The organism is Psychroserpens sp. (assembly GCF_036960315.1).
Classification (GTDB): domain Bacteria; phylum Bacteroidota; class Bacteroidia; order Flavobacteriales; family Flavobacteriaceae; genus Psychroserpens.
In genome coordinates, this window is sequence record NZ_JBALVR010000006.1 from 57,672 (window position 1) to 173,014 (window position 115,343).

The following is a 115,343-nucleotide window of genomic DNA, read 5'->3' on the forward strand; positions in this document are numbered from 1 at the left end:
GGAAACTTATTGATTTAAAAATAGATTTTGAAAAGTATCTAAAAGACATTATGGAAATCTATCATCTAGATTAAAATCTTCGCAATGAGATAAAAACTGTCTGTGGAAATAGGTGATTTTTTTATGCCTGTTAGTTATCCTCTGATACGTCTTCATTAGGATCGTCTTTTCCTTTATTTAAAATACTTGGAAAAATCATTGGAGCCAATCCTTTTACAGGTTTGTAGAGAATGGACTCTTCTAAGTCTTCTTCATCAGCAAAAGGAATAGAATTATTCATATTATCAAACACAATAAGCACTACGCTTAAAATCAATCCTGTTTTTAGTGCGCCAAATACACCACCAAGCAATTTGTTTAAAATACCTAGTGCAGCAAAATCTGCGAGTTTTGTTAGCGCTTTTCCTGCAAGTGAGATAATTAAAACAATGATGACAAAAGTAATGGCAAAAGCAACAATGTTAATGTATTTTTCATCCCAGTCCACTTTACTATCCAGAAATTTAGCAGCAAAATCACTAAAGTGAATTGCACCATAAACCCCAGCCACAAGTGCGACTAGAGATGCTACTTCTACAAAAAGCCCTTTCATAAAGCCTCGTATGAGTCCAAACAATAAAAGTGCTCCTAAAATAATATCAATCAATGCCATAGTTAATCGGTTTTAACAAACGTACATAATTTTTACGATTTTAAATAGATAACGCTAAAATCCATCACATAGTTTAGTAACTTTGAAATCTTAAAATTTTGAATTTGATATATGGCAAGAGATGAGCAATTAAAGCAACGTTGGGAGCAAGTCGTAGAAAAGTTATCTGCACGATTTTCAGATGGTGATCCTCTAGATTTGGATGCCATTATTTATCTCATTGGTGTTCAAGAGTTGGGACAGTTGGATAGAAAATTCAAAAAAGATCACAAGCTAGATTTAATGCATATTGCCATTTGTAAGTTGTTATCGCCTTATGGGTATTACGAGTTCGATTTTGCAGATGAAGACGGTTGGCCTCATTACAAGGTCAAAGAAGAATTACCACCTCTAAAAGCAGGCGAACAAAGTGTCTTAATGAAAGATGCCATTGTCAACTATTTTATCGAAACCGAATTTATAGTTTAATAATTTGGGCGTTACCACAAGGGTCGCGCTCTCGGCAGTCGCTTCTAGGCAAAAAGTACCTAGAGAGCTTCAACAAATGCCTCCATCGCTAACGCGAATTTGGATAAATTCATTAAATTTGCATTTCATTTTTAGGACATATGATAGATAAGATCAAAGAACTCATAGCAGAAGCAGAAGCATTTAAATCACAATCTAAAGAAGAGGTTGAGGCATTCCGTATCAAATATTTAGGATCTAAAGGACTTCTGAAACAATACTTTGCAGAATTTAAAAATGTAGCAAATGAGCAGAAAAAAGAGTTTGGTCAAACTATTAACCAACTTAAAAAAACTGCCGAAGAAAAAGTTAAGAGTTTAAATGAAGAATTAGAAAGCAAAGAAAATACTGCTGGTATCTATGGCGACTTATCACGTCCTGGCGAACCTATAGAGATTGGTGCGCGTCATCCAATTTCTATCGTAAAAAACCAAATTATAGATATCTTTTCTCGCATTGGATTCAATGTGAGTGAAGGTCCAGAAATTGAAGATGATTGGCATAACTTTACGGCATTAAACTTACCAGAATACCATCCTGCTCGTGATATGCAGGACACATTTTTCATTCAAACAGATCCTGATATATTATTACGTACGCATACCAGTTCAGTACAAGTGCGTTATATGGAAGAGAATAAACCACCAATTCGTACGATTTCACCGGGTCGTGTATTTCGTAACGAAGCGATTTCGGCACGTTCACACTGTTTCTTTCACCAAGTAGAAGGTTTGTACATTGATAAGGATGTGAGTTTTGCCGATTTAAAGCAAACCTTACAATATTTTACTACCGAAATGTTCGGGAAGTCTAAAATTCGTTTGCGTCCATCGTATTTCCCATTTACAGAGCCAAGTGCTGAGGTAGATGTGTATTGGGGATTAGAAACCGAAACCGATTATAAAATGACCAAAGGAACTGGTTGGTTAGAAATCATGGGTTGTGGTATGGTAGATCCTAATGTTTTAGAAAACTGTGGTATCGATTCTAAAGAATATTCAGGTTTTGCTTTTGGTATGGGAATCGATCGTATTGCATTACTATTGCACCAAATTAGTGATATTCGTTTACTAAGCGAAAACGATGTGCGTTTCTTAGAGCAGTTTAAGAGTGCACTCTAGTCAATTTTATTTGAGCTTATAGGCTTTGTTTTATCAAATTCATCAAGGTTTATAACATATAGATTTGATGAAGCCGCTTTTGAATAGTCGTTTAATAGATAACCGCCAATTATATAGAGTTTATTTTGATGATAGTGCATCTTTGGATGCTCGAGATCTAAATTAATTTTGTAGGCTTCTAATAGATCGGTTGTCGTATCATAAGTTAATAGTTTACCATCATTAAACATATAGATGGTATGTTCATGGACAGCTAAAGCAGGACGCTCCATCTCGTAGAATAGTTCGCCTTCTGTGTTCCATGTTCCAGTTGTTATATTATACGATTCTATGTCTTTCAACGCCTTTTCATTATAACCACCAATAAGATATATGGTGTTGTCTATAATTACGCCTTGTGTTTCCTTAGCCGTTTTCATTTTAGGGAGCTCATACCAATTTCCAGAAGTTATATTGTAGATATGAGATACATCTGAATATACTTTTTTTCCTTTTTCCTTTTTTGAAGTTGAACCTCCCATAACGATGATATTGTCGTGATAAGTAAGCGATGTAAAGTTTACAGCTTGATGTGGATTGGTGTGATCGATTATAATTTGTTTAGAATTCATATCATACACTTCAATCTTATCATCTAGATATTCCTTTTTTCTGTTGACTGACAATCGTTTTCCACCTAAACTATAGAGCTCATTTCCATAGCAATTGAGATTATGATAGGCTCGTTTTCTAAATGTAGTTTCAGCTACTGACCAACTGTTGTCTTGAATATCATAAATTTGAAGTTTGTCAGTATAGTCTTCAAAAGAAAAGTTTTGTCTTAATTCTTTAATAAGATCACCAAGCGTAGCTTCTGGTAAGTTGTTCACTGCCATAAGCGCTCTTTTCCCAGAGTCTTCAATATATGATGAATTTCCACTAATCACGTAAATGTAATTACCGACAACTTGAGAGCCAAAAGCAGAAACGCCAGTTTTTAAGGATTTCAATGTTTTGAAATTTATTCTAGCATTTAGTTTTTTAGATGAATTGACGACAACTTGATCAAGACTCTCTAGTTTTTTAGAAAGGTAAATGGTGTTATTAATTTTTGTGAATGTGGTTACTGCTATCATTTTGGAATGATAACCTATAAGCGAAAACTGTAAAGTATCTGTTTTGGTGAATTTAGAACTCAGCTTAAGACTGAATGTTCCGCTGGCATCAGAAACTGTCCCAATGTTATCCTTTTCAAAATAAACAGTGACATTTTCAATGGGTTCATTTGTTTCAGAATCTAGAATTGTTCCACTGATATCTTGTGCAATTACCAATTGCGTGAAAAAGAAGAATATCAAGGTGAATCTCATAATATGGGATTGTTTTTAGATTTTGAATGCCTAACGAAGTTCGACTATTTTAGTGAGAATATCAAGAGCCTAAATTTTAAGTTTAAACTTAATGTCTTAGCTTTGTGACCATGAAAAAAGACATCCTAATCCCAAAAGTAGAAGACGTTATTGTTGCAGTCGTTCAAGAGCAACATCCCGAATATAAAACTGATGATTGGAATGCTTATATCATCAATAATAAAGATGTCGATTTAGATACGGTTTTGATTGTGTCAAAAGGATATTCCGAAGATAAAATCACACCTGTGATGCGTCATACCGTAACCTTATTACCAGCAAGAAGTTATGCTAAAATAGAGTTTATGCAAAATGATGTGCTCAAACTTAATAATGAGTTTAAAGTAACGTTTTTTGAGGGTAATCAAATGTTAGACAAAACGTACCTGTTTAGGAAGAATACGATTAATGCCAAGGCTTTACAAACGATTCCTTTAATGCAATTAAAAGGGGTTTTGGTGAAGTAACAGAAGTAGAGGGATCTATTGAGATGAGATCCTGAATCAAGTTCAGGATGACAGTTAAACTAATCCAACTTATCCGTCAATTTTTTAAATACTTTTTTAGCATCTTTTCCTTCATATAAAATATCGTAAACTGCATTAATTATAGGAAGTTGAGTTTTCTTTTTATTCTTTTCGTTAAGTAAAAAAGCACTTTTAGTCGCATAATACCCTTCGGCAACCATACTCATTTCCATTTGTGCCGATTTCACGGTGTAACCTTTACCAATCATGTTTCCAAACATTCTATTTCGAGAAAACACAGAGTAACCTGTAACTAGTAAATCACCTAAATAAGCTGAGTTGTTGATATTTCGTTTCATCTTATGCATTTTTTTGATAAAGCGCTTCATTTCACGAATAGCATTACTCATCAATACACTCTGGAAGTTGTCACCATAACCCAATCCGTGAGCAATACCAGCTGCAATCGCGTAAATGTTTTTTAGCATGACTGCATATTCGGTACCAATAATATCATCACTAATTTTAGTTTTGATATAATTGCTAGATAAAGTATCTGCAATCGCTTGTGCTTTTTCGGCATCTGCACATGAAATCGTTAAATACGATAAGCGTTCAAGTGCGACCTCTTCTGCGTGACATGGTCCAGCAATAACAGCAACATTTTCAAACGGAATATGGTATATATCATGAAAATGCTCCCCTACTAATAATCCGGTTTCAGGAATAATTCCTTTTACTGCTGAGACAATTGTTTTTTGCGAAATATCAAAGGTGAGTTTTTCTAATTCCGAATACATAAAAGCCGACGGAATTACGAAAATCAATACATCTGCCCATTCTGCAATCTCATTAATATCATTGCTTAACTTGAGCTGTTCAGTTTTAAACTCTACAGAACTTAAATAACTTGGATTGTGCTGCTCTTTTAATAAATGCTCTTTTGTATACACACTTCGCATATACCAACCGACTTCATCTAAATTTTCGCAAAGCATCTTTACAATGGCAGTTGCCCAACTTCCTGCACCAAAAACCGCGTATTTTATAGGTTGACTCATAAATGGATTATCAATATTGATAATCAAAAATAAGCATTTTATGTGCGTTTTCCGAAGAGAAACCTATAGACTTTCGTTTTTGGCACGCGTTTTGAATCTTATTAAATAGTAACCCTAAAAACCAATGATTATGAAATGAGCATAAACTTTTAGAATCTGAATTTTAGAAATAAGATTTTAAAAGTTTTGTGAATTCCATTTGATACTAACTTTAGATAAAAAACGGACAAATGAAAACGATGAAACTACTATTAAGTTTTGCTTTAACAGCAACATTATTTACCTCCTGTTATACAGATGAGGTGATTATACATGACATTGATAATCAACCTGGAATTTCTTTAAACCAGTTGTTGAATTCATACGAGTTATGGTATGTTGATATCAATCAAACTACAGGAAATGGTGAAACACCGTTTTTACAAATTGCATTTACGATATCGTTTAGAAATGGGGTTCTGTATGCCAATAACAACTTAGTTGGTTTTGGTGACCAAGGAAACGGTTACGGAATTGACGTAGGAACTTATGATGCTTACAACATGATATTAGATGTAAACCATGATATTGATGGGTATGAAACCTTTGATGTCTACCAAATAGATAACAACACGATAGAACTATACAACCCGTTTAATGACACCTCGTATTTCTTAAATGGATACCAAAGAAACACCTTTGATTACGACTTTGTATTCTATGATAACATTCATTATTTCTTACAGGAATATGAAGCATGGGAAAAAACATATACAAGTGAAATGGGAGTAATCAATGAATTTGATGAAGAAAACTATTTACAATTCTTAGCTGGCGGAAATGACTCTGAGTTTAGAAGCTCTCAAGATGTAAACATCTCAGACCCTGATAATATCTACTGGGATTATTCAGGTGTTTATGGCGTTGGAGATATAAGCAATAATATGTATTTAAAAACATTAACACTAGATTATGATTTCTTCGACAATGAATACTTCGAGTTGAGCGTTATTAATGATCAAAGGATAGAATTATTTCATCCGTCGTCAGAAACCGTTTACGAATTTACAGGTCGTGGATACATACAATTCTTAAGAGAAGCAAATCCTTCAGGAAATCGTATTGATGGCACAAAAAAGTTAAAAAAACGGAAGCAGAAAACTGCTAAAAAAGAAAACCCTAGGGTTAATACAAGGAGCTAAATTTTGGTTGGTTATTTAGACTCCAGAAACGTCCAACTCATTTATTTGAGTTGGACGTTTTCTTTTTTAATTCTCTACGGAAAGTGACTTCTTCAGGTCAAACTGTGTCGAAGTATTGTAGAGGTTGGTATAATTGGATTTGTTTTATAACTTGTTTCTATTTCAACACAGCCTTCAACGCCTCAACATCATAAGGCTTCGCTATAATTTTTTGGTCTTCATCTAATAAGAAAAAGGAAGGTGTCGATTCTACACCGTATGTATTTGAGGTTGGGTTATCCCATTTTCCTAAACCGAGCACATGAATAAAATCCGGATAATTTGCAATGGCCTTTTGCCAGCCCTCAGCAGCATCTTCTATTCCGAAAGCAATTACTTTTAAGTCTTTATGATTTGCCAATAGTTCTTTTACTTTTGGTAATTCGTCTAAACAATGTCCGCAAGTACTACTCCAAAAAATCACTAAGTATTTGTTCGCGATATCTAAATCGTGTAAGGTTGTTGTTATCGTTTTTCCGTCTTTGGTGATGGCTAAGTCAAAATTCGCTGCTTTGTTACCAATCGCATTGTTTTTGTAAACTACTAACTCTTCGGTGAGCGTGTCATAACCGGTTTGCTTGCTTAACTCTAATAGATGTTTATCGGTAATATAATTGGCAACTTCAGAATTATCCATGTCTTTAAAACGTCTCCAAATCATTTCATATAAAATGGTTTTGATATGAATATTCCCTTCTCCAATACTAGTCATTAAGCTATCAACGTCTTTCTTATAGTTCTCGTCGTTAGAATTAGAAGTCATTCCGAAGACATAAGCCAACACGCGATCTACTAGAAAATCTGAGCTTTGTAATAAGGTATTACTGAAATCTACATGATCTAAATACGTGCGTTTCAAGTTTTTTGAGTAGGTTGATAAATCTTCAAAACCTTCAGGAATATATGGTGAATTTGCTTTTGTAAATGCTGAATTCAGCATCCCTGCTGAAGACTCTTCATAGGCTTTTTGAGTGTCGCTTAGGGTTTTAATAATACCAGCATAGGCTTTTTTATCGTTGCTTTCCTGAGTGTAAAAATTACTAAGCGTTAAATTGACCATTTCCATACTTTTAATGTAGGAAGCCCAAAGTTTGTTTTCGTTACTATCTGTAAATTCTAGCCCGTTGTTTAGGCTGAATGTAAATCCAACCGATTCTTTTCCGTTGTAAATAAAATCAAAGTTATTTTCTTCAGGAGGCAGCGCATACACAATTTTATAAATGCCAGGATTCATAGTAGAATCTAAAGCGATTCTAAAGCTACCATCTTCAGAAAGCTCGGTTCTATCGACGTATTCTGCTCCAGTTGGCGTTGCATGGTATAAAAACGCAATGGTGTATTCTTCAGCAGGAGAAAACACGCCACTAATGCTATTTTGAGCAAAAATGAAGGTTGGAATAAGAGCGACTACTAGTAAAAGTTTTTTCATTGGTATTTAATTTATTTTAAACACATTTTCAATTTCAAATATCAAGCCAAATATCAGGATTTTTTTCCTTTCGAGCGTATACTTTCAATAACGACTGTCGATATAATTAATGTTCCGCCTAAAAAGGTATTCCAAGTTGGAATTTCATTTAAAAATAAAAAGGCAATGATAATCCCAAAAACAGGTTGTGTACTAGAAATGATGCTTGCTGTACTCACTTTGAAATATTTTAAGCTACTCACAAATAAGGTGTGGCCAATCGCTGTGGTAACTAAGGCTAATATAATGACAAAAGGATATTGCGTTGTTATACCAGACGTGTCTTTTAAAAATAGCACAGGTACTAAAACGACTGTTAGTCCTAATACTTGATAGAACATCAACATACTACCATTATATACAGAAATAGGCTGCTTTAACATTAACGTTCTTATGGCATAGCAAATAGCAGAAATAATACCCCAAAACACTCCTTTTAATTGGGCACTTTCTAAATCAAAATCTGGAGCTAAAAAATAAACACCTAGCAACACTAAACCTCCAAGGAGTAAATGAATAGGGTCAAATTTCACTTTTGCAAATAGGGGTTCAAGAATAGCGGTAAAGACAGGAAATGTGAAAAGTGATAACATTCCAATCGCAACATTAGAGACTTTTAGCGCATGGAAATAAGTGATCCAATGTGCGCCCAAAAAAAGCGCAGTGATAAATAGCGTTAGTCCTTCCTTTTTAGAATTGAATTTAAGCCTTACCTTTTTGAACTTGCAATACGCAAACAGGAAAATGGAGGCTAAAGCACATCGCCACCAAATGATGACAACAATAGGCATATCAATATACTTACCTAAGGCTCCAGAAGTACTAATAAGAATAGTAGCAAGGGTGAGCCAAAGCACATGTCTTAGATGTGAATCTTTCATATCTCCTGAAGTCTGATCAATGCTTGTTTAACCGACTTGATATGCTCAAAAGTTAATAGTAAACGCAAGCCATTTCTAGTTTGTTTTTCTTTCATTTTACAGTCATTTGGTCGCGATTGCACATATTGTAATACCTTAGTGAAATTCTCACTTTGATAAAATGCACTCTTTTGATCGTTGATGAAATAACCAACAAATCGACCTTTTTTCATGATAATTTTTTCGAGCCCAATTTTGGTAGCAATCCATTTAATTCGCACACTATTGAGTAGATCAACAACCTGAATTGGCAGTTCGCCAAAACGGTCGATGATTTCTGTTTCAAAGGTTTGTAATTCGTCTTCAGTTTTTAAGGTGTTGAGTTTGGTATAGAGATTAAGACGTTCGGTAATACTATTGACATAATCATCAGGGAAGAGCAATTCAAAATCGGTATCAATGGTTATGTCTTTGACGTAGTCTCTCTCTTTTCCGTCGTCTTTATATAAGTCCTTAAATTCATTTTCTTTGAGTTCGTCAATGGCTTCATTCAGAATTTTTTGATAGGTATCAAATCCAATATCATTAATGAAACCACTTTGTTCTCCGCCTAGTAAATCACCAGCACCACGAATTTCCAAATCTTTCATTGCAATCTTGAAACCACTTCCCAATTCGGTAAATTGCTCTAAAGCAGTTATACGTTTTCTGGCATCATTAGTCATTGCAGAATATTCAGGAGTAATAAAATAACAGAAGGCTTTTTTATTACTTCGACCAACACGACCACGCATTTGATGTAAATCACTTAACCCGAAATTATTGGCATTATTAATAAAAATAGTATTTGCATTTGGGACATCTAATCCACTTTCTACAATGGTTGTACTCACCAACACATCAAATTCACCATTCATATAAGCAAGCATAAGTTGCTCTAGTTTTTTACCATCAAGTTGTCCATGACCAATACCAATCTTAGCATCAGGAACTAAACGTTGTATCATCCCTGCTACTTCTTTGATGTTTTCGATTCGGTTATGAATGAAAAATACTTGTCCGCCACGCTGAATCTCATAAGTTACGGCATCTCTAATTATTTCTTCATTAAAGCGTATCACATGACTCTCAATAGGGTAACGGTTTGGAGGCGCAGTTGTAATGACAGATAAATCTCTAGCAGCCATCAAACTAAATTGCAAGGTTCTTGGGATTGGCGTTGCAGTTAGTGTTAGGACATCAACATTATCCTTTAGTGTTTTTAATTTCTCTTTTACAGCCACACCAAACTTTTGTTCCTCATCAACAACGAGTAAACCGATGTCTTTAAATTTCACATTTTTGTTAACGAGTTGGTGTGTGCCAATAATAATATCGACATGTCCTTTTTCAAGTTTTTCAAGAGTGATACGTTTTTCCTTTGCAGTTCTAAAACGGTTGAGATAATCGACAGTTACTGGGAAATCTTTGAGACGCTCAGTAAATGTTTTATGGTGCTGATAAGCTAATATTGTTGTAGGAACTAAAATAGCGACCTGTTTGCCATTATCAACAGCTTTAAAAGCGGCTCGAATAGCGACTTCAGTTTTACCAAAACCTACATCACCACATACGAGACGATCCATTGGCCGTTCACTTTCCATATCGGCTTTAATATCTGCAGTAGACGTGATTTGATCAGGTGTATCTTCATAAATAAAAGAAGCTTCCAATTCATGCTGAAGGTAACTATCTGGTTTATATTGATAGCCTTTTTCGAGTTTACGCTTGGCGTAGACTTTAATCAAATTAAAGGCAATCTCTTTGACACGTGATTTTGTTTTTTGCTTAAGTGTTTTCCATGCTTTGCTTCCAAGTTTGTAAATTTTTGGAGGCTTTCCATCTTTGCCATTAAACTTTGTGATTTTATGAAGCGAGTGAATGCTCAAATAGAGGACATCACGCTCACCATAGACCAATTTAATTGCTTCTTGTTTTTTGCCTTCAACGTCAATTTTTTGTAGTCCGCCAAATTTTCCAATACCATGATCTATATGCGTCACGTAATCACCAACATCTAAATTGGTAAGCTCTTTGAGTGTAATAGCTTGCTTTTTGGCATAGCCATTTTTAAGATGAAATTTATGATAACGCTCAAAGATTTGATGATCTGTATAACAGGTAATTTTTCGGTCGTGATCGATAAAACCTTGATATAGGGATACGACAATAGTTTGATAATGAACCTCTTCTTCTACGTCCTCGAAAATATCATGAAAACGCTTGGCTTGTTGTTCGCTTGCACAAACAATATAGTTTGTATACCCTTTGTCGTGATTGGTATTTAAATCTTCAATTAATAAGTTGAATTGTTTATTAAACGATGGTTGAGGAGCCGTGTTAAATTCAATTTTTTCTTCGGAAAATAGGCTGGTTGTACCAAACTCAACTAAACTAAAATCGAGCAATTGGCGTTTCAATACTTCTGAATCACAAAACAGTTCTTCAGGTTTAGAGTGTTTTAATTCTGAAGCCAATGTTTTAAATGTCTCTTCTGCTTTTCCGAAGAAATCATCAATTCTCGAAAAGAGTAAGTCGGTGTTTTTTGAAAACACCACTGTTTTTTGTGCTATATATTTTAAGAAGCTTTGTCTGTTTTCTTCTAAAAATTTATTGGCAACATTTGGTATAATACCAATCTTTTTGATTTGTTCTGTAGAGAGTTGTGTTTCAACATCAAAAGTTCTAATACTATCCACATCATCTCCGAAGAACTCGATACGATAAGGCTCATCATGCGAAAACGAAAACACATCTACAATACCACCACGTACTGAAAACTCTCCAGGTTCGGTTACGAAATCCACACGTTTAAACTGGTATTCAAATAAAACTTCATTGACGAAATCTATAGAGAGGTCATCACCAACAGCGATTTTAAGTGTGTTTTTTTCGAGTTCACGACGTGTGACCACTTTTTCAAAAAGCGCATCAGGATAGGTGACAATGATGGCAGGTTTTTTGCGTGAATTAATGCGGTTTAAAACTTCAGCTCTTAACAGCACATTGGCGTTATCGGTTTCTTCAATTTGATAAGGTCTACGATAACTTCCTGGATAAAAAAGAACATCTTTATCATTGAGCAAAACTTCTAAATCGTTAAGGTAAAAAGCAGCTTCTTCTTTATCATTAAATATAAGTAAGAATGGTAATTCAGAAGATTTAAATGCTTCGGTTATTACTAGAGAAAGCGAAGAGCCAATGAGGCCTTTTAGATGTAGTTTTGCCTTAGTTTGGGCAATAGTAGTCTGCAGATTTTGCGATTGCAAAACCTGTGCATACGTTTGCGAGAGAATGGATTTACTCAAGGCATTTTATTTTGTACAAATATAAAATTTTTGTGCTATTGCGTATTGTTAAAATGTATTAATAAAACTATCTTTGTGGCACTTAAACAACAAAATATATGTCATTTTCAGAATTATTCGAAAGCGGATTTCAAAAACGTAATGAAGATCATTTTGCGGCAATCGTTAGAGTTGCGATGAGTGATGGAATTATTAATGAAGCTGAAAAAGCCTTTTTAGACCGTTTAGCAACGCGTTTAGATATTACAGAAACCGAATATAAAACGATTTTAAAGGACTATCAAAGTCACCCAATAAACCCACCATTATCTTACGATACCCGATTAGGACGTCTTTACGATTTGGCACGTATGGTTTGGGCAGATCATATTGAGGGTGAAGCTCAGGTGCGTTTGCTAGAAAAATTATGCATTGGTCTAGGTTTCAATCAAGACAATGTAAAGTATATTACCGATAAGGCTTTAACCTTAGTTCATTACGAAGTAGACTTAGACGATTTTATTGAGCGTATGAAAACAATGAATCAATAAAAATTTTAGGCATAAAAAAAGCAACCTTTAGGGTTGCTTTTTTTATGCCTCACGCATAAATTCTTCAGCTTTTTCTACCATGTTTTTGCTTCCGCAGATAAAAGGGACGCGTTGATGTAATTCGGTAGGTTCGATATCCATAATTCTGGTAAATCCATCAATAGCTTTACCGTTAGCTTGTTCTGCTATAAATGCCATTGGATTACATTCATAAAGTAAACGTAGTTTTCCATTTGAGTTTTTAGAGCTTTTTGGATACATATAAATACCACCTTTAATCATATTTCTGTGGACATCAGATACCAAAGATCCAATATAACGACTTGTATATGGACGGTTACCTTCTTCCATCTGGCAGTATTTGATGTAGTTTTTTATGCCTTGCGGAAAGTGGTTATAGTTTCCTTCATTAACAGAATATATTTTACCGTCTTCTGGGAACTGCATATCGGGATGTGATAAGTAAAAGGTGCCAATTGCTGGATTTAAGGTAAATCCATTAACGCCATCACCTGTTGTGTAAACAAGCATGGTTGAAGTCCCATAAATGATGTAACCTGCAGCAACTTGCTGATTTCCCTTTTGAAGAAAATCGTCTATGGTTACGGGAGTTCCGACAGGAGTTACACGTCTGTAAATGGAAAAAATGGTTCCTACGGAAACATTCACATCAATATTTGATGAGCCATCCAATGGGTCTATTAATACCACATACTTGTTTTGATGGTTTTCATCCTGACTGTTAATCGAAATAAAATCGTCTTCCTCTTCACTTGCTATTCCGCAGACTATATTACGTTTAGTCATGGTTTGGATGAATTTTTCATTGGCATAAACATCCAATTTTTGTTGGTCTTCACCCTGAATATTCGTGTCACCTGCTGCTCCAATTATATCAACTAAACCAGCTTTATTAACTTCGTGATTGACCACTTTAGCAGCCAAACGAATGGAATTTATAAGACGTGATAACTCACCAGAAGTGTATTTAAAAGAGGATTGGTTTTCTATTATAAATTCACCTAGTGTTTGATTTTTTCTTGACATGTAGTGCGGTTGTTTTTGCAAATATCTTATTTTTTTAATCAACTACAACGTTATAGTATGATTATTATATGATAAAATTGTTAAGTTTTAGATTATATTTGGCCTAAAGAAAAGGCATGACATTTTTCATTAGAAAAGCGACTAAAAAAGACTTGCCAAGAGTACTAGAACTCATAGTTGAACTTGCGATTTTTGAAAAAGAACCAGATGCTGTAGAAGTTACAATTGAAGACTTGGAAAAAGGCGGTTTTGAAGACCCAAAGCAATTTGTCTGTTTTGTTGCCGAATGTGATGATGTTGTCGAAGGAATTGCGTTGGTTTATAAAAGATTTTCTACATGGAAAGGCTCTATACTTCATCTTGAAGATTTGATTATAAGTCAACAAAAAAGAGGTACAGGCTTAGGAACAGCACTATTAGATGAAGTCGTAAAATATGGGCATAGTTTAGGAGTAAAACGGGTAAGCTGGGAAGTAATTGACTGGAATGAGCCAGCCATAACATTTTATGAAAGCAAAGGAGCGAAGGTCATGAGAGATTGGGACGTGGTTCAGCTTAATGAGGAAGCAATTAAAAATTATATAGCAAATATTTAGCATGCGAGTATTTAAATTTGGTGGCGCATCAGTTAAAAATGCCGAAGGTATCAAAAACTTGGCTACTGTATTAGAGCAGGTAGGTTACGAACAAACACTTGTCATTGTCTCAGCAATGGGGAAAATAACCAATGCCTTAGAATTGGTTATCAAAAACTATTTTGATAATAAAACAGAGCTGAAAAGCTCGATTCAAGAGGTTAAAAAGTATCACAATGAAATTCTGTTGGATCTTTTTGAACATACGCAACACCCTGTTTTTAAAAAGGTCGCATCCATTTTTGATGACTTAGATTATTTTTTAAACCGAAACAAATCTCCAGATTATAACTTTGTTTACGATCAGGTTATTGGTTTTGGAGAACTGACATCTACAACAATTATAAGTGAGTATCTTAATGACATCGGAGTGAAAAACAACTGGATAGACGTTCGGGAGTTTATTAAAACTGATGATTATTATCGGAGTGCAAATGTGGATTGGGAACAAACACAAAACAATATAAAAACCAACTTTGATACTAAGGTGCTTAATATTACTCAAGGATTTTTAGGAAGTGATGCTAATAATTTCACAACGACATTAGGCCGAGAAGGTAGTGATTATACAGCCGCAATTTTTGCATACTGTATAAATGCTGAAAACGTAACCATTTGGAAAGATGTACCAGGTGTCCTAAATGCAGATCCGCGATATTTTGAAAATGCGCAATTGCTCAATAGTATTTCGTACAGAGAAGCAATTGAGTTGGCGTTTTATGGTGCTTCTGTAATTCACCCAAAAACATTACAGCCACTTCAGCAGAAGGAAATTCCATTATTTGTGAAATCGTTTTTGAATCCTAAAGACGCAGGCACACGCGTTGGAAAAGGTTTGGGGATTGAGCCTAATATTCCTTGTTATATCGTAAAGAAAAATCAGGTATTGATATCGTTGTCATCTTTGGATTTCAGTTATATCTTAGAAGAAAATATCAGTGAAATTTTTAAATTACTTCATTTATATAAAATGAAGGTAGATGTTATCCAGAACTCTGCAATTAGCTTTTCAGTATGCTTTGATAATACCTATAACAACCTTGATCGATTGCTTCAGCATTTAAAAGCAAAATTTAAGGTAACATCTTACGAAAATGTGAGTCTTTATACTGTTAGACATTATGATAAGCAGGCCATCTCTTCCATAGAAAAGGACAAAGAACTGCTATTGAAACAATTAACCCAAGAAACATTACAAATCGTAACTAAGTAGTTTATTTAGTACATTTACACTTATGACCAAACAACAGGATTTAGGATTAGTAACTGCTAAGGAAGTAGCAAAAGCCATTAATGTCGACAAATATGGTTTTTTCGGCACTTTTGTTGGTTGGTTGTTGATGAAGGTCTTAAAGATATCTACGATTAACAAAGTGTACAAGCGTAACAAACACTTGAAAGATGGGGAGTTTCTAAATGCGATTTTAGATGATTTTCAAATAAAATTTGAAATCCCAGAAGAAGACTTAAAACGCTTACCTAAAGATGGTGCTTATATCACAGTTTCTAACCATCCGCTTGGAGGTATAGATGGAATTTTACTTCTGAAATTAATGATTGAACAACGTAAAGATTTTAAAATCATTGCGAATTTCTTATTGCATCGCATTGAACCTTTGAAGCCTTATATCATGCCTGTCAATCCGTTTGAAGACAGAAAAGATGTTAAGTCTAGTATTGCAGGTTTCAAAAATTCTATTCTCCATTTAAGAGAAGGCCATCCTTTAGGTGTATTTCCAGCAGGAGAAGTATCAACCTATAAAGATGGAAAACTCGTAGTTGATAAACCATGGGAAGAAGCGGCAATGAAACTGATAAAAAAAGCGGAGGTCCCTGTAGTTCCTATTTATTTCCATGCAAAAAACAGTAAGTTGTTTTATAAGCTCTCGAAGATTAGCGATACGTTTAGAACAGCAAAATTACCTTCAGAAGTATTGACTCAGAAAAACCGAATCATAAAGGTTAGAATTGGGAAACCGATTTCAGTCAATGATCAAAAAGAGCATGAAACCTTATCTGACTTTTCAGAATTTATAAGACGAAAAACGTATATGCTGTCTAATGCGTTTGAGGATAAATCTAAAATTTTAGATAATATATCCAATACGCTTAAGCCACCTGCAAAACCACCAAAACGGATTGTTGGTTCTGTAAGTACAGAGAAAATGGCTGCCGAAGTTGATTCATTACGTAAAGGTGACTTTAGATTGTTGGAAAGTAAGAATTATGAGGTGTTTTTAACACCTGCAGAACATATTCCTAATATTCTTCATGAAATTGGAAGATTGCGTGAAATCACATTTAGAGCTATTGGTGAAGGGACCAATGAAGCTATAGATTTGGATAGTTTTGATACCTATTACCATCATATGTTTTTATGGGATAGAGAAAGCAAAAAATTGGCAGGTGCGTATCGTATGGGATTGGGATCTAAGATTTATGCACGCTATGGCATAGACGGATTTTATCTTCAAGATCTGTTTAGATTTGAACCAGAATTGTATAAAATGATGAGTGAATCCATAGAAATGGGTAGGGCATTCATTATTAAAGAATACCAACAAAAACCAATGCCTTTATTTTTACTTTGGAAAGGTATTGTGCATACAACCTTACGTTATCCAGAACATAAATTTCTAATAGGAGGTGTGAGTATTAGTAATCAATTTTCAAATTTCTCGAAATCCTTGATGATTGAGTTTATGAAATCACATTATTATGATCCTTATGTTGCTCAATATGTACATCCTAAAAAAGAATTTAAAGTAAAACTTAAAGATGCTGATAAAGACTTTGTTTTTGATGAAGCCGAAGCCGATTTAAATAAGTTTGATAAGATTATTGATGAAGTAGAACCAGGAGCGTTACGATTACCTGTTTTACTTAAAAAGTATATCAAGCAGAATGCAAAATTGGTAGCGTTTAATGTGGATCCATTATTCAATAACTCTGTTGATGGGTTGATGTATATTAAGATTGCAGATTTACCTGAAAGCACTGTAAAACCTGTTATGGAAGAGTTTCAAGCTGAGTTGGAACGTAAATTTTCGGGTCATAGTGAAGAATAGAGTCCTTTCATTTTTTCTTTTTTTATGTGTTACAATAACTCATGCACAACTATTTTCTGGAAAGGTTTTAGATATCGTAACCAATGAACCACTAGAGTCCGTTAGTATTTATTTCGATAACACCACCATAGGAACAGCCACAAACGATAAAGGAGAGTTTTCCATTGAATTTACAGATGCAGTACAATCTACTTTAGTAGTTTCTTATTTGGGTTACGAAAAAGTGTTTATTGCTGATTATCGTAGTAAAACGAGCATAACAATTTTCTTAAAAGAATCTCTTGACCAACTGGATACGGTTATTATTGATGCAGATGATGGTATGTCTAGAGAGTTGAAAATGAAAAAGTTTAAAGGAGAATTTTTAGGTAAATCTAAAAATGGACAATCTTGTAAGATTTTAAATGAAAAAGATATAAAACTACGCTACAATAAACGGGACAGAACTATAACGGCTTGGTCCAAAACTCCTATAATTGTGAAAAATAGGAATTTGCGGTACGAAATAAGTTTTGAGATTGTGGATTTTGAAATGACGATAGGTAATTGGGGTGCATCATCTGTTAAATATACAGGGACTTCTTTATACAAAGACTTAGATACTAAACAAAAGAAACGTATCGTCGAAAATAGAGTTAATACCTATAAAGGTTCTGTTCAGCATTTCATGCGAGCACTATATAATAAGGAATTAGAAGAGAAAGGTTACATTTTTGGAGTTGAAGGATTTAAAGTGAATCCGTATGGGTATTTTACAATTTCTAATGTAGATGACTATGGTCATAAAACGATAGCTTTAAAAGAGAAATTAGATATCTTTTACAAAGATGTTATTGAATCGATCATACAAACTACGGTTAATGAATTTAAAGTAGATCAATATGGTAATTATGCGCCAATACCAGATGTGCTTTTTGGCGGTGATATGGGGCGTCAACGTGTTGGAGATTCTTTGCCTTTGGATTATGGATTTGGTGAAGACTAAAGATATTGATTAGCGAATACCCTAAAGTAGTCCTTGATCTCATTTCTCGCTTTTAAGAATGCAACATGTTTTACTTCATCTGTTCCAATTACTTTTGAAGGATCAAAAAAATTGTGATGAAGTCTCATTGCATTTTTACTTGGAATGTAAGGACAATTTTCGTTGGCATGATCACAAACGGTTATGATGTAATCGAAATCAATATCTGAGTATTCATCAACATGATTAGACGTGTGATTTGAGATATCAATAGCATCTTCCTTCATAATTGCTAGAGCTCCAGGATTTATGCCGTGGGTTTCAATTCCGGCACTATAGATAGCAGTATTTCCTTTTGTAAAATGGTTGAGGTATCCATGAGCCATTTGACTTCTGCATGAATTACCTGTACAAAGAACGAGTATGTTTTTCATAGTGTAAATTAACAACAATTACCATCAGGAGTGCAACATGCTTCCACCTTTTCTTTGGTTTTCTCTAAAGTATTTACAATCGTTTCTGGGACACCACACAATTCTTTGGCTTTACAATCTGTTTTTTCAACTCTTAATTGGATGACGAGTTTATTATCTTCAATTTTGAATTCGTTTACAAATAGTTGAGCAGTATGAAATGAGGTGTTGGAGTATTCAAATTTCACTTCAGCATCTAAATCATAAGATTTCATTTTCCCTACTTTTTTTAAAATCCCTAAAGCTTTTAAAACAGACATGTATTTGGTTTTGTGGATTTCCAACGGGCTTTCCCATAGTTGGATAATTGTTTCATTCCAAGAATCCATTTGAGAACCACAATCCACAGCATCTATCTTGATGTGTTTGACTTCGGTAATATGATAATTTGCGCCTGCAAAGCTATTAGGAGCATATTCAAAAAGTAATGATTTGTCTTGATGTTGTTCTAGTATTGAGAAAAGTTCTTGTGTTTTCATGTTGTATATAATTTAGTTTTTTGCAGCTGAGTAAGATAAATTAATACCCATTATGGGTTGACTAGCAGCAATTGGCTGTTGTTTTAATAAAAAAGGAGTTTAATAAAGTTTGAAACTCTTCAAAACGTTCTAAGTTGAGGCAATAGCATTTTTTCTTTCCTTCAAAACGACCTTTCAATAGACCGGCATCACCAATTACACTTAAATGTTGTGAAATAGTAGCTTGTGACAAACCAATTTCATCTACCAAATCATTGCAAATACAACCTTCCTGTTCACTAATGTATTTTAGAATAGCTACACGAGCAGGATGTGCGAATACTTTTGCAATATTGGCAACTTCATTAATGCCTTCGGTATAAATAAAACGCTTGGTGACTCCCATAATTTGGTATTTGAATGTAAATATAATGATTATCATCGTAATATCGCAATATTACGATGATAATCATTACAAAAAAACCAAAGTGGATAATTCTTTGGTTTAAATTACATGCTTAAAACCAAGGTTTTTTTCCAACTTGGTAAGTGTTGTAAAATTCTTCATCTGATTTTGTAAGATAGATAATTCCTTCAATTAGTCCAATAACTCCTGGAATCCAAATGAGTAGAAGTCCGATGCCTACACATGATAAAACAGCGCCAAGTATCCAGATACCTAATAAAATACCACCTTCTTTATTGTAGCCTAAAATAAATTTATGTACACCAAAACCTCCAAAGATTATACCTAAAACCCCTGCTAATATTTTTTTGTTAGTACCTGATGCCTTGTCAAATACTTCTTTAGCCCCATCGGAAAATTCTTTTGCAGAGGATTTAGCGTCATCTGCAAACTCACTTGCTTTTTCTTTAGCGTCGCTTGCAAACTCTTTTGCATCTTCTGAAAATTCTTTGGCAGAACTACTTATTTTGTCACCTGCGCGTTTTGCACTGTCTTTTGCATCATCCAACATATCGTTAAGATCGTCGCCTAAATTTTTGTTATCGTCAGACATTATATTTTAGTTTATGGTTATGGTATAAAGTTAATAAAAATGCTTTTATAAAATTAATTTTTTCCAAATAGCCTTTGAAAGAACCCTTTGGTCTTTTCTTTGACTTCTGTGTATGTCTCTTTAGCATCTCCAGCTATATCTTCTAGTTTGTCTTCTGCTTTATCAGCAAATTCAGAGGCTTTCCCAACGGCATCGCCTAACACTTCTTTAGCTTCTCCAGCAAACTTTGTTGCTTTTTCTTTAGCAACATCTGCATATTCCTCGAATTTTTCACCTGCTTCACTGGCTAATTCAGAAGCTTTTTCTTTGGCCTCATTGAAGGTCTCTTTAGCATCTTCAGCAAACTCTGCAGTTTTCTCTTTTGCACTATCAGCAAAGTCACTTAACTTTTCACTTGCGTCACTTGCCAGCTCAGATGCTTTATCTTTAGTATTATCGAACATTTCTTTTCCGTCGCCTTTAATAAATTCGGTGGCCTTATCTTTTGCATTTCCTAAAACTTCTTTGGCATCAGCGGCTAATTCGGAAGCCTTTTCTTTTGCAGTATTTAAGGCGTCGCTTGCGTTTTCTTTTAAGTCTTTAGATTTGTCGGAAATTGCACCTGAAGTTTCGGTTACAGAATCTTCAAGAGATTCTACAACGTTATTTAAATCGTCTTCTAAGTTGTTGTCGCTGTTATTTTCTTCAGTCATAATAATCGTTTATTTATGAGTAGTTTAAATGACGAATTTGTTACAATACTACTTGAAAGCTTGGTCAACTGGTTCCCAAAGTTCAATTTTATTGCCTTCATTATCAAGTATCCAGCCAAATTTTCCGTAGTCATGTTCCTCCATTTTGCCTACTATTTCGACACCTTCTTCTTTTAAAGTTACTAATAATTCTTTTAAGTTTTCAACACGATAGTTGAACATAAAGTCTTTTTTTGAAGGCCCGAAGTATTTGGTGTCTTCTTTAAATGGACTCCATTGAGTTGAGCAATCATTTCCTTCTTTATCTTTCCACCAAAAGGTACACCCATAATCATCGGTATTGAACCCCAAATGTTTGTTATACCAATCTTTTGATGCTTTAGGGTCTTCTGTTTTAAAAAAAAGACCTCCTATTCCTGTAACTCGTTTTTTCATTATTTCTTTATTGCTGTTTCATAAATATCTATCCACTCGTCTACAGACATTTTTCCTATAAGTTGTTCTATTAAATCGTATGGAATATCATCAATCTTTTTAAAACGCACACAACTTTTTCCCATATCCAATTTGTATTTACAATGTTTTGGATATTCGGATACAAACCAATCGTACAATTCTTTTTTTGCATACATTCCCATATGGTAAATAGCAATAAAATTCTTTTGTGATGCCAAGTTCATAAAGGGAAGAGGTAATTTGGTGTCACAATGATAGCCATCTGGATAAACAGAGTGAGGAATTACAAACCCTAACATACCATAACTCATCTGTTCTTCTAATCCTTCTGGAAGATTATCGAGAATTATTCGTCTAATTTTTTTTATTGGAGCCTGACGTTCTTCTGGTAGCTGACTAATATAGTCTTCTGGTGATGTAGCTTCGTATTGCATTTTGACTGAATAATGTTGATTCTATAAAGTTAACAAAATTCTGCTTTAATCTTGTCTACGATAGTTTGGGCTAATTTTTCTTTACTTTCAATAGTCCAACCGGCAACGTGAGGTGTCAAAATCACATTTTCTGCGGAAATAAGATACTTGAAACTCTCTGGCATTTCTGATGAAAATAAATTTTCAAATGATGACTTTTCGTATTCCAATACATCCAATCCAGCACCAAGAATTTTACCAGATTCTAAAGCTGAAACCAAATCTTGGGTAACGACACTTTTCCCTCTAGCCGTATTAATTAACCAAAACGATTTTTTAAAACCATTGATAAATTGAGTGTTTACCATATTAATTGTTAAAGGCGTTTCGGGAGTATGTAGGCTCAATACATCTGCTTTTTCTTGAAGCTCTTCTAGCGATACTTGTGTTGCGTTAGTATCTCCAACATTTGGTTTTATATCACAACAAAGTACTTGTACATCAAAACCTCTAAGTTTTTTAGCAAAGGCTTTCCCCATGTTCCCGTAACCAATAAGACCAACTGTTTTTCCGTCGAGTTCTAGTCCGCGATTTGCTTCACGCAACCATTTCCCTTGACGAACTTCATTGTCGGCTTTATTCAACTTATTAAAAATAGACAATAGCATTGCTAGGCTGTGTTCACCAACAGCGTTTCGGTTGCCTTCTGGAGCAGCAATTAATTTGATGCCTTGTTTTACTGCATAATCGCAATCTATATTTTCTAACCCCGCTCCAACGCGACCAATAAATTTTAGATTTTCTGCGGAATCAATGAACTGTCTATCAACCTTAAATCGGCTACGAATAATGAAACCATCGTATTGATGGATTATGCTTTCTATAACCTCTTTTGAAGCGGTATAGTCTTCATCATTGGTAAACCCGAGAGCATTGAGTTGCTCAATGAGTAGTGGATGATTGGTATCTAGATGAAGGATTTTCATGAGTACTTCCTATTAAGGCAGGATTTTTTTGGTAAATACAATAATTATGAGACACTTTGACTGCGCTCAATGTGGCAGTTCAGCTTTACGATTACTGATTTTATATTTGTGGGTATTCAGTTTGTGTCCGTTCGTGTTGTACTTTTCCAGTGTGTGCTGTGTTCAATTTTTCAAATAACAGTAAATGTACTTCTTCACCATCTTTAGTGAATGGATTATGTTCTACACCTTTTGGGACTACGATGAGTTCACCTTCTTTAATGACTTCTGTTCGGTCTCTAAATTGCATATAAAGTGTGCCTTTAATCACTTGAAATAACTCGTCTTCATCATCATGACTATGCCAAACAAATTCGCCTTTTATTTTGGCCAATATGACTTGCATATTATCTACGGTTGCTATACGATGTGGGTGCCATTGCTTGGTAAACAATGCATGTTTTTCTTTAATATTTATGGATTTCATAATTAAGTGACTTTTGTTTGTCTAAAGTTACAAAGTTTTGCGTTAGGGATTGAAGAGAAAATCCTTTTGCTGTTGCAAAATATTGAAACGGAAAGCGCGACCTGGAAGGGAACGCTCTAAATATTAAGAATCAATCTGGCTATCCAGAAATAAATGAGTATCCCAAAGATATCATTACTGGTTGTAATAAAAGGACCAGTGGCAATAGCAGGATCAATACCTCTTTTATCTAAAAATAGAGGTACAAACGTACCAATCAATCCTGCAACAATGATTACTGCAATTAGTGACACTGAAATGGCTAGTGCAGTCGTAAAGTCGCCTTTGGTTGCCCAGATGAATAGAAATAGAAATAAAGCTAAAATGGTTCCGTTTAGAGCGGCGAGTAGCATCTCTTTTATTAAACGGCTATTGACACTTCCTTTAACGTCATCATTAGCGAGACCTTGGACAATAATTGCGCTAGATTGTACTCCTACATTCCCTGCCATCGCAGCAATTAATGGTGTAAAAAAGAATAGAACAAAAGCTTCTCCTTTAAATGCGTCTTCGAAACCCTCCATGATTAAAAAGGCGCCAACACCACCAATTAAACCAAGGAATAACCATGGTAATCGCGCTCTGGTGAGTTCGATAATGCTATCATCGGCCTCAACATCTTGTGTAATACCTGCTGCTAATTGGTAATCTTTATCGGCTTCTTCTTTTAAGACATCAACAATATCATCAATGGTAATTCTACCCAATAGGGTTTGCTCATCATCTACAACTGGAATGGCTTCCAAATCGTATTTGATCATCACTTTTGCAACATCTTCAACATCATCGGCAACATTAACCCAGTCTACATTGTCTTTGGCGATATCTGCAATTTTTTGCTCGCTTTTGGCGACAATTAAATCTTTAAGCGATAAACGACCAATCAATTTTTCTTCTTTATCGACGACATAAATTGAATGTACTCTAGTAACTTCTTCGGCTTGGCCTCTAATGCGGCGTAAGCATTCATCGACAGTCCAGATTTCATACACTTTAACCAGTTCTTTTGCCATCAAACTACCTGCTGTATCCTTATCATAAGCTAGGAGCTCAGTAATTTCCTCTCTGTGCTCGTCATCTTCAATATTGGAGATAACTTCTGCTTGACGTTCTTCGGGTAGTTCAGCAATAATATCGGCAGCATCATCAGTATCTAGCTCTTCGACCTCTTCTGCAATTTCCTTTGCAGATAAGTTTTCAAGGATTTTTTCTCGGATGTCTTCATCAAGCTCTGTTAGAATTTCAGAGGTCGTTTCAGAATCTAACAATTTGATGACGTAAACCGAATCTTCTAAATTTAGTTCATCTAAAATTTCGGCAACATCAGCAAAGTGATACTCATTTAATAGCGTTGTTAAGGCATTGTCATCTTTATTAGTGACAAAGTGCTCTACTTGCTCAATGAGTTCATCGGTAAGTTCAAATTGGATATTTTCTTTCTCTTCGATCAAACTTGATGGTTTTGCTAATTTTCATCGTCGTTTTCAATGAGTTGTGCGAGTTCTATAAAAGAATCAACACTCAGTTGTTCTGGACGTTTGTCAAATATAACATTTGCTTTTAAATTATCTGAAAGATTGAAAGTTTTTAAACTGTTTCGCAATGTTTTTCTGCGTTGTTGAAATGCTGTTTTCACAACTCTGAAAAATAGCTTTTCGTCAACTGGCAATGTGACGTTTTCTTTTCTTCTGAGTCGTAATACACCAGAATCTACTTTTGGTGGCGGATTGAAAACCGCTGGTGGAACTGTAAATAAATACTCAGCATCATAAAATGCTTGTGTCAATACAGAAAGAATCCCGTACACTTTAGAGCCTTCTTTTGAGCAAATACGTGCTGCGACTTCTTTTTGGAACATCCCTGAGAACTCTGGGATTTGATCACGCATTTCCAAGGTTTTAAAAACAATCTGTGTTGAAATATTATAGGGAAAGTTGCCTATAATAGCAAAGGATTCGTCTTTAAAAATTTCAGTTAAATCGTACTTTAAAAAATCTTGCTCATGAACACGATTTGCTAAATTGAGATAATTGGCTTTTAGGAAAGCAACCGAATCGGTGTCGATTTCAATAACATGAGTTGTCGTATCTTTTTTAAGTAAGTACTTTGTTAAAACACCCATTCCTGGGCCTATTTCAAGCACATGCTTGTAGCCTTTAAGTGATAAGCTATCTACTATTTTTTGAGCTATAGATTCGTCGGTCAAGAAATGCTGACCTAAATATTTTTTTGCTCTGACTTGATAGTTCTTTGACACGTTATTTAAATTTTACGTTGTATTCATCTATGATTTGAAGCTCGGTTCTAAAGGCTAACATTTTATCTGCAAATTTTTTAAGGCCTTCTTGTCGTAATCGATCAGCATCCTCTCTGTAATAGGCATCTAAAGCTTCTCGAGAATATGAACGGTATTGAATTGAGTAGGTTTGTCCTCCCATGTCTTCTTCAACCAAAACTTGTGATAAGGTTGCTTTTTCAAATTTCCCTGTTCCTAATACTTGCGGAATGTGTTCGTTCTTCATCCAATCTAACCATTGGTCATGAGCTGTATCGTCTATGTTTATAGTGACGTTGTATATAATCATTGTATTATTTTTGTGGATTCTGCATTAAGTGCGGAATGATAAATTCTTATAAATCTTTTGCAAATAACAGAAGTTCTTCGTCGTCTTCAAAGGGTTTTACTGTTTTTTGGTAAGATAAGCCTAATTTTTCCAAAAGATTAATGGATGGTTTGTTTGTTGGGAGCGTAATAGCACAGATGTTTTTTATACCAAATTCATTTTTGGCGAGTTTCATGATTTCATTAGTAGCTTCATAGCCATAACCTTTGCCATGATATTCTGGAAGCATTGAAAACCCAATATCGACATAATCTAAATTGTCACGTTTTAGTAATCCGCAAGTTCCAATAGTTCTTAGACTTTCTGCTTTTACCTGCATTTTATAATACCCAAAACCATGCTTTTCATAGCATTTAACCTGATTGTTTTCTATATGTTCAGCTGCCGCTTCAACAGTTTTGATATTGCGGTCACCTATGTATTTGAGCCAACCTGGTGTATTTACTAATTCTAGAATAAATGGTGCGTCGTCTACTGTGATTTTGGAAAGGAGGAGTCTGGTGGTTTCGGCGATTTGCATTATTGTTTAGGTGTTGAGTTGTTTAGAACAAAATTTGAAAAATGTTAGATGAAAAAAAGTATATTATCCTAAACTATTGCCTACTGAGATTCTTTGTTAATTTATTGCATCGCCACGTAATCGTCTAAAGCGTTTTCGAGCTTCAATAAAGTAGATACTGTCTTGGTGTTCGAAAATAATTTTCTCGTAGAGTTCTTTAGCTTTTTCTGGTTGAGCAAGTTCGTTTTGGTATAGTTCGGCTAAGAAATATAAAGCATCATCCGCTAGAATTTCGTCTCTGTAATTGGCAATGATATATTCGTAACTCGCTACAGCTTTATCAATTTGCTTGGTTCTCTCAAACAATTTGGCTTGCATAAACAAAGCTTGATCTTCAATAGTTTCGCCTTTATGTTCGGTTAAAATTTTGTCTAGAAGCGCAATACCTTCATTATTTTTATTTTGAAAGGACATCAAATCGGCTTTGGAATATAATTTCAAAGCGGTTTGTAACGAATCTTCATCTTTATTATCTGAAATGAGCAATTTTAGCTCTAAAGCATCATTGGCAATTAATTGTGATGTTGATGACTTTAATATTTTCAACTGCGATTCTGCCCAAGTAAAATCACCTTTATAGTAACTCGTTTTAGCGACTTTAAATCGCGCTTCTTGAGAAATCGTGCTGTTTTTGAGATTGGCTTGAATTTGCGTGTAGTAAATCAAAGCTTCATTAAATCGCTCCTGAAACACAAGAATGTCTCCTAATTTTAATTTCACGGTGGCTTCCTGAAATGCAGACAGTTGTAATTCTAGGCTTGTTTTTAAAAAATCACTAGCAATCTTTGGTTGATGTTTGTGGAAGGCGAGAAAATTTCCGTAGGCAATTTGTAAGGAAATCGTTTGTTCGTATTTACCATACTGCTCAAACAAATTATTGAATTTCTCATCAATTTCATCGCGTTGCTTTTTGTCTGCATCTTCAATTTCCATCTCGAGAATGTATTGATGTGCCGTTAATCTGGTCTCGATATCTTGCGAATTATCTAAAACAAACTGAAAAACTGCATTAGCAATATCGCGTTCTTTCTCTTTAACTGTTGTCAATGCTAAATCTAAGATACGACTCAAACTTTCCTGACTTCGACGATACAATGCTTTTTCTTGGGTGAAGGCTTTATTGTACTCTTTTTGCTGAATGTACAACCAACTCAATAAATCATACCAATACGGTTCTGGATTGGATTGTAGTTTTAAAAGTAGCAGCTTTCTTAAAATAAGATTGTTCTCATTGTCTTTGTTTTCTGAAATGAAATCACTGAATGCACGTTTGGCGTTACTCTGAAAACTTGGTTTGGCTTCGATATAATCGATATAGTTTGAAAACAGGAGTTCGATATTACCTTGCTCACCATAAATACGAGCCATTTGCAAGTTGAAATTAAACTGAGGATCCATTTCCATACCTTTTTTATAAGCCTCCAAAGCCAGGTCTAATAGGGAATGGTCTTCAAATTTTTTAGCTATTCCGAAGGTGTAGTTTGGTTTTTCTTCAATTTTAAGCAAAGCATCATTAAAGTGTTTATTGGCTTGGTCAATACTATCCATTAACTGGTAATTATAACCAAGTTCAACGATAAGTCCTGGATACTTGATTTGTTCCAGACGTTTTAAAATCACCTCTTGTGCTTCGCTATAGCGTTCTAGCTGCTGAAGTGTTTCAATGATCTTATTGATGTACTTTGAGCTATTTTTATTTTCGTTTAATTTTTGGTACGACAAGAGGGCTTTTTCAAACTCTCCTCGTTTGAAATAGTCTTCAGCTAATTGTTCGCTTTGAGAAAACCCAAAACCGGAAACCAACAAAAACGCTACGATAAATAATTGCTTCATGCCATTAGTTTGTGTAAATATAACAAATGCAATGTCTAGATATTGTGAATGTTTTTATAATTAATTCCATAGATACCAATTTAATTTCGTCTTAACGTACTTAGTTTGGGTACTGCACAAAAAAATGCCTAAACGTAAGTTTAGGCATTACCAACAAAATAAATGTGCTATTAATCTATTCTTTACAAAATGATTCAGATATTCTGTTTTACGTTAAGGTCGTTGATGTCTTCTCAGCTTTTAGAGAAAAACTTTACTTGCCATGACAATTAATGTCACTAACAAAAATAAGCGTTTAATATTTTTCATTATAAGTAGGTTAGTTCTTATTTGGATTACTAACATCACAATTATAAATTAAAAAACAAAGGAAAATGCTAAAAAATCGTTGAACAACGTCTTTTTTTAGCATTTAAACGATATTAAATAGTAAATTTCTTACAAAATTAGATTTTATTGAATCCTGTATACGGAATTAAAACTTCAGGGATTTTGATGCCATCTTCGGTTTGATAGTTCTCTAATATACCAGCTAAAACTCTTGGTAATGCTAATGAGCTTCCGTTTAAAGTATGTGCCAATTCGTTTTTACCGTTACTGTTTTTAAAACGTAAACGTAAACGATTCGCTTGGTAAGATTCAAAATTAGACACACTAGAAATTTCTAACCAACGGTCTTGAGCCGTAGAGAATACTTCAAAATCATAAGTCATTGCAGCAGGAAATCCAGTATCTCCAGCACACAAACGTAAAATTCTATAAGGTAATTTTAACTCGCGTAAAATACTTTTTACATGATCAATCATACCCTCAAAAGCTTTATAAGAATTCTCAGGATGCTCAACGCGAATGATTTCAACCTTATCAAATTGATGTAGTCTATTTAATCCACGCACATGAGCGCCATAACTTCCAGCTTCACGTCTAAAACATGGGGTGTATCCAGTAATACCTATTGGTAAATCGCTTTCAGCTAATAAAACATCTCTAAACACATTAGTTCCTGGAACTTCTGCAGTAGGAATTAAATATAAGTTGTCACGAGAGTCGTGGTACATTTGTCCTTCTTTGTCTGGTAATTGACCTGTACCATAACAAGACGCTTCGTTTACTAAAAGAGGGAGCTGATATTCAGTATAGCCAGCATCAATATTTTTATCTAAAAAGTAAGCGATTAGAGCGCGCTGTAATCTGGCACCTTTTCCTTTGTAAACAGGAAAACCAGCTCCAGTAATTTTATTACCTAATTCAAAATCAATGATATCATACTTCTTGGCTAATTCCCAATGTGGAAGTGCGCCATCATGAAGTTTTGGGATATCACCTTCTGCATAAATTTCTTCGTTGTCTTCCTCAGAACTCCCCTTAGGAACACTCTCATGAGGCACATTCGGAATTTTATATAGCAAATTATTAAGCGTGTCTACCGTTGCATTAAGTTGGTCACCTAAGCTTTTAGATGCTTCTTTAAGTTGCGCTGTTTTTTCTTTTAGCACATTGGCTTCGGCTGCTTTTCCGGATTTATAAAGATTACCAATTTCTTTAGACATACTATTGGACTCGGCAAGTGTATTATCTAATTGTGTTTGAATCTGTTTACGCGCTTCATCAAGTGTGATAACCTCTTCAATCATTTGAGAAGCGTCAATATTTCGTTTTGCTAAACGTTTGATGACATCTTCTTTGTGTTCTCTAATAAATGCAACTTGTAACATGGTGTTCTTGTATATTTTGAAACGCCAAATTTAATGAATTGTCAGTTATTCTCGTCTTGATTTGAAGGTAAAATCCAGTCGTGATGCTTAAAATAATTCCATTCTACATTGGTAAGGTCAACTTCTGGATCAATAAGTTGCTTGCTAGGTTTGCCATTAACACTTATAAATGCTCTTACAAATACCTGTATATCCTTACCTTTTTTGGCATAAATGAGATTTAAGCGTTGTGCAAATTGCCAAATCATATCAGGCTTTGCACTTACAGATCGTATTTGTTTTTGGGTGAGATAATCGCTTAATTTTACATGAATAACAGCATTAGTGGCTTTATCAACGACTCTAAAACTCGTATTTCCACTTTTGGAGCGTAGCATCATTCTCCATGATAAACGATGACCTTCTTCGGTCCACAATACATTACCTTCAATAAAATGATGTCGCATTGGTAGTGCAATTTGAATAATAAAGTAGATGATAAATACAGTTTTAAATGCGATAGCGTATTTTGGAACGTCTATTTGTTCTTCGGAATATAAGGGCTTTTGTTTTAGAAATAACTTCTGAATAATTTTAGGTTCAAAAAAGAATACAGCAAAAGCTAAGGATAAATACGGAAAAATCCCAACTTGAAAGATAATCGAGTTAAACAAATGAAAGAATATCGACGCAATAAAGGCAAGTTTTCGAGTTCGTTTCCAAAGCAACAAAGGAATGATGAGTCCGTCAAATAAAATGCCACCATAGGCAATTAAATAATGCATAAATTTCTCTTGCAACACATTTCCGACGAGAAAATAATTGGTCTTACTCTTCATTAGTAACTCAGGCACACTCAAGTCTAGCCAATCGGGATATATTTTAGCGATGGACGCATAGGTGTATAAAATTAACAATTGAATGATAAATACCCAACGACACCAATTTGGCATGGATATTTTTTTGATATTTGGATTTTGCTTAGCATCAATTGAAGCATAGGTATTGGCAGGTAAAAACACCATAATACAACTCAAAATCATTAAAAAGTAATAATGATTATTATAGGATGATTTCTGTATGAAATAGGTAGCAGACCAAAGCAGCGTAAAGCTCAACATACTAATTCTGTACTTGTAACCAACCATGACTAGGAGTCCGCAAATACCCATAAGTATATAGTGTATATACATCCAATCGCCTTGGATAGCTTGCAACCAATCGAAACCAATAAAATTGAAAGTAAACTCTGGTTCTATAAGTGTTCTTTTAATCCAACCTGTAAAAATAGCACCTATACTTTCTAAAAAAATCAATGCACCAAATAGCATTCTGAATACGATAAGAGAACTATTGTCTATATGTTTAAACAGAAACCTATTCATAATGTTTTTGAATAAAAGCCAACGAATTTTTCTTATCTAAATAGAGTTGAACAGTTAAATGCTTAACAGATTCAAATTTCACTTCATCACGCAATCGCTTTAATATTTCAATTTTTAACATGTTATCATAGAGATTCTTATCCATATCAAAAAAGTGAACTTCTATCGACTGTTTTTTTTCATTGAAGGTTGGATTGGTTCCAATATTCATCATACCAAAAACGGTTTCCCCATCAATGACTGATTTCACAACATAAACACCATTTTTTGGGATGAGTTTAAATTCTCTTTCAATATCAATGTTAGCTGTTGGGAAATTTATGGTTTTACCAATGCCTTTTCCTTTAATGACAGCTCCTGTGAGAAAATATGGGTAACCCAAATAGGAATTAGCCGTTTCGATATCACCATCAAGCAACGAATGACGTATTTTTGTAGAACTAACAGCAACGTCTTTGATGTCTTGTGCTGAAATTTCTTCAACTGTAAAATCAAATTCCTCACCAAAGGCTTTTAAATCTTCGATGTTTGCTGTTCTATTTTTTCCGAAGCGATGATCATAACCTATAATAATGTGTTTAGCATTAAGTTTGTCTATAAGAATGCTTTTTACATAATCACGAGCAGATAGATTAGCAAAATCTTTGGTAAATTCTTTAATAACTAATTCGTCTAAACCAAACTGTTTAAGCACACTTTGACGTTCTTCAATGGTATGTAAGAGCTGGATTTTAAAATCAGGCTGAAGTACCATTCTAGGATGTGGAAAAAAGGTAAGTACAACAGATTTAAGCTGTTTGTCTTTGCCGGTTTTTACCAAGCGCTCAATAATCTTTTGATGACCTACATGCACACCATCAAAAGTACCTATGGTGATTACAGAAGCGGCATTATCTTGTTTATTTGAGGTTTTCGATTTCAATATCTAGTTTTTGGTAAAAGTACTTATTTGACCTCTTAAAATGAAAGTAGTCAAGAAATATTTGAATAGGTGATATAGTGTGTCTTTATTATTTATGAATAATTCTGAAATGTAAGGCAATTACTAAGATAGTGCGATATTCTGTTTTTTAATACCTTAAAAAGTATTATTTCTTTGACTTCAGGCTCTTTTTTTGACTTTTTTTAAATATTTTTACAAAACCTTAACATTTAAAATCAAATCATGGATAGAAAAACTACTTTAACAAAAACCTTATTATTTGCATTTACACTTTTGTTGTGCTCGTTTGCATATGCTCAAGATAGAAGTTGTGGAATGGTTGAATATATGGAGCAGCAAATGCAAGACCCAGACTTTGCTAAACAATATGAGCTAGGTCAAGAAAAGTTTAAGGCTAAACTCCAACAATTTTTATCTGAAGAAAACTTTAGCGAAAGACGTGGAATAACAATTGAAATACCAGTTGCGGTGCATTTTCCTACTGCTAATGAAGCAGATCGAGATTGCTTAGAAACATTAGCTCAAAATCAAATCGATATAATAAATGCTGATTATACGGCTTCCAATTCTGACTTCTCACTTTGGACTGCTGCAGCGGGTCTCTATCCAGGAACAAACGCTGGAGTTGCTAACATATCTTTTTGTTTAGCTGTGTCTAATCACCCAGTAGGATTAGATCCTGAATTATTAGAAGGCGAGCCAGCTATTACAATTGGTTATGATTTTGGCGGCGGAAATAATATAGATGGCAATTGGGGAGGATACATGAATTTTGTCGTGCGACCTCTTGGTGGCGTTTTAGGATTTTCACCATTAGGTGGGAGCATAGGAGCAGGTCAAGCTGTTACGATTAGCACTACAGCTTTTGGTTCTGGTTCTGGTTGCATTGGTTCTGGAGTTGTTCCAAATTTCCCTTATAACTTAGGAAGAACTACAACTCATGAGTTGGGCCATTTTTATAATCTAAACCATACTTTTAATGTTGATGGACCAGGAGGAGTTTGTGGTGTTGGTGGTGATGGTATTGCAGATACTCCTGAAGTTGTAACTAGTACATACGGTTGCCCAGCAGCTGGTACTGTAGCTGGATGCGCAGGACTCGCACTAACCATGAATTATATGGATTATGTAAATGACGCGTGCATGTATATGTTTAGTGCAGGACAAGCTACAGTTATGGATGCTTGGGTTGCTTCAATAGCATCGCAAATAAAACCAGGTGTTTGTACACCAGCTTTACCAGGTTTCACATTAACTGCTAATAATAGTCCTATATTAAGTTGCCCAGATACAGATACTCAAGCTGTATTTGATCTATCTTTTACAGCCATTCAAGGGTTTAGTGAAAGCACAACATTTTCGGCATCTGGAGTTCCTGCGAATGCTACTGTAGCCTTTAGTCCAACATCTTTAAGTTCTACAGGAAATTTCACGATGACCATTGGTAATTTAGGTGCAACAACGCAAGGAGAATATACAATAACTGTTACTGGTACATCTGCTACAAAGATTGAAACTACAGACGTGCTATTAAAGAATACGTGTACGTCTATTCAATGCGATACCTATGCATCTGCTCAAAATTTAGCTTTACCTATCGCTGATGGCTCTGGCGGAACTCCCGGACAGCCTTTATTAGTACATATTATTAATATTCCTGATTTGGCGACAATAGAAAGTATGACTATTAATGTTGATGTTACTCATACTTATGTATCAGATTTAATTGTCCGTATCATACATCCAGATGAAACTACCTTCATTGATGTTTTTAATGGTGACTGTGGTAGTAATGGCGATTTTGATATTACTTTTGATGATGAAGCAGGAACTTTAGTTTGTGGAAGTCCAACTATTGGTACATTTGCTCCAGGCGAAGCATTAAGCGCATTTACTGGATTGGAAGCTCAAGGAGACTGGACGATTTTAATTGCCGATTTCTGGGCAGGTGATACAGGAACCTTAAATGATTGGTCAATCGAAATATGTGCTGAATCAGCTTTAAGTGTTGATGATTTAGCATTAGAAGATTTTGCAATATTCCCTAATCCAAATGAAGGCGAGTTTACAGTGAAATTAAATTCAAACTCAGGAAATGCTATCAATATTGATGTGCACGATATTAGAGGACGACGAATTTTCACTAACGCTTATACGAACGGTTCAGACTTTAATCAAACTGTGAAATTGAACAATGTTCAATCTGGATTATATCTTGTTACTGTTAGAGATGGAGATCGACAAATAACTAAGAAGATCGTTGTAGAATAAACAACATATTTAATAAAAAAAAGAGGCTAAATTTTAGCCTCTTTTTTTTATTCCTTAAATAAGAAATTTTTGTTTTATCGATTAATCATATATTTTTAAATTAACTCAACAGCTATCATGAAAAAAAAACCGCTACAAATTTTTGTGACAATTTTGTTGTTTATAGCAACAGCTAGCTATGGTCAAAATAAAGATTGGCAACTTACAAACTTCAAAAAAGGGACTGATAATATTTCACTAAATAAATTAGATAGAAATAACTTTAGTGTGTTTCAATTTGATATTGAAAATTTTAAATTAAAATTAATAAACGCTCCACTAAGGCGTGAGTCCAACGGACAATCGAATACAATAATTGATTTTCCTGATGTATCTGGAAAACTTCAACAGTATCGTATTGTAGAAACTTCAGTTTTTTCTTCAGAAGACAATGCGGAACAGCATAAAAACATAAAAACATATTTGGGATCTAGGGTCGACAACTCAGGAACAAGAGTTAGGTTTAGTGTGACACAATTAGGTTTAAATGCTATGATTTCTGAACCGGGTGAAGATGCCTATTTTATTCAACCCGTTACTAAAGTTGCTAACGGAGAATATTTGATCTATAATAAAAATGCAAGACAAAATTCGACAGAAACTTTTGAGTGTTTAACAGAAGATTTCGACATGTCTTCTAGAATTGTTGAAAGCGCAAACCTTAGGAGAGATGCTAATGACCAATTATTGAGAACATTTAGAATCGCTATGTCAGTCACCCAAGAATATACAAATTTTTGGGATGATGGCAATAATGGAAATGGGAATAATAGAGCAGATGCTTTGGCTCAAATGGTGTCTACCTTAAACCGAACCAATGAGGTGTTTGAAGTCGATATGGCAATTACATTTGTGCTTGTTGATACGGTTGATGATCCTGCTATTGATTTAATTTACTCGCCCACATTTCCAGATCCTTACGGAGGTGATTTAAATGGAGATTTACAAACGAATTTAACTGCAGTTGTTGGTCTAGCGGATTTTGATTTAGGGCACCTACTGGCTTTTGGTGGAAACAGCGGTAATGCTGGATGCATTGGTTGTGTCTGTGAAAACACAGTTAATCCTCCTATGTCTGAAGGTAAAGGAAGTGGTTGGTCTCGCCATAGCTTTCTCGATAATGATGGAGGGCCTTATATGGCAGATTTCTTTGATATTGATTACGTACCTCATGAAATAGGTCACCAAATGGGAGCTCTGCATACTCATGCAGCTGCCGATAATAATTTTGTGAATTTCGAACCAGGAAGTGGAACTACAATTATGGGATATGCTGGAATTACAGGAGTTGATGATATTCAAAATCATAGTGATCCGTATTTCCATTTCGGAAGTATCAATCAAATTTTAAATAATGTAGCTTCTGCACCTAATAATTGTGCTGTCACAACAGCTATTTCTAATAATCCACCAGTTACCGACGCAGGAGCAAATTATACAATCCCCAGAGGTACAGCGTTTATTTTGAAAGGCGGAGCAACTGATCCTGATGGAAGTGACGCGTTAACATATTGCTGGGAGCAAATAGATGATGGATATACGACTAGAAATGATTTCACACCTACGTTAACAAATGGGCCATTATGGAGATCAAGACCACCAAGTACGACACCTGACAGATATATGCCTATTTTGCAACGTGTTTTAAATGGTCAACTTACAGAGTCTAACCCTCTTGAATCTATTGATAATACAACATGGGAAACCGTATCAACTGTTGGAAGAGACTTAAATTTTGCGCTCACAGTTAGAGATCGATCAGAAGCTGGAGGTGTTGGGCAAACACCACAATCTGATTTTGATGTAATGACAGTCACTGTGGATGGTACATCTGGGCCATTTGTTGTCACATCTCAAGCCTCTAATGTGAGTTGGTATTCTGGTTCAACACAAACTATAACTTGGGACGTTTCCGGAACTGATACAGGAGCAGTTAATACACCAACAGTCAATATTTTATTATCTATAGATGGCGGACAGACTTTTCCATTCACTTTGGCTTCTGATATAACGAATAATGGAACGGCTGATATTACAGTTCCTTTTACTGGAGGTGATACATCTATGGCGAGGGTAATTGTTGAAGGGAATAGCAACATTTTCTATGCCGTTAACTCCAGCGATTTTACAATTATGACTCCTGATTTCACAACGACATTTACCAATACAGAGTTAGATGTATGTATTCCAAATTCAGCCGTTTATAACTTTACTTATAATACATTTTTAGGATTTATTGACACTACTACATTTAGTGTTACTGGGTTGCCATCTGGAGCCTCAGCTGTCATAAATCCTACATCAGCAACAGCAGATGGAACACTAGGAACTGTCACTATTAATGGTATTGGCGGATTAGCTCAAGGGAGTTATTCATTTACTTTTGAAGGTACTTCAGGAGGAACTACAGAATCGGTAGATTTAATAATGAATGTATTTACTAATTCTGTGAATCCTGCAGTGTTAACGTCACCTTCTAATGGTGCTATAGGTACAAACTCAGATGTTGATTTGATGTGGAATGGAAGTCCTAATACACAAGATTATTTTGTTGAAATCTCAACACAATCAGACTTTTCAACGATTTTTGATAGTGCAACTGTTCAAACAACGTTGTATACAGTAAGTGGGCTGTCTGTTAGCACTGCATATTTTTGGAGGGTTACCGCGTCCAATTTGTGTAATGTTGCAAGTCCTTCATCTGTATTTAATTTTACAACGCCTACTATCATATGTAATACTTATAGTGCAAGTGATGTGCCAATTTCCATATTGGAAACAGGGAATGCAGTAGATAACTATACTTCAGTTATAAATGTAGGAACTAATGAATTAATTAGCGATGTGAATGTGACAATTAATATTGAGCACGCTTGGAATAATGATTTAGATATCTTTTTAATTAGTCCTACAGGAACAATTGTAGAACTATCAACTGATAATGGTAATGATGGTGATGATAATTATACCAATACGGTTTTTGACCAAGAAGCCGCTACATCCATAACAGCTGGAAGTTCTCCATTTACAGGCATATTTATTCCTGAGGGTGATTTATCAACGCTATTTGGCGAAACGTCTGCAGGAACATGGACATTATCAGTTGATGATGATTTTGGTGGAGCAGATGGTGGTACGATTTTAGAATTCACTTTAGAGTTATGTTTAGATAATACCTTATCTACTGAAGTGCTTGATAATGAAGATTTCACGTTTAGTGTTTATCCAAATCCCAATGATGGTGAGTTTAATGTTCGTTTTGAGAATCCAATTTCGGATACAATTAAAATTTCGGTATTTGATATTAGAGGTCGAAGAATTTTTGAAAACTCATTTACTGCTAATTCTGATTTTAATCAAGCAGTGAAATTAAATACGATCCAATCAGGAATGTATCTTGTAACTGTTAGCGATGGCACTAATAAAGCCACTAAGAAAATAGTGATAGATTAGTATTAATACTAATTTCTATATAGAAGTAAAGAGAGACCAAATGGTCTCTCTTTTTTATTTTCCGTTGAATGTATTCATGGTATTGTTAATACCCGCCGTTCCGAAAGATTTGATAAGCTCTATTGATTTCTCTAGGCGTTCGGGTAGTTTTTGAGATTCGTCATCACCCCATTCTCCTAGCACATAATCGACTTGCCTACCTTTGCTAAATTCGTCACTAATCCCAAATCTAAACCTGTTGTATTTGGTGGTTTGCAGTTTGTCCTGAATATCCTTTAAGCCGTTATGTCCACCGTCGCTACCTTTAGTCTTAAGTCTAATATTTCCGAAGGGAAGATTAAGATCATCTGTAATAACCAATAAGTTTTCTAGAGGAACCTTCTCTTTAGTTAACCAATAGAGTACCGATTTCCCACTCAAATTCATGTAGGTACTCGGTTTTAATAGAATAAAGGTTCTCCCCTTAAATTTATAAGTGGTGATGTCTCCAAGTTTTTGGGTTTCAAATTTAAGGTCTTCTTTTTCTGCAAAAGCCTCTAAGACCTTGAATCCTATATTGTGTCTTGTATTTGCGTACTTGTCTCCAATATTGCCTAGTCCGACGATAAGAAATTTTTTCATAGGATGTGTATTTTCAATATCTAACGATGTCGAATTCCAATTAAATAAATTACATATAAATTTCCAGATAATCTATAGCGTTTTTGTAAAAATAAAAAAGCATTCTAAATAAATAGAATGCTTTTTATAATTATAAAAAAAATAATATGCTCTATTATTCTTTAGTTTCAGATGCTTCAGCTGCAGGAGTTTCTCCTCCTTCAGTAGTTGCTTCTGCTCCTTCTTCTAATTCTTCTTCTTCTTCTTCTTCTTCAACAGCTGTTCTAGCAGTCTTAATTTGAACGACAACAGTATTGTCTGAATGCAATATTGAGTAGGTTTCACCTTCTAATGCTGTAACATATAATTTGCTACCAATTTTAAGAGATGTAATATCTGCTTCTAAGAAATCTGGTAAATTTTTAGGTAAAGCTTTTACTCTTAATTTTCGTCTATTCTTACGAAGAATACCACCATTTAAAACACCTTTAGATGTTCCGATAATATGCACAGGGATATCCATAGCAATTTCTTTGCCTTTGAATAAACGGTAGAAATCTACGTGTAAGATTCTATCTGTTACTGGGTGAAACTGGATGTCTTGTAAAACGGCATCGTAAGTTTCTCCATTTTCTATAGCAATCACAACTGTATGCGCATTTGGCGTGTATACAAGTTTAGAGAATGCTAATTCTGGTGCTGAGAAATGCATGGTTTGATCTCCTCCGTATAATACGCAAGGAACCTGACCAGCATTACGTAAGGCTTTTGTTGATTTCTTGCCTACGCTTTCTCTTTGAGATCCATTGATTGTAATTGATTTCATTGTTTGTGTTTATATTAATATTAAATTACATTAAAAATTTAGAGCTAATCGATTTGTTGTAATGCACGTTATGCATTACTTCTGCAAATAAATCAGCACAACTTAAAACTCTAATTTTATCACTTTTTTGTTTTAGAGGAATAGAGTCAGTGACTATTAATTCTTCTAGTTTAGAGTTTTTAATTTTGTTATAAGCATCTCCAGATAAAATTGGATGTGTACAAATAGCTCTTACGCTAAGCGCGCCCTTTTCCATCATTAAATCTGCTGCTTTTGTTAATGTTCCGGCTGTATCCACCATATCATCAACTAATACTACGTTTTTTCCAGTAACATCACCAATCAATTCCATGTGAGAAATCACATTTGCTTTTGCACGTTGTTTGTAACAGATAACGACATCACTAACTAAAGCTTTCGAATAAGCATAAGCACGTTTTGATCCACCCATATCTGGTGAAGCAATCGTTAAATTATCTAATGCTAATGATTTTAAATATGGTAAAAATATAGTTGATGCAAATAAGTGATCGACAGGTTTTTCAAAGAACCCTTGAATCTGATCTGCATGTAAATCCATTGTAATGATTCGCGTTGCGCCAGCAACTTCTAGCATCTTCGCTACCAATTTGGCTGCAATAGGTACTCTAGGTTTGTCTTTGCGATCTTGTCTTGCCCAACCAAAATATGGTAAAACGGCGGTAATGTGTCTTGCCGATGCGCGTTTTGCAGCATCAATCATTAACAACATTTCCATTAAGTTTTCTGGACCAGGATGCGTAGAGCCGATGATAAAAACTCGTCTTCCTCTTATAGATTCTTCATAAGAAGGTTGGAATTCTCCGTCGCTATAAGTTGATGTAATTACATTCCCTAAAGGCACGCCAAAAGTCACTGCAATTTTCTCAGCTAGTTCTTTACTTTGTCCACATGCAAAAATTTTTGCTTCTGTTGATCCGTTTGGCATTGGTAATGAATTATTTGTGTCTTGTCAAGACACTTTATTTTAACGAGGTGCAAATTTAGGGATTTATTTCGACTGAAAAAGCATAAAACCTACTATTTTTGATTGATTGTAATAAATTATTTTATAGTTTTGCAGTCCGAAATTGCTCAAGTGGTGGAATTGGTAGACACGTTGGATTCAAAATCCAATGTCGCAAGACGTGCGGGTTCGATTCCCGCCTTGAGTACGAATACATCATCAAACGGTGAAAATGCAAGCGAGTTTCAAAATGAAGCTCGCTTCTTTTTTGGAATTAAGCGTAGTGTTTTCTATGGTAATGTTCAAAGCGACGCTTTGTAGGATCAACTAACAAAGTGAGTTAATCTTAGCTTGAGTACAAAAGGGCTTTGACCGAAGCGTTAAAGACTTTTATATTTATAATTTAAGGAAACATTGAAGTTAGTTACTCGTTTTTTTTACTTTTGAGATAATTTAATATGAACTTTAATTTCTCTTTTTTAGCTTCTTTATATTTAATTATTTTAAATTTAACAGGGTCAGGCTTTCCGTCCTTATTATCCAAAGATGTAATACCTTTTAGATTGTCATTATATAAATGATGTAAGGTAAATAATCCTTGTACGATTGGAATATCTTTATCCATGGCAACAAATCCATCTGGCTTTATTGTGAAATCAGCTAAAAACAGACTACTTGAATAATAAATGAGTTTCTTAGATATCCAATTTTCACCATGTTTTTTAATCGTTATTTTATTAGATTCTTTTATTGCAGCAATCAAAAGGGCGTTATCTAAATTCTGATTTTTCTCATTAATCCAAGGTAGGTCGCTACTATTTTCAATTATTGAAAATGCTCCATTATCTCCATGACAATATGAGCAGAAGAAATTTAAATATTTATTAGCATCACTAGTATTTTTTATAATAATGGGAGCCCATTTATTTATATAATGAATTGAATCTGATTTGCCATCTAACCAAACTATTTCTTGATCATTTCCGTAAACAATAAAGGTCATGTAGCCATACTTTTCTATAGGGTTCTTGTCAATATTGTTTTTAGCGCTTAATTCATTGTCTCTTTCGCATGAGATTTCAAATAGAGAAGCGTCTTTGTAAAATGGTAAAGGGAATTCTCTTCCTCCTAAAATTTTAGTCAATTTGAAGTCATTCTTACCATTGTTGGAAAGCATGGCATTTAAGACAACATCTTCTACCTTTTTTAGTGATAGTTTTTTATACTTCAAATTATATGTAGGACTACTTATATCTAATTGCGATTCATTTTTTTCAAGAGGCCAAAAATTTTCTTTAATTGAGTTTTTGGTTTTATGAATTTGCATTTTTAAGTAATTAGCAACAATGTCTAACTTATATTTTTTAGCTTGGTTTAATGTTAGTTTTTCAAAGTTTTTTAGACTCTTAAGTTTATTATCTTTTTTTATTTTAGAATACTTCAGACTTTTTAAATTGTAAACATATATTTGGTTGAGTATTGGTAATCCGGAATCAATGGGTAAATCATCCAACATTTCAACCATACCATTTGCGAAAATTTTAAATTGAGATAAAAACAAGGTATTCGAATATCTTACCAATTTTCTACATGCCCATACACCTTCTTGCTTTTGAAGAGGAATTGTATTGCCTTCATTGATTGCAGCCAGCGTATAGCCTTTGTCCAAATTTTCTTTGTCAATCCAGTTAATATCCTCAAGTGTATTAATTATTGTAAATGCACCTTCTTCTCCATGTGTAAATGAACAGAAAAAATTCAAATATTCCTCTGCAAGATCTCTGCTGTCTAGTGCAATATTTATTGTTTCAATTTGATTTTCGCCTTCCCCTTTTATTAATTTGTTCAAACTATGAATTGGATCAGAATTACCAGTTAGCCAAATCACTTTTTCATCCACTCCATGAATTATAAATGTTAGATAACCGTATGTTTTAAATTCATGCTCGGCATCATCGTTTTGAGTAAAGGGTTCATCATCTCTCTGGCAAAGTAATTCAAACAGCCAAGCGCCATCTTTGTAAAATGGCAAATTAAATTTCCTTGCACCAATTACATGAGAAATTCTAAAAGTTTCTCTGTTTGGAATTGTATCAAAAGCTTTATAAAGAACTGTTTGTATCTCTTTTATGCCCAAAGTTGTAGATTCCAAAGATTTAAATGGGTTATAAAACTCGAATAAAGATTTTGACTTTTTCGGGTCTAGATTCCATATGTCCTTATCGCTGAGAATGTCTTTATGGCTAAAAGTTTCGAAAATATATTTTCCTTTTTGGATACTAACTTTATTCCATAAAGGAGGTAAGAGTTTAAAATTATATCTATCGGTAATATTATTAATCCAAGTATTTAATTGATTCACGTGATCTTGAGTGATTCCTAAATTTGGATTATTTTCATAAACAGATTTAAACAACTCAAATAATTCTATTAACTTTTTGTCTTCTGTTTTAACAAAATCGTTGTGGCAATGTTCAATAATATCATAGATTGCCCAAGCACCATTAACTGCGATGTCTCTATTTTTTTGATCGGTGTTCTTTTTTATTAATTTTAAAATGGAGTTATCAAATAAAGTAAACGCGATTGATATATTGGAAGTTTTGAGTTTAGTATAATATGCTATTAGGAATCTTGTTGCTTTAATAAATTGTAAAGTAATGTCTTTGTCTTTTTTAAATGTTTTAATTTTTCTGAGTTCAACTATGAAAATATTGAAATAGGTTTCTGCCTTTTTGATTTTCGATTCAACAGTTGTGTAATAATAAATAAAATAAGATGCTGCTATTGTTTGTTGTAGGGCGATATCTCGAGCGTTAAAAAACAACTTGTCATTATCGGTTCTTAATGATATAATAAATGATTTGTAGAATTCGTCAGCTTTTTTTAAACTTGGAACTTTATTTAAAAAGAGATAATAATAAATAATATTTTTTGCGGCGATAGATTGACTTACAGCAATTTCAAGATTATTTTCAAAATATTTCTCAAACCTTAATTTAAGTATATGATTTGAGAAAAACTCTAAGGCTTTTTCAATACTTGTTTCATTATTTAAGTAATAATAAATGAAATATCTAGCACCCGTTGCTTGGTATTTCGCATAGGTTTTTTCTTTTTTGAATACAGTATGTAACGCAACTATTTGATAGAAATATAATTCACTTTTTGCTAAATTAAACGAAGATGGTTCAGAGTGAGATAAAAACAAATCATAACAGAGTTCGACTAAATATTTTAGTTCTTGTTTTTCTAGTTGTTTTAGGTTAATAAATTTAGTGTCAATCCATTCGTCTACAATTTTAAAGCCATCATGATTCCATAAGTTTTGAGATGTCTTTAAGAGCATGTTTTTCGTCTCTAGAGGTTCTAATTGAAATGTAGCGTCTAGGTATTCTAGAGCATATTCATTATCCTGTTGTAAATGTCTAACAATATAATATTCGGCAATTAAATCTGGTTGAAATCCGTGGCATTTTCTTTTCGAATAGTATGAAGATCTTTTATATAATTCGATAACTTCAGATTGACTAAGGTTCGACTGCTCCTCGCTATATTTGAGAACGATTTCTATTAATTTTTTAGTCTCAATCTTTTGTGCTAATGCCGTTATGAATAGGCATGCTTCTAAAAGAAAGGTGTCTCTTTTCCCAAGGACAGTCTTATCCCAAAATTTGTCTTTTTCTCTAAACAATATATAGTTTAAAGGCTGATCAATATTATCCCATGTATTGAGTTCCAATTCGTTTTCCTTGTCCTTGTCCTTGTCTCTTATCTTTAAACCAATAATGAAAGCAATTAGCGGGCGCATCTCAATATCAATTTCTTGTAGTTTTTGAATAATTTCTGAGCCCTTCTCTTCAGTGAATGGAGAATTTGAAACATAAGAGATTAGACTTAATAAATCTTTTTCGGTGAGTGTATTGAGCTCATATGGAATTCTTTGTTCTTTATAAAGACATTCTTTAACATGATCTAAATAAGGTACGGTGTTTTCTAACCAATTGACCGAGAATTCTCTTTCTAGAAGGATGACTCTTACTTTGGGGTCTTTTGATTTTTGACCTCTAGTTTCATTGGCTAACTCTTTTAATAATTTCTGTACTTTTTTTTCTCTTCCAGAAATATAATCTACTATAATGAGTAAGCCTTTATTCTTGGCCGTATTTAAATTACCCCAGTTATAGTTGTCTTTGTTAAAAGAACAAAAGCCAACGTGCCAACCTTTCGCATAGTATAAATCACAAATTTCCTGAGCAAATCTACTTTTGCCTTGTCCGGCTTTACCACTAATCATTGTCCATGAGAATGGTAATTTACTGTCGACAAAATCTATCATCTCATACATTAATTGATCACGTCCAATAAATTTTGTACTTCGATATGAATACCCTAAATCATAAGATAATTTATCCTTTTTACGCTTATAATTAGGAATCACATAGTCCAGTTTTGGTAAACTGTTTTGTTCAAATACCTTCCTGATTTTTTTGAGGTTAGATTTATTAATTTTGACTAACTGCTCAATTCTATCCAATAGAATGTCGTTTTGAGCTTCAATCTTGATTTGAGATCCCTTTGTAATTAGCAACAATGATTCGGTTAATTCGTTAGTGTGATTCTTAAGATCTTTTTTTAGGCTATCATTTGCTGTGAGAATTTGATGCATCAAAAAGGTGTGATAACTGTCTCTTAATTTTGGGTCGTTAGATACTATTTTTCTAATTTCATCTAAGAATGTCTCTCTAAAAATCTTGGAAAATGCTTCTTTAATATTTTCAGCCCCGTCCTTATAATTTTCCAATTCTATTGAATTAAAATCAACTGCCAAATCAAATGCTCGTTCTATAAATTCAGCAGGATGCAATTGGTCATTCTTTGTAAATATTTCGGCTATTTTTTCAGAACCGAAAGCTTTAAATGTGGGATCAATTATATGTTTTTGAATCACTTCTTTTCTTTTGTCTATTATTCCCTCACCTAGCCTTGACGCTGGTAACTCGAGACCATTGTGTTGTAAAATCAGTTCTTTAACAGAGACTAAGCATCTTTGAGTTGCTTCTACAAATAAGATGAAATTGGTGTGATTTTTTTCCGCTTTTTTGGTGTTTTCAATCCTTTCAAAGACGCTCGGTAAATAATTAGATAATCCGCCTTTTAAACCTTCGCAAATAATTTTCCCTAGTCCCGAATTACCAATGCCTGACGCAGCTCCTAAGGTGCTAAAGAGTCCTCCGCCTCCCATTAAATCTAAAGTAATGAGTACAGTCGATGTCGCTAAAGCTGCTTTTTCTCGAGAACCAAATCTTTGTTTTAACTTGTGAAAATATGTCATTTCTCCCATTCAAACATACGTTAATTGATTAATAGCTAATGATTTACTAAGCTACAGAAATTACTGTAATTATCATATTCAAAAATGGATATATCGCTATATATTCAAAATTATTCCTAATATTAATTATAAACCGTAACTTTGGTTCAACCCAAATTACAATTCCTATGATAGACAATTTTCTGTCAAATTTTCAAGATGGCGCTTCCCATGTGCTCCATTTAAATGCCTACGATCACATTTTGTTTTTAATAGTGCTTTCTGTACCTTATCTATTTAAGGACTGGAAACGTGTGTTGCTGTTAATTAGTGTTTTTACACTTGGCCACTGTGTGTCTTTGGCATTAGCAACCTATAACATTATTAGCGTCAATTCAAAATTGATAGAATTTCTAATTCCGATGACGATTTTAATTGTCGGACTCTTTAATGTGTTTACTTCAGGAAAAAAATCACATGGAAAAACCGTAGGACTCCTTTTCTTAGCAACCTTGTTTTTTGGATTGATACACGGATTAGGATTCTCGGCCACATTTGAACATATGATTTCTACTTCAGAATCCAAACTTCTTGCCTTACTAGAAATTGGACTAGGTATAGAAGCTGGTCAGATGCTGGTTGCGTTCATCGTCATGTTTTTGAGCTTTCTTTGTCAGACGATTTTTAGATTTTCAAAACGCGATTGGATTATGGTAACTTCGGCAATTATTGTTGGTTTTGTGTTACCAATACTCATAAAAAGCGACTTATTGTCTTAATGTGATGATTCAATTTTGATAAAACTTTAACGTTATCTAACAGATTATTTGACCGTTACATTTTGAATTATTATTACATTTGATTTTCAGCTTAATTAAAAATAATCGGATTACAGACGTTATTGATTTTTTCTACGGAATAGTTTTTGCGTTAATACATTTTATAAATGCCAAAGAAAAAACAATTACGATACGATAAAGCTTACTTAAGAATAGCCAAAGAATGGGGGAAACTCTCGCATTGTAAGCGCAAGCAAGTAGGAGCATTAATCGTTAAAGATCGAATGATTATTTCTGATGGCTATAATGGCACACCAACTGGTTTTGAAAATTATTGTGAAGATGACAATGATTACACAAAATGGTATGTTTTACATGCCGAAGCTAATGCGATATTAAAAGTTGCAGCTTCAACGCAATCGTGTAAAGGTTCAACCTTATACATTACGTTGTCTCCTTGTAAGGAATGTAGCAAACTTATACATCAAGCAGGTATTATTAGAGTTGTGTATCATCAAGGTTATAAAGACGATTCTGGATTGCAATTCTTAAAAAAGGCAGGAATAGAATTAGAATTAATAGAAGATTTAAAAGCATAAATGGCTTTCGATAAAAAATACATACCACTCCTTGTAGGTGTTGCTATAGCAGCAGGTGTTTTTATTGGTGGAAAACTAAATTTCACCGATACGTCAGATCGTTTATTTACTTCAAATAGTAAAAAAGACAAGCTTAACCGCCTCATTGATTATATCGATTATGAATATGTTGATGATGTCAATACAGACAGTATCGTAGATGTTACGGTTAATGGTATTCTAGAGAATCTCGATCCACATTCTACCTACATTCCTAAAAGTGAATTGGAACGTGTGACCAATAATATGAAAGGTGATTTTATAGGTCTTGGTGTTAATTTCTATACCTATAACGATACGATAACAGTTATTAGAACTGTGGAAGGTGGTCCTAGCGAAAAAGCAGGAATCAAAGCTGGTGATCGAATTTTAATGGCTGATGGTGATTCTATCTTCGGAAGGGAATGGAGCAACAAAGATATTATTGAAAAACTAAAGGGTGAAAAAGGCTCAAAGGTCAAACTTTCGGTCTATAGAAAAGGTGAAGATGAGTTATTAGAATTTAAAGTGAGACGTGATGTTGTACCTATAAAAAGTGTCGATGCTGCTTATATGCTTACCGATAAGTTAGGCTATATAAAAGTTAATCGGTTTGCTGAGTCTACTTACAAAGAATTTAAAAGAGCTTTAGACAGACTTCAAGATCAAGGCGCTACACAATTGGCTTTAGATTTACGTGATAATCCTGGAGGTTTCCTAGGTATTGCAGAGCTGATTGTTGACGAATTTTTGGAAGACGATAAACTCATATTATTTACCAAAAACAAATCAGGTAAAATCGAAAATAGCTACGCTACAGATGATGGTGATTTTGAAGAAGGGGATATCTATATTCTTATCAATGAAAGCTCAGCATCGGCAAGTGAAATCGTGGCAGGTGCATTACAAGATAATGACAAAGGCACAATTGTTGGCCGTCGCAGTTATGGAAAGGGGTTGGTACAACGCGAAATGTCTCTTGGTGATGGTAGCGCAGTACGATTAACGGTTTCTAGATACTATACACCAACAGGACGCTCTATTCAGCGACCTTATGATAACGGTAAAAACAACGATTACTATAACGATTATTACAAACGATTGAGTAGTGGGGAATTTGAAAATGCCGAAAGTATTGAGCTTGCAGATTCTCTAAAATTTATAACTCCTGGTGGAAAGGTTGTGTATGGTGGAGGCGGTATTATTCCAGATGTTTTTGTGCCTTTAAATACAACAGTTCAAAATGAAACCTTGAACTATTTAAAACGCCGTGAGTACATTAGTAATTTTGTATTTACCGAATTAGACAAAGACCGAAGTGTATACGAAAGCGTCGAAGCCAATGATTTTATCGCCAATTTTGAAGTTAGCGATGATATGGTAATCAAGTTTCAGGATTTTGTTAACCTGAAAGAAAGCAGCAACATTAAATTTGTAGCGTATCATGCTCAAATGAAACGCCTTATAAAATCTGAATTGGCACAGCAACTCTACGGAAGTAATGTTGCCGAAAAAATCCTCAATGAAACTGATGATATGATCGAAGAGGTTATCTTATTAAGTCAAGGCAAAGATGGCTTTGAAGTTGATATTTCCGAAGAAAATAAAGATTAAGTTTTAAGCCTTATCGTGAACTTTGGTCTGTTTGCCATCATTCCAAAGGGTGAGAATATCTGTGGCAACTTGAGCGCCACTTCCTGAAGCAATCGCAAACTGACTTCTCCAACCGGCTAAACTTCCAGCAACATATAAATCGTTAGCAACTAAATGATTGTCATTTTTTAACCAGATGCGCTCTTTTTCAATAAGCGCTCTTGGGTGAGGTTCTACATAATCTTCTAGGCCTTTTATAGTCAGTAAATGAGTATAGCCTACAGCAATGATGACAATTTTAGATTCGTAAACGTTCTTATTAGTAATGATGGTGAATCCTTTTTGAGATTTCCGTACGGATTTTACTTTTTCAGTTTCTATCTGGTCGACATGAGGATAGAGTTCTTTGAGTTGCGCTTTTCCACTTTGAAGAATATCTGCACCTAAAGTTCCAGGCGTTAATCCCAAAACATTATTAAACAGCGCATTTTGTAAATGAGACGTTTTTTGATGCATGACAATGCCAATGCGTTTATCTTCGGCAAAAGGCTTTGGTCTTGCCGAACCTAAAACCAAAGCACAAGACATGCCTGCGGCTCCTCCACCAATGATTAAAGCATCATACATTATTGACGTCCTTTTAATTTTTGATCTACGCGTTTAGATAATCGTAACACCTGTAATAAGGCAATGCCACAAAGGGCTGCAAAAATTGTGATGAGTGCTACTATGCTTTCGCCTTCAAATAGATTGTCAAAGTCAAGCTCGGTAACATTGTATGCAATGAGTCCCATAGCAAGGATTGTAAATATGATGGTAAAATATTTCATGAATCCAGATTAAGCCAGTTCAAAAAGCGCTTTGATATTGTGTGCAAATAATTTTACTGCAATAGCTAACAAAATCACACCAAACACTTTACGGATAATGTTGATTCCGTTTTGACCAATAACACGCTCAATTTTAGCTGAGGTTTTTAATACGATAAAGATAATAATAACATTGAGTATAACCGCAATGATAATATTTTCAATTCTATATTCTGCTCTAAGTGATAATAAGGTTGTTAAACTTCCTGGTCCAGCAATTAACGGGAATGCCAACGGAAATACAGATGCAGTCATTGCTGTATTTTCATCTTGTTTGTATAAGGTGATACCCAAAATCATTTCTAGAGCTATAAAAAATAAAATAAATGCACCAGCAACTGCAAACGAGTTGACACCAACACCTAAAAAGGATAAAATGGTTTTACCCAGAAATAAAAAGAGTATCATAATAATACCCGCTATTATAGATGCTTTTTCACTTTGAATATGCCCTGCTTTTTTACGTAGATCGATTACAATTGGAATGTTACCGATAATATCAATTACAGCAAACAACACCATAAATGTTGTTAAGATCTCCTTGAAATTTAATTGAATATCCATGATTTGTAAATTTTCGGCAAAAATAAGTCTTTAAGAAGGATTTATAACGTTAAATAATCGTAAAGTTTAACTATTTTTGTCATCTCTATTTTTAGCGTAAAATCACATGTTCCAACTAGGAAAAACAATAGTTTCAGAAGATATTATCGAAAAGGATTTTGTGTGTAATTTATCGGCATGCAAAGGTGCTTGTTGCATTGATGGTGATGCTGGTGCGCCTCTTGATGCTCAAGAAGTGCAAATTCTTAAAGATATCTACCCTAAAGTGAAACCTTTTTTGCGTCAAGAAGGGATTGAAATTATTGAAAAACAGGGCACACATATCACAACAGATTTTGGAGATTTTGAAACTCCTTTAATTAATAATGCTGATTGCGCATATGTGATTTTTGACGAAAAAAAGACGGCACTCTGCGGAATAGAAGAAGCCTACAATCAAGGTGAAATCTCATGGAAGAAACCTGTGTCTTGTCATTTGTACCCTATTCGTGTTAAGGATTACTCAGAATTCTCTGCGGTTAATTATGATAAATGGGAAATTTGTGATGATGCCTGTTCGCTTGGAAAAGAATTACAAGTCCCTGTTTACAAATTCGTAAAAGAAGCACTAATACGTAAGTTTGGTGAAGATTGGTATGTGGAGTTAGAAAAAGTGGCTAAAAAACTCAATCGTTAATTTATTATTTACTTAAAAGAATTCCATTTAGTATATTTATTAAATATTATAACTAAATGAGAATCAGGTTTGTAGTTTTGTTTTTTTTAAGCCCAATATTTGTGTGTTTCTCACAAAGTGATGCGTCCTTTTACATTACTGCTTTAAACTCCTATGAAACTGAAAACTATCAACAAGCTTTAGAAAGTTTTCAGTTGGCCAAAAAACAATTTCAAGGCCAGAATGACTACTTAAATACAGTTAATTGTTTATCCTACATTTCAAAAATAAACAGCCTTCAAAGCGATTATAACACTTCTGTAAGCAATTGTAATGAAGCTTTGTCTTATTTAAAGCATAGTGCCATTACTAATGACAGTATTTATGCAGAATTAATGTCTATCAAAGCTTTGAGTTTAAAATTTCTAGGTGAGTTTCAACAAGCATTTACTGTTACAGATTCATTAATCAACCGTTTAAAAGTAAAAGCAGAAACTAAAAAATATTTGGCTAATGCTTACCAAATAAAAAGTCGTGTAGAAATAGATTTAGGAAATTATGATAATTCAATTAGTTCAGCAAAAAGAGCATTATCATATAATAATGGAGAAAGTCAAGAACGGAAAGCGGCTTTATTTAATATTATTGGTGTTGGATTTTATTTTAAAGACCAATTAGATAGTACATCATATTACTATAATGCGTCTTATAAAATAAAGCAAGATATAAATGCAGATAATTACCAACTTGCCATAACAACTTACAACATAGGAATTGTACAAGAAGATTTAGGTGAATATGATAAAGCTATTGAGTTTTATAATAAAGCTGCACATCATGATTTGTTAGATAGAGGAGAAGACGTAGGCTTTCTATCAGATATTTATGCGGCACTTACAAATACCTATTTTAAAAAGAATGACCTAGAAAAAGCAGAAGAGTTTGCCGAAAAAGCATTGCAAATTGCTATTAGAAGGTATGGAGAAGACAGCCCAAATACGAGTTTTGTATATATAGCGTATTCAAATATTTTTGAATTAAAAGGCGATTATAATAAGAGTATTGAATATGTGAAAAAGGCACTTGAAATAAGAAGAAAAACCTATGGAGCCAATCACAGATGGACGGCTGAAAGCTTGTTGTCCATTTCTGAAAGTCAAGTAGAACTTAAGCGTTTTACTGAAGCTGAAAAAAACTATAGGGAAGTCATTACCATTGCAAAGTCTATTAAAAATAGTCTTATTCAAGCTTACGCTGAAATTGGATTAGGAACTATTTATATGGAAACCAATCAGCATGATTTGGCCATAATAGCTTTAAAAGCTGCAAGAGAGAAATTCATAAATGCTTATGGGAATTATCATGAGACGCACTTAAGTGTATTGGTAATTGAAGCAGAGAACTATTTTAAAAAAGGTGAACGTGAAACCGCATTACAAATTATTGAAGTTATAAAAACAAATGCGACTAACTCTAATTTGTTTTATGGTTTAGATGCGTTAACATTAGAGTTAGACATCGCTTTACATTATTATAACGAGACAGAAGACTTGAAACTTCTCGAAAAAAGCATTCAAAATATTGATGAAGCCACACAGCTAATATTCAAAATCAAGAAGGATTATCCAACTAGTAAATCAAAGATTTATGTTAATAATAGCATGAATTATTTTGTAGCAAAAGCCATTGAAGCATCTTACATATTATATAATTCAACTGATGATTTTATGTATGTTGAAAAAGCTTTTGAGTTGTCTGAACTCAATAGAAGCAGTGCTTTAGTTACTGGAATACAAGATGTCCGATTTAAAAAAATGGCGAACGTTCCTGAGCTATTATTGCTAAAAGAAAACAAACTAAATCACGAGTTAGCGACTTTAAAAAAAGAAATCTATTACGAGGAAAATGCTGAGGAGCCAGATCGTGAATATATGGACGAGTTGTTGAGTAAGCAGATCATTTGTAGAACGACATTAGATAGTCTCTTTGCGAAAATTGAAATGGAACATCCAAAGTATTACCAGTTAAAGCATAGTGAGAAAGGGATTGGAATTAAAGAACTTCAAAACGAAATATTAAAAGATGATGAAACCGTAATCGAATATTTTTTGGCTGAAGATCATGTGTATGTTTTTACAATATCTAAAGCTGAAATTAGCTTTATGGAGCTTCCAAAAGCTCTAGAAATTCAATCTGTTTTACAAGTATATAGAGAACGATTAAGTAAAAGGGGAGCTATTACTCAACAATCAAAAGCATTATACAATCTGTTAGTGAAAGAATTGAATTTAGATACAAAGCGATTGATTATAATTCCGGATAAAGAATTAAATCATTTACCTTTTGAAGCTTTAATGAAAGAAGATGCCTTTTTAATTGAAGACTATATCATTTGCTATTCGGGTTCTGCAAGTTTATTAAAAACCCAACAAGAAGATTTCTTCGATTTTAAATTCACCACTAATTGGATTGGTTTTGCGCCAGAATTTAAAACAAATAAGGCACTCCTTTCAAGTAAAACAGAAATAGAATCTATAGCTAAATTAATGAAAGGAGATACGTTTTTAGACGAACAGGCTACCGTAGAAAATTTTAAAAGGGCTATTCAAAATTCTTCCATTTTACATTTGGCAACTCATGCAGAAATAGATGAGGTTAATCCATTATATAGTAAGTTGATTTTTGCTCAAGATTCAGTGCTAACAGCTTCAGATATTTATACATTACGAATTAATGCCGAATTGGCTGTTTTAAGTGCTTGTGAAACGGGATTTGGAAAGTTAGAAAAAAGTGAAGGTGTTATGAGTATGTCCAGGGCATTTCAGTATGCTGGAGTAAGCAGTACAGTAATGAGTTTGTGGAAAGTTCCAGATCAAGAAACAGCTAAGCTAATGGAATCGTTTTATAAACATTTAAAAGCTGGAAACTCTAAAGATGAAGCGCTTAAAAAAGCAAAAATAGAATACCTAGAAACAACAGATGATGTGACTTTAAGACATCCTTTTTATTGGTCTGGATTTGTGATTTCTGGAGATGTATCTGCAATAGATTCTAGCTCAAATATTTGGCTATTTGTATTAATTGTATTAGCAATTATTGCACTATTTTTATCTAGAAAACAATTAATCAAGTTGTTGAAGTAAGCGTTTTGTAGCCTCACTTTTAAACGAAGAATTCGCGTTTAAGTTGGCTAAAATATGTTTAGCGCTTTCAATGTCGTTTAATTGCAAATATGCTAAAGCCAAATACCAATTATTTTTAGCATCAAGGCTGTCGGGAGTTTTTAAATTATTTTTAAAAATAATTATAGCCTCTTCCGTTTTATTGAGTTTTAATAAGACGTTAGCTTTATAGAATGCAATGGTTTCATCGGGTTTTTCTTTTAGCAATTGATTAAAATACTGAAGTGCTTCAGTATAATTTTTCGTTTCGTAAGCCCTAAATGCTTTTGTTTTTAAATCTGTTTTTGTTTCACCTCTTACAATAGGCTGCACCACATTTCTATAAGGTTCAAAATTTTCTACATAAAGTTTTTCTGTATCAATAGAACTATTAAAATACCAGAAACTAGACAATCCTAATAGGACGACTACAGTTGCTGCGACGAACCAGTTTTTGTAATTAAAAGTTGAATTTTCTTCTGCTTCAAAACCCTGTAATTGCAGTTTAATACTATCGTGCTCTTCCTTTTCAATAACAGTTTTTAAGTTGTCTTGAAACGTCACTTCTTTAGCAAATTCAGTATCAGTGACCATTAAATGATCAAACTCTTTTTGGCCTTCGTGGGAAAGATTTTTGGTGATATATTGTGCTATTAATTCTTTTTTGTCCATAACTAGTTTTTAAAAATCATCGTTTTTAGGGATTTTATACAACGTGATTTCTGACTTTTAACAACGTCTTTATTTGTGTAATTTAATTCGTTCATAATTTCTTCAAGATCAAAACCTCTGTAATAAAATAAGGTCAAGACCTCCTTACATTTTTGTCCTAATGCTTTAAAAGCTCCTTGTAATTGCTTTTGTTCATTAGTTAACGCATTGGTATTTGTATTAAAAGTAAATGCATCTTTATTTTCAATAAAATCAGTAGGATTTTCTACTAAATGCATCTTTTTTTGTTGTTTTACTTTGTTGTAAATCATGTACTTACCAATACTAAACAAATACGTTTTTAATTCACTTTTTAGATTATCAATAGTTCCATTTACAGCATTATCTCTTAATGCAATAATCGCATCTTGATAGATGTCAATAATATCCTCTTCTGTAATCGGATATTTTTTAGCAAAACCCATAAAAGCCAACCTATTGTTTGAATAGATCTGTTTTAGAGCATTTGGGTCTCTATTTTTTAAGGCTTTAATAACAGCGTTGTCTGTCATATTAGTGTTGGTTTCTTTTTAAAGTAAACATGAATAGTAAAAATAGAAAAATCTTACGACCCATGTTTACCTTTTAAAATATAAAGTACTAATAAGTAGATTATTAACCAATAAAACAGAAAATTATGGAGTTAAACGAAGACAAATTACACGACTTATTAGGTAAAGTAGTAACCGAAATGGGAGCAGCTGCCAATGGACCATTAGTAACAATTGGAGATAAACTTGGATTGTATACCACTTTAACAGAGTCTGGTCATTTAACATCTTATGAGTTAGCGGAAAAAACGAATACTGCTGAGCGCTATGTTAGAGAATGGTTGTCTGCTCAAGCAGCTTCGGGATATGTAGAATATGAAGCTTCTACTCAAAAATTCTTCATGACGCCAGAACAATCTATGGTTTTTGGTAATAGAAAAAGTCCGGTATTTATGACAGGTGCTTTTTATGCTATTTCTTCAGTGTATCACGATGAGCCTAAAATAGAAAAGGCTTTTAAAACAGGCGAAGGCGTGTCTTGGGGAGACCATAATTCTTGTTTATTCTGCGGAACAGAGAAATTCTTTAGTCCATCTTATGAAGGCAATCTTATTTCTAGCTGGCTACCTGCTATGGAAGGTGTGGTTGAAAAATTGGAAAAAGGAGCAAAAGTGGCAGATATAGGTTGCGGACATGCGGCGTCTACAATTATTATGGCAAAAGCATTTCCTAACTCCACTTTTATTGGTTTTGATTTTCATGCGGCATCTATAGAGCAAGCCAAAGAAAGAGCAAAAGACGCTGGACTAACTAATGTTTCTTTTGAAGTCTCTACAGCAAAAGATTTCCCAGGAAAAGATTACGATTTTATCACATTTTTTGATTGCTTACATGATATGGGAGATCCAGTTGGTGCTTGTGCGCATGCAAAAGCAGCCTTAAAACCAGATGGTACGTGTATGATTGTAGAGCCATTTGCAAAAGATACTTTAGAAGAAAATCTAAACCCAGTGGGACGTGCATTTTATGCCTTTTCTACAATGCTTTGTACGCCATGCTCTTTAAATCAAGAAGTCGGATTGGCTTTAGGTGCACAAGCAGGAGAAAAACAACTTAAAGAGGTGATTTCTAAAGGTGGTTTTTCAAGATTTAAACGTGCAACAGAAACGCCTTTTAATTTAATATTGGAAGCAAGGCCTTAAATAATATTTAATAACGCATAAAAAACGAAAAACAGTTTAAGCAAAAAGCGACTGTGGTTATTGACATCAAGTTGTGAAAATAATAACCGGCAAAAGAGAGCAGATTCAAAAAATTATAGTTGAATAATTTCCAATAACACATAATTTGAAACAGACTATACATTTTGTCTATTTTTAATAACTTTATTTTTTTAAATTGATCATTTACAGGTAACTAATCCATAAATTTTTAAAAACAATGACAACTCAACTCATCACAAAACTCGCTTTTTGCTTAACGTTTTTTTTCTTTTTTCATAATGGGTATTCGCAAAAAATATCCAAAATAGAATTGCCTTCAAGCTATGATTTTGATTATATCTATAAGCTTAAAATGACCCACAAAAAAAAGGATATTACGTTTGACTATTATTTAAAAGAAGGCGGAATGTATTTCGGTATTGATTCAGCGGAAATGAGCAAATCAAGTCCAGACACTAAAATGTTCATGGTTATGGATAGCAACCTTAATATCACTGCCATGTTTATGGAAATGATGGGTAAGAAGGTGGTGCAAAAAACAAAACTCAAAGCTTCCGACTTTAAAGGAGATAGTGATAATTCGGAATATAGCTTCGAAAAGTTGGATTCAAAAACCATAATGGGTTACGAATGTGAAGGCTTTGTTAGTGAAAACGATAAAGTAAAAATCACTATTTATATGACAGATGATGTTCCTGTAAGTTTTAACCAAGTTTTTGGAACCAATTCAAAAAACCTTCCTAAAGGATTTAATCCTGAGTGGATGAAAAGGTATTCAGAAAACGGACTCATGATGGAAATGGTCTATGTAGATAAAAAGAAAGTTAAGAACAGTATGACGATGCAATGTGTAGGTTTGGAGAAAACAGAATTCTCAATTGATGCTTCAAAATATGGTTCGATGATGTCTGTTCTTGGTGCTGGGAATTAAGCAGTGCGTAATACAACTGAACGTGTCGGAATTTTTACAATCACCTTAGTGCCGATTGCTTTTTGATTATTGTCGTGTAGATCTTCAATCTCAATTTTATAATCGTTGGTGTAGGCTTTAGAGAAGTTTGCTAATCGTGCTTTTGTAATGGCTATACCTACCGATTTTCTCTTTAGAATCTTATCTTGGTTAATCTTGTTGGATTCTTTTCTGCCAATACCATTATCTGTAATAGAAATACTTACAAAATCATCTTGAATTCTGTACACATGTAACACAATTTTCTTGTCGTCTTTCTTAGATGATAGTCCGTGCCATATAGCATTTTCTAGAAATGGCTGTAATACTAAAGAAGGGACTCTAATATTTGCAGTGTTGATGGTGTCATCAACTTTGATTTCATAATCAATTTCGTTTGAAAACCTAATATTCTCAATATTCATGTAAAGTTTCATGGTGTCGAGTTCGTCTTCTAAAGAGTTCTCTTTTTCCGAAGATGCAACGAGAATTTTTCTAATGAGTTTGGAAAATTTATTGAGATAATAAACAGCATTTTCTTTCTCATTATTTATGATATAAAGCTTGATAGAGTTTAGAGAGTTGAATATAAAATGCGGATTCATTTGGCTGCGCAACATATCCTGCTCTAAAGTTAATATTTGTTTTTCTTGATTCAGCTGACGGTTTCTATACAAAGCCACTAAAATACCACTAATAATAGCCAGCGCTAACATAGAATACCAGAATAATTTTTTGTTGCGCTCTAGTTTTAACCTCACAATTTGATTTTCACTAGCAAGTGCTTTTATTTCATTGTTCTTTGCTTCATTTTCATACTGAATAATCACATCATTAACGTATCGTAAATTACGATTGTTATTAATGGTTTTCTCTACTTTGACAGACTCTTTATAATGCGTTAAAGCCGATTGATAGTCTTCAGTTCCAGTGTATAATTCTGAAAGAAGCTTGTCTGCTTCAACAATAGATAAGTTGAGGTTGTATTGCTTAGCAACCTGAAGTCCTTTTTTAAGACTGCCTTCCGAAGATAAAAGATCTCCAATTTCCTTTTGAACCCATCCAAGATTAATATAAGACTCTGCGATGTAAAACTGATCGTTTATGTTTAGTGCTTTGATTAATGCTTGTTCAATAATCACTTTAGCATCAACATATTTTTTTTGTTTTATATAAACTTGTCCAATGCTATTATAACAAATAACACGGCCTAAATTAGAATTGATTTGCTCGTTAAATTCAAGGGATAATTTATAATTGCGAAGTGCACTTAGGAGGTCGCCTTGAGCTTCATATGCATATCCGATATTTTGATAATTAATGGCCAGTCCTAATCGATTACCAGCTTGTTTTTCAATTGCTATAGATTTTTCAAACTGTTTAAGTGCTAATTCATATTGGTCTAAAATGAGATATATATTTCCAATACTGTTTTGAGATACAGCAATATTGTAGGATACGGTTTTCGAAGGGTCTTTGATAGAGCGTGAAATATCTAAAGCCTTAGTATGAAAATCCAGAGCGGGTTTTACCAAATCCATTCTACGATAAGCGACACCAATATTATTTAAACTCACAATTTGCAATTCGAGATTCTCGGCTTGATCTGCAACGACTTTTGCGGTTTCATGCGTTTTGATAGATCGCTCGTAAAGTGAAACGTTTCTATAAACAACACCTAACGAATTAAGTGCATAACTTTCTCCTTCTAAATAGTTAGTATTTTTAGACGAATTAATCAAGGTTTTCATTTTGACACTGTCCCTAGAGTGCTTTCTAATTAAAGCGTCAATTTTTGCATAACGTTTAGGTTTTGTAGACATTAAACTAGCAACATCTTTGTCAAATTCTGAATTATTATTGTCTTGAGCATGTAGGATACTTGTGCTAAAAAAACAAAAGAGAAGTATGACTAATAAATAATTAGTATAATTACGGATTGTATGTGTTTTAGGGTATTTCAAATCATAGCTTTTCTAAAAAATCGGATTTACGTTGTCTTGCCACCGGAATTTTGTGATTGGATTCCATGACGACGTAACCTTCACTTTTGATAAACTCTTTTATTTTACTCAAGTTAATGATAAACGAGTTGTGAATCCTAAAAAAGTAATGTTCAGGTAAAATAGCATCAACCTCTTTTAACTTTTTGGTGATGACAATATTTTGCTGTTTGTTGGTGACGATCGTACAGTAATTACCATCAGACTCTACAAATAAAATATCATCAATGTCTAGAAAGATTAATTTCCCATCGGTATTAATGGTAATCTTCTTTTTGTCAAAACGCTCATTAAAATTCATTAAGACCTCTTCAAGCTTGGTAGAGTTTACTAATCTAGAGTTGTATTTCTTAATTTTTTGAATAGTTTCTTGAAGGTCGTCAGAATCTATAGGCTTCAACAAATAATCGATGGCTTCATGCTTCAAAGCTTTGATAGCATACTCGTCGTAAGCGGTTGTGATAACTACAGCAAAATCATTATTAGATAGTTTTCCTAAAAACTGAAAACCATCCATAGTTGGCATTTGTATATCCAAAAACAAACAATCTGGAGAGTTATTATTGAGATATACAATCGCCTCTTCGGGATTGGAAAAGGTTTCAATAATTTCTATATCGTTGCTGAAATTAGTGAGCTCCCAAGATAACCCTTGAATAGCCTTTGGCTCATCGTCAACTATTACCGCTTTAATCATAATATCAAATATAGAATATAATACAATACCTTGTCTGTATTATGTGTAGTTAGCACAATTTCCTGTGTAATGAGTTTTAAAGTTGGTTTGAGCGTATAATCTTCATTTCGGGATTACCAATTATACACTTTTTGTAACCATCTATACAAATTAGAACTTTTGGACGAATATATTTTATCATATTTGATTTTTAATTAATACGACCAAACGAAAAAAAAAATAGAGTGATCGTGGGGATTCACTTTTATTTGATTAAATGCTATTAATCATTAGAAAAAGTCAGGTTTTACCCTGACTTTTTTTTACATCTTAATTTCGTGTAATAAGACTTTATATCAGTACATAGTTTTAGTTAGTTTAGTTAATTATTAGGGAGAAAAGAGAGCAATATGAAGCTCTCTTTTTTTGTTCAATTTCTAATGTATTTTTCTTATTTGAGTTATCTAGCAAACATCACCTGTCACTGTCTATTTAATAAGATTATACTTACGTTTTCGTGTTAAACAATAATTGGGTAGTGTGTTTATAATCAATTAAATAGCTTTTTTTTTAACAAATCTTTAATTTTTTTAACAAATTCTCATTGTTAAAAACTTGTTGAAAAACTTTCGTAAAAAAAGGTAAAATATCTCATACATTTTTGAATCTTTGATAGTCCTAAATCACACTAGATTTTTCAGCTAATTTTTAATTAAAAAAAAACCAATTAATATGTCTCAAGTTGTAGAACCAATTTTGCAAGAAAACAAGAATCGATTCGTGATTTTCCCAATCCAACACCATGATTTATGGGAATGGTACAAAAAATCTGAAGCTAGTATGTGGACGGCAGAAGAGATTGATTTGCATCAAGACATTACAGATTGGACAGCCAAATTAACCGATGATGAGCGTTACTTTATTAAGCATGTTCTAGCGTTTTTCGCGGCAAGTGATGGCATCGTTAACGAAAATCTAGCTGAAAATTTCGTGAATGAAGTACAATATAGTGAAGCCAAATTTTTCTATGGTTTCCAAATTATGATGGAAAATATTCACAGTGAAACCTACTCATTGTTAATTGATACGTACGTAAAAGACGAAAAAGAAAAAGCAATGCTTTTTAATGCTATTGAAACATTTCCTGCAATCAAAAAGAAGGCAGATTGGGCATTAAAATGGATAGATTCACCAAGTTTTGCTGAGCGTTTAATCGCTTTCGCAGCAGTAGAAGGTATCTTCTTTTCTGGATCGTTTTGCTCTATATTTTGGTTGAAAAAACGTGGTCTTATGCCTGGTTTGACGTTCTCTAATGAGTTAATATCTCGTGATGAAGGAATGCACTGCGATTTTGCAGTACACTTACACGAACACCACTTAATAAACAAAGTGCCAAAAGAACGTATCAAAGAAATTCTTGTGGACGCCTTAAACATAGAAAGAGAATTTATTACAGAATCTCTTCCTGCAAGTTTAATTGGTATGAATTCTAAATTAATGTCACAATACCTCGAGTTTGTAACCGATGGGTTACTAGCCGATTTAGGATGTGAAAAAGTGTACAACACAGCCAATCCTTTTGATTTCATGGATATGATCTCACTACAAGGGAAAACGAACTTCTTCGAAAAACGTGTGTCTGAATACCAAAAAGCAGGCGTTCTTAATAAAGAGGAAGACGAAAACAAATACGATTTCGGTTCAGATAATTTCGATTTCTAGAGCTTATAATTAAAGACAGAAGTATTTTAATTGGCTTGCGGTTCTGAACTCTTAGGATTTCAGAATAAAAATAGCTGCCAGTTTTAATTTCAGTATAAAAAAACAATAATTAATCCATTGTTAATCAGTATCCTATCTGATTAATGATAACTAACTAACCCTTTTTCTGAATGGTAGCTTCAGAATAAATAAAAAATGTGTAAAGTATGTTTGTATTAAAAAGAGACGGAAGAAAAGAGCCAATAATGTTCGACAAGATTACAGCAAGAGTACGTAAACTGTGTTATGGACTTAATGAACTTGTTGATCCAATTAAAGTAGCCATGCGAGTTATTGATGGTTTATATGATGGAGTAACCACAAGTGAATTAGATAATTTGGCTGCTGAGCAAGCCGCAACAATGACGACTGCTCACCCAGATTATGCACGATTGGCTGCACGTATTTCGGTGTCTAACTTACATAAAAACACAAAAAAGACCTTTAGTGAGGTCATGACAGATTTATACACATACGTCAATCCAAGAAATGGTAAGAAAGCGCCTCTCCTTAGTGATGAGGTGTATCAAGTTATCATGGATAATAAGGATAAATTAGATTCTTCTATTATCTATAACCGTGATTTTGGTTATGATTACTTCGGTTTTAAAACCTTAGAGCGTTCATACCTTTTAAAATTGAACGGGCAAATTGCAGAGCGTCCACAACATATGTTAATGAGAGTATCAATTGGTATTCACCTTAACGATTTGGAGGCTGCAATTGAGACCTATGAGTTAATGTCTAAGAGATACTTTACACATGCTACACCAACATTATTTAACTCTGGTACTCCAAAACCTCAAATGTCATCTTGTTTTCTTTTAACAGTGAAAGATGATAGTATTGACGGTATTTACGATACACTAAAACAAACTGCTAAAATTTCACAGTCTGCAGGAGGAATAGGTTTATCTATTCACAATGTTAGAGCTACAGGAAGCTATATAGCAGGAACAAACGGAACAAGTAATGGTATTGTACCAATGCTTAAAGTATTTAACGATACTGCACGTTATGTAGATCAAGGAGGCGGAAAACGTAAAGGAAGCTTCGCTATGTATATTGAGCCATGGCATGCAGATATTATGAGTTTCTTAGACCTTAAGAAAAATCATGGTGCTGAAGAATTACGTGCTCGTGATTTATTCTACGCTATGTGGATGCCAGATTTATTCATGAAACGTGTTCAAGAAGACGGACCATGGACGCTAATGTGCCCTAATGAATGTCCTGGATTATGTGACGTACACAGTGAAGAATTTGAAGCGTTATATACTAAATATGAAACGGCAGGAAAAGGTCGTAAAGCTATAAAAGCACGTGAGCTTTGGGAGAAAATCTTAGAATCTCAAATTGAAACAGGAACACCTTACATGTTGTATAAAGATGCAGCAAACCGTAAGTCTAACCAGAAAAATTTAGGAACAATACGTTCGTCTAACTTATGTACAGAAATCATGGAGTATACTGCTCCAGATGAGGTTGCTGTTTGTAATTTAGCTTCTATTGCTTTACCGATGTTTATAAAGAATGGTGAGTTTGATCACAAGGAATTATTCAGAATTACAAAGCGTGTTACTAAGAACTTAAACAGAGTAATTGATAGAAATTATTATCCTGTAATTGAAGCTGAATATTCTAATCTAAAACACAGGCCAATTGGCTTAGGTGTTCAAGGTTTGGCAGATACGTTTATTAAACTACGTATGCCTTTTACTAGTGACGAAGCTAAGACCTTAAATCAAGAAATTTTTGAAACCTTATACTATGCTGCTGTAACTGCTAGTATGGAAGAAGCAAAAGATGATGGCCCTTATGAGTCTTATGAAGGTTCTCCAATAAGCAAAGGTCAATTTCAACATAACTTATGGAACATCCAAGAAGACACCTTGAGCGGTCGTTGGGATTGGGATAAATTAAGAAAAGATGTTGCTAAGAATGGTGTTCGTAATTCATTATTAGTCGCACCAATGCCAACTGCATCTACGTCTCAAATTCTTGGTAATAATGAATGTTTTGAACCTTATACGTCTAACATTTATACCCGTCGTGTATTGTCTGGTGAGTTTATTGTTGTGAACAAACATTTATTAGAAGATTTAGTTGAGCTTGGTCTTTGGAATGAAGATCTTAAAAATGAAATCATGCGTGCAAATGGTTCTATACAGGCTGTAGATAATATTCCTCAAGATATTAAAGAGCTCTACAAAACGGTTTGGGAACTAAGTATGAAGGATATTATAGACATGTCTCGTCAAAGAGGTTACTTTATCGATCAGTCACAATCACTTAACTTATTCTTAGAAGGAGCTACAATGGCAAAGCTTACATCAATGCATTTCTATGCATGGAAAAGCGGATTAAAAACAGGAATGTACTATTTACGTACAAAGAGTGCTGTCGATGCAAAGAAAATTACCATTACTAGAGAAGCAAAAGCTGAACCTGTTGCAGAACCTGTAATTGTTGCTGTAGAAGTTGACAATGTTGCTCAAAAACAACAAATAGCTGCTGAAACTGCCGCTAAATTTGCTAAACAAACAGCAGAAAAAGTAGAAGTAGAATCTGCTGTTGTAGAAGTAGAACCAATGAGTGCAGAAGAAATGAAAGCATTAATCACACAAGCTAAAGAAGCCGAAGGTGATGATTGCTTAATGTGTGGTTCTTAAGAAATCTCGATTATTTTGATCATTAAGTGTTAAGAAAAAGTACTCTGAAAAGAGTACTTTTTCTATATGTAAACATATTCTAAAATATGAAAACAAATCAATCAAACACCCTTAAAGAAGTCGCTTGCGTATTTTTTAAATTGGGTTGTTTTGCATTTGGAGGTCCAGCAGCACATATTGCAATAATGGAAGATGAAATCGTGACCAAGCGACAATGGATGACGCGAGATTACTTTTTAGATTTAATAGGAACTACAAACTTAATTCCTGGACCTAACTCTACTGAAATGACCATGCATTGTGGTTATGAACGCGCTGGGAAAATAGGTCTTTTTGTTGCAGGCCTATCCTTTATCATTCCAGCAACACTAATTACCGCAATACTGGCGTATTTATATGTTTCATATGGAACACTACCAGAGGTAGAGCCTTTTATTTTTGGTATTAAACCAGCCGTTCTGGCGATTATTGCTTCGGCAATAATTAAGCTAGGAAAGAAAGCCGTAAAAGGGAAAGAACTTGCCGTTTTAGGACTTTTGGTATTAGCGGCTAGTTTGTTAGGCGTAAATGAAATTATAGCGTTGTTATCTGCTGGAATATTAGGGGCCTTGTACTTTTCGTTTAAGGATAAAGCAATTAAAAGTGCAAATAGCTTTTTACCTATATTTCTATTATCTGGTTTAGGTACAACAGTCTTAAAAGTATCAACGCTTAACGTGTTTTGGGTGTTTTTAAAAGTAGGAGCAATACTTTATGGAAGTGGTTATGTGTTGTTTGCTTATCTAGATGCAGAGCTAGTTACAAGAGGTTGGTTAACCAGAGCAGAACTCATAGATGCAATTGCTGTTGGACAATTTACACCTGGACCCATACTCTCGACATCTACTTTTATTGGGTATCAATTATCTGGATTTTACGGAGCGCTAGCTGCAACAGCAGGTATTTTTTTACCGTCATTTTTATTTGTTTTAATACTGAATCCCTTTATACCTAAAATGCAACAGTCTAAAGTATTAAGACATTTTTTAAATGCTGTAAATGTTGCTGCTGTAGCAGTAATGCTGGCTGTTTTAGTGATTATGACAAAAGAAACCTTGAGCGATTGGAAAGCAATACTTATAGGTTTAAGTGCTGTTTTTTTAACTTTTAAAACTAACATTAGTCCTATTTGGGTAATCATTATTGGAGGCGCTTTGGGTTATTTACTGATTTCTGTTTTTTCTTAATTTGATAATTTATCAGTTCTTAATGACTTGCTATCTTTTTGGTTAAGTTTTAGATTACTTGTAATTGATTGTGGGTAAATCTATTTGATTTTACAAAGAATTTGCATTATTTTATACTTTTATTAGCAATACATGACTTACGGGTTTTATGATATTTTACAGCTCATTGGAGCTTTAGGCTTATTCCTTTTTGGAATGAAGGTGATGAGTGATGCCCTCTTAAAACTGGCTGGAAATAGACTGCGTACTATTCTAGCCTCCATGACATCCAATAGAGTATTTGGCGTGATTACAGGGTTTTTTATTACCTCTGTGATTCAATCATCTTCGGCGACTACATTGATGGTTGTAAGTTTCTCTAATGCAGGGTTATTGACGCTTGTAGAATCTATAAGTGTGATTATGGGAGCCAATATTGGAACAACCATAACAGCATGGTTGATTACGCTTTTGGGTTTTAAAGTGAGTATGAGTGCTATAGCCTTGCCTTTGGTTGGCTTTGGTTTTTTATTTACGTTTTCTAAAAAAAAGAATTTCGATAATTGGGGGAATTTTATCATTGGATTTGCCTTGCTTTTTATCGGTCTTCAGTTTTTAAAAGAAGCCATGCCAGACATAAAAAGTAATCCTGAGATTCTGGCTTTTTTAAGTCAGTATATTGATCTCGGATTTGTTTCGGTTTTATTATTTTTACTCATAGGTACAGTTCTCACTGTAGTCATTCAATCGTCAAGTGCAACGATGGCTTTAACTTTAATTATGACAGCCGAAGGTTGGATACCTTTTGAACTCGCTGCAGCCATGGTTTTAGGAGAAAATATAGGAACGACTATTACCGCAAATTTAGCAGCTCTTGTTGCAAGTTTTAAAGCCAAAAGAACAGCAAGAGCGCACTTGGTATTTAACATCATAGGCGTTATTTGGGTGCTTATCTTATTCCATCCTTTTTTACGGTTTGTGGGATGGTTAAGTGAAATGATTGGTTCAGAATCACCATATGTAGCTGCAGCTGCAATACCAGTGGCCATATCATTATTTCACACTGTATTTAATGTTATCAATACGTTTGTGTTGATTTGGTTTATCAATCCTATAGCACACTTAGTAGAAAAAATAGTACCCGAAAAATTGCAACCAGAACTGCAGGTGGATGAGCCTAAATTTTTAAAACCAGCTGTCTTAAAGTATCCTGAAACAACGATTTCAGCATTACAAAAAGAATCAAAATTTTTGTTTAAACAAACTGTTTTTGAAATTGTAGCGCATGCTTTGAATATTCACAGAGCTGATATTAAGTCTGATGAAAAACTCAAAAAAGTTATAAAAAAATCTAATGTGCTTTTCGAACTGGATATTCGTGAGCAATATATCATGAAAGTAAAAAGTATTTACGGACAGATTATTAATTATGCAACCAAGGCACAAAGTGGACTTGATTTAACCGAAAGACAAAATCTTCAGATAAGTCAAATAAAGGTTGCCAATAGAAAAATGGTTGAGATTCTTAGTGACATAAACGAATTGAGCAGAAATATTACGTTGTATTTAAATTCGGAAAACAAGGACATTCAAAAAGAATACAACAAGTTGCGAAAAAGAGTGGCGAAAGTATTACGCGTCATTCATCTCTTTAGAACTGAAAAAGATAATGAGTTGTATCATAAAGCCTTAAAAAAACTTGAGCAAGAGGCCCGTGATAATAAAAACAAAGATAATCTAGAATTAGATGCTGTGATAAGAAAAGACTTGATTACTGTAGATATGGCATCTTCACTTGTTAACGATGCTGATAACGTTAATGATATTATCAAGAATTTAATTAGTGTCGCCGCTCTGCTATATGGTAAAAAGGATACTTTACTAGAAAACGGAAATTAGTCAAGAATGACTAATCCTTCAACATATCCGTACCTAAATAGGTGTCATCTTTATTATAATACCAAGCTCTATCTTGAGGCATTTTTATGTCGTTAATGGTTTTGGTTTCCGTTAGAAGAATATACTCACCACTATCCAATTTTAGTTTACCGTTGTCATCGGTTTTAAAAAATTGATAGATTTCCATAGCATACGTTTTAGGGTCGAAGTAGAAAAACCAGACGTCTGTACCAACGCTTTTATCATAAGAGGCTTTTAAGACTAAGTATTCTTTGCCTTTAAACGTTTTACGTATAACGGTATCATCTATCATGGTGCTTTGATCTTTCAATTTCATAGGTAACCCGTAGAGATAGGTATAGTAGTTTTTGTACATATTGGCTCTGTCACAGCTTAGATTATTCGCTTTGAGTTGTGCTTCGGAAAGATGGTCTATTCCGTTTAATTTAATAGAACACTCCTCCTTTTCGACAGTATATTCAGTAGTAATCGTGTCTCGTTTAGCTTTGACATAGAAATACTCACGAGGTAAATTAATGGTGATTTCACTCTCCCGATTAGGGTTGTTAGGGGTTTTCATAGTCACCAGAAGTTCGCCTTTAAAGCTTGACCAATTTCCATTAGGATCGTGATAATTAATCGCTTTTTCAAGAAGTTCGACACCAGATAACTCTTGACTAATTGCTGATGAAAAAGTTATTAAAGCGACAAAAGTGAGTGTAATATATTTCATATAAATAAAATTAGAAGACCCTAAAATAAGCTATTTGATTTTAATTTCAGAATACTATATTTGAAATCACTAACCAGGGTCCTTACTTATGAATCGAATTAAATACACAGTTACTCCAGATGTATTAGCTAATAAAGGGATTCGTTTTGCCAATTATGTTGTTGATTATATTTTGCAAATTTTAATGGGAGCAGCCATTGGTTTTGTTCTTGGTTTTATTTCAGAATTAACAGGTAATAACGGAGTAGTTGATTTTTTCTTTTATTCGGGTACCCTCATGGAATTTGTTTTCGGATATATGATTACGATTGTATATTATGCAACTATGGAAACTTTGACTGGGCGTTCTATAGGGAAGTTTATCACCAATACTAAGGTGGTTCTATATGATGGTGCTAAGCCTAAATTTACTGAGATATTAGTGCGTTCTTTATGTAGAATTATTCCCTTTGAAGCATTTTCATTTCTAGGTGAAAATGGAAAGGGTTGGCATGATTCTATTTCTAAAACTTATGTTGTAGATATCAAGAATTTTGAAGCGAAAAAGCGAACTTTCGAAGAGTTAGATGAAATAGGTCGAATAGGTGAATAATTATAAATTATAAAAAACCCCATCCAGATATAGCAATATCTAATGGGGTTTTTATTGAGAGCTTTTATTAATTACTTACTTTCTTCGTTTGGTTTAATGGGGCTTTCTACAATTTCATCAACCACATTAATTGTTGCAGGTGTAACTGAACTGTCATGAGCATTGTGATATTCTTCTAACAAACTCATTGTTGCTTTAATTAAATCTTTAGTTTCTAATAAAACACTAAAATATAGTGTCGTATTTTTAGGACTTGATTCTTCAGTTCTAGTACGTGCAACTTGTTTTTTAATTTTTTCTTTTACTAAGTTGTAAACTTCTGTTCTTTCATCTAAAATGGCACCAATTTTTTCGAAAGATTCAGAATTAAATGCAGTTTTAGTATCTTCAAATAGAATTTCCAATTTATCATCAAGTTCTTTAAGTTCTTTAATTTGGCTAAACTTAAGTTTCTGATGATTGTTGTTAATATGTTTGTATGTGACTTTGGAAATGTATTCCAAAGATTGTGTCATATCCTGCAGATAGCCTAAAATATTAATATAAAAATCACTTGCGCCTACGCTAGAATCATCTAAATTTTTAATAAAATAGAACACGTTATCACGCAAGTCATCAACCTCTGCGGTTAACTTTAGGACTTGTTTTTTGCTCTTTTTAAGCAAGGCTAAATCTTGTCTAGCAAGCCCTACAATAGAATTTGAGTAGATTCTATTCGTTCGTTTCACAACATTGGCAATATTGTTTGCACTTTCATGTATCACGCCTTGAATTGAACTGCTTTCAGATCTAGTTAAACTGTCTTCAGCTTTAACTTCTTTAGATTTTTTATTATGTGAAATGTAATTTCTAAGTAAAAGCCCAAATGCAACTACTAGTAATATTGGAAACATTACCGGTAAATTTAAATTTAATAAGTAGGCAACTAAAGCAGCAGCACAAAAGGCACTAAACGCCGTAAAGAACCAGCCGCCAATTACATTAATTACACCAGCAACTCTATATACGGCACTTTCTGCTCCCCAAGCTCTATCTGCCAAAGAAGTTCCCATGGCAACCATAAAGGTTACGTAAGTAGTGGATAAAGGTAGCTTATATGATGTTGCAATCGAGATAAGTACAGCTGCAACCATTAGATTTACGGCAGCACGAACTAAATCAAATGCAGGTAATTCATATTTCTTGTCTTTTGGTAAAGAAATCACTGAAGGTTCAAATTGTTTTTCAATTTTTGCTTGCCAAGATTCGGGTAAAATATATGATGACATTTGAGACATTGCTACTGCCATTCTTACAAATCCACGAGATAAAAAGTTAGGTTGAAAACGTTCTTTAGTTTCACCTTGACTAGCCAAATCTAATGAAGTTTTAACCACATTTTTTGCTTTGCTAGAAAACCATAGTGTTAATACCATAATCATTCCAGCTGCAAATAACAATAAGTTATTGGTTGGGACTTTTTCAGCCAAAACATCCATTGGGAAGCTTGTAGCAGGTAAACCTGAGAGTGACCATTGTTCAAATGCATTGAAGGCAGCTATGGGAACACCAATAAAGTTTACTAAATCATTTCCAGCAAAAGCTAAAGCCAATGCAAAAGTTCCTACAATGATGATTAGCTTATAAATATTGGTTTTTAAAAATGCAATTAATGAATAAGATAACAGTGACCAAAACACTGAACTCACCAAAACAATTAATAATACTTTGTCTTCTAGAAAGTCTTTCATGGTTCCTCCACCAAGAAAATCAAAAGATTCTTTTGCATACGAGGTTCCTTTTAAACCTTTCATAAAGATGAAGTAGGTAATAGCTGTTAGAGCTACTCCGCCAAATAAGGCACCAACCCATGGCGCTTTCTTTTCAAAATTATTTGATAATAGTAATCTGGAAACCCATTGAACTAATGCACCTATGGAAAAGGCGACGACGACGGAGAGCAGAATACCAAAGATAATTTGTGAGGCTTTAGATGTATTAATATATCCAACAACATCACTAAAACTTCCACCATCATGACCAATTTTTATCAAAGCCATGGCTACAGCAGCACCCAATAACTCAAATACAATAGATACTGTTGTTGAAGTGGGCATACCAATGGTATTGAAAAAGTCAAGCAATAAAATATCAGTAATCATGACAGCCATAAAGATGATCATGATTTCATTGAACATGAATTCGCTTGGATTAAATATTCCCTTACGAGCAACTTCCATCATTCCACTAGAAAAGACAGCACCAACGGCTACTCCAACACTAGCAACGATCATAATCGTTCTAAAGGAAATCGCTTTTGAACCGATTGCAGAGTTTAAAAAGTTTACTGCATCATTACTTACGCCTACTACCAAATCAGCTACTGCTAAAATGGCCAGGGCTATAATCATATATAAATAAATATTATCCATAGTCTTTTAATTTAAAAAGGTGTGCAAATATCTTTAGAGTTTCTCTTTAATATGTTACCTAATTGTTATGTTTTTATCGTTTAAAAATGAATATCAAATCCTAATCTAAACGTAATGTTATTATCATTTCCATCTAAAGTCGTATAACTTATATCCGATTGAACTTTTAATTTGTGACCTACGATGTATTTTGAAGCTCCTAAAGTGTATTGTTCACTTGGAAGCGTTCCTGTTACAGTTTCATAGTCAACAGTTGTAAAACGCCCTACAACTTCATAATTGCTTTTAAATAAATACCCAGCTTGAAGGTTTAAGGCATTACCTGTTAATACAACATCCCCTGTTGGAGTTGTTCCATCTATTTCTGTGGCAACAGCGTCATCAGCAGTACGTTTTGCATATTCTCCCATAAAAGAAAACCCGTTGTATTTAAACATGGCATCTGCAAAAATTGTTGTTTGGTCTGTTTCGTAAATTGAACCATCAGTTCTAATCATATAATCACCAGCAACCCCTCTTTCTCTAACGGCGTCTTGATTATAATTATATGTAAAACCAACCATTAATTTTGGTTTTTCCTCTCGTTTTAAATCTGCTTGAACATAATCCCCTTTAGATTTAAATGTTCCAAACGGCAAAAATTCTAATCGAGCAGTATATTGTAAACCACCTTCGTTTCCTTCTGAGACGTTACGACCTTCTCCTTGAGAGATTGCAAATTTTTCACGCATTAGAAATTGACCTCCTAGATTGCTTTTATGCCGTAATTGAATTCCTAAATCACGGTCAATATTAAAACGACTATTAAGTAGTGAGCGATCTATTAATTGCAAATTTCCTGAAGATACGACACGTTCTACATTACCAGGAAGTTTGGTTTGACCTGCCCATAATTCCCAGTTTCCTGAAAAATTCCACATAATAACGGCATCAAGAATATAACGAGGTGTATTTCTGTTAAATTGATTAGCGCCTGAAATATCTCTATTAGATAAACCTAACTCAATTTTATATTTAAGTTTTGGACTATATGCAAAGCCATCGAATTTTAAACGTGCGCGTCTTACAATAAAATTGTGTTCTGGACTTCCGTATTGGTCGCCATCATGATTCCATGAAGAAATAGAACGTACTTGAAAACGTGGAGCAAATTTCACGCTAAATGAGCTGTCTTTTGCTGTAAAGTTTATGAGCCCTTTGCCAAATGAAGTATCACTAATTTCTTGAGAGTTTGCAAAGGATATAATGCACAATAATAGTGCGAGTACAAATTTAGATTTCATTGTAAGTATTAGTTTTTGTCGCTGCAAATAACCAACTCTAATGTTAACTGAATGTTTCCAAATAATTAACTTTTCGAAGTATTTTTAAAAAAAAAGACTGCTTTTATAAAAAGCAGTCTCATTAGAAATCATAATTTTAAGTCGACAAAAACTAATAAAATTTATGAAAGGCTAATTGTGTCCTAAAACACATAATGCAAATATGAGGATGGAAGGTAACTTTAATGTAATGCCAATATTATCTTATTATTAAGATGATTAGTGTTGATTTAAAACCCTGAAAATTAATAGGATAAGAGCCCAATGTTAATTTAATGTTATGTAAGTGTATTGATATTGTAAAGTTTTATGTAAATTTGATAAGCTTTTATTAATTTAACTCAAACTAACAATGAAAAAGATATTCACCATTTTATTAATGTTAACTGTGACATGTACATTTGCACAAGAAAAACCTAAATCTGATCTAAAAAAGGATGGAGATGTAACCTTTGCAACTTATTATCATGATAATGGAGCTGTGGCACAGCAAGGTACTTTTAACAAAGAAGGAGAACTTCATGGTGTTTGGACTAGTTATGATTTAATTGGAAATAAAGTTACCGTTGCTAGTTATGAAAATGGAAATAAGGTTGGTAAGTGGTTATTTTGGTCTGGTGATAAATTAAGAGAAGTAGATTATAAAGATTCAAAGATAACCAGTGTAAGCGAATGGACAGATAAGGTGCAACTCGCAGTAAATAATAAATAAGTTTTTAATTCAACATATAAAAAAGGTTCCTAACTCTCGTTAGGAACCTTTTTGTTTGTGGACTATTTCAAGCCTCAGTTTAGAACTTATACGTATATCCTAGTGAGATTTCTGTGCCTGGTTCTCTTAATGAGAATATTTGGTCTTCTCCTCCAAACGACACATAATCACTTTCTCTTTTACTATTTAAAATATTAGCCACTTTAATATCGATTGAAGATCTTCTATCTTCTCCAAATGCTTTATTTAATGTAAAGTTTAAACTGTTAAACGGTTTAGTATATACATCTGGAACTAAGCCAATACCAACAACCTGAAGCGTTTCTCCTTGTACATTATAAAATAAACCCGTTTGAAAACCTGAATCTTGATCATTATAATCTAGACCAAAATTAAGTAGAAATGGTGCCTGGCCTTGTAAATCTCTTTCTTTTTCTACCTTTTCACCATCTCTAGCAGCTAATTGTCTACTAGTAAATTCGGCTTCAGACATGGTTAATTCAGATGTGATAAAAGACACATTTGCATTAAATTTCAGCTTACTAAGTCCGTCAGTAATAAACCCAAGGCGTTGTCTTAGTTCCAATTCTAAACCATATACTTTAGCGTTCCCCAAGTTTGCAACAGTGAGTTGTGTTGGTGCTTGTAAAAAGAATGACTGTTCTATCGGGTCTTTAAAATCTTTATAGAAACCACTTACGGCAAACATTTGTCCGTTATCTCCAAAACGCTCAAATCTTAAATCAAAGTTGTTCACGTAAGTTGGTACTAAGTTGATGTTACCAATAAATAATCTATTTGTAATAGGGTCAAAGATTCGAGCAACAGATGATTCTTTAAAAGAAGGTCTTGCTGTTGTGCGAGAATATGACGTTCTAACATTGATATTATCTGTAGCAGAATAAATAACGTTAGCAGATGGGAAAATATCAAATTCATCTAAGATAGCTTCTCTATTGAATTGCCTTTCGTTATTCTGACCAGTGTAGAATGACTTAAAAAATTCTGTTCTAACACCTAAAACAGTTTTTAATTTTTCGGAAACATTAAATTCTGCTGAAAAATAAGTTGCACCAATATTTTGCTCACCTTCATAGGCATCTATCGCGTTAAATTGATCACCAAAAACTAAGTATGTACCTGAATCTGTTGTTGTATTCCAAAGGTTTTCGGAAGCCAATAAGTTATCTGCATTCCCATTAGCTATAAAGGAGTCATCTCCTTGAATATTAAAGGTGTAATCATCGATACTAAAATCTCTAAATTTATAAGTATAAGCACCACCAAATTTTAGTTTAGCCGGTCTTCCAAATAAATCTACAGTTTTATCTAAATCAATTCTACCAGCCCAGTTTTCTTCAATAAGGTTTCTCCAAAGTTGAATTGGGAATGTTGAAGCAGATGGACTTACAAAGAATTGACCTTCTCCAGATTCCTGAAATGGCGTAATTCTATGTGCCTTATCCATAACCTTAGAAAAAGTAGGAGAGAGTTTCCACTCTAAATTAAAAGCATTCTCATTGTTACTTAATCGGTATTTGCCACTAATAAGTAAGTTTGTAATAGAACGCTCTGTATAGGTAAGAGAATTTTTAATCAATGGCTCGATACCACCCCCTACACCATCTTGTGAGATGTCTTGTTCAAAAAACCCAGCAGTTGATTCTCCATTTTGAATATGAAGTAAATTAACTTTGTATTTAGACTTATCAGTTTTATAAGTTAAGCCTAGCATACCATTTAGTATGACGTTGTTTATACCTTCGGAGCCCCTAGAATCTAGAACTGATTTCAATTCTTTGTCAGATGAATCATTAAAGCTTTTTACATAAGCTCCATCATTTCTGTTTTCATAAAAAGTAGTTTCATTTTTATAAGAGAATGACGCCTGATATCCTATTTTATCATCACCAACATCATATTGGTTTCCTAAAGTGAAACCAAGGTCAAAATTCATATTACTTTGCTCCTGTTTTGCTTGAAGTTCTTTTTGAAACCTATTGGTTAAGGATGTTAATAATACTCTATTGTCAAAAGTACCAGGTATTGATTGGTATCTGTTAATAGGCAGGTTTCTTGTGCCATCATCAAACCCTAAGAAATCTGTGTCACCTCCAGTATAGGTTAAGTATTTATCATTGAAGTGCATATCAGGATTATATCCCATACCTAAAGAGAGTGTATATTCTGGTTTGGTAGGAAAATCTTTTGTGATGATATCAACAATACCACCTGTAAAATCTGCTGGGTATTCTGCCGATGCAGTTTTTAATACAATTACATTATCTAAAATATTTGTTGGAAATAAATCCATTTGAATTGTATTTCGGTCTGGATCCAGTCCTGGGATATCAATTCCGTTTAAGATAGATTTTGTGTATCGGTCACCTAAACCACGAACGTAAACATATTTCCCGCCTTCAATAGAAACACCCGGAACACTTTTTACAGCACTTGCAAGATTACTCGCACCTGAGCTTTTAATTGATTGTGCAGATAAACCATCCATAACAACCACAGATTTTTTCTGTAAATTTAAGATTGAGTTTTCAGTATTACGCTTAACAGTGGTTTGAATAATGATTGTATCTAATGAATTGGTCTCTAAAGTAATATCTAAAGTAGCAACCTCTCCAGTTTTTACAATAACATCACTTATTTCTTGAGTATTATATCCTACAAAAGAGAATACTAAGGTATAAGTTCCGGGTTCTAGTTCTAATTGAAACTTTCCGTCAAAATCAGAAGTGGTTCCCGTAGTTGTGCCTTTTACTAATATATTAGCAAAAGCCATTGGTTCTACAAACTCACCGTCAATGACATTTCCAGCTACTGTTCCTTTTTGTGCATTAGCGAATCCAATAGTAAATAAGACAATTAAAAGGAATGAGTATAAGTTTTTTTGCATGATTGTAATATGATTTAAACTACTACTCATCATTTTGAACGAGTAGTAGTTTTTATTTTCAAGGTTAAACTAATGTTGACAGATGAGCTGATTAAAATCCTAAACCACCTGCAGTGTTTGAGTAAGTCCAGGCTAACTCAGAAGTTGTAGCTCCAACCGTATTTGCACCTTCTGTTACTGCAGAAGCAGTAGAACCAAATCCAGTTACCATAGCAGTTTCAGCTTTATTAACGAAAACGCTAGTGGCATCTGTCACACCTGAAGGCAATACGATTTCCCAAGTTCCGAAAACCAAATCTCCATTATTGTAGTTTGCAGCAACACCATCGTTATCTAACTCTACATCTGAAGACGCTTTAAATCCAAATGCATATATGTTGTTTGTTGTTCCAGTAGCGCCACTTCTATAATCTGCGTATTCACCATTTTCTGTTACAGTATTACCAAGAATAGTCACATTTTGTATGGTGAATGAACCGGTAGCAGAACCTTCAGGTCCATCAATTTCGAAAGCGTGATCAGAGAAATCTCCTAATACTACTACAGCATTATTGATTGTACCTGAGTAGGCTTGATCAATATCTAAAGCGTCGTCACCTTGAGCCCATACTAATAAGTTAGATGCATTAACAGTTCCTCCAAAAAATTCGATGCCGTCATCAACATTTGCAACAACTTCTATGTTGTTGATAACTGTACCATTTCCAACACCACCAAGCGTTAAGCCATTAATTTCGTTACCTTCTCCAATTAAAGCACCTCCATGACGGATAGATAAATACTGTATTACTCCTGAGTTATCAGTAGCATCAGATCCACCATACAATCCAAATGTATCATCCGCAGGAATTCCTTCAATTTGAGCTTCAATAATATTACCAGAAAATGAGCAAGGCGCATTACCTAATATTATTAATCCTCCCCAAAGACCTCTATCATTTTCATCTAAGTTTGTACCAGCATTTTCTCCACAAGAAATATTATCACTTGTTGATGTGAAAATGATAGGTTGTGTTGCTGTGCCAACAGCATTGATTTTTGAATCTCTTGCAATAATTAAGGCAGAAGCTAATGAACCTGTTCCTGGAGTACCTTTAATGATTGTTCCTGGTTCAATAGTTAAAGTAGCACCATTATTAACCACTACTTTTTGATTTAATTGATAGATATTATCATTGGTCCAAGTTGTGTTTTCTGTGATTGCACCTGTAACTGTAATTATAGGACATTCTTCGCCATTTCCATTTCCGTTACCATTATTGATAATTGTAACTTCCTCAATAATAATAGGTGTATCGTCATCTTTAAAACAGCTAGTAAATACTAGAGAAGAAGCGATTAATGTAGATAAGACTAATTTTTTCATAATATTTTTTTTCTTAGTTTTTGTGTTATTCTAAATGATGATGCAAAGAAAGGCTCACAATGTAAAGTCAAGGTTAATTAGGTATTAATCCTAAATCATAAAACCGTTAACTCAGTGTTATGTGAAATGACTTTTTTTATCAACGGGAAACATTAAATTAACATTGAAATATTCTATCTTGCAGATGTTAAAAATCATCTATGAATTGGGAACAGTTACTCTCCTTGAAACGATTTGGAGATACACATAAACGCTTACGAAAAGAACAAGACGAAACACGACTAGGTTTTGAGGTTGATTATGACCGAATTATTTTTTCTTCGGAATTTAGAAGCCTTCAAGACAAAACTCAGGTTGTGCCAATGTCAAAAACCGACTTTGTCCATACGCGCTTAACTCACAGCCTCGAGGTTAGTGTGGTAGGCCGATCATTAGGCCGAAAAGTTGGTCAGCGTTTGTTGGAAAAACACCCACACTTAAAAGACATTCATGGCTATCAAATTAATGACTTTGGAGCGATTGTAGCCGCTGCAGCCTTAGCTCATGATATAGGAAATCCTCCTTTTGGACATTCAGGAGAAAAGGCAATAGGTGAATTTTTTAAATCTGGTGATGGTCGTTATTTTGAAGACCAATTAACCAAGAAAGAATATGAAGATTTATGCAGTTTTGAAGGTAATGCCAATGGATTCAAAATATTAACCGAAAGCCGACAAGGACGTATTGGAGGATTACGATTGAGTTATGGGACGCTTGGTGCATTCACAAAATACCCTAAAGAATCGCTTCCTAAGAAACCAACATCTCATATTGCTGATAAAAAGTATGGTTTTTTTCAAACTGAAAAAGATATATTCAAAGACATAGCAAATGAGTTAGGTTTGGTGAAAAGAGGAAACGATGGCGATGTAAGCTATTGTAGACATCCATTAGTGTATTTGGTTGAAGCAGCAGATGATATTTGCTACACCATCATTGATTTTGAAGATGGCATCAATTTGGGACTCATACAAGAAGAATATGCTTTAGAATACTTGATTAACTTAGTGAGAGATTCTATTCAAACAAAAACGTATAATGCGCTTCTGAGTACTCAGGATAGATTAAGCTATTTACGCTCCTTAGCTATAAATACACTTATAAGTGAGGCTGTTGATGTTTTTATGGAGCATGAAGACGCAATATTGTCTGGCGAGTTTTCTAAGGCGTTAATGGATTATAGCGCTTATGAGGCTCAGATAACAGATATCCTTACCTTGAGTATTGCTAACGTTTATCAATCTACAGAGGTCATTGATAAAGAAATTGTGGGTTATAAAGTCATCAACGAGCTTTTAAGCATTTTCACAAAAGCAGTGGTCAATAATTTAAACGAAGAACAATCTAACTTTGATAAGCTTATTTTAAAGTCCATTAAGCAGTATATTGACTTAGAGACAGACAATCTTTATGAAAGTTTGTTGTCAGTTTGTTTCTATGTTTCAAAAATGTCTGATGGTAATGCCATGCTGACTTATCAAAAACTTAAAGGGAATCATCTGTAAATTCAAACTTAAATATTAAGTCTACTTTAGGCTTAATAGTTTGTTGATATAGTGTTGATAATTATTCGAATTTTTAAGATAGTTCTTATAATAGAAATATGATCTTTGAAAGATAAAGAAAGGAGCTTTCTTAGTTCTCTATTTTATTTTATGCATTTCATCGATTAAATTTGTATTTAAACGGTAATTTATTATATTTGTTTAACCTAATCTTTTAAACCTACTCAGATGAAAAAGAATATATTTGGAGCTGCAGTGATTTTTTGCGTAACACTAGCTTTTTTATTGATGATTAATGACATTACTAGTAACGGTAATCATGAACCACAAAAAACCAGTAGTCAGGTTTACGATGCAAATAATCAAACAGATATTGCTACTATAGACGAAGAGGAGCAATAGAATTAAATAAAATACACAAACTTTCAGCATCAATCTTAACAGATTGATGCTGTTGTTTTATAGAGGCTTGTTCAATAAAAGTATCAGGTATTCCTAGTATTTTAATACGAGTCGTATAGTTGTTTTTAGAAGCAAATTCTAGAATAGCACTTCCAAAACCTCCTGTTGTCACGCCATTTTCAATAGTTACTATGTCTTTATATTTAGTGAAAATAGAATGAAGTAATGTTTCATCCAATGGTTTTACAAAGCGCATATCATAGTGCGAAATATTTTCACTATAATCACATTTTGAAATGGCTTCTACAACATTATGAGCTATAGAGCCTACACTTAAAATAGCAAGTGTTTTTCCTTTTTTAAGCTGTGTCCCTTTTCCAACCTCAAGCTTAGTAAATGGTTGTTTCCAATCTAATATATTGCCACGACCTCTAGGATAACGAATAGCAATAGGCTGCGCTAACCCTAATTGTGCTGTGTACATGATATTTCGTAATTCAATTTCATTTCGAGGAGCACAAATAATCATATTTGGAATACACCTCAAATACGCCAAATCAAAAACACCATGATGTGTTGCGCCATCTTCGCCAACCAAACCGGCACGATCTAAACAGAAAATCACGGGAAGGTTCTGTAAAGCTACATCGTGTATCAGTTGATCATAAGCACGTTGTAAAAAGGTAGAATAGATATTACAAAACACAGTCAAACCTTGTGTTGCCATACCCGCAGCTAATGTCACTGCATGTTGTTCTGCAATACCAACATCGAAAGCACGTTCTGGAATTTCCGCCATCATATATTTCAATGAGCTTCCTGTAGGCATTGCTGGTGTAATTCCAACAATGGTTTTGTTTTTTTTGGCTAACTCAACGATGGTATAACCAAAGACATCTTGAAACTTAGGTGGCTGACCTTCTGTTTTCTTCGGAAGGATATCACCTGTAACCGAATCAAATTTGCCAGGAGCGTGATACTTAACCTGATCGTCTTCGGCTTGCTTTAAACCTTTTCCTTTAGTGGTAATGACATGCAGAAATTTTGGGCCTTTAACCGATTTTAAGCGTTTCAATTCTGAAATTAAAGCCGATAAATCATGACCATCAATAGGTCCAGTATAATCAAAATTTAAAGCTTCAAAGATATTGTCTTGCTTTTCTTTCCCTTTTTTAACATTGGTGAGATATTGTTTTAAAGCACCAACGCTTGGGTCGATACCAATAGCATTATCATTTAAAATTACTAATAGATTTGCATTGGTGACTCCAGCATGATTAAGCCCTTCAAAAGCCATTCCGCTAGCAATCGATGCATCGCCAATAACGGCTATATGATGTTTGTCTTCACCTTTTAACTGTGAAGCAATAGCCATTCCTAATGCTGCCGAAATGGATGTCGATGAATGTCCAACACCAAAGGCATCATATTCGCTTTCATCACGTTTTGGAAAACCACTTATACCATCTTGTTGTCTGTTGGTATGAAAATTCTCTTTTCTGCCAGTGAGTATTTTATGACCATAAGCTTGATGTCCAACATCCCAAATGAGTTGATCATTAGGTGTGTTAAAAACATAATGCAAGGCTAGAGTGAGTTCTACAACACCAAGACTTGCACCTAAATGCCCTTCTTTAGTAGCGACAATATTAATGATAAACTTTCGTAACTCTTTGGCGAGTTGAGGTAGTTCATCTGGAGTTAATTCTCTTAAATCAGAAGGGAAATTGATATGGTCTAAAATAGATTTAGTCATAAAGCAAAGCTACAATAATTGATAAAGATTTCTATAACTATAATTCTATTTGAATTTTTTACTTTTACAGCTATGGAAAACCTTTTCGACGATACCTATTTTATGAAAAAAGCCTTGCAAGAAGCTGAAGAAGCTTTTGAAAAAGGTGAGATTCCTGTTGGTGCAGTTATAGTTATTAATGACAGAATTATTGCAAGAGCACATAATCTAACAGAGCTTTTAAATGATGTGACTGCACATGCGGAAATGCAAGCTATTACTGCTGCTGCTAATTTTTTAGGCGGAAAGTATTTAACCAATTGTACACTTTATGTAACCTTAGAGCCTTGCCAGATGTGTGCAGGTGCTTTGTATTGGAGTCAGATTTCTAAGATTGTCTATGGAACTAGAGATGAAGAGCGTGGTTGTATTGCTCTGCATACTAAATTACATCCTAAAACCAAGATGGTTGGAGGCGTTTTGGCTGATGAAGCCTCAGCGTTATTGAAACGGTTTTTTATTGAGAAACGTAATTTGAATTAAGCTTAAAGTAGCGTTAAGGATGGAGGCATTGTTGGAGCTCCTTGAAAAGAGCGACTGCCAAGAGCCTGACCGAACGCAGTTGGGTAACGCCCAAAAAAATAAACCCAAAAAAACGCCTAACTTTCGTTAGACGTTGAAACTGTAATAAAGTATATCTTCTTAAAGAACTTGCACGTTAGCCGCAACCAATCCTTTTCTTCCTTCTTCTTCGTTGTACTCTACATTATCGCCTTCACGTAACTCAACACCATTAAGGTTTGATACGTGTACGAAAATTTCTTTTCCTGTTTCTTCGTTGGTAATGAATCCAAATCCTTTTGAATCATTAAAAAATTTAACTGTTCCAGTCATGGTAATAAAAAAATATGTTAATTAAGCTATAAATGTAGGACTTATAATAATGCGATGTATTAGTAAGGTGTAATTTTTTAAATTATTGAATATTAATGGTTTAAAACAGATATTTTTTTATTTAAAAGGTTTTGTTCTTTTGATTTTCTCGCATTTTATCCAGATTTTCTTGGGTTAACATATAGTCTTTAATATCCTTCCCTTTCCAACGATGATACGCAAAGAGTGGAAAAACCACCATAAAAAGACCAAGAACACCAAAGCCTATGAGTTTTTGAGAATAGTCTACATCTAAAAAGTAGCCACATAAAATACTTCCAAGTGAAGCTAAAAAAGTGATAAGAATAATATACTTCATGACCTTTGAGTTTTGTCAAATACCCATTATGGGTTTATGATGTAAAATTAATCAATTCGCGTCTGTAAGCGGTTAACAATTTTGATTTTGAAACAAATCCGTAATATTTTTCATTTTTAATGACTGGCAGATTCCACGCTCCAGTGTCCTGAAATTTTTTCATCACCATTTTCATTGAATCTGTTTCATAATGAATATGTTCAGGTGGATTATGCATAAATGTTTCTACCGAAGTCGTCTCATAAAGGGACTGGTCAAACATCACAGTTCTAATATCATCCAGTAAGATAATGCCAACGAGATATTGGTTTTCATTTACTACTGGAAATAGGTTTCGACTCGATTTTGAAACACCTTGATGTAGCATGTCACCAAGCGACATTTCAGGGTTTAGAATGGTAAAATCTTTTTCAATAACGCTATCGAGTTTCATTAAAGTGAGAACCGATTGATCTTTATTATGTGTTAAAAGCTCACCTTTTTCTGCAAGTTCTTTGGTGTAAATGGTATGCTCAATGGCATTTTTGGTGATGATGAACGACATGGAGACTGTAATCATCAATGGGACAAACAATTGGTAACCGCCAGTAATTTCAGCAATCAAGAAAATAGCAGTTAAAGGCGCATGAAGTACACCTGCGATTAGTCCAGCCATTCCAATGAGTGTGAAATTTGATTCAGAGACCTGAAAACCTAATCCGATATTATTGATAATCTTGGCAGCTACATTTCCTAAGGCACTTCCCATAACCATCGTTGGAATAATGATTCCACCAGCTCCTCCTGCGGCAAAAGTGGTTGACATGGCAACAGCTTTAAAAACAGTAATCCCAATCAGTAAAGCGATAACAACCCAAATATTATCGAGATAATCGTCAAAAGGTGTTTCCCCTAGAGCGTGCAGATGATTTCCGTCAAGAAGGTCATTGATAAATCCGAAACCTTCACCATACAATGGCGGAATAAAATAAAGCATCACGCCTATAGCCAAACCACCTACAATGAGTTTTTGTCCGCTGGTTTTAAACCGTTCAAAAAACTTGTAAACGGCAAAATATATTTTTGAGAAATAGATAGACGCTATTCCAGTTCCAACACCTAAAATGATAAAAAACATGGTGTCACTTAATGCAAATGGTTGAGATACATTATAATTGAATAACACACCATTTCCGACAAAAAAATAAGAGGTCAATACCGAAGACACCGAAGCAATCAACAATGGCAAAAGTGAAGCAAAGGTTAAATCGAGACTAAAGACTTCGATAGCAAAAATAATCGCTGCAATAGGTGATTGAAAAATAGAAGCAATAGCTCCTGCAGCTGCACAGCCAATTAATAAGGTTCTTGTTTTTCTATCGACATGAAACAGCCGACCAATATTTGAACTCACTGCCGATGCTGATGCAATTGCTGGACCAAGTAACCCAACCGAACCTCCAAACCCAGCCGTTAAAGGAGCCGTGATTAATGGTAAATAGATTTTGCTTCGCTTTATTAAACCGTCCTTTTTGGATAATGAAAACAGAATGCTAGGAATACCATGCTCGATTTTTTGCTTTGAAACATATTTCACAAATAAATAGACGAGCCAGAGTCCGATTATTGGAAGGATAAAATAAATACTATTTCTTGACACAATAGCCAAATGATCTAGAATCCATTCGATGCCATACGTAATATTTTTTATGGTTACCGAAACTAAACCAGACAATAAACCAATAAGAACTGCTAATAAGAACACGAAGTTTTTTTGCGAGATATATTTATATCGCAAAATGAGTACGCGCTTGATAAAGTTTTGGATTGGCATAGACTAAATCTACTAAAAAATCCTGCATGAAGCAGGATTTAGTAGTTATGATTTTAAGTTGAGTTTTAAACTTAACTCTGTTAATTGTTCATCATCAATAGGCGCAGGTGCATCAATCATGACGTCACGACCATTGTTATTTTTTGGAAAGGCAATAAAATCACGAATTGTTTCTTGTCCGCCAAGAATAGCTACCAATCTATCCAGGCCAAAAGCGAGTCCACCATGAGGAGGTGCTCCGTATTGGAAGGCATCCATTAGGAAGCCAAATTGTGCTTTTGCTTCTTCAGGTGTAAATCCTAAATAATCAAACATCAAGGCTTGTGTTTCTTTATCATGGATACGAATAGATCCACCACCAATCTCATTTCCGTTAAGTACTAAATCGTAAGCATTAGCTTTAACATCACCTGGGTTTGTTTTCAATAATTCTAATTGTCCTGGTTTTGGAGATGTAAATGGATGATGCATCGCATGGTAACGTTTTGTGTTTTCATCCCATTCTAACAAGGGGAAATCCATAACCCAAAGAGGGGCGAATGTTTTAGGGTCTCTCAAGCCTAAACGTTCTGCTAATTCCATTCGTAAGGCACTCAATTGCGCTCTTACTTTATTGGTATCTCCAGAAAGCACACAGATTAAATCACCAGCTTTTGCGCCAGTTACTTCTGCCCATTTTGCTAAATCGTCTTGGTCATAGAATTTATCTACGGAAGATTTATAGCTCCCGTCGTCATTGCATCTAGAGTATACCATTCCTAAAGCACCAACTTGTGGACGCCTTACCCAATCGATTAATTTATCGATGTCTTTTCTGGTATAACTATTTCCGCCAGGAACTGCGATTCCGACGACTAGTTCAGCAGAATTAAATACGTTAAATTCTTTATGTTGTGCTACGGAGTTGAGTTCTCCAAATTCCATCCCAAAGCGGATGTCTGGTTTATCATTTCCGTAGAGACGCATCGCATCATCATAGAGCATTCTCGGAAATTTTTCGATGTCAACACCATTCACTTCTTTTAGTAAATGACGTGTTAAACCTTCAAATGCATTTAAAATATCTTCTTGCTCGATAAATGCCATTTCGCAGTCTATCTGCGTAAATTCTGGTTGTCTATCGGCACGTAAATCTTCATCTCTAAAACATTTTACAATCTGAAAATACTTATCCATTCCACCAACCATAAGCAATTGCTTGAAGGTTTGAGGCGATTGAGGTAAGGCGTAAAACTGACCTTCATTCATTCGCGATGGCACCACAAAATCACGTGCACCTTCTGGCGTAGATTTGATTAAGTAAGGAGTTTCGATTTCAATAAAGCCTTCCTTAGATAAATAGTTTCTCACTTCTTGAGTTACTTTATGTCTAAAGATTAAGTTGTTTTTTACTGGATTACGGCGAATATCTAAATAGCGATATTTCATTCGTAATTCTTCTCCGCCATCAGTCTCATCTTCAATCGTGAAAGGGGGTAATTGAGCTTCGTTTAGTATCGTTAATTCAGAAACTAAAATTTCAATATCGCCTGTTGGCATATTAGGGTTTTTGGAAGCACGTTCGATAACGTTTCCTTTAACTTGAATTACAAACTCACGACCTAAGTCTTGCGCTTGTTTCATTATGTCTTTTGGCGTGCGCTCTTCATCAAACACTAGTTGTGTCATGCCATAACGATCACGTAAATCTACCCAAACGATAAATCCTTTATCACGAGATTTTTGAACCCAACCTGCAAGTGTTACTTCTGTATTGATATGTGATGCTCTTAATTCACCACAATTATGACTTCTGTACATATCGAAATTTTAATCCTGCAAATTTAGTGAAATAGGACAGAGTATTAATTCTAAAAGTGCTTTTTTAGTTATGATGGTCTTGTTTTATTAGAAGGTTGGCTCTTGACTTGCAGAGTGTTGAAATAAACATTCTTAATAAACAAGCTTGTATTTTACATATACTTCATTTTATTTGACAATAATGCAATAAATACACAAAAAATTGTATTTTTTTTTAAAGAATTATTGTTTACAAAACGATAATATACATATATTAGCTATAACTAATCCAAAACAAATAATATTATGATTAAATTTTTACATTTAAAATCATTACTGCTTTTAATTTTTATGGCAGCATCAGGATCACTGCTGGCTCAAGAAGTCTCGGGTACAGTTACAGATGATTCTGGACCATTACCAGGTGTGTCCGTAATTATAAAAGGCACATCCACTGGAACAACCACAGACTTTAATGGAAACTATTCAGTTAGCGCAGAAAATGGAGACACTCTTGTTTTCTCTTATGTTGGGTATGACACACAAGAAATTGTAGTAACCGGAAACCAAATGAATGTTACATTGAAATCTGGAGTTGCTCTAGATCAAATTGTATTGGTAGGCTCTAGAAACCCAAGTAGAACAGCTATTGACACGGCAGTTGCTATTGATGTAATAGATATGGCCGATTTGGCTAATAAAGGACCTCAAACCTCTGTTAACGAGATATTGAATTATGTAGCACCATCTTTTACTTCTCAAACACAAACGGTATCAGATGGAACGGATCATATAGATCCAGCATCTTTAAGAGGATTAGGACCAGATCAAGTTTTGGTTTTAATTAATGGGAAGAGAAGGCATAATACTGCTTTAATAAATGTTAACGGAACCGTTGGAGCTGGTAGTGTAGGTACAGATATGAATGCAATCCCTACTGCAGCAATTAAAAGAATAGAAGTATTGCGTGATGGTGCAGCTGCACAATATGGATCTGATGCTATTGCAGGTGTTATCAATATTATTCTTAAGGACGCTACTGGAGAATTAGATTTAACGGTTACAACAGGAGCTAACTTTAGTGAAAATTCAAATCAGTTTGAAGGCGGGAGTGATGGAGAGAAATTTAAACTTGATGCAAACTACGGGATTCCTGTAGGTGAGAAAGGCGGCTTTATTAATTTTACAGGAACTTTATCTACTAGAGAACCAGCACTTAGAAATAAAGATTATGCAGGTGACATATTTAGAGGCTATCATGGGGCAGAAAGAGTATTTGCTGCTAATGGTGGTAATGTTGCTGATATGAACCTTTTTGATTATCAAACTGCAGCCCAATCACTTTCTTATTTAGATGCTGCTGTTCAATCTCAAATTGCAGGATTAGATTTAAATCAACAAACAGATATAGATACATTTAGAGGTCTCTTAGATTTTGATGCAGATGAAGATGAATTAGCTGCTAGAGGATTAACACGAGAAGATTTTAGATTTAAAGTCGGAACTTCTAAATTAAGAGAAGGGAAATTTTTCTTTAATTCTAGTATTCCTGTTAGTGTAAATGCAGAATTATACGCATTTGGAGGATTGTCTTACCGTAGTGGTTTAGCTTCTGGGTTTTACAGAAGACCAGCTCAAGGTGATGGTAGAGCAAATACACCAGCATTTCCTAATGGATTTTTACCAAGTATTGGTAGTGATATTATAGATAAATCTTTATCTGTAGGTATTAGAGGGAAAGTAAATGAGAATTGGGATGTGGATTTTTCTAACACCTTTGGAGAAAACATTTTTGCATATACTGTTGGTAACTCTAGTAATGGTACTTTAGGCACAGGGACTCAAAGATCTTTTGATGCAGGAACAATAGGGTTTTCTCAAAACACAACTAATTTAGATGCTTCAAGATTTTATGATGATATTTTTGAAGGATTTAATGTTGCTATTGGAGCAGAATATAAAGTAGAAAATTATTATATAGAAGAAGGAGAGCTTAATTCATATGCTAGTTACGATATTAATGGAGATATTGTGACAGCATCGACAGCTGATGCATTACTGGTTAGGAATAATTTCACAGGAGTAGCTTTAGGTGGCGGAGCTCAGGTATTTAGAGGATTTGATCCTAACAATGCTTCTAATAATACAAGAAATAGTATGGCCGCATACATAGATTTAGAGGCAGATTTTAGTGAAGCGTTTTATGTGAGCTTTGCAGGTCGTTATGAAAACTTCTCAGACTTTGGCGGTACGATTAATGGTAAGTTAGCTGCGCGTTATAAATTGACAGACAATATCAATATTAGATCTGCAATTAATACCGGGTTTAGAGCACCATCTTTACATCAACAATTTTTTAGTAGAACAAGTACTGTTTTTCAAAATAATGTACCATTAGAACAAGGGACGTTTACGAATGATAGTAGATTAGCAGATTTATTAGGGATTGATGAATTAAAAGAAGAAACTTCTACAAGCTTTAGTTTAGGTTTTACAGGAAAAATACCAGATTTAAACTTAACATTTAGTATAGATGGATATTTAATTAATATTGATGATCGCATCGTTTATAGTGGAAGTTTTGGAGCAGGAACAAATACTGATGTTCAAGCCATATTTAATGCTGCAGGAGCGACAAGTGCTCGTTTCTTTGTTAATGCTATAGATACGGAAACAACAGGAATAGATATTGTATTAAGCCATAGAGCCAACTTAACCGATGAGTTAAGACTAACCTCTGACTTGGCTGCTAATTTTACTGAAACCGAAGTCAAAGAATTAAATGTGCCTGATGCCGTTGTTGCTGCTGGGCAAACCGGTAATTTCTTCGATGCTCAAGAAGAAGCGTTTTTAACACTCGCAATTCCTAGAACTAAAGCAAGTTTATCAAATAATTTATCTTATAAAAAGTGGAATTTTTTATTAAGAAATACCTTTTTTGGAGAGGTAGAAGATCCAGATGATTATGCAGGATCTGCAAGTGTAGACCAGCATTCTGTTTCGGCTGATGCTGTTTATGGTAGTAAGATAGTTACTGATTTAACAGTGTCTTATGAGTTTACTGATCATCTGAATATTACTATAGGTGCAAATAACTTATTAGATGTGTATCCTGATGAAAATAGACCAGGAGGGACATCTGGAGATCAATTTGTGTACTCAAGAAGAACATCTCAGTTTGGGTATACAGGTAGATATCTGTTCGCAAGATTAAACTTGAAATTATAACTAATCAAATAGTGAAATTTGAAAAGGCCTCGCGTGTTGCGAGGCTTTTTTTTTAAAATAAAGAAACCATAATGAATTAATACAATTTTTATTGTTTCTTCATTTTAATTACTTTTTTATTAAGAATAATCAAGTTATTTAAGTTTTTATTATGATATTTAACAATATTAATTCAAAAAACAAACATTATGAACGACACTTTATCATTAAAGTTGCTTCTGTTTTCATTTATTTTAATCCCGTTACTGACTTTTAGTCAGAATGTTACGGGTAAGATAATGGATGGAAGTACAAATCAACCTTTACCTGGCGCTAATGTCATTATAAAGGGAACATCAACTGGAGCAACAACAGATTTTGATGGAAACTTCTCTCTAAACGTAGATAATTTTCCAGCAACGCTTGTTATTTCGTCTTTAGGCTTTGAGACTGTTGAAGAAACATTAACTGAAGCAAGAGAAGTGAATATTACTTTAAAAGAATCCGCTATGGCTTTAGATGAAGTTGTTATTACAGGTTTAGCAACTTCAGTAAAACGGAGTAACTCTGCAAATGCTGTGGCATCTGTGTCAGCTGAAGAATTAAATGGTCGCACACCATCCCAAACGTTAGATGGAGCTTTAGCTGGTAAGTTTGTAGGAGCCCAAATTACGGCTGCATCAGGCGCACCAGGTGGAGGATTTTCTGTTAAATTAAGAGGGGTGACTTCTATTAATGGAAACGGTCAACCACTTTATATTATTGACGGTGTTTATGTTAATAATAATAGCGTGTTTGCCGGTGGTTTAAATGATGTTTCAAACGCTGCCGGAGGAGGTGCCTCATCAACAGATTCTCAGGATAATGCTTCAAACAGAATTGCGGATATTAATCCAGACGATATTGCAACCATTGAGATTTTAAAAGGAGCATCTGCTTCTGCAATTTATGGATCTCGTGCTGCTGCTGGAGTTGTTATTATTACAACAAAAAAAGGGAAACAAGGTAAAACCAAAATTAGATTTTCTCAGGCCGTTGGATGGAATGAGGCAGTTAATCTACTTGGACAAAGAAATTGGAATGCTAATTTGGCTGAAAGTGTATATGGCGAAGGTGATTTATATACAGCAGCTCAAAACGCCGGAACTTTAAGGAATTATGAAGATGAAATTTATGGTGAAAAAGGATTTATTTCTAATACAAATATTAGCCTATCTGGGGGGAATGAAAAAACTTCATTTTTCGGGTCTTTCACTAATAATGAAGAAGATGGGATTGTTAAAAGAACTGGTGCAGAAAAAAAATCATTTAGATTAAATGTAGATCATAAAATAAATGATAATATTAAATTCTCTGTTACGAGTAATTATATTAGATCTAGTTCTGATAGAGGGTTTTTTAATAATGATAATACAAATACTACTATAGGAGTGTCATTATTATTTACAAGACCATGGGATGACTTATTTCCTGATTCCAACGGAAATTATCCTGATCATCCTGCAAACTCTTCAAACCAAATTCATACACGAGATGTGATGACCAATAATGAATTTACAAGTCGTTTGATCGCTGGAGGTTCTTTGGATGTTAATCTATTCACAAACGATAAGCATAAATTAAAAATGATCTTGAGAGCTGGTATTGATACTTATACGCTTAAGACCACAGTGTTTTTCCCAAGAGATTTACAATTCATGAATCCAGCTGTTGGTGGTGTGGATGGTTTATCTTCTGATGGAACAACACTTAATACGGATAACAATTTTTCAGCATTTTTAGTTCATAAGTTTAACATGAACGATAATGTTGATTTTACTACTCAAGCGGGTGTTACGAATGAACAATTCTCACAGAATACAGTTCGAGTAACTTCAAGAGGATTGATTGCTTCTGAAACAAACGTAGATCAAGCTGCTAATGTTGGAGTAGATCAATTTAGATTGGAACAAGAAGATATGGGATTCTTTGTACAAGAAGAGGTTAATTATCAAGATAAGATTATTGCAACGCTTGGGTTAAGAGGAGACAAATCGTCTAACAATGGTGATGCTAACGAATTCTTCTATTATCCAAAAGCTTCGGTTGCATTTAACCTTCAGAATTTTGGATTCTGGTCTTTCGATAATGTAAATCAATTTAAACTTAGAGCTGCGTATGGTGAAGCCGGAAATTTTGCTCCTAATGGAGCATTGTTTACAACCTATACTAATTCAATAATAGGTGGTAACGTTGGGATTATTACACCAACCACTTTGGGTGATCCTTCAATACAACCAGAACGACAAAAAGAATTTGAAGTTGGTCTAGATGCGGGTTTGTTTAATAACAGAATTACTTTAGAGTATTCGTATTATAATAAAAAAGTAGAAGATTTAATTCTTCAAGCCGATAATGAGCCTTCTTCTGGGTTTAGTTTTAGATGGGCAAATGCAGGATCTTTAGAGAATACAGGACATGAAATAGGCTTAAACGCTAAGGTATTTGATACGGAAGACTTTTCATGGAATACAAGTATTAGCTGGTTCAGAAATAAATCAGAAATCACGGAGCTTACTGTAAATTCTTTTGATACTCAAGGATTTGGTACTGGATTAGGAACATTTAGAATTGAAGAAGGTAAAAGCGCTACACAAATTGTAGGTAATGATTCAAATGGTAATGTAGTTGTTTTAGGTGATGCAGAACCAGATTTCCAAATGACATTTGTTAATGATTTCAGGTATAAGGATTTCACTTTATCATTCCTATGGCATTGGAAAAAAGGTGGCGATAATGTGAATTTAAGTAGATTACTTTCTGATTTTGGAGGTACTAGTGCAGATTATGATGCTACAAATTTAGATCCTTCAGGAGCTCTAAATAATGGAGATTATAGAATTGGAGCTTTCTTAGGCGGAAATGCAGAACCATTCGTTGAGGATGCTTCATATTTGAAACTAAGAGAGATTGGATTATACTATGCGATACCGTCGAAAACTATCGAAAAACTATTCAAAGGAAATGTAACCGACGTGAAAATCGGATTATCTGGAAAAAATTTGATAAACATATTTGATTATAATAGTTATGATCCAGAAGTGTCAAATTTTGGTTCAGCAGCTGCAGGAGTCGGAATTGAAGTGGCACCATTTCCATCCTCTAAGAGATTTATGTTTCATGTGTCAATTGGACTTTAATAAAAAAACAGAATAATATGAAAACTTTAAATAAAATAAAAGCAATACTATTCGTCTTGATCTTATTGGTTGTGTACTCTTGTAGTATTGAAGATGGAAGGAATTTAAATGGTCCACAAACTAACTCTATTTCTGAAGGCTTATCTAGGCCTGAATTACCTCAAGTAGTATCAGGTATTTTGGCAGACATGAGAGATCGGCTTCATACTCAAAGAGATGCAATGTCGGTAGTTGGACGTGACTATTGGAGACACCAAAGTTCTGACCCAAGATGGACAGGAGATTTAATGACAGGAACGTTGGATGACAACGCGTTTTATATAACAACACCTTATGCAGGGAGATATGCCGTGGTTAAACAATGTAATCTATTATTACAAGGCTTGGAAAATACAACGGAGGCATTTACAGACGCAGAAAAAGCTGCAATAAGAGGGTTTGCCAATACTATTAAAGCTCATGAATTGCTAACGATTTTAACCATGTTAGATGACAACGGTATAAGAACTGATGTAGCGGATTCTGAAAACTTAGGACCTTTTGAGAGTTATGATGATGCATTATCCACAATCATAAATTTGCTGAATACAGCGGCAACGGATTTGGCAAGTGGTGGAGATGTTGCTCCTAATACACTTGGGGTTTCTTATTTAGAATTTAATAGAGCACTAACAGCTAGAGCAGCAGCTTATCAAGGAGACTATAATTTAGTGTTAACCGCACTTGCAGATTCTTTTATGGATTTTAATGGTGATTTGAATACTGGAGCGTATTTTCAATTTTCAGCTGGCGGAGGTGATGCTTTAAACCAATTGTTTTTTGCTTTGAATTCTACTGCGGCTAATGCTAGAATTGCTCATCCAGATTTTGTTAATTCTGCTGAGGCTGGAGACACTAGGTTAGGTAAAGCAGTTTTAAGAACAGATGGTCCTTTGAATATAGCTGATTTAACACCTGGTACGCATGATGTTTATATCTACCAATCTAGTTCTGATCCCGTAGGAATGATAAGAAATGAAGAACTGATATTATTGTATGCTGAAGCAAATATGATGTCTAGTCCTAGTGATGCTGAAATGGCAATTAATGTTGTTAGAAGTGCTGCTGGTTTAGGGGATGTTGCACCAGGAGGCGTAGATGAAGATCGATTGTTATATGAAAGACGTTATTCTCTTTTCGCAGAAGGTCATCGTTGGATTGATTTAAGAAGATATAACAGGTTAATTGCTGAAATTACAATAGATCGCCCAGGAGATGGAGTTGTAACTAAATTCCCAATACCTCAAAACGAAGGACAATAAGGAATTTCATTAAATATTTAAAAAAGCCTCAACAATTGTTGAGGCTTTTTCTGCTATTAATCAAACCTTTTTTAATACCCAAAAGGTTTATCATACTTTGATATGACATCAAAGTATTCTGTTAGAATTGACCTTCAATTCTTTTATCTATATTAAATGTTTCTTGAGGAAGTGTTTCTTCTGATCTATTTGCACCTTTCATCCACATTTTAAGTCGTGTTACTAAGAAAAATAGAATGGGAACAACAATTAACGTTAGGAAGGTTGCGATAAATAATCCGTAGATTACTGTCCATGCTAATGGTCCCCAAAAAATCACGTTGTCACCTCCAACATAGATATTGGGATCAAATTCACTAAATAATGTAAAGAAGTTGATGTTTAAACCAGTAGCTAAAGGAATTAATCCCAAAATAGTCGTAATTGCTGTAAGTAAAACTGGACGTAAACGCGCTTTTCCTCCTTTAACAATCGCGTCTAATAAATCTTCTTTTTCTAAATACTCGTCTTCGTCAAGATCTCTTTTTAATTTCTTTCTATCTACAAGTAATTGCGTGTAATCTAAGAGTACCACACCATTGTTAACTACAATACCAGCAAGTGATATAATTCCCATCATGGTCATCATAATCACGAATGCTTTTCCTGTGATAATTAAACCGCCAAATACACCTATGAGGCTTAAGAAAATAGCCAACATGATAATAGCTGGTTTTGACACAGAATTAAACTGAAATATTAGCAAGAAGAAAATTAATCCAAGACCAATAAAAAAGGCAGACATTAAAAACTCCATTTGCTTAGTCTGTTCTTCAATTTGACCAGTATAATCAATTGTAACATCATCTGGTTTATCGTTAAAAGATGTCATCTCGTTCTGGATTTCGGCAACAATCGCTCCAGCATCTGTATATCCAGCAGCTAGGGCAGAATACACTGTAACCACACGTTCTACATCCTTATGTTTGATAGCACTAAACCCAGAAGTGTTACTTTGACTTGCTATAGCAGATACAGGAACTTCTTTAATTTGACCTGAAGCCATATCTCTAAACGTTATTTTCTGATTGAAAATCGCACTTTTATTATAACGATTCTCTTCATTAAAACGTACATAAATGTCATAATCTTCACCATCTTCTTTATAAATTCCGGCTTTAGCTCCAAAAATAGAATTACGTAGTTGCTGACCAACTTGACCAGAAGTAATACCAAGTTCACCTGCTTTTTTACGATCTACATTAACTTGCATTGATGGCTTTGAACGATTTACATCAACCTTTAACTCCTCAATGCCTTGAATGTTTTTGGTGTTAATGAAGTCACGCATTTTCTCTGCAGTTGCAATAAGACCTTCATAGTCTTTACCTTCTAACTCAATATTTATTGGATATCCAGCTGGAGGACCAACAGCATCTTTTTCTACAGAAATAGCGACACCTGGATATACACCATCTAAGGCATCTTGAACTTTTTTCAAAAGGCCATTACTATCGGCACCTTCACGGAATTTATACTCACGCATAGTTGCTGTGATTTTTCCACGATGCGGCATTTCAGCAGCAGATCCACCATCGGTTTGTGGATTTCCTGCGCCTTCACCAACTTGAGAAACGGCACTTTCGGTTAAGAAATTATAACCACCATTTAAATACGAATCTTCATTAATGATGTTGTAAACTCGTTGTTCAATATCTTTCGTTATTGCATTGGTTTTTTTGATATCTGTTCCTTCAGGATATTCGATATATGCAATAATTTGATTAGGTGTGTTGTCTGGGAAGAATTCCACTTTTGTCCGCTGGCTAGCAACAGATGCACCAAAACTTCCAAAGGCAATAAATAGTAAAACTACGGTTCCAATGGTAATAAGAACTGGACGTTTTCCGCCTAAAGCACCACGTAGAATTTTTTCATAAAAACGTTCCCATTTCGGTAATGATTTGGATTGAAAATTATTAGCCCATTTCCTAAGAAATAAACGATATGCCCAAAGTAAAATAGCTGTAAATACCATTACGCTACCTAAACCTTTATAAGCGCCTCCAAATACTAAAATCAATAATCCTATAACTACTAGTATCACCGAAATTTTAATCATTTGCTTCATTGGCATTTCTTTATCTTCAATGGTCATGAATTGAGAGACTAATACAGAATTAAAGAAAATGGCAACAAATAAAGACGATCCTAAAACGACTGAAAGTGTTATTGGGAAATAGATCATAAACTGACCCATAACGCCTGGCCAAAGTCCTAATGGTACAAAGGCAGCAACTGTAGTTAATGTTGAGATAATAATTGGAAATGCAATTTCTCCAATACCTTTTTTAGCGGCTTCAATACGACTCATGCCTTCTTTTTCCATCAAGCGATAGACGTTTTCAACCACAACAATACCATTATCAACGAGCATTCCTAGTCCCATAATTAACCCGAAGAGAATCATGGTATTCATGGTATAGCCCATAAGATTTAGAATCATCAATGACATGAACATCGACATTGGAATTGCAAAACCAACAAATAACGCGTTTTTAAATCCTAAGAAGAACATTAAAACGGTGACTACTAATATGATTCCGAAGATGATATTGTTTACTAAATCGTCGACTTGACCAATAGTTTTCTCAGATTGATCGTTGGCAATAGTGACTTTTAAGTCTGCAGGAAACACATCCACCAGAGCCGTTGCAACCATAGCTCGAATTTTTTCAGCTGCATCCACCATGTTTTCACCAGAACGTTTTTTAACATCCAACATGACTACTGGATGACCAAATTCTCTTGCATAGGTGGTTTTGTCTTCATCTTTAAAGGTGACTTTGGCAATATCTTTGAGGTAAATAGGGTTATCGCGTTCGTTTTTTACAACAAAATTTTCCAACTCTTTAGGGTCTTCAATTTCACCAATAATTCTAATTGTACGACGTTGTCCACTAGAAATCAGGTTCCCTGCAGACATGGTCATGTTTTCATTGGTAATGGTTTGAATAATGTCATTAAAGCTCACTTTTGCAGCCATCATTTTATAAATGTCTACAGCAACTTCAACTTCCTTTTCTTGAGCACCTCTTATGTCTACCTGTTTAATTTCTAATAAACTTTCAATTTCATCTTCAAGATATTCGCCATATTCTTTTAGCTTATCTACAGGATAATCTCCAGAGATATTAATGTTAAGAATTGGAATCTCTTCAGACATACTTAGGTCGAATATATTCGGTTCTACTTTGGCACCATTAAATATTGGCCAATCTTCACTAGCTGTTTCTGAGTCTACTTCGTCTTTAACTTTTTGCTTTGCGGCGTCTACAGAAATATTCTCATCAAACTCAACAATGACAATGGAATAATCTTCCTGTGATGTTGAGGTGATCTCAACCACATTACTCACCGTTTTCAACTTGTCTTCAATTGGGTCTGTGATGAGCTTTTCGATATCCTCAGCGGTGTTTCCAGGATATACCGAACTGATATAAATTTTAGTTTCCTTGATCTCTGGGAAGCTCTCACGAGGCATACTAAAGTAAGCACTTGCACCCAAAATCAAAATAAGAGTAATCAAAACATACATCGTAGTTTTGTTGTTAATTGCCCACGATGACAGTATGAATTCTTTATCTACTTTTTTCTTCTTTTTATCTTTTGTGGTCATTGGTCTTTAAGCTTTAGTAGATTCATTGATTTCAAGATCAAGAATCTTAACGTCTTGACCGTCTTTTACACTTCGTGCACCTTCTTGTATAATCTCATCATTATTTGATAAACCAGATAAGACCTCTATATAATCACCTTGTGTTTTCCCCGTAGTAATAATTGAACGTTTTGCTATAGCTTTATTATTAGACTTATCAGTAATTGCATATACGTATTGTTCACCTTTAGCATTTTCTGAAATGATACTTAACGGAATTAAAATCGCTTTTTCATTTGTATAGTCGTTAATTTTCAGTTTAGCCGTTAGGTTAGGCTTTATGTTTTTATCCTTATTTGGAATAGTGACTTCAACTTTGAATGTTCTATTTGCAGGATTAATGAAACTTCCTGCCTGACGTACTTTAGCTTGCATGCTTGTGCCTAATACTGGAAATTCTACTTCTACTATTTTACCTTCAGTAACATTAGTAATGTAGTTTTCTGGGACATCAGTTTCAATATACATCTTATCAAGATTTACTATTCGAAATAATTGTGTTTGGCCTGGAGCAACAACACTTCCTTGTTCAGTAATCACATCATCTATAGTTCCAGAAAAAGGTGCTCTTACAACGGTTCGTGCAACTTGCTGTTGTAATTGACTCACCGCTTTTTGTTGTGCTTCGTATGTTGACTTGGCTTGTAAAAACTGAATTTCACTTCCAATATTTTGATCCCAAAGGCGCTTTTGACGCTCGAATGTGGTTTTCGCTAAATCGGCTTGAATTTGCAGTTGAGCTACCTGTTGGCTTAGTCCACCATCATCAATTTTTGCTAGCGTTTGACCTTTTGATACTTTTTGTCCTTCTATTACAAAGACATTGATCATAATCCCTGAGTATTCTGGGTAGATGACTAAGTTTTTCTTGGTATCCACATTTCCTTGTAATTCTACATAGTGTGTGAATACACTTTCTTTTGCTGTAAAGGTTGTGATTAAAGGAATTTTCTCTTGAGGGTCTAATTCTTTAATTTTAGAACTCAGTTGTTTCAACTGTTCTACCAACGCTTGTTGTTCAGTATCAAGGTCGGTTTTCTTTTGACGAATTTGTTCTAGGTCATTAGACGCAATGATATCTTCTACACTTTGAATTTTATTATTTCCGCAGGAAAATAAGACAAGAGCGATTAATGATATGTATATAATATGTTTCATTTGATAATATGTTTAATTGTTGATTGGTGAGTTTAATACTGTTTCTAATTCAGCTTTCGAGTTGACCACATCTAGCATTGCTTGAAGCAATTCTTGTTGCGCTGAATACAATTGGGTTTGTGCTTGTCTGAGTTCGAAACTAGAACTGATACCTTCAAAAAATTTAGTTTGATTTTTTTTTTCAATTCGCTCTGCAAGTGAGAGATTGTTCTTTTTGTTATCGTAGTCTTCAACAGCAAATTGGTAATCACTTTTAGCAGTGGCCATTTGAAGTCTAATTATTTGTTCTGTTTCAATTAAATCTGTTTCAGCCTTTTCAAGATTTATTTTGGCGCGTTGTGTTGCGGCACTCCGTTTGCCAGAACTAAAAATTGGAATAGTAAGATTTACACCTACTAAAGCAGAACCAAACCATTGTTGGTTACTTTGAGCAAATGTGAATGAGTCACTATTTCCATTGTAACCACCTGTTAAAAAGCCATTAAGACTTGGGAGGGCTTTACTTTTTTCAAGTTTTACTAATAGCTCTTTTGATGTTTTGTCATTTTCTGCTATGACATAGTCAATTGTGTTTTCAATACTTTCATCGGCACTTAATAATTCAATTGATATTTGCTCAGCAGTCAGTGTTTCTAAATCATCTGTTAATTGTGTTGTATTGTATATATCTACGCCTAGAGTTATATTCAACATTTGAACCGCTAATGTTTTTAATCTATTGGTATTGTTGAGGTTACTTTTAACACCAGATAATGTGATTTGTAATTGCTCTACATTTTCCTCTTCAGCTAATCCATTTTCATATATTTTTTGGGTTTCGTAAAGATTTTTTTCTAGAACAGTAATGTTGCTTTCTAAAATACTTACACTTTCTTGAGCAAGTAATACATTTCCGTAAGCATTTATAACAACTTTTCTAACCTCCAAATCAGTTTTAGTTTTGGCGTTTTTGGAAATGTCTAAAAACACCTTTGCAGATTGTAATCCAACGAGATATGAGCCGTCAAAAATTAATTGACTTAAAGTAACGTTGGCATTTATAGTTTGCTTAGTGCCAAATGTTACAGGGATGAAACCTTCAGGAGCTGACGGCAAGTCTTGAGTTTGTAACGCATCTAAATCATAATAATCTTCTAGTTGTCTTATGCCTCCGATTGGATCAAAAGCTGAAGCAGGAAGTAGTGATACTTGTTGCTTTAAAAAGTTTTGATAATCTATGTTTGCATTAATTTGAGGTAAACCTATTGCTGTTGTTTCTCGTTTTTGTTGTTCCGCAGCATCGATATCGCGTCCTGCGTTTTTAGCTTGCCTGTTATTTTCTAGTGCATAGTCTATGGCTTCTTGTAAGCTGAAACTTATTGGTGTGTCTTGGGAAAATCCAAAACTAAAACATAAGAGTATCAGAATTAATGAAATTTGTTTCATTCTATTTATGATTGATTTTTTATAAAATTGTTAAGTATTGTCATACCTTTCTCAGATACAATAGCACGTAAATGATATTCCAAATAGCTTTCCATGAGGTAATCCATTTGATAGCGTTCTGGAGGGAAAAACATATTGTCTTTAATACCTGTCATACCAGTAAAGTACATTCTCGAAATAAAATCTACATCTATTGAATTTCTAAAAACGCCAGTATCAACACCTTGTTGAAGACTCTCTTTAACCGATTGGTGCATTTTTTCAAACTGCTTAATTTTTAAGACACTATATATTTGAGGATAATATTTCTTTAACTGATATTGAGGTGAAGATTTTTCGTTTTTTAGATGATGCATTACAAACATTTTGATAGCGTATAGCTCTTCAATTGGGTTTGTGGTATTGTCATAAATATCATCTATGCCATCGCAAATGGTGTCGAATAAGTTAAATGTAACAGCTTCGACTAATTTGGTTTTGTTTTTAAAATGGACATAAATCGTTTTCTTTGAAATCCCCATTTCATTGGCAATATCGTCCATGGTTACGCTTTTAAAACCTAGGTTTAAAAACAATTCGGCCGATTTATGTATAATTTTTTCTCTCATAACGTGAGGGCAAATGTACAACAGGAAACTTTAAAAACAATAATAGTTTCCAAAGTTTTAATGATTTTTTAACATTACGTTAAAGTCTAGTTGCAGGTTTAGTGATTTGCATTATTTTTGTGCAATGCAACATATCCCATCTTATCAAGACACGTTTGTAAAATATCTAGAAGCTTACATAGAGCCAAAAGAACCAAACACACTTTATGACCCTATTCATTATATATTAGAACTTGGTGGTAAGCGCTTAAGACCAATTTTAACGCTTATGACTGCTGAAATCTTTGGTGGTGATTACAAAAGAGCACTAGATGCTGCTTTAAGTGTTGAGGTGTTTCATAATTTTTCTTTGGTTCATGACGATATTATGGATGACGCGCCTTTGCGAAGAGGTAAAACAACTGTTCATGAAAAATGGGATGTGAATACAGGGATACTTTCTGGAGACGCCATGCTTATTATGGCTTACCAATTGTTTGAGAATTATGAACCAAAACAGTTTCAGGATTTGGCAAAGTTATTTAGTAAAACGGCTTTGGAGGTGTGTGAAGGTCAACAGTATGATGTTGATTTTGAGACGCGAGATGATGTGACAATTCCAGAGTATTTAAAAATGATAGAATACAAAACTGCAGTTTTGGTTGGTGCAGCTATGAAAATGGGAGCCATTGTTGCTAATGCCTCTGAAGACTGTCAAAGCTCTATTTACAACTTCGGAAAAAATTTAGGTATTGCATTTCAGTTGCAAGATGATTATTTGGATGTATTTGGTGATCCTGAAACCTTTGGGAAGCAGGTTGGGGGAGATATTATCGAAAACAAAAAAACCTACCTTTATCTTAAAGCACTTGAATTTTCAGATGCAACAGATAGACGTCAATTAGAACATTTATATGGTGTAAATCCAACGGATGCTTCAGATAAAATAGAAACTGTAAAACAATTATTTGCCTCAAGCGGTTCTGCCGAAGCGACTAAAACCGAAATAGAAAACTATACTCAAAAAGCGTTTTCAGTATTAGAATCTATAAAGATTTCTGAAGAGAATAAAGAAGCACTTAGAGCATTTGGAAACAATTTAATGAATAGAAGTGTCTAAATTACCAACTACTTTTACAGATTTAATAGCCGAAGCTGAAAATTTAGAGCTCTACCCAAAGCTTATCAAACAAATTAATAAAGACTTTCTTCTAGCCAATATTGATCTTGATTTTGAAGAAGACATATTACCATCAAATCTCAAATACCTGCTTCATGAAGTGATTTATAAACTCATTCAAGAGAAGTTTTCTGAATATCTGAATTTACTTTATATAGTTGATGTTTCCGAAGAAAAAATTAAGCAATTAGATGGGAGTGATACTTTACAATTATCTGAACAGGTTACCTTTTTAGTACTACAACGCGAATGGCAAAAAGTGTGGTTTAAAAGCCATTATAAAAGTTAGATACTCTAGAAAAATACCCTCACAAAAGGCACCCAAGGATCTGCATAAACACTTTTATCTCTATCAAAAAGTAAATCATAACGCATTCCAAATGTGATGTTGTTTGTCCGATAACCTAATCCGACAAAAAGCGCTGGTACCCAATAATTACGATCTTCATAAACAGTATTTTCAAATTCCTGATTGACATTTAATTCCTCAAATTCTACAGAGACCTGAAGTTCTGGAATTGGGCTATACAAACTAATTGCACTTGCCCCTAATATGGTAGAGTTGTAACTATTTTTTAGGCTGTTATAGGAGCCGTTGAGACCTAAGCCTAAGGCAAAATCCGGATTAAATTGATAAATGGCACTTGGTGCTAAGGTGCCACTAAAAAACCCGTCTCCAAAACTTAAACCAATACCTCCTCCTAAGCGTACGTTTTTCCAAAAAGTGTTAACGTTGTCACTATCATCACGAATTTGAGAAAATGAGGCGATTGAAAAACCCATAAAAAGAGTAATAAAAACCATGGTTTTTACTTTAAAAAGCTGAGAACATTTCATAATCCAAAGTTTGCGTTAAATTACATTCATAAATATATCAAAAACACACCTGTTTTTAGTAAATGTTGTATTTTTGTTTAAATTTTGTTGAAGCGAAAACGACTTACACCAAATAATGGATAAATATTCCTTTTTAAACGCAGCACATACAGCACACTTTGCTGATTTATACGAACAATACCAAAAAAACCCCGATTCTGTAGAACCAAGTTGGAGAGCCTTTTTTCAAGGTTACGATTTTGGTAGCGAAAGCTATGGAATGGAGGGAGATATTGTAGAAGGTGTTTCTACGCAAATTCCTGAGCACGTACAAAAAGAATTTCAGGTTGTAAAATTGATTGATGGCTATAGAATTCGTGGCCATTTATTTACCAAAACAAATCCCGTCCGTGACAGAAGAAAATATAGACCAACTTTAGAGGTTGAAACCTTTGGTTTATCTCAAACTGATTTAGATACAGAATTCAATGCAGGTGAAACCTTAGGAGTTGGCAAACAAACTTTAAGAGAAATCATTAGACATTTAGAAATTATCTATTGTGATTCTATCGGTGTAGAGTATATGTACATTAGGAACCCACTAGAGATTCAATGGATTCAAAATAAACTTAATGTTAATGATAATCAGCCACAGTTTTCTGCTGAGCAAAAGCGACACATTCTTAAAAAATTAAATGAAGCAGTGTCTTTTGAAAGCTTTTTGCATACCAAATATGTTGGCCAAAAGCGATTTTCATTAGAAGGGAATGAGTCTTTGATTCCCGCTTTAGATACACTTATAGAAAATGCATCTGTTCATGGGGTGAAGGAATTCGTTATGGGTATGGCACATCGTGGTCGTTTAAGTACCTTGACGAATATCTTCGGAAAATCCGCCGAAGATATCTTTAGTGAATTTGATGGAAAAGATTATGAAGAAAAAGTGTTTGATGGTGATGTAAAATATCACTTAGGTTGGACCAGTAATCGAATAAGTGACCATGGAAAAGAAATCAATTTAAATATTGCTCCAAACCCTTCACATCTTGAAACTGTTGGTGCAGTTGTGGAAGGCATAGTAAGAGCAAAGCAAGACGATAAATACAGTGACGATCCTTCTCAGGTCTTACCTATTATAGTGCATGGTGATGCGGCCATTTCTGGTCAAGGCTTGGTTTATGAATTGGTTCAGATGGCACAACTGGATGGTTATAAGACGAATGGAACCATTCATATTGTTGTCAATAATCAAATAGGATTTACAACCAATTATCTCGATGGTCGTTCGAGTACGTATTGTACAGATGTTGGAAAAGTCACGTTATCTCCAGTATTACACGTTAATTCAGATGATGCTGAAGCTGTAGTGCACGCGATGTTGTTTGCGCTTCATTTTAGAATGAAATTTAAACGGGATGTGTTTATTGATTTATTAGGTTACAGAAAATATGGTCATAATGAAGGCGACGAGCCTCGTTTCACTCAACCAAAATTATATAAAGCGATTTCAAAACATAAAAACCCAAGAGATATCTATGCTGAAAAATTATTAGCAGAAGGTGTTATCGATGGCGGTTATGTAGCGCAATTAGAAAAACAATACAAGGATAAGCTCGAAGCGAATCTTGAAGATTCTAGAAAAACAGATAAGACTGTTATTACACCATTTATGGAAAATGAATGGGTGGATTTTCAAACAGCAATTGAAGATAAAATGCTTCAACCAATTGATACGACGTATCCTAAAGATGGTTTGGCTAAAATCGCAAAAGTGATTTCAAACTTACCTGAGGATAAAAAATTCATCCGAAAAATAGAACGTTTGGTGCAGTCACGTCAAAAGATGTTTGATGAAGACAAACTAGATTGGTCAATGGCTGAGCATTTGGCTTATGGTACCTTATTAGAAGAAGGTTTCGATGTTCGTTTTTCTGGTCAAGATGTAGAGCGTGGTACATTTTCTCACAGACATGCTGTTGTGAAAGTAGAAGATAGTGAAGAAGAAATTTTATTACTGAATCAAATTAGTGAGAACCAAGGAAATTTCTACATCTATAATTCATTGCTTTCAGAATATGGTGTCGTTGGTTTTGATTATGGTTACGCCATGGCTAGTCCAAAAACATTAGTGATTTGGGAAGCGCAGTTTGGAGATTTCGGGAATGGTGCTCAAATTATGTTAGACCAGTACATTTCCGCAGCTGAAGATAAATGGAAATTGCAAAACGGATTAGTAATGTTATTACCTCATGGTTATGAAGGTCAAGGCGCAGAGCATTCGTCTGCTCGTATGGAACGTTACTTACAATTATGTGCAAAAGATAATATGTATGTGATGGACTGTACAACACCTGCAAACATGTATCACTTGCTTCGTAAACAAATGAAAGCAGAGTTTAGAAAGCCTTTAATTATATTTACACCTAAGAGTTTATTGCGTCATCCACTGGTAGTGTCTACTGTAGACGAATTTGCTAACGGAAGTTTTCAAATGACTATTGATGATGCTGTTGTTGAAGCTGATGATGTAAAAACAGTAGTATTCGTTACAGGTAAATTCTATTACGATTTATTAGAGCAACGTACAGAACTAAAAAGAGATGATGTTGCATTAGTTAGAGTTGAGCAGTTGTTCCCATTGCCTGAAAAACAGATTAAAGAAGCGATTGCTAAATATAAAAATGCCGACGATATTGTTTGGGCTCAAGAAGAACCAAGAAATATGGGAGCTTATAGTCATATGTTAATGCATTTAGATGAAGCAAAAACGTTTAGAGCAGCAACACGAAGACCTTATGGAGCACCTGCAGCAGGAAGTAGTGTGCGTTCTAAAAAACGTCATCAAGGTGTAATCGATTATGTGTTTGATAAAACAAAAAATAACCAGCGCTAGAATTACGAAGATTACCTTCCCATTAAGGAAGATTTTATAAAAAATATAAACGCTTAAAAATAAAATTGCAGAACGATGATTTTAGAAATGAAAGTTCCTTCACCAGGAGAATCTATCACAGAAGTAGAAATTGCAGAATGGTTAGTTGCAGATGGAGATTATGTTGAAAAAGACCAAGCTATTGCAGAAGTTGATAGTGATAAAGCGACATTAGAATTACCTGCTGAAGCTAGTGGAACAATTACGTTTAAGGCTGAAGAAGGTGATGCTGTTGCTGTAGGAGCAGTTGTGTGTTTGATTGATACAAGTGCAGCAAAACCTCAAGGCGGAGATACTGCACCAGCAAAAGAAGAGAAAAAAGAAGAAGCACCTAAAACCGACGCGCCTAAACCAGCAGCAGAAAACAAAACGTATGCTACAGGAACAGCTAGTCCTGCAGCTAAGAAAATATTAGATGAAAAAGGAATACAAACATCATCTGTTTCTGGATCAGGAAAAGATGGGCGTATTACTAAAGATGATGCTGTGAATGCAATACCATCTATGGGAACGCCTACAGGTGGAAATCGTGGATCGTCACATAGTAAAATGTCAATGTTACGTCGTAAAGTAGCTGAGCGTTTGGTAGAAGCTAAGAATACAACAGCGATGTTAACAACATTTAACGAAGTTGATATGTCGCCTATTTTTGAATTACGTAAACAATATAAAGAAGACTTTAAAGCCAAACATGGTGTAGGCCTTGGGTTTATGAGTTTCTTTACCTTAGCAGTTGTTCGTGCACTAAAAATGTATCCTACAGTTAACTCAATGATTGACGGAAAGGAAATGTTAAGCTATGATTTTGTAGATATATCGATTGCAGTATCAGGTCCTAAAGGATTAATGGTGCCTGTCATTAGAAATGCCGAAAATTTAAGTTTTAGAGGTGTTGAATCTGAAGTGAAGCGTTTAGCTATACGTGCTCGTGATGGTCAAATTACAGTTGATGAAATGACTGGAGGAACATTTACCATTTCTAATGGCGGTGTCTTTGGAAGTATGCTGTCAACTCCAATTATCAATCCACCACAAAGTGGAATTCTAGGCATGCACAATATTGTTGAGCGTCCAGTTGCTATTAATGGTCATGTGGAAATTAGACCAATTATGTTTGTGGCATTATCTTATGATCATAGAATAATTGATGGAAAAGAAAGTGTAGGCTTTTTGGTAGCTGTAAAAGAGGCTTTAGAAAACCCAACAGAATTATTAATGAATAATGATGTGAAGAGAGCATTAGAGATGTAATCTACTCAACATTTTGTATACTAAAAAAAAGCGCAATTCAAAATTTGAATTGCGCTTTTCTTCCTAATAAAAAATAACTAACTAATAACTAATAAAAATTGACAAGAATATTAATTGATATGATTAAAATGGCACTAAAGATTAAGCCTACAATAAACAGTTTGTTTATGAGGCTTTGTTTGTGTTTCGTCGTTTCCATTTTAATATGTTTTTAAATACTTTGTTTTCTATTTAATAAAACTCTGAGCTTGTGTTAAGAGGCTCAGAGCCTTATATTCCCTAATAATTAATAGAGTTACTCTAAAAAAATCCCTCTAATCTTAATAACTCTGGTGTAAAATTCGGCTTTTTATTAACACCAAACAATACGTAGTTCTACGTATATTTCGGTTTTAGAACGTTAAAGTTTTGATGTGTAGAAACAAAAAAGCTCTAAATCAATTTTGACTTAGAGCTTTAATCCTTTAAAAAAAAAGGAAATTGATTAATAGCATTGCAAAGTTCGGGATTAAATACATACCAAACAATACGTAGTTCTACGTATATTTCAGTTTTAAAACGTTAAAGTTTTGATGTGTAGAAACAAAAAAGCTCTAAATCAATTTTGATTTAGAGCTTTAATCCTTTAAAAAAAGGAAATTGATTAATAGCATTGCAAAGTTCGGGATTAAATCCATACCAAACAATACGTATATCTACCTGTATTTAGAATTAAATGAAAAAAACTCGGGCCTATATAGAACCCGAGTTTTAAATAAATTAAATTCTCCCTTAGAAATTAATAGATGTGTAAATATCTTAATTTAAACAAGTCAAGTCAATAGGTATATTTACCTGTTTTTAATAGCTGAAACAAAGATCAGTATTAAAACCAATAGAGTCAATATGCAGTTCTAGGTATATTCTGACAGAAACCGTTCATGTTTTTTTGCATATAAAACGATACTATTTGCCTTTGATTCCAACCTGAGCTTTATGCGTATATGACTTTTATGCTTTTCGACAGTACGATCTGAGATAAATAAGTCATGACCAATCTCTTTTGCCGTTTTATTTTGTGCAATAAGTTTAAATACCTTCATTTCGGTATCGGTTAAAGTTTTTAATGCTTCAGGCGTTTCTTTTATTTCTAAATACTCAATGAGTTCTGGACTGAAGTAAGTTTTTTCTTGAAGCACTGAAGCAATACAATGCTCTATTTCGGCAATAGCAAACTCTTTTAGAATGTATCCATAAATACCTAAGGATTTCGCTTTGTTATAAATCTCTTCGCTCTTTTCAAAAGTGATAATGATAATTTTTGTGTTTAAACCTTCAGCTTTACATTTTTCTGCAACCTGTAAACCAGTAAGTATTGGCATTTGAATATCTAAAATAGCAATATCCGGTTCGTGGGCATGAATGAGTGTGAACGCTTCTTTTCCGTTTTTCGCACTTGCAATGACATTAAAATTCTTCTCTAAGAGAAAGTCATTGAGACCTTTAAGAATTAGAGGATGATCGTCTGCTATAATAATTGACGTAGACATTGGGCTATTTGTCTGAGGGGTTTAGTTATAAAGATAAAGCGATTTTATCAATCTATAGATATTTCTTACAATTTTAAATACAAGTATTTCATTTCATAATCTATTATGGCTTTTGATTTTTTAAGAATATCTGCGCCAATAATACCATCTACGGGTTGAGCATTGTGAGTTGTTAAGGCCGTATTGACATGTGTTAGATTAAATAAAATCAAGGCGACTTTATCTTTTTTCCATTTGCCAATTTTTAGTGTATTTTTTTTAGAAACTTGTGTCAGCATATTTATGGCGCCAGCACCAGCTGCTTTTATTTTAGAATCTTGAGCCGTGAGTTTAAAGGTTTCGACGGCTTCAAAACCGACACAAGAACTCGATGCACCTGTGTCTAAAATAAAAAGCCCTTTGACACCATTTATAGTGGCTTTTATCTCGAAATGGTTCGTCTTAGTCAACTTTAATTTCACTTTTATATAGCCTTTATTTAATAAGTATTCCTGTAAAGTTTCCATAACATTCATTTTCAGTAAATATAATTCTATAATTCGATTATTTTTGCACTATGATAATTACAGATACACATACACATTTATATAGTGAAGCTTTTGATGAAGATAGAAGCGCCATGATTGAGCGTGCCATTTCTCAAAAGGTGTCTCGCTTTTTTATTCCAGCAATAGATTCTAGTTATACAGACGCAATGCTGAAACTAGAAGCAGATTTTCCCGAGTATGTATTTTTGATGATGGGTTTGCACCCAACTTCGGTTAAAGAAAATTACAAAGAAGAGCTGCAACATGTTGAGGCTCTATTGGCAAAGCGTCACTTTTATGCCGTGGGAGAAATCGGGATTGATTTGTATTGGGATACGTCAACCTTAGAAATTCAGAAAGAAGCCTTTAAACATCAAATCAATTTAGCAAAACAATATGATTTGCCAATTGTGATACATTGTAGAGAGGCATTTGATGAAATTTTTGAGGTATTAGATGAAGTAAATGATGAAAAGCTCTTCGGAATTTTTCATTGTTTCACCGGAACGATAGAACAAGCACATCAAGCCATATCTTATAACATGAAATTAGGAATTGGAGGCGTAGCCACATTTAAAAACGGAAAAATAGATCAGTTTTTGAAAGACATTGATTTAAAACATATTGTATTAGAAACCGATTCACCTTATTTGGCACCAAAACCTTATAGAGGAAAGCGTAATGAAAGTGCTTATATCATCAGGGTTTTGGAAAAATTAGCTGAGATATATGATGTTTCCGAAGAAAAAATTGCCGAAATTACCACTCAAAACTCCAAGGAGATATTCGGAATATAAACATGTCTGCAACACAACCCAACATATTATTAGTTTATACAGGAGGAACTATAGGGATGATAAAGCACCCTGAGTCTGGAGCGCTTAAAGCGTTTGATTTTAAAAACTTGTTGAAAAATATTCCAGAACTTAAGTTATTGGACTGTAATATTGAAACGATTTCTTTTGATGATCCAATAGACTCCAGTAATATGAATCCTAAATATTGGATTCAAATAGCTGAAATTATTGAGACTAATTATGATGCTTTTGACGGATTTGTGATACTTCACGGAAGCGATACAATGAGCTATTCTGCTTCGGCCTTAAGCTTTATGTTTGAGAATTTGGCTAAGCCTATTATATTTACAGGGTCGCAATTGCCAATTGGTGATTTGAGAACAGATGCCAAAGAAAATTTAATTACATCAATCCAAATGGCGTCTTTACAAAAAGGAGGCAAGCCAGTAATTAAAGAAGTAGGATTGTATTTTGAATATAAATTATACCGCGGAAATCGGACGACTAAGATTAATGCTGAGCATTTTGAAGCATTTGAGTCTTTAAATTATCCGCATTTAGCAGAATCTGGAGTACATTTAAAAGTGGAGTATGATGATCTATATAAGCCTAATTTGAGAAAAAAATTGATTGTTCATAAAGCATTCGAAAACGATATATTACTTATCAAGTTGTTTCCAGGAATATCTAGATTGGTTTTAGAACCACTGTTTAATATAGCACATGTAAAAGGTATTGTCTTAGAAACTTATGGTGCAGGAAATTCTACTACAGAAGATTGGTTTATAGAGATGCTAAAGCAAACCATAAAACGAGGTGTCCCAATTATTAACGTTACCCAATGCTCGGGAGGTAGCGTGCTTATGGGACAATATGAAACGAGTACTCAATTAAAATCAATTGGTGTTATTTCTGGTAAAGATATGACTACAGAAGCTGCATTGGCGAAACTTATGTTTATGTTAGGCGAGCAAGTGTCGTTTAAAACCTTCAAGACAATTTTTGAAACATCCTTGCGAGGAGAATTGACTTAATTCTGTATATTTGCAAACTAAAAATTAGAGAGGTGGCCGAGTGGCTTAAGGCGCACGCTTGGAAAGCGTGTATACTTCACGGTATCGAGGGTTCGAATCCCTTCCTCTCTGCGAATACATTAAAAAACATGGGCAGATTTGCTGAAGCAAGCTTCGACAAATCTGCCCATGTTTTTTAATAAGCAAACACTAGTTTGCTAATGCCGTGTATTACGAACATAGTTTTATAGGACGGACGGAAATGTATGGTTAATTAATTAAATCTTACAGAGAAGAGCGATTGACCTGCATTATTATAAATGTTATGCTGATTTTCAGAGCTTTAAAATTTCCAAAGAAAAATCATTCTACTCATCTATATATAGATTTATATAAATAGTAATAAGATTTTTTTCATTCGACGAAGAAATCCAAAACATTTTATTTAAATTCGTCATTATAAAAATCACTAATTGTGTCTAACAACTGTTAAACCTTGCGACTCAATTAGGATTTTTATTTAATAATTACATTTTTTTTATATCTTTAACACTTTAACTAATAAAATTAAGAACAAGAACGATGAAAAGACTATTTTCTATCTTAGCCATAGTATGTATAATGGCTTTCGGTACTGTTAACGCAAGTACAAATGCTTATACAGTAGAAACGGCAACTACAGCAGTTACCACATCATTTCAAGAATCAGAAGCAGTAGCTACTGCCACTGAAGACAAATCTTTCACCCAACAAGTAAAAGAGCGTTTTATTGAAGGTGGTCCATTTTTTATGGGAATTGTATTACTATGTTTAATTCTTGGATTAGCGATTGCTATTGAAAGAATTATCTATCTAAATCTTGCAACTACAAACACTAAGAAGTTGACTCAAAATGTTGAGGACGCACTTAACTCTGGTGGAATTGAAGCAGCAAAAGAAGTTTGTAGAAATACAAAAGGACCTGTTGCCTCTATTTTTTATCAAGGATTAGATAGAGCAGACGATGATTTAGATGCTGCTGAAAAAGCTGTTGTGGCTTATGGTGGTGTTCAAATGGGACAATTAGAAAAGAATGTGTCTTGGATTTCGTTATTTATCGCATTAGCACCAATGCTTGGTTTCATGGGAACAGTACTAGGAATGATTGATGCTTTTGATAAAATTCAAGCTGCAGGTGATATGAATCCTTCATTAGTAGCAGGTGGTATTAAAATTGCCTTATTAACAACTGTATTTGGTCTTATCGTGGCGATTATTCTTCAAATCTTTTACAACTATATCATTGCTAAAATTGATAGTATTGTAAACGATATGGAAGATGCTTCAATAACTTTAATGGATTTATTAGTAAGACATAAGAAGTAATAACCAAATTATTAAATCAAACATAACATGAATATTCAAAAAATAATCAAAATTGTTGCTTTAGTAATTGGTCTAATCGCGGTATTCTTTTTAGTAAGAGTCATCACGATTGGTGATGAAGCTATAAAGGCAGATGCAGCCAACCAAGGTATTTTATCTGCATTTATAACACTAGCTTACATAGTTTTAGCAATAGCAACTATAGCTACTGTTATGTTTAGCTTGGTGAACCTAGTAAGTCATCCAGATAAACTAAAGAAAGCACTATTATCATTTGGTGTATTTGCAGCAATTTTACTTGTAGGATTTCTCATTTCTTCTGGAGAGGAGAGATTATTAAGTGACGGTTCAACACTAACTGCAGCTCAGTCTCAAATGATTGAAGGCGCAATAAAATCATTCTATATTTTAATTTTGTTAGCAGGAGGTTTAATGCTGTTCTTCGGAGTTAAAAAGATGCTTAGTAAATAAATTAATTATGGCAAAACGATCAGCACCAGAAGTTAATGCAGGTTCTATGGCAGACATAGCATTCTTACTTCTTATATTTTTCTTGGTAACAACTACTATTCCAAAAGATTCTGGGATAAACCGTAAGCTGCCTCCAATGGAGCCGCCAAACGATGATGAGGTCGTTATCAAGCAAAAAAACATCTTTACTGTATTGTTGAACAGCAAAGATCAACTGTTAGTAGAAGATGAATTGATGGAGCTTAAAGATTTAAGAGCTGCTGCCATTGAGTTTTTAGATAATGGTGGAGATGGGTCTTGTAACTATTGCAATGGTGAAAAGAACCCAAGGTCTTCTGATAATCCTGACAAAGCAATTATTTCATTGAAAAATGAAAGAGAGACTTCTTATTCTGCTTACATTTCTGTTCAGAATGAGTTGGTTGCTGCATATAATGAACTTCGTAACAGGAGAGCAAATAAAATAGGGCCTCAAAGAGGTTTTAGCAATATGGATTTCGTTAAGATGGAGAAAGAATACAAGGATGCTGAGTTTATTGGTAATAAGGATAAGTTAAAAGAACTTATTGATCAAATTAGAACGGAATATCCTGAAAAACTTTCTGAAGTTCAATAAATAAAAACACGACAATATGTCTAAATTTAAAAGTAAAAAAGACAACGCATTACCAGCTGTAAATACAGCATCATTACCTGATATTGTTTTTATGCTATTGTTTTTCTTTATGGTTGTAACTGTAATGAGAGAGGATGAACTTAAGATTCTTAACAGATTACCGCTTGCGGATCAAGTTGAAAAATTGGAAAAGAAAAACCCTATTAGTTATATCTATGCGGGAAAACCTGCTCCAGGATATGCAAAGCGATATGGTACAGAAGCAAGAGTCCAACTCAACGATAAGTTTGCTGAAATTAGTGATATTCAAGCATTCATTAATGCAGAAAGAGCTGCGTTGAGAGAAGAGGCATTAATCCCATACATGACTGTGTCACTTAAAGTTGATAGAGACTCTAATATGGGTATTGTTGGTGATATTAAACAAGAACTTAGAAAAGCTAACGCGCTGAAAATTAATTATACTGTAGGTACTGGTAGTGCTTTAGAAAATTAATTATTGTTCTTATAAATTATATAAAAGCATCCCTATGGGATGCTTTTTTTGTACAATAAACCAAAATATTCTATTAACTATTGAGTTATATTTGTAGTATGAAGCATCTGATACTTTACTTTTTTTTGTCACTTCCAGTTTTTAATGCCTTCTCCCAAGAGAAAAATAATCCTATTGCAGCATCTAATGAAAACGATAGTATCAAAGTTGTAGATAAAAAGTATAGGGAAGACCAATTTTATCTCTCTATCACCTATAATTTACTCGGAAATAAACCTGATGATGTTAATCAGAGTGGTTTTTCAAGCGGATTTCATCTTGGGTACATTAGAGATATGCCAATCAATGAAAAGCGTAACATGGCGATTGGAATTGGTTTGGGTCTCTCTACGAACTCTTATAATCAGAAGTTGTTAATCACTGAAGACAATGGAGGATACAATTATGAGCTGTTAAATGATGACGTCTCATTTAGTAAAAATAAGTTTACGACATACATTCTAGAAGTTCCAATTGAGTTTAGATGGCGAACTTCAACCGAAACTGATTATGATTTTTGGCGTATTTACGGTGGATTGAAGATTGGATATGTTGTTCATAATTCTTCTAAATTTAGAGGACGACCTGAGGATATTAAGCTGTCCAATATCGATGACTTTAATAAACTTCAATACGGATTAACACTAAGTGCAGGTTATTCTACTGTGAATTTTCATTTCTATTATGCGCTTAGTAATCTCTTTGATTCCAATGCCAAAGTCGCGAGTACTGGCCAAGCTGTCGAAATGAATGCCATCAAAATAGGTTTGATATTTTATATCCTTTAATTATAAACTACATCCAATAATTTAGCAGAACAAGTTGAGGGATTAGACCCACAAAAAACCCTGTTGCTAATTCAATAGGCGTATGTGCTTTAAGATGTAATCTAGAGGTTGCTATGGCACCAATAACAATACACATTAGTGCAATAGTACCATTGATATTGATTTTAAAATGAATAGCCACAGCCACTGCAAACATGAAAAATCCTGCAGAAGCAATCATATGAATACTGGCTTTAAACTTAGCAAAGGCTAACATCAAACAAGTAACTGTAGATATAAGAATACCAATAAAGAAGAAGTAGAGTTCTGGTATTTCGTTGATGGGTAATACACGAACTAATACAAGTATGATTATTGAACCATTAATAAACAATGGAATTCTTCGCTCTTCAACCGTTTCTAGATGAAAGGATTCTACTTTATTCAACGTTTTTAATAAGTAAAAGAGAAGGATAGGTAAAACAATAGTGAGAATCGCAATCGAGAACACTTTAGCTTTCATCGCAGGCTCTGGAATAAAACGAGGTGTTTTTGAAAAATAGAACACCACACCAAGTAATGGCATCAATAATGGATGAAAAATATATGATATGCTTTTAAGGATTTGGTTCATTATATCTTTTTCCTCAATCTTGCCACAGGAATATCTAATTGCTCACGATATTTTGCAACGGTTCGACGTGCAATAGGATAACCTTTTTCTTTAAGA

The 115,343-nt window shown here is 34.1% G+C and carries 96 protein-coding genes and 2 tRNA genes (2 of these 98 cut by a window edge); 44 read left to right on the top strand and 54 right to left on the bottom strand.

All coding sequences use genetic code 11. The features are described from left to right. A protein-coding gene (locus V7719_RS11390) for a carbonic anhydrase (protein WP_335730036.1) crosses the window boundary here: on the top strand, positions 1 to 74 show its 3' portion. 553 nt of this gene lie to the left of the window's left edge; only the last 74 of its 627 coding nucleotides appear in the window; the start codon falls outside the window, past its left edge; its stop codon occupies positions 72 to 74. Between the two features lie 56 nt (positions 75 to 130). Here V7719_RS11390 and V7719_RS11395 read toward each other — a convergent pair whose 3' ends face one another. Further along, positions 131 to 652 (bottom strand): CvpA family protein, encoded by a 522-nt coding sequence (locus V7719_RS11395; protein WP_335730037.1) that lies wholly within the window; start codon positions 650 to 652, stop codon positions 131 to 133. Between the two features lie 111 nt (positions 653 to 763). Between V7719_RS11395 and V7719_RS11400 the strand changes: the two genes are divergently transcribed. Both V7719_RS11400 and pheS read left to right on the top strand, forming a co-directional pair. Beyond that, the gene (locus V7719_RS11400; protein WP_335730038.1) at positions 764 to 1,120 is read left to right on the top strand and encodes a hypothetical protein; all 357 of its coding nucleotides are present in this window, start codon (positions 764 to 766) and stop codon (positions 1,118 to 1,120) included. Between the two features lie 140 nt (positions 1,121 to 1,260). Continuing rightward, positions 1,261 to 2,280: a phenylalanine--tRNA ligase subunit alpha gene (gene pheS, locus V7719_RS11405; RefSeq protein ID WP_335730039.1), complete on the top strand. Its 1,020-nt coding sequence runs from the start codon at positions 1,261 to 1,263 to the stop codon at positions 2,278 to 2,280. Here pheS and V7719_RS11410 read toward each other — a convergent pair. Continuing rightward, entirely contained in the window at positions 2,277 to 3,629 is a 1,353-nt protein-coding gene (locus tag V7719_RS11410; RefSeq protein WP_335730040.1) for a Kelch repeat-containing protein, read from the bottom strand. The two genes, pheS and V7719_RS11410, sit on opposite strands and share 4 nt — an antisense overlap. A 110-nt stretch (positions 3,630 to 3,739) precedes the next feature. On the opposite strand from V7719_RS11410, the gene V7719_RS11415 reads away from it, so the two are divergent. After that, on the top strand, positions 3,740 to 4,135 hold the full coding sequence (locus V7719_RS11415) for a hypothetical protein (RefSeq protein ID WP_335730041.1): 396 nt from the start codon (positions 3,740 to 3,742) through the stop codon (positions 4,133 to 4,135). Positions 4,136 to 4,194: 59 nt separating this feature from the next. Here the strand turns inward: V7719_RS11415 and V7719_RS11420 are convergent, their stop codons facing one another. Then, a complete protein-coding gene (locus V7719_RS11420) occupies positions 4,195 to 5,196 on the bottom strand; it encodes an NAD(P)H-dependent glycerol-3-phosphate dehydrogenase (protein ID WP_335730203.1) in 1,002 nt (333 codons plus the stop codon). A gap of 230 nt (positions 5,197 to 5,426) precedes the next feature. On the opposite strand from V7719_RS11420, the gene V7719_RS11425 reads away from it, so the two are divergent. Next, a complete protein-coding gene (locus tag V7719_RS11425; protein WP_335730042.1) occupies positions 5,427 to 6,377 on the top strand; it encodes a nicotinic acid mononucleotide adenyltransferase in 951 nt (316 codons plus the stop codon). 157 nt (positions 6,378 to 6,534) lie between these two features. On the opposite strand, the gene V7719_RS11430 is transcribed toward V7719_RS11425, so the two are convergent. From V7719_RS11430 to mfd, 3 genes are read right to left on the bottom strand one after another with little or no spacing between them, the layout of a single operon-like run. Next, positions 6,535 to 7,845, bottom strand: coding sequence for a TlpA family protein disulfide reductase (locus V7719_RS11430; RefSeq protein WP_335730043.1), 1,311 nt, complete (start codon positions 7,843 to 7,845; stop codon positions 6,535 to 6,537). Positions 7,846 to 7,898: 53 nt separating this feature from the next. Continuing rightward, a complete protein-coding gene (locus V7719_RS11435; protein ID WP_335730044.1) occupies positions 7,899 to 8,765 on the bottom strand; it encodes a DMT family transporter in 867 nt (288 codons plus the stop codon). Further along, a complete protein-coding gene (gene mfd / locus V7719_RS11440) occupies positions 8,762 to 12,091 on the bottom strand; it encodes a transcription-repair coupling factor (protein WP_335730045.1) in 3,330 nt (1,109 codons plus the stop codon). Before mfd ends, V7719_RS11435 begins: the two co-directional genes overlap by 4 nt. Before the next feature lie 98 nt (positions 12,092 to 12,189). Here mfd and V7719_RS11445 point away from each other — a divergent pair, with 98 nt between their 5' ends. Then, on the top strand, positions 12,190 to 12,621 hold the full coding sequence (locus V7719_RS11445) for a TerB family tellurite resistance protein (protein WP_335730046.1): 432 nt from the start codon (positions 12,190 to 12,192) through the stop codon (positions 12,619 to 12,621). Between the two features lie 42 nt (positions 12,622 to 12,663). Here the strand turns inward: V7719_RS11445 and fbp are convergent, their stop codons facing one another. Then, positions 12,664 to 13,668 (bottom strand): class 1 fructose-bisphosphatase, encoded by a 1,005-nt coding sequence (fbp, locus tag V7719_RS11450; RefSeq protein WP_335730047.1) that lies wholly within the window; start codon positions 13,666 to 13,668, stop codon positions 12,664 to 12,666. A gap of 116 nt (positions 13,669 to 13,784) precedes the next feature. On the opposite strand from fbp, the gene V7719_RS11455 reads away from it, so the two are divergent. The 4 genes from V7719_RS11455 to V7719_RS11470 are packed head-to-tail and all read left to right on the top strand — an operon-like array spanning position 13,785 to position 18,356. After that, positions 13,785 to 14,264 carry a GNAT family N-acetyltransferase gene (locus V7719_RS11455; RefSeq protein ID WP_335730048.1) on the top strand — a complete coding sequence of 160 codons (480 nt, stop codon included), beginning with the start codon at positions 13,785 to 13,787 and terminating at the stop codon, positions 14,262 to 14,264. 1 nt (position 14,265) lies between these two features. Further along, positions 14,266 to 15,516: an aspartate kinase gene (locus tag V7719_RS11460; protein WP_335730049.1), complete on the top strand. Its 1,251-nt coding sequence runs from the start codon at positions 14,266 to 14,268 to the stop codon at positions 15,514 to 15,516. A gap of 22 nt (positions 15,517 to 15,538) precedes the next feature. After that, positions 15,539 to 17,371 (top strand): lysophospholipid acyltransferase family protein, encoded by a 1,833-nt coding sequence (locus V7719_RS11465; RefSeq protein WP_335730050.1) that lies wholly within the window; start codon positions 15,539 to 15,541, stop codon positions 17,369 to 17,371. Next, complete coding sequence (locus V7719_RS11470) at positions 17,361 to 18,356, top strand: carboxypeptidase-like regulatory domain-containing protein (protein ID WP_335730051.1); 996 nt, start codon at positions 17,361 to 17,363, stop codon at positions 18,354 to 18,356. The genes V7719_RS11465 and V7719_RS11470 overlap by 11 nt, the downstream gene beginning before the upstream one ends. On the opposite strand, the gene V7719_RS11475 is transcribed toward V7719_RS11470, so the two are convergent. From V7719_RS11475 to V7719_RS11555, 17 genes are all read right to left on the bottom strand, one after another. Then, on the bottom strand, positions 18,353 to 18,769 hold the full coding sequence (locus V7719_RS11475; protein ID WP_335730052.1) for an arsenate reductase ArsC: 417 nt from the start codon (positions 18,767 to 18,769) through the stop codon (positions 18,353 to 18,355). The two genes, V7719_RS11470 and V7719_RS11475, sit on opposite strands and share 4 nt — an antisense overlap. 8 nt (positions 18,770 to 18,777) lie before the next feature. Then, positions 18,778 to 19,287, bottom strand: a complete 510-nt coding sequence (locus tag V7719_RS11480; protein ID WP_335730053.1) for a DUF6428 family protein — start codon at positions 19,285 to 19,287, stop codon at positions 18,778 to 18,780. Positions 19,288 to 19,348: 61 nt separating this feature from the next. Next, positions 19,349 to 19,672 (bottom strand): ArsR/SmtB family transcription factor, encoded by a 324-nt coding sequence (locus tag V7719_RS11485; protein ID WP_335730054.1) that lies wholly within the window; start codon positions 19,670 to 19,672, stop codon positions 19,349 to 19,351. A gap of 112 nt (positions 19,673 to 19,784) precedes the next feature. Continuing rightward, positions 19,785 to 20,285, bottom strand: a complete 501-nt coding sequence (locus V7719_RS11490) for a hypothetical protein (protein WP_335730055.1) — start codon at positions 20,283 to 20,285, stop codon at positions 19,785 to 19,787. A gap of 53 nt (positions 20,286 to 20,338) precedes the next feature. Beyond that, positions 20,339 to 20,977 (bottom strand): hypothetical protein, encoded by a 639-nt coding sequence (locus V7719_RS11495; protein WP_335730056.1) that lies wholly within the window; start codon positions 20,975 to 20,977, stop codon positions 20,339 to 20,341. A gap of 48 nt (positions 20,978 to 21,025) precedes the next feature. Then, a complete protein-coding gene (locus V7719_RS11500; protein ID WP_335730057.1) occupies positions 21,026 to 21,412 on the bottom strand; it encodes a VOC family protein in 387 nt (128 codons plus the stop codon). Continuing rightward, positions 21,412 to 21,867 (bottom strand): DUF1801 domain-containing protein, encoded by a 456-nt coding sequence (locus tag V7719_RS11505; protein ID WP_335730058.1) that lies wholly within the window; start codon positions 21,865 to 21,867, stop codon positions 21,412 to 21,414. Before V7719_RS11505 ends, V7719_RS11500 begins: the two co-directional genes overlap by 1 nt. A 29-nt stretch (positions 21,868 to 21,896) precedes the next feature. After that, entirely contained in the window at positions 21,897 to 22,832 is a 936-nt protein-coding gene (locus V7719_RS11510; protein WP_335730059.1) for a 2-hydroxyacid dehydrogenase, read from the bottom strand. Positions 22,833 to 22,932: 100 nt separating this feature from the next. Then, on the bottom strand, positions 22,933 to 23,298 hold the full coding sequence (locus V7719_RS11515) for a cupin domain-containing protein (RefSeq protein WP_335730060.1): 366 nt from the start codon (positions 23,296 to 23,298) through the stop codon (positions 22,933 to 22,935). Between the two features lie 116 nt (positions 23,299 to 23,414). Further along, positions 23,415 to 24,788: a magnesium transporter gene (mgtE, locus tag V7719_RS11520; protein ID WP_335730061.1), complete on the bottom strand. Its 1,374-nt coding sequence runs from the start codon at positions 24,786 to 24,788 to the stop codon at positions 23,415 to 23,417. Positions 24,789 to 24,802: 14 nt separating this feature from the next. Next, on the bottom strand, positions 24,803 to 25,594 hold the full coding sequence (rsmA, locus tag V7719_RS11525) for a 16S rRNA (adenine(1518)-N(6)/adenine(1519)-N(6))-dimethyltransferase RsmA (RefSeq protein ID WP_335730062.1): 792 nt from the start codon (positions 25,592 to 25,594) through the stop codon (positions 24,803 to 24,805). A gap of 1 nt (position 25,595) precedes the next feature. Next, on the bottom strand, positions 25,596 to 25,922 hold the full coding sequence (locus tag V7719_RS11530) for a DUF4286 family protein (protein ID WP_335730063.1): 327 nt from the start codon (positions 25,920 to 25,922) through the stop codon (positions 25,596 to 25,598). Between the two features lie 46 nt (positions 25,923 to 25,968). Continuing rightward, positions 25,969 to 26,481, bottom strand: coding sequence for a GNAT family N-acetyltransferase (locus V7719_RS11535; RefSeq protein WP_335730064.1), 513 nt, complete (start codon positions 26,479 to 26,481; stop codon positions 25,969 to 25,971). A 96-nt stretch (positions 26,482 to 26,577) separates the two neighbouring features. Further along, a complete protein-coding gene (locus V7719_RS11540; protein ID WP_335730065.1) occupies positions 26,578 to 28,353 on the bottom strand; it encodes a tetratricopeptide repeat protein in 1,776 nt (591 codons plus the stop codon). Positions 28,354 to 28,799: 446 nt separating this feature from the next. Continuing rightward, positions 28,800 to 30,068 (bottom strand): serine--tRNA ligase, encoded by a 1,269-nt coding sequence (serS, locus tag V7719_RS11545; protein WP_335730066.1) that lies wholly within the window; start codon positions 30,066 to 30,068, stop codon positions 28,800 to 28,802. 41 nt (positions 30,069 to 30,109) lie between these two features. Continuing rightward, the gene (locus tag V7719_RS11550) at positions 30,110 to 31,435 is read right to left on the bottom strand and encodes an HTTM domain-containing protein (RefSeq protein WP_335730204.1); all 1,326 of its coding nucleotides are present in this window, start codon (positions 31,433 to 31,435) and stop codon (positions 30,110 to 30,112) included. Next, positions 31,425 to 32,354, bottom strand: coding sequence for a bifunctional riboflavin kinase/FAD synthetase (locus tag V7719_RS11555; RefSeq protein WP_442969079.1), 930 nt, complete (start codon positions 32,352 to 32,354; stop codon positions 31,425 to 31,427). Before V7719_RS11555 ends, V7719_RS11550 begins: the two co-directional genes overlap by 11 nt. A gap of 243 nt (positions 32,355 to 32,597) precedes the next feature. Between V7719_RS11555 and V7719_RS11560 the strand changes: the two genes are divergently transcribed. Continuing rightward, the gene (locus V7719_RS11560; RefSeq protein ID WP_335730067.1) at positions 32,598 to 34,646 is read left to right on the top strand and encodes a zinc-dependent metalloprotease; all 2,049 of its coding nucleotides are present in this window, start codon (positions 32,598 to 32,600) and stop codon (positions 34,644 to 34,646) included. A 117-nt stretch (positions 34,647 to 34,763) separates the two neighbouring features. Beyond that, the gene (locus V7719_RS11565; protein WP_335730068.1) at positions 34,764 to 38,138 is read left to right on the top strand and encodes a reprolysin-like metallopeptidase; all 3,375 of its coding nucleotides are present in this window, start codon (positions 34,764 to 34,766) and stop codon (positions 38,136 to 38,138) included. A 54-nt stretch (positions 38,139 to 38,192) separates the two neighbouring features. Here V7719_RS11565 and pth read toward each other — a convergent pair whose 3' ends face one another. From pth to V7719_RS11580, 3 genes are all read right to left on the bottom strand, one after another. Beyond that, complete coding sequence (gene pth, locus V7719_RS11570; RefSeq protein WP_335730069.1) at positions 38,193 to 38,759, bottom strand: aminoacyl-tRNA hydrolase; 567 nt, start codon at positions 38,757 to 38,759, stop codon at positions 38,193 to 38,195. Positions 38,760 to 38,913: 154 nt separating this feature from the next. Further along, a complete protein-coding gene (locus tag V7719_RS11575) occupies positions 38,914 to 39,564 on the bottom strand; it encodes a 50S ribosomal protein L25/general stress protein Ctc (RefSeq protein ID WP_335730070.1) in 651 nt (216 codons plus the stop codon). A 25-nt stretch (positions 39,565 to 39,589) separates the two neighbouring features. Then, positions 39,590 to 40,531: a ribose-phosphate pyrophosphokinase gene (locus V7719_RS11580; protein WP_335730071.1), complete on the bottom strand. Its 942-nt coding sequence runs from the start codon at positions 40,529 to 40,531 to the stop codon at positions 39,590 to 39,592. A 144-nt stretch (positions 40,532 to 40,675) separates the two neighbouring features. Between V7719_RS11580 and V7719_RS11585 the strand changes: the two genes are divergently transcribed. Beyond that, positions 40,676 to 40,757: transfer RNA gene (locus V7719_RS11585), tRNA-Leu, on the top strand. Between the two features lie 216 nt (positions 40,758 to 40,973). On the opposite strand, the gene V7719_RS11590 is transcribed toward V7719_RS11585, so the two are convergent. After that, a complete protein-coding gene (locus V7719_RS11590; protein ID WP_335730072.1) occupies positions 40,974 to 45,884 on the bottom strand; it encodes a hypothetical protein in 4,911 nt (1,636 codons plus the stop codon). A 167-nt stretch (positions 45,885 to 46,051) separates the two neighbouring features. On the opposite strand from V7719_RS11590, the gene V7719_RS11595 reads away from it, so the two are divergent. The 3 genes from V7719_RS11595 to V7719_RS11605 all read left to right on the top strand — a co-directional run bounded on the left by V7719_RS11595 (position 46,052) and on the right by V7719_RS11605 (position 48,873). Then, on the top strand, positions 46,052 to 46,642 hold the full coding sequence (locus tag V7719_RS11595) for a HupE/UreJ family protein (protein ID WP_335730073.1): 591 nt from the start codon (positions 46,052 to 46,054) through the stop codon (positions 46,640 to 46,642). A 167-nt stretch (positions 46,643 to 46,809) separates the two neighbouring features. Beyond that, entirely contained in the window at positions 46,810 to 47,241 is a 432-nt protein-coding gene (locus V7719_RS11600; RefSeq protein ID WP_335730074.1) for a deoxycytidylate deaminase, read from the top strand. Next, the gene (locus V7719_RS11605; RefSeq protein WP_335730075.1) at positions 47,242 to 48,873 is read left to right on the top strand and encodes a S41 family peptidase; all 1,632 of its coding nucleotides are present in this window, start codon (positions 47,242 to 47,244) and stop codon (positions 48,871 to 48,873) included. A 3-nt stretch (positions 48,874 to 48,876) separates the two neighbouring features. Here the strand turns inward: V7719_RS11605 and V7719_RS11610 are convergent, their stop codons facing one another. Genes V7719_RS11610 through V7719_RS11620 form a run of 3 tightly spaced genes read right to left on the bottom strand, consistent with a single transcriptional unit; the run spans position 48,877 to position 50,279 of the window. Then, a complete protein-coding gene (locus V7719_RS11610; protein ID WP_335730076.1) occupies positions 48,877 to 49,479 on the bottom strand; it encodes an NAD(P)/FAD-dependent oxidoreductase in 603 nt (200 codons plus the stop codon). Further along, positions 49,479 to 49,682 carry a hypothetical protein gene (locus tag V7719_RS11615; RefSeq protein ID WP_335730077.1) on the bottom strand — a complete coding sequence of 68 codons (204 nt, stop codon included), beginning with the start codon at positions 49,680 to 49,682 and terminating at the stop codon, positions 49,479 to 49,481. Before V7719_RS11615 ends, V7719_RS11610 begins: the two co-directional genes overlap by 1 nt. A gap of 9 nt (positions 49,683 to 49,691) precedes the next feature. Continuing rightward, positions 49,692 to 50,279 carry a MarC family protein gene (locus V7719_RS11620; RefSeq protein WP_335730206.1) on the bottom strand — a complete coding sequence of 196 codons (588 nt, stop codon included), beginning with the start codon at positions 50,277 to 50,279 and terminating at the stop codon, positions 49,692 to 49,694. A gap of 112 nt (positions 50,280 to 50,391) precedes the next feature. Between V7719_RS11620 and V7719_RS11625 the strand changes: the two genes are divergently transcribed. Continuing rightward, a complete protein-coding gene (locus V7719_RS11625) occupies positions 50,392 to 50,961 on the top strand; it encodes a DUF3109 family protein (protein ID WP_335730078.1) in 570 nt (189 codons plus the stop codon). 56 nt (positions 50,962 to 51,017) lie between these two features. Then, positions 51,018 to 54,083: a CHAT domain-containing protein gene (locus V7719_RS11630; RefSeq protein WP_335730079.1), complete on the top strand. Its 3,066-nt coding sequence runs from the start codon at positions 51,018 to 51,020 to the stop codon at positions 54,081 to 54,083. Here V7719_RS11630 and V7719_RS11635 read toward each other — a convergent pair. Further along, positions 54,063 to 54,773, bottom strand: coding sequence for a tetratricopeptide repeat protein (locus tag V7719_RS11635; protein ID WP_335730080.1), 711 nt, complete (start codon positions 54,771 to 54,773; stop codon positions 54,063 to 54,065). The two genes, V7719_RS11630 and V7719_RS11635, sit on opposite strands and share 21 nt — an antisense overlap. Before the next feature lie 2 nt (positions 54,774 to 54,775). Beyond that, the gene (locus tag V7719_RS11640; RefSeq protein ID WP_335730081.1) at positions 54,776 to 55,324 is read right to left on the bottom strand and encodes an RNA polymerase sigma factor; all 549 of its coding nucleotides are present in this window, start codon (positions 55,322 to 55,324) and stop codon (positions 54,776 to 54,778) included. A 125-nt stretch (positions 55,325 to 55,449) separates the two neighbouring features. Between V7719_RS11640 and V7719_RS11645 the strand changes: the two genes are divergently transcribed. Both V7719_RS11645 and V7719_RS11650 read left to right on the top strand, forming a co-directional pair. Then, on the top strand, positions 55,450 to 56,505 hold the full coding sequence (locus tag V7719_RS11645; RefSeq protein WP_335730082.1) for a class I SAM-dependent methyltransferase: 1,056 nt from the start codon (positions 55,450 to 55,452) through the stop codon (positions 56,503 to 56,505). Between the two features lie 238 nt (positions 56,506 to 56,743). Continuing rightward, entirely contained in the window at positions 56,744 to 57,457 is a 714-nt protein-coding gene (locus V7719_RS11650; RefSeq protein WP_335730083.1) for a DUF4412 domain-containing protein, read from the top strand. Here V7719_RS11650 and V7719_RS11655 read toward each other — a convergent pair. Both V7719_RS11655 and V7719_RS11660 read right to left on the bottom strand, forming a co-directional pair. After that, positions 57,454 to 59,439, bottom strand: a complete 1,986-nt coding sequence (locus V7719_RS11655) for a tetratricopeptide repeat-containing sensor histidine kinase (RefSeq protein ID WP_335730084.1) — start codon at positions 59,437 to 59,439, stop codon at positions 57,454 to 57,456. The genes V7719_RS11650 and V7719_RS11655 overlap by 4 nt on opposite strands. A 1-nt stretch (position 59,440) precedes the next feature. Continuing rightward, positions 59,441 to 60,175, bottom strand: coding sequence for a LytR/AlgR family response regulator transcription factor (locus tag V7719_RS11660; protein WP_335730085.1), 735 nt, complete (start codon positions 60,173 to 60,175; stop codon positions 59,441 to 59,443). Between the two features lie 711 nt (positions 60,176 to 60,886). Here V7719_RS11660 and V7719_RS11665 point away from each other — a divergent pair. The 4 genes from V7719_RS11665 (at position 60,887) to V7719_RS11680 (ending at position 67,691) form a co-directional block, all read left to right on the top strand. Beyond that, positions 60,887 to 61,876 (top strand): ribonucleotide-diphosphate reductase subunit beta, encoded by a 990-nt coding sequence (locus V7719_RS11665; RefSeq protein WP_335730086.1) that lies wholly within the window; start codon positions 60,887 to 60,889, stop codon positions 61,874 to 61,876. A 206-nt stretch (positions 61,877 to 62,082) separates the two neighbouring features. Continuing rightward, on the top strand, positions 62,083 to 64,587 hold the full coding sequence (locus tag V7719_RS11670) for a ribonucleoside-diphosphate reductase subunit alpha (protein ID WP_335730087.1): 2,505 nt from the start codon (positions 62,083 to 62,085) through the stop codon (positions 64,585 to 64,587). Between the two features lie 86 nt (positions 64,588 to 64,673). After that, positions 64,674 to 65,813, top strand: coding sequence for a chromate efflux transporter (gene chrA / locus V7719_RS11675; RefSeq protein WP_335730088.1), 1,140 nt, complete (start codon positions 64,674 to 64,676; stop codon positions 65,811 to 65,813). A 132-nt stretch (positions 65,814 to 65,945) separates the two neighbouring features. Continuing rightward, positions 65,946 to 67,691, top strand: coding sequence for a Na/Pi cotransporter family protein (locus V7719_RS11680; RefSeq protein WP_335730089.1), 1,746 nt, complete (start codon positions 65,946 to 65,948; stop codon positions 67,689 to 67,691). Between the two features lie 10 nt (positions 67,692 to 67,701). Here the strand turns inward: V7719_RS11680 and V7719_RS11685 are convergent, their stop codons facing one another. After that, positions 67,702 to 68,424: a DUF6503 family protein gene (locus tag V7719_RS11685; protein WP_335730090.1), complete on the bottom strand. Its 723-nt coding sequence runs from the start codon at positions 68,422 to 68,424 to the stop codon at positions 67,702 to 67,704. A gap of 88 nt (positions 68,425 to 68,512) precedes the next feature. Between V7719_RS11685 and V7719_RS11690 the strand changes: the two genes are divergently transcribed. Beyond that, a complete protein-coding gene (locus V7719_RS11690) occupies positions 68,513 to 69,016 on the top strand; it encodes an RDD family protein (protein WP_335730091.1) in 504 nt (167 codons plus the stop codon). A 71-nt stretch (positions 69,017 to 69,087) separates the two neighbouring features. Here V7719_RS11690 and V7719_RS11695 read toward each other — a convergent pair whose 3' ends face one another. Together V7719_RS11695 and V7719_RS11700 are read right to left on the bottom strand one after the other, a co-directional pair. Continuing rightward, positions 69,088 to 71,427, bottom strand: a complete 2,340-nt coding sequence (locus V7719_RS11695; protein WP_335730092.1) for an inorganic phosphate transporter — start codon at positions 71,425 to 71,427, stop codon at positions 69,088 to 69,090. Between the two features lie 80 nt (positions 71,428 to 71,507). Continuing rightward, positions 71,508 to 72,710, bottom strand: a complete 1,203-nt coding sequence (locus V7719_RS11700) for a porin (RefSeq protein WP_335730093.1) — start codon at positions 72,708 to 72,710, stop codon at positions 71,508 to 71,510. Between the two features lie 391 nt (positions 72,711 to 73,101). Here V7719_RS11700 and V7719_RS11705 point away from each other — a divergent pair, with 391 nt between their 5' ends. Further along, positions 73,102 to 73,461 carry a toxin-antitoxin system YwqK family antitoxin gene (locus V7719_RS11705; RefSeq protein WP_335730094.1) on the top strand — a complete coding sequence of 120 codons (360 nt, stop codon included), beginning with the start codon at positions 73,102 to 73,104 and terminating at the stop codon, positions 73,459 to 73,461. Between the two features lie 79 nt (positions 73,462 to 73,540). Here V7719_RS11705 and V7719_RS11710 read toward each other — a convergent pair whose 3' ends face one another. Further along, entirely contained in the window at positions 73,541 to 76,369 is a 2,829-nt protein-coding gene (locus tag V7719_RS11710; RefSeq protein WP_335730095.1) for a TonB-dependent receptor, read from the bottom strand. Positions 76,370 to 76,460: 91 nt separating this feature from the next. Further along, the gene (locus tag V7719_RS11715; RefSeq protein WP_335730096.1) at positions 76,461 to 77,735 is read right to left on the bottom strand and encodes a hypothetical protein; all 1,275 of its coding nucleotides are present in this window, start codon (positions 77,733 to 77,735) and stop codon (positions 76,461 to 76,463) included. A 200-nt stretch (positions 77,736 to 77,935) separates the two neighbouring features. Here V7719_RS11715 and V7719_RS11720 point away from each other — a divergent pair, with 200 nt between their 5' ends. Together V7719_RS11720 and V7719_RS11725 are read left to right on the top strand one after the other, a co-directional pair. Beyond that, on the top strand, positions 77,936 to 79,279 hold the full coding sequence (locus V7719_RS11720; protein ID WP_335730097.1) for a deoxyguanosinetriphosphate triphosphohydrolase: 1,344 nt from the start codon (positions 77,936 to 77,938) through the stop codon (positions 79,277 to 79,279). Between the two features lie 228 nt (positions 79,280 to 79,507). Then, positions 79,508 to 79,681 carry a hypothetical protein gene (locus tag V7719_RS11725; RefSeq protein ID WP_335730098.1) on the top strand — a complete coding sequence of 58 codons (174 nt, stop codon included), beginning with the start codon at positions 79,508 to 79,510 and terminating at the stop codon, positions 79,679 to 79,681. Here the strand turns inward: V7719_RS11725 and V7719_RS11730 are convergent. After that, positions 79,659 to 81,437, bottom strand: a complete 1,779-nt coding sequence (locus V7719_RS11730) for a 1-deoxy-D-xylulose-5-phosphate synthase (protein WP_335730099.1) — start codon at positions 81,435 to 81,437, stop codon at positions 79,659 to 79,661. The genes V7719_RS11725 and V7719_RS11730 overlap by 23 nt on opposite strands. Positions 81,438 to 81,509: 72 nt before the next feature. On the opposite strand from V7719_RS11730, the gene V7719_RS11735 reads away from it, so the two are divergent. Further along, positions 81,510 to 81,959, top strand: coding sequence for a nucleoside deaminase (locus V7719_RS11735; RefSeq protein ID WP_335730100.1), 450 nt, complete (start codon positions 81,510 to 81,512; stop codon positions 81,957 to 81,959). A 159-nt stretch (positions 81,960 to 82,118) separates the two neighbouring features. Here V7719_RS11735 and V7719_RS11740 read toward each other — a convergent pair whose 3' ends face one another. The 4 genes from V7719_RS11740 to aspS all read right to left on the bottom strand — a co-directional run bounded on the left by V7719_RS11740 (position 82,119) and on the right by aspS (position 86,281). Then, positions 82,119 to 82,310 (bottom strand): cold-shock protein, encoded by a 192-nt coding sequence (locus tag V7719_RS11740; protein WP_335730101.1) that lies wholly within the window; start codon positions 82,308 to 82,310, stop codon positions 82,119 to 82,121. Between the two features lie 121 nt (positions 82,311 to 82,431). Next, positions 82,432 to 82,668 carry a hypothetical protein gene (locus V7719_RS11745; protein WP_335730102.1) on the bottom strand — a complete coding sequence of 79 codons (237 nt, stop codon included), beginning with the start codon at positions 82,666 to 82,668 and terminating at the stop codon, positions 82,432 to 82,434. A 34-nt stretch (positions 82,669 to 82,702) separates the two neighbouring features. Then, the gene (locus V7719_RS11750) at positions 82,703 to 84,481 is read right to left on the bottom strand and encodes a chloride channel protein (RefSeq protein ID WP_335730103.1); all 1,779 of its coding nucleotides are present in this window, start codon (positions 84,479 to 84,481) and stop codon (positions 82,703 to 82,705) included. A gap of 45 nt (positions 84,482 to 84,526) precedes the next feature. After that, on the bottom strand, positions 84,527 to 86,281 hold the full coding sequence (gene aspS, locus V7719_RS11755; RefSeq protein ID WP_335730104.1) for an aspartate--tRNA ligase: 1,755 nt from the start codon (positions 86,279 to 86,281) through the stop codon (positions 84,527 to 84,529). 285 nt (positions 86,282 to 86,566) lie between these two features. Between aspS and V7719_RS11760 the strand changes: the two genes are divergently transcribed. From V7719_RS11760 to V7719_RS11770, 3 genes are all read left to right on the top strand, one after another. After that, a complete protein-coding gene (locus V7719_RS11760; protein ID WP_335730105.1) occupies positions 86,567 to 89,488 on the top strand; it encodes a TonB-dependent receptor in 2,922 nt (973 codons plus the stop codon). 188 nt (positions 89,489 to 89,676) lie between these two features. Next, on the top strand, positions 89,677 to 92,646 hold the full coding sequence (locus V7719_RS11765; RefSeq protein WP_335730106.1) for a SusC/RagA family TonB-linked outer membrane protein: 2,970 nt from the start codon (positions 89,677 to 89,679) through the stop codon (positions 92,644 to 92,646). Positions 92,647 to 92,663: 17 nt separating this feature from the next. Beyond that, positions 92,664 to 93,947: a RagB/SusD family nutrient uptake outer membrane protein gene (locus V7719_RS11770; protein ID WP_335730107.1), complete on the top strand. Its 1,284-nt coding sequence runs from the start codon at positions 92,664 to 92,666 to the stop codon at positions 93,945 to 93,947. Between the two features lie 121 nt (positions 93,948 to 94,068). Here the strand turns inward: V7719_RS11770 and V7719_RS11775 are convergent, their stop codons facing one another. The 4 genes from V7719_RS11775 to V7719_RS11790 are packed head-to-tail and all read right to left on the bottom strand — an operon-like array spanning position 94,069 to position 100,835. Further along, positions 94,069 to 97,605, bottom strand: a complete 3,537-nt coding sequence (locus V7719_RS11775) for an efflux RND transporter permease subunit (RefSeq protein WP_335730108.1) — start codon at positions 97,603 to 97,605, stop codon at positions 94,069 to 94,071. 6 nt (positions 97,606 to 97,611) lie between these two features. Further along, entirely contained in the window at positions 97,612 to 98,802 is a 1,191-nt protein-coding gene (locus V7719_RS11780) for an efflux RND transporter periplasmic adaptor subunit (protein WP_335730109.1), read from the bottom strand. 12 nt (positions 98,803 to 98,814) lie between these two features. Continuing rightward, entirely contained in the window at positions 98,815 to 100,227 is a 1,413-nt protein-coding gene (locus tag V7719_RS11785; protein WP_335730110.1) for a TolC family protein, read from the bottom strand. A gap of 5 nt (positions 100,228 to 100,232) precedes the next feature. Then, positions 100,233 to 100,835, bottom strand: a complete 603-nt coding sequence (locus tag V7719_RS11790) for a TetR/AcrR family transcriptional regulator (protein ID WP_335730111.1) — start codon at positions 100,833 to 100,835, stop codon at positions 100,233 to 100,235. A gap of 124 nt (positions 100,836 to 100,959) precedes the next feature. Between V7719_RS11790 and V7719_RS11795 the strand changes: the two genes are divergently transcribed. Both V7719_RS11795 and V7719_RS11800 read left to right on the top strand, forming a co-directional pair. Beyond that, positions 100,960 to 101,934, top strand: coding sequence for a polyprenyl synthetase family protein (locus tag V7719_RS11795; protein WP_335730112.1), 975 nt, complete (start codon positions 100,960 to 100,962; stop codon positions 101,932 to 101,934). Then, positions 101,927 to 102,283, top strand: a complete 357-nt coding sequence (locus tag V7719_RS11800; protein WP_335730113.1) for a hypothetical protein — start codon at positions 101,927 to 101,929, stop codon at positions 102,281 to 102,283. The genes V7719_RS11795 and V7719_RS11800 overlap by 8 nt, the downstream gene beginning before the upstream one ends. A 5-nt stretch (positions 102,284 to 102,288) precedes the next feature. On the opposite strand, the gene V7719_RS11805 is transcribed toward V7719_RS11800, so the two are convergent. Next, positions 102,289 to 102,831, bottom strand: coding sequence for an alpha-ketoglutarate decarboxylase (locus tag V7719_RS11805; protein ID WP_335730114.1), 543 nt, complete (start codon positions 102,829 to 102,831; stop codon positions 102,289 to 102,291). 115 nt (positions 102,832 to 102,946) lie between these two features. On the opposite strand from V7719_RS11805, the gene V7719_RS11810 reads away from it, so the two are divergent. Both V7719_RS11810 and odhB read left to right on the top strand, forming a co-directional pair. After that, positions 102,947 to 105,703 (top strand): 2-oxoglutarate dehydrogenase E1 component, encoded by a 2,757-nt coding sequence (locus V7719_RS11810; RefSeq protein WP_335730115.1) that lies wholly within the window; start codon positions 102,947 to 102,949, stop codon positions 105,701 to 105,703. 75 nt (positions 105,704 to 105,778) lie between these two features. Continuing rightward, positions 105,779 to 106,993, top strand: coding sequence for a 2-oxoglutarate dehydrogenase complex dihydrolipoyllysine-residue succinyltransferase (odhB, locus tag V7719_RS11815; RefSeq protein ID WP_335730116.1), 1,215 nt, complete (start codon positions 105,779 to 105,781; stop codon positions 106,991 to 106,993). Positions 106,994 to 107,886: 893 nt separating this feature from the next. On the opposite strand, the gene V7719_RS11820 is transcribed toward odhB, so the two are convergent. Beyond that, a complete protein-coding gene (locus tag V7719_RS11820) occupies positions 107,887 to 108,522 on the bottom strand; it encodes a response regulator transcription factor (RefSeq protein ID WP_335730117.1) in 636 nt (211 codons plus the stop codon). A gap of 65 nt (positions 108,523 to 108,587) precedes the next feature. Further along, positions 108,588 to 109,028 carry a retropepsin-like aspartic protease gene (locus V7719_RS11825; RefSeq protein WP_335730118.1) on the bottom strand — a complete coding sequence of 147 codons (441 nt, stop codon included), beginning with the start codon at positions 109,026 to 109,028 and terminating at the stop codon, positions 108,588 to 108,590. 50 nt (positions 109,029 to 109,078) lie between these two features. Here V7719_RS11825 and V7719_RS11830 point away from each other — a divergent pair, with 50 nt between their 5' ends. The 8 genes from V7719_RS11830 (at position 109,079) to V7719_RS11865 (ending at position 114,634) form a co-directional block, all read left to right on the top strand. After that, positions 109,079 to 109,846, top strand: coding sequence for a TatD family hydrolase (locus V7719_RS11830; protein ID WP_335730119.1), 768 nt, complete (start codon positions 109,079 to 109,081; stop codon positions 109,844 to 109,846). 2 nt (positions 109,847 to 109,848) lie between these two features. Beyond that, on the top strand, positions 109,849 to 110,880 hold the full coding sequence (locus V7719_RS11835; protein ID WP_335730120.1) for an asparaginase: 1,032 nt from the start codon (positions 109,849 to 109,851) through the stop codon (positions 110,878 to 110,880). A gap of 26 nt (positions 110,881 to 110,906) precedes the next feature. Continuing rightward, a tRNA-Ser gene (locus tag V7719_RS11840) sits at positions 110,907 to 110,991 on the top strand. 450 nt (positions 110,992 to 111,441) lie between these two features. Then, positions 111,442 to 112,224: a MotA/TolQ/ExbB proton channel family protein gene (locus V7719_RS11845; RefSeq protein WP_335730121.1), complete on the top strand. Its 783-nt coding sequence runs from the start codon at positions 111,442 to 111,444 to the stop codon at positions 112,222 to 112,224. 27 nt (positions 112,225 to 112,251) lie between these two features. Further along, on the top strand, positions 112,252 to 112,695 hold the full coding sequence (locus V7719_RS11850; protein WP_335730122.1) for a hypothetical protein: 444 nt from the start codon (positions 112,252 to 112,254) through the stop codon (positions 112,693 to 112,695). A gap of 7 nt (positions 112,696 to 112,702) precedes the next feature. Beyond that, positions 112,703 to 113,311 carry an ExbD/TolR family protein gene (locus tag V7719_RS11855; protein ID WP_335730123.1) on the top strand — a complete coding sequence of 203 codons (609 nt, stop codon included), beginning with the start codon at positions 112,703 to 112,705 and terminating at the stop codon, positions 113,309 to 113,311. 16 nt (positions 113,312 to 113,327) lie between these two features. Further along, the gene (locus V7719_RS11860) at positions 113,328 to 113,807 is read left to right on the top strand and encodes an ExbD/TolR family protein (protein WP_335730124.1); all 480 of its coding nucleotides are present in this window, start codon (positions 113,328 to 113,330) and stop codon (positions 113,805 to 113,807) included. A gap of 98 nt (positions 113,808 to 113,905) precedes the next feature. Next, positions 113,906 to 114,634: a porin family protein gene (locus V7719_RS11865; protein ID WP_335730125.1), complete on the top strand. Its 729-nt coding sequence runs from the start codon at positions 113,906 to 113,908 to the stop codon at positions 114,632 to 114,634. Between the two features lie 7 nt (positions 114,635 to 114,641). On the opposite strand, the gene V7719_RS11870 is transcribed toward V7719_RS11865, so the two are convergent. Together V7719_RS11870 and rpoN are read right to left on the bottom strand one after the other, a co-directional pair. Beyond that, the gene (locus V7719_RS11870) at positions 114,642 to 115,247 is read right to left on the bottom strand and encodes a hypothetical protein (RefSeq protein WP_335730126.1); all 606 of its coding nucleotides are present in this window, start codon (positions 115,245 to 115,247) and stop codon (positions 114,642 to 114,644) included. Beyond that, positions 115,247 to 115,343, bottom strand: the 3' portion of a protein-coding gene (gene rpoN / locus V7719_RS11875) for an RNA polymerase factor sigma-54 (RefSeq protein ID WP_335730127.1). It continues 1,364 nt past the right edge of the window; only the last 97 of its 1,461 coding nucleotides appear in the window; its start codon lies beyond the right edge, outside the window — the gene reads right to left on this strand; its stop codon occupies positions 115,247 to 115,249. The genes V7719_RS11870 and rpoN overlap by 1 nt, the downstream gene beginning before the upstream one ends.

Coding starts and splice junctions, on each gene's coding strand:
- V7719_RS11395 (WP_335730037.1), bottom strand. CDS start 652: ATGGCATTGATTGATATTATTTTAGGAGCACTTTTATTGTTTGGACTC.
- V7719_RS11400 (WP_335730038.1), top strand. CDS start 764: ATGGCAAGAGATGAGCAATTAAAGCAACGTTGGGAGCAAGTCGTAGAA.
- pheS (WP_335730039.1), top strand. CDS start 1,261: ATGATAGATAAGATCAAAGAACTCATAGCAGAAGCAGAAGCATTTAAA.
- V7719_RS11410 (WP_335730040.1), bottom strand. CDS start 3,629: ATGAGATTCACCTTGATATTCTTCTTTTTCACGCAATTGGTAATTGCA.
- V7719_RS11415 (WP_335730041.1), top strand. CDS start 3,740: ATGAAAAAAGACATCCTAATCCCAAAAGTAGAAGACGTTATTGTTGCA.
- V7719_RS11420 (WP_335730203.1), bottom strand. CDS start 5,196: ATGAGTCAACCTATAAAATACGCGGTTTTTGGTGCAGGAAGTTGGGCA.
- V7719_RS11425 (WP_335730042.1), top strand. CDS start 5,427: ATGAAAACGATGAAACTACTATTAAGTTTTGCTTTAACAGCAACATTA.
- V7719_RS11430 (WP_335730043.1), bottom strand. CDS start 7,845: ATGAAAAAACTTTTACTAGTAGTCGCTCTTATTCCAACCTTCATTTTT.
- V7719_RS11435 (WP_335730044.1), bottom strand. CDS start 8,765: ATGAAAGATTCACATCTAAGACATGTGCTTTGGCTCACCCTTGCTACT.
- V7719_RS11445 (WP_335730046.1), top strand. CDS start 12,190: ATGTCATTTTCAGAATTATTCGAAAGCGGATTTCAAAAACGTAATGAA.
- fbp (WP_335730047.1), bottom strand. CDS start 13,668: ATGTCAAGAAAAAATCAAACACTAGGTGAATTTATAATAGAAAACCAA.
- V7719_RS11455 (WP_335730048.1), top strand. CDS start 13,785: ATGACATTTTTCATTAGAAAAGCGACTAAAAAAGACTTGCCAAGAGTA.
- V7719_RS11460 (WP_335730049.1), top strand. CDS start 14,266: ATGCGAGTATTTAAATTTGGTGGCGCATCAGTTAAAAATGCCGAAGGT.
- V7719_RS11465 (WP_335730050.1), top strand. CDS start 15,539: ATGACCAAACAACAGGATTTAGGATTAGTAACTGCTAAGGAAGTAGCA.
- V7719_RS11475 (WP_335730052.1), bottom strand. CDS start 18,769: ATGAAAAACATACTCGTTCTTTGTACAGGTAATTCATGCAGAAGTCAA.
- V7719_RS11480 (WP_335730053.1), bottom strand. CDS start 19,287: ATGAAAACACAAGAACTTTTCTCAATACTAGAACAACATCAAGACAAA.
- V7719_RS11485 (WP_335730054.1), bottom strand. CDS start 19,672: ATGGGAGTCACCAAGCGTTTTATTTATACCGAAGGCATTAATGAAGTT.
- V7719_RS11490 (WP_335730055.1), bottom strand. CDS start 20,285: ATGTCTGACGATAACAAAAATTTAGGCGACGATCTTAACGATATGTTG.
- V7719_RS11495 (WP_335730056.1), bottom strand. CDS start 20,977: ATGACTGAAGAAAATAACAGCGACAACAACTTAGAAGACGATTTAAAT.
- V7719_RS11500 (WP_335730057.1), bottom strand. CDS start 21,412: ATGAAAAAACGAGTTACAGGAATAGGAGGTCTTTTTTTTAAAACAGAA.
- V7719_RS11505 (WP_335730058.1), bottom strand. CDS start 21,867: ATGCAATACGAAGCTACATCACCAGAAGACTATATTAGTCAGCTACCA.
- V7719_RS11510 (WP_335730059.1), bottom strand. CDS start 22,832: ATGAAAATCCTTCATCTAGATACCAATCATCCACTACTCATTGAGCAA.
- V7719_RS11515 (WP_335730060.1), bottom strand. CDS start 23,298: ATGAAATCCATAAATATTAAAGAAAAACATGCATTGTTTACCAAGCAA.
- V7719_RS11530 (WP_335730063.1), bottom strand. CDS start 25,922: ATGATTATATACAACGTCACTATAAACATAGACGATACAGCTCATGAC.
- V7719_RS11535 (WP_335730064.1), bottom strand. CDS start 26,481: ATGCAAATCGCCGAAACCACCAGACTCCTCCTTTCCAAAATCACAGTA.
- V7719_RS11540 (WP_335730065.1), bottom strand. CDS start 28,353: ATGAAGCAATTATTTATCGTAGCGTTTTTGTTGGTTTCCGGTTTTGGG.
- serS (WP_335730066.1), bottom strand. CDS start 30,068: ATGTTACAAGTTGCATTTATTAGAGAACACAAAGAAGATGTCATCAAA.
- V7719_RS11560 (WP_335730067.1), top strand. CDS start 32,598: ATGGATAGAAAAACTACTTTAACAAAAACCTTATTATTTGCATTTACA.
- V7719_RS11565 (WP_335730068.1), top strand. CDS start 34,764: ATGAAAAAAAAACCGCTACAAATTTTTGTGACAATTTTGTTGTTTATA.
- pth (WP_335730069.1), bottom strand. CDS start 38,759: ATGAAAAAATTTCTTATCGTCGGACTAGGCAATATTGGAGACAAGTAC.
- V7719_RS11575 (WP_335730070.1), bottom strand. CDS start 39,564: ATGAAATCAATTACAATCAATGGATCTCAAAGAGAAAGCGTAGGCAAG.
- V7719_RS11580 (WP_335730071.1), bottom strand. CDS start 40,531: ATGCCAAACGGATCAACAGAAGCAAAAATTTTTGCATGTGGACAAAGT.
- V7719_RS11590 (WP_335730072.1), bottom strand. CDS start 45,884: ATGACATATTTTCACAAGTTAAAACAAAGATTTGGTTCTCGAGAAAAA.
- V7719_RS11595 (WP_335730073.1), top strand. CDS start 46,052: ATGATAGACAATTTTCTGTCAAATTTTCAAGATGGCGCTTCCCATGTG.
- V7719_RS11600 (WP_335730074.1), top strand. CDS start 46,810: ATGCCAAAGAAAAAACAATTACGATACGATAAAGCTTACTTAAGAATA.
- V7719_RS11605 (WP_335730075.1), top strand. CDS start 47,242: ATGGCTTTCGATAAAAAATACATACCACTCCTTGTAGGTGTTGCTATA.
- V7719_RS11610 (WP_335730076.1), bottom strand. CDS start 49,479: ATGTATGATGCTTTAATCATTGGTGGAGGAGCCGCAGGCATGTCTTGT.
- V7719_RS11615 (WP_335730077.1), bottom strand. CDS start 49,682: ATGAAATATTTTACCATCATATTTACAATCCTTGCTATGGGACTCATT.
- V7719_RS11625 (WP_335730078.1), top strand. CDS start 50,392: ATGTTCCAACTAGGAAAAACAATAGTTTCAGAAGATATTATCGAAAAG.
- V7719_RS11630 (WP_335730079.1), top strand. CDS start 51,018: ATGAGAATCAGGTTTGTAGTTTTGTTTTTTTTAAGCCCAATATTTGTG.
- V7719_RS11635 (WP_335730080.1), bottom strand. CDS start 54,773: ATGGACAAAAAAGAATTAATAGCACAATATATCACCAAAAATCTTTCC.
- V7719_RS11640 (WP_335730081.1), bottom strand. CDS start 55,324: ATGACAGACAACGCTGTTATTAAAGCCTTAAAAAATAGAGACCCAAAT.
- V7719_RS11645 (WP_335730082.1), top strand. CDS start 55,450: ATGGAGTTAAACGAAGACAAATTACACGACTTATTAGGTAAAGTAGTA.
- V7719_RS11650 (WP_335730083.1), top strand. CDS start 56,744: ATGACAACTCAACTCATCACAAAACTCGCTTTTTGCTTAACGTTTTTT.
- V7719_RS11660 (WP_335730085.1), bottom strand. CDS start 60,175: ATGATTAAAGCGGTAATAGTTGACGATGAGCCAAAGGCTATTCAAGGG.
- V7719_RS11665 (WP_335730086.1), top strand. CDS start 60,887: ATGTCTCAAGTTGTAGAACCAATTTTGCAAGAAAACAAGAATCGATTC.
- V7719_RS11670 (WP_335730087.1), top strand. CDS start 62,083: ATGTTTGTATTAAAAAGAGACGGAAGAAAAGAGCCAATAATGTTCGAC.
- chrA (WP_335730088.1), top strand. CDS start 64,674: ATGAAAACAAATCAATCAAACACCCTTAAAGAAGTCGCTTGCGTATTT.
- V7719_RS11680 (WP_335730089.1), top strand. CDS start 65,946: ATGACTTACGGGTTTTATGATATTTTACAGCTCATTGGAGCTTTAGGC.
- V7719_RS11685 (WP_335730090.1), bottom strand. CDS start 68,424: ATGAAATATATTACACTCACTTTTGTCGCTTTAATAACTTTTTCATCA.
- V7719_RS11690 (WP_335730091.1), top strand. CDS start 68,513: ATGAATCGAATTAAATACACAGTTACTCCAGATGTATTAGCTAATAAA.
- V7719_RS11695 (WP_335730092.1), bottom strand. CDS start 71,427: ATGGATAATATTTATTTATATATGATTATAGCCCTGGCCATTTTAGCA.
- V7719_RS11700 (WP_335730093.1), bottom strand. CDS start 72,710: ATGAAATCTAAATTTGTACTCGCACTATTATTGTGCATTATATCCTTT.
- V7719_RS11705 (WP_335730094.1), top strand. CDS start 73,102: ATGAAAAAGATATTCACCATTTTATTAATGTTAACTGTGACATGTACA.
- V7719_RS11710 (WP_335730095.1), bottom strand. CDS start 76,369: ATGCAAAAAAACTTATACTCATTCCTTTTAATTGTCTTATTTACTATT.
- V7719_RS11715 (WP_335730096.1), bottom strand. CDS start 77,735: ATGAAAAAATTAGTCTTATCTACATTAATCGCTTCTTCTCTAGTATTT.
- V7719_RS11720 (WP_335730097.1), top strand. CDS start 77,936: ATGAATTGGGAACAGTTACTCTCCTTGAAACGATTTGGAGATACACAT.
- V7719_RS11725 (WP_335730098.1), top strand. CDS start 79,508: ATGAAAAAGAATATATTTGGAGCTGCAGTGATTTTTTGCGTAACACTA.
- V7719_RS11730 (WP_335730099.1), bottom strand. CDS start 81,437: ATGACTAAATCTATTTTAGACCATATCAATTTCCCTTCTGATTTAAGA.
- V7719_RS11735 (WP_335730100.1), top strand. CDS start 81,510: ATGGAAAACCTTTTCGACGATACCTATTTTATGAAAAAAGCCTTGCAA.
- V7719_RS11740 (WP_335730101.1), bottom strand. CDS start 82,310: ATGACTGGAACAGTTAAATTTTTTAATGATTCAAAAGGATTTGGATTC.
- V7719_RS11745 (WP_335730102.1), bottom strand. CDS start 82,668: ATGAAGTATATTATTCTTATCACTTTTTTAGCTTCACTTGGAAGTATT.
- V7719_RS11750 (WP_335730103.1), bottom strand. CDS start 84,481: ATGCCAATCCAAAACTTTATCAAGCGCGTACTCATTTTGCGATATAAA.
- aspS (WP_335730104.1), bottom strand. CDS start 86,281: ATGTACAGAAGTCATAATTGTGGTGAATTAAGAGCATCACATATCAAT.
- V7719_RS11760 (WP_335730105.1), top strand. CDS start 86,567: ATGATTAAATTTTTACATTTAAAATCATTACTGCTTTTAATTTTTATG.
- V7719_RS11765 (WP_335730106.1), top strand. CDS start 89,677: ATGAACGACACTTTATCATTAAAGTTGCTTCTGTTTTCATTTATTTTA.
- V7719_RS11770 (WP_335730107.1), top strand. CDS start 92,664: ATGAAAACTTTAAATAAAATAAAAGCAATACTATTCGTCTTGATCTTA.
- V7719_RS11775 (WP_335730108.1), bottom strand. CDS start 97,605: ATGACCACAAAAGATAAAAAGAAGAAAAAAGTAGATAAAGAATTCATA.
- V7719_RS11780 (WP_335730109.1), bottom strand. CDS start 98,802: ATGAAACATATTATATACATATCATTAATCGCTCTTGTCTTATTTTCC.
- V7719_RS11785 (WP_335730110.1), bottom strand. CDS start 100,227: ATGAAACAAATTTCATTAATTCTGATACTCTTATGTTTTAGTTTTGGA.
- V7719_RS11790 (WP_335730111.1), bottom strand. CDS start 100,835: ATGAGAGAAAAAATTATACATAAATCGGCCGAATTGTTTTTAAACCTA.
- V7719_RS11795 (WP_335730112.1), top strand. CDS start 100,960: ATGCAACATATCCCATCTTATCAAGACACGTTTGTAAAATATCTAGAA.
- V7719_RS11805 (WP_335730114.1), bottom strand. CDS start 102,831: ATGAAATGTTCTCAGCTTTTTAAAGTAAAAACCATGGTTTTTATTACT.
- V7719_RS11810 (WP_335730115.1), top strand. CDS start 102,947: ATGGATAAATATTCCTTTTTAAACGCAGCACATACAGCACACTTTGCT.
- odhB (WP_335730116.1), top strand. CDS start 105,779: ATGATTTTAGAAATGAAAGTTCCTTCACCAGGAGAATCTATCACAGAA.
- V7719_RS11820 (WP_335730117.1), bottom strand. CDS start 108,522: ATGTCTACGTCAATTATTATAGCAGACGATCATCCTCTAATTCTTAAA.
- V7719_RS11825 (WP_335730118.1), bottom strand. CDS start 109,028: ATGGAAACTTTACAGGAATACTTATTAAATAAAGGCTATATAAAAGTG.
- V7719_RS11830 (WP_335730119.1), top strand. CDS start 109,079: ATGATAATTACAGATACACATACACATTTATATAGTGAAGCTTTTGAT.
- V7719_RS11835 (WP_335730120.1), top strand. CDS start 109,849: ATGTCTGCAACACAACCCAACATATTATTAGTTTATACAGGAGGAACT.
- V7719_RS11845 (WP_335730121.1), top strand. CDS start 111,442: ATGAAAAGACTATTTTCTATCTTAGCCATAGTATGTATAATGGCTTTC.
- V7719_RS11850 (WP_335730122.1), top strand. CDS start 112,252: ATGAATATTCAAAAAATAATCAAAATTGTTGCTTTAGTAATTGGTCTA.
- V7719_RS11855 (WP_335730123.1), top strand. CDS start 112,703: ATGGCAAAACGATCAGCACCAGAAGTTAATGCAGGTTCTATGGCAGAC.
- V7719_RS11860 (WP_335730124.1), top strand. CDS start 113,328: ATGTCTAAATTTAAAAGTAAAAAAGACAACGCATTACCAGCTGTAAAT.
- V7719_RS11865 (WP_335730125.1), top strand. CDS start 113,906: ATGAAGCATCTGATACTTTACTTTTTTTTGTCACTTCCAGTTTTTAAT.
- V7719_RS11870 (WP_335730126.1), bottom strand. CDS start 115,247: ATGAACCAAATCCTTAAAAGCATATCATATATTTTTCATCCATTATTG.